This is a genomic window from Paenibacillus fonticola DSM 21315 (assembly GCF_000381905.1).
GTDB classification, from domain to species: domain Bacteria; phylum Bacillota; class Bacilli; order Paenibacillales; family Paenibacillaceae; genus Fontibacillus; species Fontibacillus fonticola.
In genome coordinates this window covers 1-115,343 of record NZ_KB907249.1, presented here as the reverse complement: position 1 = coordinate 115,343, position 115,343 = coordinate 1, and the positions used below count along the sequence as shown (strand labels likewise).

At 46.5% G+C, this 115,343-nt stretch carries 112 protein-coding genes, 1 tRNA gene, 6 pseudogenes and 1 other annotated feature; of the genes and pseudogenes, 36 read left to right on the top strand and 83 right to left on the bottom strand.

Annotated elements, in window-relative coordinates; all coding sequences use genetic code 11:
* The first annotated feature begins 225 nt into the window (after positions 1–225).
* Genes G358_RS0106750 through G358_RS0106740 form a run of 3 tightly spaced genes read left to right on the top strand, consistent with a single transcriptional unit; the run spans position 226 to position 2,806 of the window.
* On the top strand, positions 226–1,161 hold the full coding sequence (locus G358_RS0106750; RefSeq protein WP_019636441.1) for a fumarylacetoacetate hydrolase family protein: 936 nt from the start codon (positions 226–228) through the stop codon (positions 1,159–1,161).
* A 12-nt stretch (positions 1,162–1,173) separates the two neighbouring features.
* On the top strand, positions 1,174–1,662 hold the full coding sequence (locus G358_RS0106745) for a DinB family protein (protein ID WP_019636440.1): 489 nt from the start codon (positions 1,174–1,176) through the stop codon (positions 1,660–1,662).
* 31 nt (positions 1,663–1,693) lie between these two features.
* Positions 1,694–2,806, top strand: a complete 1,113-nt coding sequence (locus G358_RS0106740) for a cupin domain-containing protein (protein ID WP_019636439.1) — start codon at positions 1,694–1,696, stop codon at positions 2,804–2,806.
* 75 nt (positions 2,807–2,881) lie between these two features.
* Here G358_RS0106740 and G358_RS33620 read toward each other — a convergent pair.
* The 6 genes and pseudogenes from G358_RS33620 to G358_RS0106710 form a co-directional block, all read right to left on the bottom strand.
* Positions 2,882–3,061 (bottom strand): annotated as a pseudogene (locus tag G358_RS33620) (response regulator transcription factor); the annotation flags it as partial.
* Between the two features lie 259 nt (positions 3,062–3,320).
* Positions 3,321–3,503 (bottom strand): annotated as a pseudogene (locus G358_RS33820) (helix-turn-helix domain-containing protein); the annotation flags it as partial.
* A gap of 246 nt (positions 3,504–3,749) precedes the next feature.
* On the bottom strand, positions 3,750–4,154 hold the full coding sequence (locus tag G358_RS0106730) for a DUF1259 domain-containing protein (RefSeq protein WP_019636437.1): 405 nt from the start codon (positions 4,152–4,154) through the stop codon (positions 3,750–3,752).
* A 312-nt stretch (positions 4,155–4,466) separates the two neighbouring features.
* Entirely contained in the window at positions 4,467–4,874 is a 408-nt protein-coding gene (locus G358_RS31575) for a DUF6210 family protein (RefSeq protein ID WP_019636436.1), read from the bottom strand.
* Positions 4,875–5,017: 143 nt separating this feature from the next.
* Positions 5,018–5,275 (bottom strand): GNAT family N-acetyltransferase, encoded by a 258-nt coding sequence (locus tag G358_RS34495; RefSeq protein WP_084662690.1) that lies wholly within the window; start codon positions 5,273–5,275, stop codon positions 5,018–5,020.
* 489 nt (positions 5,276–5,764) lie between these two features.
* On the bottom strand, positions 5,765–6,208 hold the full coding sequence (locus G358_RS0106710) for a GNAT family N-acetyltransferase (RefSeq protein WP_205621515.1): 444 nt from the start codon (positions 6,206–6,208) through the stop codon (positions 5,765–5,767).
* Positions 6,209–6,309: 101 nt separating this feature from the next.
* Between G358_RS0106710 and G358_RS32175 the strand changes: the two genes are divergently transcribed.
* Together G358_RS32175 and G358_RS29525 are read left to right on the top strand one after the other, a co-directional pair.
* Complete coding sequence (locus tag G358_RS32175; protein ID WP_019636432.1) at positions 6,310–6,537, top strand: zinc-binding dehydrogenase; 228 nt, start codon at positions 6,310–6,312, stop codon at positions 6,535–6,537.
* Positions 6,538–6,791: 254 nt separating this feature from the next.
* The gene (locus G358_RS29525; RefSeq protein WP_019636431.1) at positions 6,792–7,298 is read left to right on the top strand and encodes a hypothetical protein; all 507 of its coding nucleotides are present in this window, start codon (positions 6,792–6,794) and stop codon (positions 7,296–7,298) included.
* A gap of 53 nt (positions 7,299–7,351) precedes the next feature.
* Here G358_RS29525 and G358_RS0106695 read toward each other — a convergent pair whose 3' ends face one another.
* The 5 genes from G358_RS0106695 to G358_RS0106675 form a co-directional block, all read right to left on the bottom strand.
* Positions 7,352–7,774: a GNAT family N-acetyltransferase gene (locus tag G358_RS0106695; protein ID WP_019636430.1), complete on the bottom strand. Its 423-nt coding sequence runs from the start codon at positions 7,772–7,774 to the stop codon at positions 7,352–7,354.
* 155 nt (positions 7,775–7,929) lie between these two features.
* The gene (locus tag G358_RS0106690; RefSeq protein WP_019636429.1) at positions 7,930–8,379 is read right to left on the bottom strand and encodes a GNAT family N-acetyltransferase; all 450 of its coding nucleotides are present in this window, start codon (positions 8,377–8,379) and stop codon (positions 7,930–7,932) included.
* Between the two features lie 174 nt (positions 8,380–8,553).
* Positions 8,554–9,087: a DinB family protein gene (locus G358_RS0106685; RefSeq protein WP_019636428.1), complete on the bottom strand. Its 534-nt coding sequence runs from the start codon at positions 9,085–9,087 to the stop codon at positions 8,554–8,556.
* A gap of 76 nt (positions 9,088–9,163) precedes the next feature.
* Positions 9,164–10,225 carry a suppressor of fused domain protein gene (locus G358_RS0106680; protein WP_019636427.1) on the bottom strand — a complete coding sequence of 354 codons (1,062 nt, stop codon included), beginning with the start codon at positions 10,223–10,225 and terminating at the stop codon, positions 9,164–9,166.
* Positions 10,225–10,593 (bottom strand): ATP-binding protein, encoded by a 369-nt coding sequence (locus G358_RS0106675; protein WP_019636426.1) that lies wholly within the window; start codon positions 10,591–10,593, stop codon positions 10,225–10,227. Before G358_RS0106675 ends, G358_RS0106680 begins: the two co-directional genes overlap by 1 nt.
* 171 nt (positions 10,594–10,764) lie before the next feature.
* On the opposite strand from G358_RS0106675, the gene ytxJ reads away from it, so the two are divergent.
* From ytxJ to G358_RS0106630, 9 genes are all read left to right on the top strand, one after another.
* Positions 10,765–11,103: a bacillithiol system redox-active protein YtxJ gene (ytxJ, locus tag G358_RS0106670; protein ID WP_019636425.1), complete on the top strand. Its 339-nt coding sequence runs from the start codon at positions 10,765–10,767 to the stop codon at positions 11,101–11,103.
* 377 nt (positions 11,104–11,480) lie between these two features.
* Complete coding sequence (locus tag G358_RS0106665) at positions 11,481–11,783, top strand: urease subunit gamma (RefSeq protein WP_019636424.1); 303 nt, start codon at positions 11,481–11,483, stop codon at positions 11,781–11,783.
* A 26-nt stretch (positions 11,784–11,809) separates the two neighbouring features.
* Complete coding sequence (locus G358_RS0106660) at positions 11,810–12,133, top strand: urease subunit beta (RefSeq protein WP_019636423.1); 324 nt, start codon at positions 11,810–11,812, stop codon at positions 12,131–12,133.
* The gene (ureC, locus tag G358_RS0106655) at positions 12,130–13,842 is read left to right on the top strand and encodes an urease subunit alpha (protein ID WP_019636422.1); all 1,713 of its coding nucleotides are present in this window, start codon (positions 12,130–12,132) and stop codon (positions 13,840–13,842) included. The genes G358_RS0106660 and ureC overlap by 4 nt, the downstream gene beginning before the upstream one ends.
* 12 nt (positions 13,843–13,854) lie before the next feature.
* The gene (gene ureE, locus G358_RS0106650; RefSeq protein WP_019636421.1) at positions 13,855–14,310 is read left to right on the top strand and encodes an urease accessory protein UreE; all 456 of its coding nucleotides are present in this window, start codon (positions 13,855–13,857) and stop codon (positions 14,308–14,310) included.
* Complete coding sequence (locus G358_RS0106645; RefSeq protein ID WP_026342107.1) at positions 14,303–14,989, top strand: urease accessory protein UreF; 687 nt, start codon at positions 14,303–14,305, stop codon at positions 14,987–14,989. Before ureE ends, G358_RS0106645 begins: the two co-directional genes overlap by 8 nt.
* A 32-nt stretch (positions 14,990–15,021) precedes the next feature.
* Positions 15,022–15,633, top strand: a complete 612-nt coding sequence (gene ureG, locus G358_RS0106640) for an urease accessory protein UreG (protein ID WP_019636419.1) — start codon at positions 15,022–15,024, stop codon at positions 15,631–15,633.
* A 1-nt stretch (position 15,634) separates the two neighbouring features.
* The gene (locus tag G358_RS0106635) at positions 15,635–16,459 is read left to right on the top strand and encodes an urease accessory protein UreD (RefSeq protein WP_019636418.1); all 825 of its coding nucleotides are present in this window, start codon (positions 15,635–15,637) and stop codon (positions 16,457–16,459) included.
* A 148-nt stretch (positions 16,460–16,607) separates the two neighbouring features.
* A complete protein-coding gene (locus G358_RS0106630) occupies positions 16,608–17,090 on the top strand; it encodes a hypothetical protein (RefSeq protein WP_019636417.1) in 483 nt (160 codons plus the stop codon).
* A gap of 89 nt (positions 17,091–17,179) precedes the next feature.
* Here the strand turns inward: G358_RS0106630 and G358_RS0106625 are convergent, their stop codons facing one another.
* The 14 genes from G358_RS0106625 to G358_RS0106560 all read right to left on the bottom strand — a co-directional run bounded on the left by G358_RS0106625 (position 17,180) and on the right by G358_RS0106560 (position 32,111).
* On the bottom strand, positions 17,180–17,773 hold the full coding sequence (locus G358_RS0106625) for an ABC transporter ATP-binding protein (RefSeq protein WP_019636416.1): 594 nt from the start codon (positions 17,771–17,773) through the stop codon (positions 17,180–17,182).
* Positions 17,763–18,686, bottom strand: coding sequence for an ABC transporter ATP-binding protein (locus tag G358_RS0106620; protein WP_019636415.1), 924 nt, complete (start codon positions 18,684–18,686; stop codon positions 17,763–17,765). Before G358_RS0106620 ends, G358_RS0106625 begins: the two co-directional genes overlap by 11 nt.
* A gap of 38 nt (positions 18,687–18,724) precedes the next feature.
* Positions 18,725–19,567 carry an ABC transporter permease gene (locus G358_RS0106615; protein WP_019636414.1) on the bottom strand — a complete coding sequence of 281 codons (843 nt, stop codon included), beginning with the start codon at positions 19,565–19,567 and terminating at the stop codon, positions 18,725–18,727.
* Complete coding sequence (locus G358_RS0106610; protein ID WP_019636413.1) at positions 19,564–20,565, bottom strand: ABC transporter permease; 1,002 nt, start codon at positions 20,563–20,565, stop codon at positions 19,564–19,566. Before G358_RS0106610 ends, G358_RS0106615 begins: the two co-directional genes overlap by 4 nt.
* A complete protein-coding gene (locus G358_RS0106605) occupies positions 20,553–22,154 on the bottom strand; it encodes an ABC transporter substrate-binding protein (RefSeq protein WP_019636412.1) in 1,602 nt (533 codons plus the stop codon). The genes G358_RS0106610 and G358_RS0106605 overlap by 13 nt, the downstream gene beginning before the upstream one ends.
* A gap of 676 nt (positions 22,155–22,830) precedes the next feature.
* Complete coding sequence (gene cntE / locus G358_RS0106600) at positions 22,831–24,033, bottom strand: staphylopine family metallophore export MFS transporter CntE (protein ID WP_019636411.1); 1,203 nt, start codon at positions 24,031–24,033, stop codon at positions 22,831–22,833.
* A gap of 58 nt (positions 24,034–24,091) precedes the next feature.
* Positions 24,092–24,835 (bottom strand): ABC transporter ATP-binding protein, encoded by a 744-nt coding sequence (locus tag G358_RS0106595; protein ID WP_019636410.1) that lies wholly within the window; start codon positions 24,833–24,835, stop codon positions 24,092–24,094.
* A complete protein-coding gene (cntD, locus tag G358_RS0106590; protein ID WP_019636409.1) occupies positions 24,822–25,643 on the bottom strand; it encodes a staphylopine uptake ABC transporter ATP-binding protein CntD in 822 nt (273 codons plus the stop codon). Before cntD ends, G358_RS0106595 begins: the two co-directional genes overlap by 14 nt.
* 6 nt (positions 25,644–25,649) lie before the next feature.
* On the bottom strand, positions 25,650–26,543 hold the full coding sequence (gene cntC / locus G358_RS0106585) for a staphylopine uptake ABC transporter permease subunit CntC (protein WP_019636408.1): 894 nt from the start codon (positions 26,541–26,543) through the stop codon (positions 25,650–25,652).
* Positions 26,544–27,476, bottom strand: coding sequence for a nickel/cobalt ABC transporter permease (opp1B, locus tag G358_RS0106580; RefSeq protein WP_019636407.1), 933 nt, complete (start codon positions 27,474–27,476; stop codon positions 26,544–26,546).
* 27 nt (positions 27,477–27,503) lie between these two features.
* Complete coding sequence (cntA, locus tag G358_RS0106575; protein ID WP_019636406.1) at positions 27,504–29,108, bottom strand: staphylopine-dependent metal ABC transporter substrate-binding lipoprotein; 1,605 nt, start codon at positions 29,106–29,108, stop codon at positions 27,504–27,506.
* Positions 29,109–29,128: 20 nt separating this feature from the next.
* Positions 29,129–30,430: an opine metallophore biosynthesis dehydrogenase gene (locus tag G358_RS0106570; protein ID WP_019636405.1), complete on the bottom strand. Its 1,302-nt coding sequence runs from the start codon at positions 30,428–30,430 to the stop codon at positions 29,129–29,131.
* Positions 30,417–31,253 (bottom strand): class I SAM-dependent methyltransferase, encoded by an 837-nt coding sequence (locus G358_RS0106565; RefSeq protein WP_019636404.1) that lies wholly within the window; start codon positions 31,251–31,253, stop codon positions 30,417–30,419. The genes G358_RS0106570 and G358_RS0106565 overlap by 14 nt, the downstream gene beginning before the upstream one ends.
* Positions 31,254–31,277: 24 nt before the next feature.
* Complete coding sequence (locus tag G358_RS0106560; RefSeq protein WP_019636403.1) at positions 31,278–32,111, bottom strand: histidine racemase CntK family protein; 834 nt, start codon at positions 32,109–32,111, stop codon at positions 31,278–31,280.
* 391 nt (positions 32,112–32,502) lie between these two features.
* Between G358_RS0106560 and G358_RS0106555 the strand changes: the two genes are divergently transcribed.
* The 3 genes from G358_RS0106555 to G358_RS0106545 are packed head-to-tail and all read left to right on the top strand — an operon-like array spanning position 32,503 to position 35,460.
* The gene (locus tag G358_RS0106555) at positions 32,503–33,426 is read left to right on the top strand and encodes a permease (RefSeq protein ID WP_019636402.1); all 924 of its coding nucleotides are present in this window, start codon (positions 32,503–32,505) and stop codon (positions 33,424–33,426) included.
* A gap of 21 nt (positions 33,427–33,447) precedes the next feature.
* Positions 33,448–34,431: a TIGR03943 family putative permease subunit gene (locus G358_RS0106550; protein WP_019636401.1), complete on the top strand. Its 984-nt coding sequence runs from the start codon at positions 33,448–33,450 to the stop codon at positions 34,429–34,431.
* 27 nt (positions 34,432–34,458) lie between these two features.
* Complete coding sequence (locus G358_RS0106545) at positions 34,459–35,460, top strand: CobW family GTP-binding protein (protein ID WP_019636400.1); 1,002 nt, start codon at positions 34,459–34,461, stop codon at positions 35,458–35,460.
* 277 nt (positions 35,461–35,737) lie between these two features.
* On the opposite strand, the gene G358_RS0106540 is transcribed toward G358_RS0106545, so the two are convergent.
* From G358_RS0106540 to G358_RS0106525, 4 genes are all read right to left on the bottom strand, one after another.
* The gene (locus G358_RS0106540; RefSeq protein ID WP_019636399.1) at positions 35,738–36,520 is read right to left on the bottom strand and encodes a class I SAM-dependent methyltransferase; all 783 of its coding nucleotides are present in this window, start codon (positions 36,518–36,520) and stop codon (positions 35,738–35,740) included.
* A 162-nt stretch (positions 36,521–36,682) separates the two neighbouring features.
* Entirely contained in the window at positions 36,683–37,462 is a 780-nt protein-coding gene (locus G358_RS0106535; protein WP_019636398.1) for an MBL fold metallo-hydrolase, read from the bottom strand.
* 44 nt (positions 37,463–37,506) lie between these two features.
* Complete coding sequence (locus G358_RS0106530) at positions 37,507–38,052, bottom strand: GrpB family protein (RefSeq protein ID WP_019636397.1); 546 nt, start codon at positions 38,050–38,052, stop codon at positions 37,507–37,509.
* A gap of 62 nt (positions 38,053–38,114) precedes the next feature.
* On the bottom strand, positions 38,115–38,387 hold the full coding sequence (locus tag G358_RS0106525) for a DUF6809 family protein (protein ID WP_019636396.1): 273 nt from the start codon (positions 38,385–38,387) through the stop codon (positions 38,115–38,117).
* 163 nt (positions 38,388–38,550) lie between these two features.
* Between G358_RS0106525 and G358_RS34390 the strand changes: the two genes are divergently transcribed.
* Positions 38,551–38,718, top strand: coding sequence for a helix-turn-helix domain-containing protein (locus tag G358_RS34390; RefSeq protein ID WP_084662684.1), 168 nt, complete (start codon positions 38,551–38,553; stop codon positions 38,716–38,718).
* A 966-nt stretch (positions 38,719–39,684) separates the two neighbouring features.
* Here G358_RS34390 and G358_RS33815 read toward each other — a convergent pair.
* The gene (locus tag G358_RS33815) at positions 39,685–39,753 is read right to left on the bottom strand and encodes a putative holin-like toxin (RefSeq protein ID WP_240479970.1); all 69 of its coding nucleotides are present in this window, start codon (positions 39,751–39,753) and stop codon (positions 39,685–39,687) included.
* Between the two features lie 149 nt (positions 39,754–39,902).
* Positions 39,903–40,439 carry a GNAT family N-acetyltransferase gene (locus tag G358_RS0106515; protein ID WP_019636394.1) on the bottom strand — a complete coding sequence of 179 codons (537 nt, stop codon included), beginning with the start codon at positions 40,437–40,439 and terminating at the stop codon, positions 39,903–39,905.
* Positions 40,440–40,622: 183 nt separating this feature from the next.
* On the opposite strand from G358_RS0106515, the gene G358_RS0106510 reads away from it, so the two are divergent.
* Both G358_RS0106510 and G358_RS32960 read left to right on the top strand, forming a co-directional pair.
* Complete coding sequence (locus G358_RS0106510) at positions 40,623–40,856, top strand: hypothetical protein (RefSeq protein WP_019636393.1); 234 nt, start codon at positions 40,623–40,625, stop codon at positions 40,854–40,856.
* A 258-nt stretch (positions 40,857–41,114) separates the two neighbouring features.
* Positions 41,115–41,588, top strand: a complete 474-nt coding sequence (locus tag G358_RS32960) for a hypothetical protein (protein ID WP_157274278.1) — start codon at positions 41,115–41,117, stop codon at positions 41,586–41,588.
* A 168-nt stretch (positions 41,589–41,756) separates the two neighbouring features.
* Here G358_RS32960 and G358_RS0106505 read toward each other — a convergent pair whose 3' ends face one another.
* The gene (locus G358_RS0106505; RefSeq protein ID WP_019636392.1) at positions 41,757–42,659 is read right to left on the bottom strand and encodes a copper amine oxidase N-terminal domain-containing protein; all 903 of its coding nucleotides are present in this window, start codon (positions 42,657–42,659) and stop codon (positions 41,757–41,759) included.
* 704 nt (positions 42,660–43,363) lie between these two features.
* Positions 43,364–46,081: an adenosylcobalamin-dependent ribonucleoside-diphosphate reductase gene (locus tag G358_RS0106500; RefSeq protein WP_019636391.1), complete on the bottom strand. Its 2,718-nt coding sequence runs from the start codon at positions 46,079–46,081 to the stop codon at positions 43,364–43,366.
* A 706-nt stretch (positions 46,082–46,787) separates the two neighbouring features.
* On the opposite strand from G358_RS0106500, the gene G358_RS0106490 reads away from it, so the two are divergent.
* From G358_RS0106490 to G358_RS0106480, 3 genes are all read left to right on the top strand, one after another.
* Positions 46,788–48,554, top strand: coding sequence for a DEAD/DEAH box helicase (locus G358_RS0106490; protein WP_019636389.1), 1,767 nt, complete (start codon positions 46,788–46,790; stop codon positions 48,552–48,554).
* Between the two features lie 6 nt (positions 48,555–48,560).
* Positions 48,561–49,496 carry a YqhG family protein gene (locus G358_RS0106485; RefSeq protein ID WP_019636388.1) on the top strand — a complete coding sequence of 312 codons (936 nt, stop codon included), beginning with the start codon at positions 48,561–48,563 and terminating at the stop codon, positions 49,494–49,496.
* Positions 49,497–49,638: 142 nt separating this feature from the next.
* Positions 49,639–50,703: a hypothetical protein gene (locus tag G358_RS0106480; RefSeq protein WP_019636387.1), complete on the top strand. Its 1,065-nt coding sequence runs from the start codon at positions 49,639–49,641 to the stop codon at positions 50,701–50,703.
* 114 nt (positions 50,704–50,817) lie between these two features.
* On the opposite strand, the gene G358_RS29520 is transcribed toward G358_RS0106480, so the two are convergent.
* Positions 50,818–51,018: a YqzE family protein gene (locus G358_RS29520; protein WP_019636386.1), complete on the bottom strand. Its 201-nt coding sequence runs from the start codon at positions 51,016–51,018 to the stop codon at positions 50,818–50,820.
* Between the two features lie 262 nt (positions 51,019–51,280).
* On the opposite strand from G358_RS29520, the gene G358_RS0106470 reads away from it, so the two are divergent.
* Entirely contained in the window at positions 51,281–51,982 is a 702-nt protein-coding gene (locus tag G358_RS0106470) for an N-acetylmuramoyl-L-alanine amidase family protein (protein WP_019636385.1), read from the top strand.
* On the opposite strand, the gene G358_RS0106465 is transcribed toward G358_RS0106470, so the two are convergent.
* From G358_RS0106465 to G358_RS0106455, 3 genes are all read right to left on the bottom strand, one after another.
* Positions 51,969–52,859: a divergent polysaccharide deacetylase family protein gene (locus tag G358_RS0106465; protein WP_019636384.1), complete on the bottom strand. Its 891-nt coding sequence runs from the start codon at positions 52,857–52,859 to the stop codon at positions 51,969–51,971. The genes G358_RS0106470 and G358_RS0106465 overlap by 14 nt on opposite strands.
* Positions 52,860–53,034: 175 nt before the next feature.
* Complete coding sequence (locus G358_RS0106460; protein WP_019636383.1) at positions 53,035–53,832, bottom strand: hypothetical protein; 798 nt, start codon at positions 53,830–53,832, stop codon at positions 53,035–53,037.
* On the bottom strand, positions 53,832–54,755 hold the full coding sequence (locus G358_RS0106455; protein ID WP_019636382.1) for an ABC transporter ATP-binding protein: 924 nt from the start codon (positions 54,753–54,755) through the stop codon (positions 53,832–53,834). The genes G358_RS0106460 and G358_RS0106455 overlap by 1 nt, the downstream gene beginning before the upstream one ends.
* A gap of 191 nt (positions 54,756–54,946) precedes the next feature.
* Here G358_RS0106455 and G358_RS0106450 point away from each other — a divergent pair, with 191 nt between their 5' ends.
* Both G358_RS0106450 and G358_RS0106445 read left to right on the top strand, forming a co-directional pair.
* Complete coding sequence (locus G358_RS0106450; RefSeq protein WP_019636381.1) at positions 54,947–55,702, top strand: LytR/AlgR family response regulator transcription factor; 756 nt, start codon at positions 54,947–54,949, stop codon at positions 55,700–55,702.
* Position 55,703: 1 nt separating this feature from the next.
* Complete coding sequence (locus tag G358_RS0106445; protein WP_240479968.1) at positions 55,704–56,987, top strand: sensor histidine kinase; 1,284 nt, start codon at positions 55,704–55,706, stop codon at positions 56,985–56,987.
* Positions 56,988–57,041: 54 nt separating this feature from the next.
* Here the strand turns inward: G358_RS0106445 and G358_RS0106440 are convergent, their stop codons facing one another.
* The 14 genes from G358_RS0106440 to G358_RS33415 all read right to left on the bottom strand — a co-directional run bounded on the left by G358_RS0106440 (position 57,042) and on the right by G358_RS33415 (position 70,057).
* On the bottom strand, positions 57,042–57,395 hold the full coding sequence (locus G358_RS0106440) for a hypothetical protein (RefSeq protein ID WP_019636379.1): 354 nt from the start codon (positions 57,393–57,395) through the stop codon (positions 57,042–57,044).
* 118 nt (positions 57,396–57,513) lie between these two features.
* The gene (locus tag G358_RS32955; protein WP_019636378.1) at positions 57,514–57,672 is read right to left on the bottom strand and encodes a hypothetical protein; all 159 of its coding nucleotides are present in this window, start codon (positions 57,670–57,672) and stop codon (positions 57,514–57,516) included.
* Positions 57,673–57,723: 51 nt separating this feature from the next.
* Positions 57,724–58,419 (bottom strand): DUF1129 domain-containing protein, encoded by a 696-nt coding sequence (locus tag G358_RS0106430; RefSeq protein ID WP_019636377.1) that lies wholly within the window; start codon positions 58,417–58,419, stop codon positions 57,724–57,726.
* Positions 58,416–58,733 carry a PadR family transcriptional regulator gene (locus G358_RS0106425; RefSeq protein ID WP_019636376.1) on the bottom strand — a complete coding sequence of 106 codons (318 nt, stop codon included), beginning with the start codon at positions 58,731–58,733 and terminating at the stop codon, positions 58,416–58,418. The genes G358_RS0106430 and G358_RS0106425 overlap by 4 nt, the downstream gene beginning before the upstream one ends.
* Before the next feature lie 329 nt (positions 58,734–59,062).
* Positions 59,063–59,761, bottom strand: coding sequence for a stalk domain-containing protein (locus G358_RS0106420; RefSeq protein WP_026342103.1), 699 nt, complete (start codon positions 59,759–59,761; stop codon positions 59,063–59,065).
* Between the two features lie 40 nt (positions 59,762–59,801).
* Complete coding sequence (locus G358_RS0106415; protein WP_019636374.1) at positions 59,802–60,968, bottom strand: TolB family protein; 1,167 nt, start codon at positions 60,966–60,968, stop codon at positions 59,802–59,804.
* Between the two features lie 214 nt (positions 60,969–61,182).
* On the bottom strand, positions 61,183–62,724 hold the full coding sequence (locus G358_RS0106410; protein WP_019636373.1) for a sensor histidine kinase: 1,542 nt from the start codon (positions 62,722–62,724) through the stop codon (positions 61,183–61,185).
* Positions 62,721–63,413: a response regulator transcription factor gene (locus tag G358_RS0106405; RefSeq protein ID WP_019636372.1), complete on the bottom strand. Its 693-nt coding sequence runs from the start codon at positions 63,411–63,413 to the stop codon at positions 62,721–62,723. Before G358_RS0106405 ends, G358_RS0106410 begins: the two co-directional genes overlap by 4 nt.
* Before the next feature lie 199 nt (positions 63,414–63,612).
* Positions 63,613–64,842, bottom strand: coding sequence for a serine/threonine transporter SstT (gene sstT / locus G358_RS0106400; protein ID WP_019636371.1), 1,230 nt, complete (start codon positions 64,840–64,842; stop codon positions 63,613–63,615).
* A gap of 325 nt (positions 64,843–65,167) precedes the next feature.
* The gene (locus G358_RS0106395; RefSeq protein WP_019636370.1) at positions 65,168–66,289 is read right to left on the bottom strand and encodes an NAD(P)/FAD-dependent oxidoreductase; all 1,122 of its coding nucleotides are present in this window, start codon (positions 66,287–66,289) and stop codon (positions 65,168–65,170) included.
* Positions 66,290–66,746: 457 nt separating this feature from the next.
* Positions 66,747–67,832 carry an aspartate-semialdehyde dehydrogenase gene (asd, locus tag G358_RS0106390; protein ID WP_019636369.1) on the bottom strand — a complete coding sequence of 362 codons (1,086 nt, stop codon included), beginning with the start codon at positions 67,830–67,832 and terminating at the stop codon, positions 66,747–66,749.
* 105 nt (positions 67,833–67,937) lie between these two features.
* Positions 67,938–68,203: a binding site (T-box leader), on the bottom strand.
* A gap of 188 nt (positions 68,204–68,391) precedes the next feature.
* On the bottom strand, positions 68,392–69,069 hold the full coding sequence (locus G358_RS0106380; protein WP_019636367.1) for a GAP family protein: 678 nt from the start codon (positions 69,067–69,069) through the stop codon (positions 68,392–68,394).
* Positions 69,070–69,091: 22 nt separating this feature from the next.
* Positions 69,092–69,853 (bottom strand): MerR family transcriptional regulator, encoded by a 762-nt coding sequence (locus G358_RS0106375; RefSeq protein ID WP_019636366.1) that lies wholly within the window; start codon positions 69,851–69,853, stop codon positions 69,092–69,094.
* A 54-nt stretch (positions 69,854–69,907) separates the two neighbouring features.
* Positions 69,908–70,057, bottom strand: a complete 150-nt coding sequence (locus G358_RS33415; protein ID WP_019636365.1) for a hypothetical protein — start codon at positions 70,055–70,057, stop codon at positions 69,908–69,910.
* Between the two features lie 234 nt (positions 70,058–70,291).
* Here G358_RS33415 and G358_RS0106365 point away from each other — a divergent pair, with 234 nt between their 5' ends.
* The gene (locus tag G358_RS0106365) at positions 70,292–70,957 is read left to right on the top strand and encodes a DUF4097 family beta strand repeat-containing protein (RefSeq protein WP_019636364.1); all 666 of its coding nucleotides are present in this window, start codon (positions 70,292–70,294) and stop codon (positions 70,955–70,957) included.
* A 141-nt stretch (positions 70,958–71,098) separates the two neighbouring features.
* Here G358_RS0106365 and G358_RS0106360 read toward each other — a convergent pair whose 3' ends face one another.
* Positions 71,099–72,028 carry a ketopantoate reductase family protein gene (locus G358_RS0106360; protein WP_019636363.1) on the bottom strand — a complete coding sequence of 310 codons (930 nt, stop codon included), beginning with the start codon at positions 72,026–72,028 and terminating at the stop codon, positions 71,099–71,101.
* A 189-nt stretch (positions 72,029–72,217) separates the two neighbouring features.
* On the opposite strand from G358_RS0106360, the gene G358_RS0106355 reads away from it, so the two are divergent.
* Both G358_RS0106355 and G358_RS0106350 read left to right on the top strand, forming a co-directional pair.
* Positions 72,218–72,766 carry a TetR/AcrR family transcriptional regulator gene (locus G358_RS0106355; protein WP_019636362.1) on the top strand — a complete coding sequence of 183 codons (549 nt, stop codon included), beginning with the start codon at positions 72,218–72,220 and terminating at the stop codon, positions 72,764–72,766.
* A gap of 482 nt (positions 72,767–73,248) precedes the next feature.
* Positions 73,249–74,289, top strand: a complete 1,041-nt coding sequence (locus tag G358_RS0106350; protein WP_019636361.1) for an NADH:flavin oxidoreductase — start codon at positions 73,249–73,251, stop codon at positions 74,287–74,289.
* 226 nt (positions 74,290–74,515) lie between these two features.
* Here G358_RS0106350 and G358_RS0106345 read toward each other — a convergent pair whose 3' ends face one another.
* From G358_RS0106345 to G358_RS0106280, 14 genes are all read right to left on the bottom strand, one after another.
* Positions 74,516–77,251 carry a glycosylhydrolase-like jelly roll fold domain-containing protein gene (locus tag G358_RS0106345; protein WP_019636360.1) on the bottom strand — a complete coding sequence of 912 codons (2,736 nt, stop codon included), beginning with the start codon at positions 77,249–77,251 and terminating at the stop codon, positions 74,516–74,518.
* A gap of 121 nt (positions 77,252–77,372) precedes the next feature.
* Complete coding sequence (locus G358_RS0106340; RefSeq protein WP_019636359.1) at positions 77,373–78,956, bottom strand: type 2 periplasmic-binding domain-containing protein; 1,584 nt, start codon at positions 78,954–78,956, stop codon at positions 77,373–77,375.
* 66 nt (positions 78,957–79,022) lie between these two features.
* Entirely contained in the window at positions 79,023–79,892 is an 870-nt protein-coding gene (locus G358_RS0106335) for a carbohydrate ABC transporter permease (protein ID WP_019636358.1), read from the bottom strand.
* 1 nt (position 79,893) lies between these two features.
* Positions 79,894–80,799, bottom strand: a complete 906-nt coding sequence (locus tag G358_RS0106330; protein ID WP_019636357.1) for an ABC transporter permease — start codon at positions 80,797–80,799, stop codon at positions 79,894–79,896.
* A 330-nt stretch (positions 80,800–81,129) separates the two neighbouring features.
* Positions 81,130–82,713 carry a response regulator transcription factor gene (locus tag G358_RS0106325; protein WP_026342102.1) on the bottom strand — a complete coding sequence of 528 codons (1,584 nt, stop codon included), beginning with the start codon at positions 82,711–82,713 and terminating at the stop codon, positions 81,130–81,132.
* A 39-nt stretch (positions 82,714–82,752) separates the two neighbouring features.
* Positions 82,753–84,573: a histidine kinase gene (locus G358_RS0106320; protein WP_019636355.1), complete on the bottom strand. Its 1,821-nt coding sequence runs from the start codon at positions 84,571–84,573 to the stop codon at positions 82,753–82,755.
* Positions 84,574–84,809: 236 nt separating this feature from the next.
* Positions 84,810–85,070: a TetR family transcriptional regulator gene (locus tag G358_RS33810; RefSeq protein ID WP_240479964.1), complete on the bottom strand. Its 261-nt coding sequence runs from the start codon at positions 85,068–85,070 to the stop codon at positions 84,810–84,812.
* 655 nt (positions 85,071–85,725) lie between these two features.
* Positions 85,726–87,069, bottom strand: a complete 1,344-nt coding sequence (locus tag G358_RS0106310) for a NosD domain-containing protein (RefSeq protein ID WP_019636353.1) — start codon at positions 87,067–87,069, stop codon at positions 85,726–85,728.
* Positions 87,070–87,355: 286 nt separating this feature from the next.
* Positions 87,356–88,228 carry a fructokinase ScrK gene (gene scrK / locus G358_RS0106305; RefSeq protein ID WP_019636352.1) on the bottom strand — a complete coding sequence of 291 codons (873 nt, stop codon included), beginning with the start codon at positions 88,226–88,228 and terminating at the stop codon, positions 87,356–87,358.
* 14 nt (positions 88,229–88,242) lie between these two features.
* Positions 88,243–88,389 (bottom strand): hypothetical protein, encoded by a 147-nt coding sequence (locus tag G358_RS32945; RefSeq protein WP_019636351.1) that lies wholly within the window; start codon positions 88,387–88,389, stop codon positions 88,243–88,245.
* Positions 88,390–88,610: 221 nt separating this feature from the next.
* Positions 88,611–90,050 (bottom strand): glycoside hydrolase family 32 protein, encoded by a 1,440-nt coding sequence (locus G358_RS0106295; protein WP_019636350.1) that lies wholly within the window; start codon positions 90,048–90,050, stop codon positions 88,611–88,613.
* A 23-nt stretch (positions 90,051–90,073) separates the two neighbouring features.
* Complete coding sequence (locus G358_RS0106290; RefSeq protein WP_240479962.1) at positions 90,074–90,637, bottom strand: carbohydrate ABC transporter permease; 564 nt, start codon at positions 90,635–90,637, stop codon at positions 90,074–90,076.
* Between the two features lie 304 nt (positions 90,638–90,941).
* A complete protein-coding gene (locus G358_RS0106285; protein ID WP_019636348.1) occupies positions 90,942–91,868 on the bottom strand; it encodes a carbohydrate ABC transporter permease in 927 nt (308 codons plus the stop codon).
* A gap of 48 nt (positions 91,869–91,916) precedes the next feature.
* Entirely contained in the window at positions 91,917–93,197 is a 1,281-nt protein-coding gene (locus G358_RS0106280) for an ABC transporter substrate-binding protein (protein ID WP_019636347.1), read from the bottom strand.
* Positions 93,198–93,611: 414 nt separating this feature from the next.
* Here G358_RS0106280 and G358_RS0106275 point away from each other — a divergent pair, with 414 nt between their 5' ends.
* The 3 genes and pseudogenes from G358_RS0106275 to G358_RS32160 all read left to right on the top strand — a co-directional run bounded on the left by G358_RS0106275 (position 93,612) and on the right by G358_RS32160 (position 95,243).
* Positions 93,612–94,505 carry a helix-turn-helix domain-containing protein gene (locus G358_RS0106275; protein ID WP_019636346.1) on the top strand — a complete coding sequence of 298 codons (894 nt, stop codon included), beginning with the start codon at positions 93,612–93,614 and terminating at the stop codon, positions 94,503–94,505.
* Positions 94,506–94,586: 81 nt separating this feature from the next.
* Positions 94,587–94,877, top strand: a pseudogene (locus G358_RS32165) (IS66 family transposase); the annotation flags it as partial.
* A 141-nt stretch (positions 94,878–95,018) separates the two neighbouring features.
* Positions 95,019–95,243: a tyrosine-type recombinase/integrase gene (locus G358_RS32160; protein ID WP_084662682.1), complete on the top strand. Its 225-nt coding sequence runs from the start codon at positions 95,019–95,021 to the stop codon at positions 95,241–95,243.
* An 88-nt stretch (positions 95,244–95,331) separates the two neighbouring features.
* Here the strand turns inward: G358_RS32160 and G358_RS0106260 are convergent.
* From G358_RS0106260 to G358_RS0106240, 5 genes and pseudogenes are all read right to left on the bottom strand, one after another.
* A tRNA-Leu gene (locus tag G358_RS0106260) sits at positions 95,332–95,415 on the bottom strand.
* 554 nt (positions 95,416–95,969) lie between these two features.
* Positions 95,970–96,316: pseudogene (locus tag G358_RS31200) on the bottom strand (carboxymuconolactone decarboxylase family protein).
* A gap of 99 nt (positions 96,317–96,415) precedes the next feature.
* Positions 96,416–96,631 (bottom strand): hypothetical protein, encoded by a 216-nt coding sequence (locus G358_RS0106250; protein WP_019636341.1) that lies wholly within the window; start codon positions 96,629–96,631, stop codon positions 96,416–96,418.
* A 182-nt stretch (positions 96,632–96,813) separates the two neighbouring features.
* Positions 96,814–97,152, bottom strand: coding sequence for a hypothetical protein (locus tag G358_RS0106245; protein WP_019636340.1), 339 nt, complete (start codon positions 97,150–97,152; stop codon positions 96,814–96,816).
* Positions 97,153–97,241: 89 nt separating this feature from the next.
* A complete protein-coding gene (locus tag G358_RS0106240; protein WP_019636339.1) occupies positions 97,242–97,811 on the bottom strand; it encodes a xanthine phosphoribosyltransferase in 570 nt (189 codons plus the stop codon).
* 158 nt (positions 97,812–97,969) lie between these two features.
* Here G358_RS0106240 and G358_RS0106235 point away from each other — a divergent pair, with 158 nt between their 5' ends.
* Complete coding sequence (locus tag G358_RS0106235; RefSeq protein ID WP_019636338.1) at positions 97,970–99,007, top strand: YkvI family membrane protein; 1,038 nt, start codon at positions 97,970–97,972, stop codon at positions 99,005–99,007.
* Here the strand turns inward: G358_RS0106235 and G358_RS0106230 are convergent.
* Genes G358_RS0106230 through G358_RS0106220 form a run of 3 tightly spaced genes read right to left on the bottom strand, consistent with a single transcriptional unit; the run spans position 99,004 to position 104,952 of the window.
* The gene (locus tag G358_RS0106230) at positions 99,004–102,489 is read right to left on the bottom strand and encodes an AAA family ATPase (protein ID WP_019636337.1); all 3,486 of its coding nucleotides are present in this window, start codon (positions 102,487–102,489) and stop codon (positions 99,004–99,006) included. The two genes, G358_RS0106235 and G358_RS0106230, sit on opposite strands and share 4 nt — an antisense overlap.
* Before the next feature lie 3 nt (positions 102,490–102,492).
* On the bottom strand, positions 102,493–103,812 hold the full coding sequence (locus tag G358_RS0106225; protein ID WP_019636336.1) for a metallophosphoesterase family protein: 1,320 nt from the start codon (positions 103,810–103,812) through the stop codon (positions 102,493–102,495).
* 15 nt (positions 103,813–103,827) lie between these two features.
* On the bottom strand, positions 103,828–104,952 hold the full coding sequence (locus G358_RS0106220) for a glycosyltransferase family 4 protein (protein ID WP_019636335.1): 1,125 nt from the start codon (positions 104,950–104,952) through the stop codon (positions 103,828–103,830).
* Between the two features lie 172 nt (positions 104,953–105,124).
* Here G358_RS0106220 and G358_RS0106215 point away from each other — a divergent pair, with 172 nt between their 5' ends.
* Both G358_RS0106215 and G358_RS32155 read left to right on the top strand, forming a co-directional pair.
* Positions 105,125–106,534 carry an RsmB/NOP family class I SAM-dependent RNA methyltransferase gene (locus G358_RS0106215; protein ID WP_019636334.1) on the top strand — a complete coding sequence of 470 codons (1,410 nt, stop codon included), beginning with the start codon at positions 105,125–105,127 and terminating at the stop codon, positions 106,532–106,534.
* A gap of 132 nt (positions 106,535–106,666) precedes the next feature.
* A complete protein-coding gene (locus G358_RS32155) occupies positions 106,667–106,762 on the top strand; it encodes a hypothetical protein (protein WP_019636333.1) in 96 nt (31 codons plus the stop codon).
* Between the two features lie 82 nt (positions 106,763–106,844).
* On the opposite strand, the gene G358_RS0106205 is transcribed toward G358_RS32155, so the two are convergent.
* The 7 genes and pseudogenes from G358_RS0106205 to G358_RS0106175 all read right to left on the bottom strand — a co-directional run bounded on the left by G358_RS0106205 (position 106,845) and on the right by G358_RS0106175 (position 112,503).
* Positions 106,845–107,660 carry a Cof-type HAD-IIB family hydrolase gene (locus G358_RS0106205; RefSeq protein WP_026342099.1) on the bottom strand — a complete coding sequence of 272 codons (816 nt, stop codon included), beginning with the start codon at positions 107,658–107,660 and terminating at the stop codon, positions 106,845–106,847.
* Positions 107,661–107,723: 63 nt separating this feature from the next.
* On the bottom strand, positions 107,724–108,518 hold the full coding sequence (locus tag G358_RS0106200; RefSeq protein WP_033403826.1) for a pseudouridine synthase: 795 nt from the start codon (positions 108,516–108,518) through the stop codon (positions 107,724–107,726).
* Positions 108,503–109,584, bottom strand: a pseudogene (locus tag G358_RS32150) (methyltransferase RsmF C-terminal domain-like protein). The gene G358_RS0106200 and the pseudogene G358_RS32150 overlap by 16 nt, the downstream one beginning before the upstream one ends.
* 258 nt (positions 109,585–109,842) lie before the next feature.
* Entirely contained in the window at positions 109,843–110,019 is a 177-nt protein-coding gene (locus G358_RS32940) for a hypothetical protein (protein WP_157274277.1), read from the bottom strand.
* 83 nt (positions 110,020–110,102) lie between these two features.
* Positions 110,103–110,573, bottom strand: a complete 471-nt coding sequence (locus tag G358_RS0106185) for a DUF309 domain-containing protein (RefSeq protein ID WP_019636330.1) — start codon at positions 110,571–110,573, stop codon at positions 110,103–110,105.
* On the bottom strand, positions 110,563–111,378 hold the full coding sequence (gene yjbM, locus G358_RS0106180; protein WP_019636329.1) for a GTP diphosphokinase: 816 nt from the start codon (positions 111,376–111,378) through the stop codon (positions 110,563–110,565). Before yjbM ends, G358_RS0106185 begins: the two co-directional genes overlap by 11 nt.
* A gap of 30 nt (positions 111,379–111,408) precedes the next feature.
* Entirely contained in the window at positions 111,409–112,503 is a 1,095-nt protein-coding gene (locus G358_RS0106175) for a quinone-dependent dihydroorotate dehydrogenase (protein WP_026342096.1), read from the bottom strand.
* Positions 112,504–112,695: 192 nt separating this feature from the next.
* Here G358_RS0106175 and G358_RS34240 point away from each other — a divergent pair, with 192 nt between their 5' ends.
* Complete coding sequence (locus G358_RS34240; protein ID WP_019636327.1) at positions 112,696–112,827, top strand: hypothetical protein; 132 nt, start codon at positions 112,696–112,698, stop codon at positions 112,825–112,827.
* Positions 112,828–112,836: 9 nt separating this feature from the next.
* Here the strand turns inward: G358_RS34240 and G358_RS0106165 are convergent, their stop codons facing one another.
* Together G358_RS0106165 and G358_RS31190 are read right to left on the bottom strand one after the other, a co-directional pair.
* On the bottom strand, positions 112,837–114,261 hold the full coding sequence (locus G358_RS0106165) for a L,D-transpeptidase family protein (RefSeq protein ID WP_019636326.1): 1,425 nt from the start codon (positions 114,259–114,261) through the stop codon (positions 112,837–112,839).
* Positions 114,262–114,670: 409 nt separating this feature from the next.
* Positions 114,671–114,935: pseudogene (locus tag G358_RS31190) on the bottom strand (transposase); the annotation flags it as partial.
* Positions 114,936–115,343: the final 408 nt, after the last annotated feature.

The window sequence follows — 115,343 nt, the reverse complement described above, 5'->3', positions numbered from 1 at the left end:
TGTTCTCAAATAGAGAACTAAGGCGTATTTATTATATGATAATCATAAAATTTTGGAATCGCAAGCTATATGTCATATAATCAAGGCATTTTACATCCACCTCATATTATGTATTGACAAATGAAGGCGTTTGCATTTCAATATCATTTAAGAACTTATTTCACTATTTGTGTAGATGAACATGGATTTTACTGATTATGATGCTAGAGGAGGCTGTTGTCCAAAATGAAACTAGTAAGCTACAGCACTGCAGGTGCTGTCCGGATCGGCTGCATAAATGGAGAGCAAGTGGTGGATTTAAATTATGCCTGCCTTGCTCAACTTGAAGCAGACGGCGCCATTCGCGCGAAACAAATCGCTGAAGCATTCGTTCCAGCCAATATGGTTGAGTTCCTGCAAGGTGGAACAGAAAGCATGGAGTTAGCCAAGCGTGCCGTCGATTACGCACTCAACCATGTGGATACCATTCCCTACCCCGTAATTCATAACACGGAAGACGTAAAGATTGAAGCACCTGTCTTAAATCCAAGCAAAATAATATGCGTTGGTCATAACTATCGTGAGCACATTCTTGAAATGAAGCGCGAGCTTCCCGAATTCCCGGTTATATTCGCCAAATATCCGAATACGATCATCGGACCTCAGGATGATATTCCCTATTTTTCCATTTCAGAGCAGTTGGATTATGAAGCGGAGTTCGTCTTTGTGGTCGGCAAACGTGCAAGAAATGTATCCCAAGCTGATGCGCTTGACTACGTGGCCGGTTATACCATCGCTAATGATGTGACTTACCGGGATATCCAACGAAGAACCATTCAATGGATGCAGGGCAAAGCTGTTGACGGAAGCGCGCCCATGGGCCCCTGGATGGTAACGTCGGATGAGCTTCAGGACCCGTCCGGCTTAGAGGTTGTCCTCACGGTCAACGGCGAAGAGCGCCAGCGTTCCAATACGGCAAATCTAGTATTTACCGTACAGCGCTTGGTAGAATTCCTTTCCGGACTAATGACACTTGAGCCAGGTGATGTGATCCTTACTGGAACACCAGGCGGTGTAGGGTTTGCCCGTGATCCGCAAGTGTTTTTGAAGGACGGAGATGTAGTACGCATTGAAATCGATAAAATCGGCGCACTTGAAAACAAAGTGAGCAAAGCAAATTAAGGAGGTATTTACATGAACATGCAGGATGCGATTGAAAGCACGCAGCGCTCCTTAGAGCAAATCATTACAACCTCAAAAGGGTTGTCCCCAGAACTTATAAAATGGAAGCCTGCAGAAGACAAATGGTCTGTAATGGAAGTACTGGTCCATATGGATGAAGCCCTCCCGTATTGGCTGGATGAAATCACTAGACTGTTAGATAAGCCCGGGACGGAATGGGGACGCGGCCTTCAGGATGAGAAGCGTTTGGCTGCATTAGCTTCGGCCGGCCAGCGTTCCCTTCACGAAGTGCTGGCTTCGCTTGAACAAATCATACAGCGGGTTGAGCAGGTATTAGGTCCGATCACAAGCGATCAGCTTCAACAGGAATCCCCGAGCCGCAACCCGCGTTTTGGCACAAAGCCCCTGTCTTTTGTCATTCAACATTTGGTAGTGGACCATGCCAATTCGCATGACAAGCAAATTAAACGCAATATCGAGCAATTTAACACAGCGAAATAACAACATAAATTGAAAGCGAGGCGTGACACGAATGGCTGAAACGAATGATTTTTTTCAAAGTAAAATCGTAAAGGATTTTAATGAGGATATTGAGCGTTATCACCTGGGTCCGCTATGGCATGCCATTCCTGCTTTAATGAATCATACCCCAAAACCTCAGGCCATTCCTTATTTGTGGAAGTGGGAGCTGCTGCATGAAAAGCTAATGGCTGCAAGTGAAATCTTCACCCCTGACCGAGGCGGCGAGCGGCGAGCGATTTATCTTCAAAACCCCGGATTAACAGGCCGCCAGCCCTGGGGCTGGGCTTCTACCACTCATACCCTTTATGCTGCCGTTCAGTTAATCCTGCCTGGTGAAACAGCACCGTCCCACCGCCATACCCAAAGCGCGCTTCGCTTTATTATGAAGGGTGAGGGCGCATACTCGATCGTACAGGGCGAACGTATATTTATGGAGGAAGGCGATTTCCTGACCACCCCGAAAGGCTTGTGGCACGGTCATTCTCATCCGGGAGATAAGCCGATGATCTGGATGGATTGTCTGGATATCCCGACGATCTATGCGATTGGCGGAACCTTCTTCGAACCGTATCCAGACAAAATTGAGCAGCCGCAGATGCCGGACAATTATTCTGCTCGCCGCTACGAAGGCGGTATGGTGCGTCCGATTTCCGACCGTCATGCGAAGGTTGCACCGCTCGGATCCTTCAAATGGTCTCAAACCGCTGCTGCCCTTAAAGGCTTGTCACAATACGAACCAGATCCTTACGATGGATTTGCGGTTGAATTTATTAACCCATCCAACGGCAAAACAGCAAACCCTAACATTGCTTCGTGGATGCAAAAGCTGCCAAAAGGATTTCACTCGAAAGCGCATCGCCATACCCATTCCGTCATTTATCAAATTTATAAGGGTTCTGGCTACTCCGTGATCGACGGCGTTCGATTCGACTGGTCTGAAGGCGACTTCCTAGTGATACCGAACTGGGCGCTGCATGAACATGTCGCAGAGGAGGAATCCTATCTGTTCTCAGCAAGCGACCTGCCCATTATGGAGAAATTTGAACTGGAACGCGAGGAAGCTTTCGAGGAAAATGGAGGTCATCAACGGGTGACAAGCCATTTTGAACCGCTGCTTCCCTAGGGCATTATGCTACTAATTTTATAGCCCCTCCCTATACAGCAAAAAAGGCCTTGAACTGGGCCTTTTTTGCTTTGACTATTGCTTTGGCAATAACGATTGACTTCCTGTTAAGTAATATATCGCTATCTGGGTACGGTGTGTAAAGCCTGTCTTACCCAATATCGAGGTTATATGGTTCGCAATCGTTCCTTCGGATATAAACAACTTCTGTGAAATCTCCTTGTTGGTGAGCCCTTTGGCGATATGCGCCACCATGATAGTTTAAATCAAGCATCTTTAGCTGGCATTGTGTAATCCATTGTTCCTTCTCGTGAACTTCCTTGCGTGTTCCCATCTTGAATACGTAGCGATGACCGTTCGCCTCGAAGCTGAAAGTCTGTGAAGCTAATCCCCCCGTTAGTTCTCTCACCTGAGATGCCCTAGGGTAATGACTAGAAATAATTGCTCGAATCTCATCGATCGTTCGTTTTGTCAACATGGCTGGCACTCCTTTAAAATAAATTTTACCAAGCAGCAATTCATCCAAGGAGATCCCGTAGAGTTGAGCGAGCACAATGATTGAACCGATGTCCGGTGTATTTTTACCGACTTCCCAATTAGACAACGTTTGTCTTGTAATGTTCATTCGGGAAGCAATTTGTTCCTGGGTGAATCCTGCTTTTCGTCTTCTCAGTTTGAGTTTCTCCCCAATGTTCATCTGCATCTTCTCCTTGAATCCATTTTCTCATATTTCCTGGGAAAAGCTAGCAATGAACTCTTGCGCCAACGTACTGATTTGATCCGATACTGACCAACATACTCGGCATCCAAAAGACACCTTCATGATAATAAAAAGGACGAACGTGTGGTAGTACACAAGTTCATCCTTTACTATGAGAATCTTCATTAAGATAGCTACTATCTTAGCCCGGCACGTGTGTCGTCTGATTCATCTCGCGTTACATCATTCAACTGGATAACTGCTTAAGGCTGAAAATGAAAATGCCATTTTCTTTGCAAAATTTAACGGAGGCTCAACAGATTGGATGTGAATATACATGATTAAAGGTCTCGTATATAACCAGTGATTATGCAAGGCACTAACAATCAATCCTTGTTGGATTATCGAGTACATAAAGCGAGGAATTTCTTCTTCTAAAATTGCAATTTCAGCCAAGCATAGCGCGTTACCGCTTTGATCCAGTGTTTCAAACATGACTTCTGCTGGCGCAACAGACCTACTCATGCGCCCTTGAACAGTTACCTTGAAATTGCGATGCAATGATACAGAACAAGCATCTTGGTTTATGGTGCTTTTTCCTTTCAGAATATGAGCAAATTGCTCGCAAACAGAATTAAAGTTATTCATATAAATAAACCTCCTTTTACAAGAAAAAATCTTTAATATATATTCAATGGAGGCCTTGAACATGCAAAATTTGTTGTAATTAGGCTGGGTTTAATTATATTTTGATATTGTGTTACGCTGATTTCATATAACGTTTTGGCATTCACAAAAGACCCAGCTTTAGATAAATTTTTATCTTAGACTGGGTCGTTTTTTTGTCTGGGATTTCCTCCATAATTATACATCTTATAACCAAAGGGCATCCTAAACGGATTTCGGAGTACTCTTGACTTTGCAAAAGCCTTAACTACCACAAGAGTTTCACAGCATCATCTAATCACTATTATTCCATGTTATTACTCCCTCAGTTTCTGTAAAACCACTGAAACAGCCATTACAAACTTTAGAATAATCAATTGTTACATTCAACCAAGCTTCCATCGACGTCTCAAGTTTACTTCTATCCATTGATAAAAAGCCGGTTCTATTAAGCCTTAAAAGTTCATCCACTAAATCAGCATCTTCATGCGATAATTTGGTTTTATTATATGTGTACTTAGTCAAACCTTGTATAATCGTTTTTGTGTCATCATCCAATATAATTAATATTCCTTCTACAGATGGCTGCATACAGGAGTAACCACCCGCTTGATTATAATAGATTACTTTAGAAGCTGATTTAATTATAAGTGCAAGTTGCTCCAAACCATATAAACACACTTCTCGATTTGAATATTCCAATTGAACTTACCTCTTTTCAGTTTATGTTTTTTAAATTGCGCTTATTAACGTTTATGTATTCCCGAATCCGAGAACCTTAAGACTCGAAATTCCAGCGGTTAGGTTCACTGGGGTGTCCGTTAACCCTTCCTGCCTTCTTTGAACTATTTCAAATCGTCTTTAACTAATGAATATAATTTCTGATCCGTATAATTCCCCTTAATCTTCAATTGTTTTCGTAGTAATCCTTCAAATTTCATCCCTAACTTCTCCATAACACGACTTGATCCTATGTTATCATGATTACATCTACCCTCAACTCGGTTTAGCCCAATCGAATCGAATCCGTAGCAAAGGATTTCTCGAGTAGCTTCTACTACAATCCCTTGACCCCAATATTTTTTAGAGATTACAAAACCAATCTCAGTTCGATATGATTTACATCAAAACTAATAAATCCTGTTCTTCCAATGAGTATTCCACATCGTGTATGCTGTTACATCCGGGTCAGAAGCAAGTTCATAGTAATCAGAAAAGTCTTTCAAGATAAAATGCCTTAGGTGTATCCGATCTGTAAAAAATTCAGGAGATTCGCTGAATAATTTATCTACATCCATGAATAAGCCTCCATTTTATTGTATGCTGTCCGAATATTCATCTACTTACTTCTATAACTGCTGGTTCCTCCGTTGAGACAATGTTAACGATATGATTTAGACAAGATACACCATAATGTTTAAAAGGTCCTGGATACTCTTCCGAAGCTATTGTCCAAGCACCAATAAAATCTAAGTACCTCGACTTGCTATAAATTCTAATTGCTTTTCCCTCAAACTCTTCGTAATCATCCCAAACGGCGAACGATTCGTTTATCACCGAATAACCAACATAGCTATTAAAATCAATTTGAATTACTGGCAATTTCTCGTCAATTGTAACAGAATAACCATAAGCATATGAATATCAATTAACTCATATCCTAATGATTTATAGAGACGTATTGCACCGTGACTGCTTCCTATGACACCTAATGTTGCTTCACTCTTTTGTTTCTTATCTCTTAGAAATTTCAAGGTTTCAATAATAGTTCCTTTCGCAATTCCCTGTCTTCTCCAATCAGGATGAGTAAAAATTTGTTCGGTAGTACTTCTTTCTGAAGAAATGCCCCATGTCATGCAACTACTGACGGGTTTACCATGGCAAAACGCGGTGATCGTATCCCATTCTGATCCTCCCATAAACCAATTCAACCTAGCGATGCTCCACGATTCTTCATCAAAACCATTTTTCTCAGCCTGCAAGTAGAGTTCTCTCTCTTCGTCCGTTTCCATAACAGCATGAAAAGCTTTGTTCACAGAAGGAAACTTGGAATCGGGGCAGACCGTTCTGATTCATGCTGCGGCCGGTGGGGTAGGACAATTCGCTGTTCAACTTGCTAAATGGAAGGGGAGCCAAAGTGATTGGCACCGCTTCGAGCGCTAATCTCGATTATGTAAAATCATTGGGAGCTGATCAAGTAATCGATTATACAACTAATTCATTGGAAGAAGTCGTAAAGGATATCGATCTGGTAATTGATACGGTTGGGGGAAGTACGCAAGATCGTTCATGGTCAGTATTGAAGCCGGGTGGATGCCTCGTTTCGTTGGTGGAACCGCACATCTTCCATTCGCTCAGTATGTGAAGGACGGCTACTTACCCTATTGTTCTATAATATTGGATGATGAACTCCCCTGTTTTAAGCCAGGCGAACTGAATATTCATTTTAAACTGCCTTAGTTTTATTTTAAATCGAGCCTGAGGCAGTTTGTGCTTCGCAAATCCGGATGCAAACCTAGCTCTCGATGTGCATTAGCAATTATTGATTGTACAGGTGTATACATAAACAAATAGGACATGACATATTGTATAAGTAAATAGGGTATGGGGGTATAGTATATGCACATTGTTTTAATGTCTCTGTTTTACGGTTTGCTCTCCTTTTGGATAACTAGGTTTATCGTTATTTTTCGCAAACAATTGACCTCCATGATTGGCATGATGGCGGCGATGGCATTAGGAATGACTATTGGTTTGGCAATGGGCAGTTTAGTCGCTGTATGGCTTCCGGATCAATTTTTTCATTCTACTATGATCGGAATGTTGATTGGCGGGGCAGTTGGAGTAATGGCCGGCATTCCTATTAGTTTGATGGCTGTAATCGATGGATTGTTATCAGGTATCATGGGCGGTATGATGGGAACGATGCTTATGGTGATGATGTCTGCCGACTACGTAGCCATCACAATCAAATTGATGTTGGTTATTTGCAGTGGCATTGTTTTTTTAGTGTTCGTTATGCTTCTTGGGGCAGTAAGTCCCGATTATTTAAAAGAAAAATCATTTGTCATGTCAAAGCCTATCGCCATGTTCTTCGTAATTGTTTTCGCAATTATCATAATCTAGGCAAACAGATAACATAATCGACAGACATTATGCCCAAAATTGAGTGAAGTTTTTTATCTTTTTATTATTAAACTACATTGAAATCGTTCTACTCCAGGATACTTCTGTCCTAAACTTGTTATATTAAAACCGAGCCTTCTATAAAAATCTACCGCATCCTTATCTGTTTCCGCTTCAACTCTTCTTATTTGGTTCTCTCTTATATATTCCCGTATTAATTTTTTTCCTAATCCTCGCCTGCGATGACCGGATTTTATGGCTATATGTTTTATTTCAACTTCTTCATTTCTTGTATTAAAAATCCCGATAAGCCCTACCAGCTCTTGATTTTCAATGCTTCCCAATAAAATTGTTGTCTTATCATTTTTATATTGTTCATATTCCTGAATTATGCGTTTTTCATCTGAATACATACATTCAGCTAATAAATTCAATATTTCCTTTTGATCTTTATATTCTTTTAGGTTAATCATCATTTTGATTCACCTCTTCTATTCATTTATTTCCTTCAGTAATTTCACATAAATAACGTCTCTCGTATTCGCGCCTAAAACTATTTCTAGAAACATTGCCTAGTCCAAGTCCATAAAAAAATTCACTACTGTCCTCATCGAGAGACTTTCAATCAGATCTATATCTTCTTTACAAATCGATAACCATTTATTTCAAAACCTAATGATTTATAAAACTCATGCGCCTTTTTTCTTTCCTCTTTGATGCCACTTGTCAATACGATGATCTCTGAACCATTTTTTTTTGACCATTCCTCTACATATTGAACTAAGGCCTTCCCTATACCTTTTCTTTGAAATTCTCTTTTCGTTACTAAAGCGGATATTTGTGTTGCTACTTCATCTACTTCATAAGAAAAAAGCTGTCTAATACCTATCATTCCAACTAAATCCCCTTGTTCTTCTGCTACAAAGGTCTGATACATTGGATTTGATTCAATTCTTTCTATTCTAGTTGATAGGACTTCCGGTTTTGTTGGATAACCTAACTCACCCATTAATTCAGTTAATGCATTAAGATCACCATTTGTGTATTCCCTTACAATCATTTTTGTCAGCCGTCCTTTCATTAATCTATACTTCCTTTACCTAAAATTATAGTCCATTTGTAAAATGTAGGAAACGTTAAAAAGACCCCACCGAAGTGTAGTCTCCAATTCTTTTGAAAAATAGCTCGCGCGCGCAGCTAATATGTATTGGGTAATCGGAAAATCTGTGCAATGCATATAGGATATCGCACTTTTCTATCTAGTAGATGATGCATATTCAAATCTGACATAACCAATTTCAGAAGCATTTTTCATTAATTCAAGATTTAACCAAGAGGCTAGTTTATGAAACTCCACCTCATTATTAAACGGGAACTTGCTGTAATGTTTACCGTTTAAATCTTCTTCTGTTACGTTTGATAATGTCTTTTCCCATCTTTCGATCAGAGAGTTGATATTTGACTTGACTGATTCTACATTATTATGAACCTTTATATCCTCTTTCGCTAGAGTGCCATCACCAAAAGAGTGATTAAATACCATTTCCCACCAGAATGTTATATGCCATAATATCCAAGCAACACTTGGTGTCCCAATATCATATGCTTCGGATTCAGGTAAGTCAGCATACCAAATTCCATCTACTTCTTGAATATACAGTCCGCTATTAGGAGAACGCCACATATATTCATCCTGACTTAATGTTGAAAGATGGTATTCGAGAAGTTGTTTAGAAATACTAAATTGAAATTTGATATTATCTATTAATGCTGTATTGCTTTTAGTCATGATCGTATATCCTTTCTTAGTCTAATTCATATTACAAATCCGAATATCTAATATTTGGTTATTTATAGATGGGTGATCATCCGATCGTTTTGACGACATTTCCTTCTTGATCTTTAATGTAGGTTTTCATTACCCGGATAGCAAGCCCCGGAAAAGAAGAGAGCTCAAACGTACATACCTTCGGCACCAGGTTTTGGCTAAGCTCGGAGACCGCGGCCTCATTTAAGGCGATGCTGATTTCGTTATCCTCGACGCTGCACCCGGGCTGTTCTCCAGGCTCGAACACAATGCGGATCTCTTGACCAGCGAGGACAAGACTTTTGCCTTTTAGGATCCGTCCGCGCAGTATCTTCCCGACAATTTCTGCTTGCTTCGCGCCTAATTTCAAGGTATCCGGACGTTTGCTAAACCACCCTTTTTTGCCCGGCTCCCAGGCTAGCTGATCGACATATAAAAAACCGGTATTGGAGCCCTCTTGCTCCATCCCTTGTTCTACCGCCTCTACCATCGCTGGTATCTGCAACAGACAACCCCGAGATAAATCGGTAACATAACCCGGAATATACTCCACACCAGCATTGAGCAATCCTAACGTATTCCAGGTCTGCATCGCCTCGAGCTCATCTCTCGTGATGCCTACCATTTGTATAAATTCCACCTGTCCATTGGGAGTGCGGATCGGCGAAAGCTCGGGATCCAACGTGAAAGCCAGAGCCGTCAAAAGCGTGTCCGCGTCCAGGCAAATTGGCCCATTCGCATCCAAGTAATCACGGGCTCTGAACACATTCCCGCTATTAAAAACATACCTTCCCATATTTTGCAGCAAACTCAGCGCCCAGGCCGGCGGCTCCTCCTCGTCTTCTTCCCGCGTCAGCCGAAATGTCAATTCAAACCCGAATCCGCTATGCTCCTCATTTTCCGATTCCTTCTCATACAATTCTGAGAATCCATAGGTTACAAAATGCCAGTGCGGAACCGGCGTCTCGCTCTTGTATGCGCTGATGCCATCCAGCGGATCCTGGCCTCCAAGCGCATAGGATATAAGAGTTCCGTAATGCTTTGGCTCCTGCTCCCCGTATATTTTGGACAATTTCTGGTCAATCGCATCCCAGCCGGATGTGTTGGCTTCCTCGCTCATCATTTGTGCCTCCTATGTATTGTGCTAATTTTCAGCCATGCTGATAAGTAGAGCAGCGTCCCATTATTGAACACATGGCATTCGACTGGAATGTCTTTGAACCGTTTCAAAAACTTATGTCTTCGATCCCTGCTGACATTCGTTGCGTTAAAGACCACATTCCGCCCTAATCTCAAAGCCTGCTCAATCTCCGCAAAAGCCTCATCAAAAACCAAATACGTATTTTTCTGCTTTGACTCGCTGCCGAACAATCTGTCGCGGATGGTGTCCGTCGCCACAAGATCGGCTTTTTCCCGCCTGCACAGCTCTTTGGCATAATGGCTCTTTCCACTGCCCGGTATGCCAGCCAGCATATGAATTACACTCATCGTTATCACCCCCTTTCATATGCAGGACAGTATACTTCATGTTATACGTGATGCGGAGGGAGATCGTTTCGTTTTGCATCAACTTGACTACAGACGGGATCATGTTAAAATTCAATCAATCGATGAATTCACATTGTTTTAATATACAACTAGCGAGGAGAGTGTGCTTGTATGAACTGGAGAGAAATTACGACACCTGAAGAGTGGAATGAAATGTTGGCTAAATCCACAGAGCGCGGACAGGTTATTTTAAAACATAGTACGACATGTCCTGTAAGCTCCAACGCGCTTCAGGAGTATGAACAATATTTGCAGGATGCACCTAATCAAGATTTGGATTACACGCTGGTGAAAGTTATCGAATCCCGGCCGGTATCAAACCAAATTGCCGAGGATTTGAATGTCAAACACGAATCGCCGCAAATTATTTACATTAAGGATAAAGCCAAATACTGGACGGCCTCCCACTGGTCGGTTACAAAGGCGCATATGACAGCAGTATTGGACTAATTTGAGGATTAGCAAATGAATAGCAGCCCGATGGATGCTTCTTATCAATCGGGCTGTTAACCCCAGTCTAAAATCCTCGATTTCGTTAGGTTCTTCTTTCACGACTTCCCTTCTCCCACAAGGCGAGTCGCTCTCCACACCCGTCTATCACTTCTGCACATGCGTGTTTCATTTGCGGATAGGCTTCATATCGGGGTTTATTTATGATACAGTAGTCTAGCTAGGGGCATAAATTTCTGACTTCAGGGGAAAGATTAAATTATCAGACTTAGGAGAAATTATAATATTAAATGAATCTTATAATTTCTAATCAAGAACCCTCCTTTCTCTCTGAATGGATGGTTCTTGTTGTTTATGATCTTTAGGAGGTTGTTATTATGCATTTATTGCCGCGAGAAGTTGACAAGCTGATGATCGTGGTCGCAGCCGATCTAGCCAAACGCAGAAAAGAAAGAGGATTAAAATTAAATCACCCCGAAGCTGTCGCTCTAATCACTTATGAAGTCATAGAAGGAGCAAGAGATGGGAAAACCGTTGCTGAACTGATGGAGTACGGGGCAACCATTTTAACCAGAGACGATGTCATGGAAGGAATTCCCGAAATGATTGATGATATTCAAGTGGAAGCAACCTTTCCGGATGGAACAAAATTAGTGACCGTTCACAGCCCGATACGCTAACTAACTAACTAGAAAGGAGCCTTACTATGATACCGGGAGAATATATTTTAAGAGACGAAGACATCATTTGTAACGAAAATAGCGAAGTCTTTACGATTTCCGTTACGAATACCGGAGATCGTCCGGTTCAAGTCGGATCACACTTTCATTTCTATGAAGTCAATGAAGCCCTGGAGTTTAACCGTCAAGAGGCTTACGGCAAACGTCTCAACGTCCCTGCCGGAGCAGCCGTACGCTTTGAACCCGGAGACGCAAAGGAAATCCAGCTTATTAATTTTTCAGGAGAACGCCGTGTGTATGGGTTCAACAACAAAGTAGATGGAAAATTAGAAAGCGAGGAGTCAAAATGAGTTTTAGAATGTCCCGAAAGCAGTATGCTGAAATGTATGGTCCAACAACAGGCGATTCCATTCGCCTTGCAGATACAGATCTATTTATTCAAATTGAAAAGGATTACACTTCGTACGGAGAAGAAGTTGTTTTTGGCGGAGGCAAGGTCATCCGGGATGGCATGGGCCAGCACCCGCTGGCAACTCGTCAAGAGGGTGTAGCGGATACCGTCATAACCAATGTCATCATTTTTGATTACACCGGAATTTGCAAAGCAGATCTAGCGATTCGAGATGGCAAGATTTTTGGGATCGGTAAAAGCGGCAACCCGCTCATCACGAATAATATAGATATTATCATCGGTTCTTCTACCGAAATCATCGCTGGCGAAGGCTTGATTGTCACTGCTGGAGCCATCGATACGCATGTCCATTTTATTAACCCTAGACAAGTAGAAGTGGCGCTAACCTCCGGTACAACGACCTTAATTGGGGGTGGGACAGGCCCTGCTGCAGGATCTAGAGCGACAACAGTTACACCGGGCGAATGGAACATCCAACGCATGCTTGCAGCCGCTGAAGGACTTCCTATCAATATTGGATTCACGGGTAAAGGACATGCGGCATCCGTCGAGCCTTTGGCCGAGCAAGTAAAAGCCGGTGTCATCGGATTAAAAGTCCATGAGGACTGGGGAGCTACTGGCTCATCCCTGGACTATGCCCTGCGGGTAGCGGAGGAATACGACATCCAAGTTGCCCTTCACGCAGATACACTAAATGAAAGCGGCTTTATGGAAACGACGATGGCTGCTGTAAAAGATCGAGTTCTACACATGTACCATACGGAAGGCGCAGGCGGTGGCCATGCACCTGATTTAATCAAATCAGCAGGTTACCCGAACATTCTGCCTTCCTCAACGAATCCCACCCTCCCCTATACCGTAAATACGATCGACGAACACCTTGATATGGTTATGGTTTGTCACCATTTGAATCCTTCTGTACCTGAAGACATCGCTTTTGCAGACTCAAGAATTAGAAAAGAAACGATTGCAGCCGAAGATATCCTGCACGACATGGGCGTCTTTAGCATGGTAAGCTCGGATTCCCAAGCGATGGGCCGTGTCGGAGAGGTCGTTCTGCGCACATGGCAAGTCGCTGATAAAATGAAGAAGCAACGCGGGCTCCTATCGGGTGATAGCCCACATGCAGATAATAACCGGGCGAAGCGCTATATTGCCAAATATACGATTAACCCTGCCATTACCCACGGAATATCAGAGCATGTAGGTTCAATTGAAGTTGGGAAGATGGCCGATCTAGTTATATGGAACCCGAGGTTTTTTGGCGTGAAGCCAGAGATGGTGCTGAAGAACGGGCTTGCCGTTACGGGGTTAATGGGAGATGCCAATGCTTCGATCCCGACACCGCAGCCCTATATTTATCGCCCGATGTATGCCCAGTTCGGAAAAGCTTTAGCCAAAAGCTCGGCAACCTTTATCTCCCAAGCTGCTTATGACGATGGGGTTCACGAGAAACTTGGACTGGAAAAGATCATCCTGCCTGTGGGTGGAATTCGTACGCTAACGAAGAAAAACATGAAGCTGAATTCGGAAACACCTGAAATTACGGTCGACCCGCAAACCTATGAAGTGAGGGTAAACGGTGAATTGCTGACCTGTGATCCGGTCGATATTGTCCCGATGGGCCAGCGATATTTCTTATTCTGAGGTGAAAAGACATTGATCATTGAAAAAATCCTAACCAATCTGGATCAAATGGATCCAAGTGAGATTGAAAAGCGCCATATCGAAAAAGTGTACCTGGAAAGCGCACATTTAATGAAGCGCATTCAACGCGTAAAAACAGATCATGGCAACGAGCTGGGCATTCGTCTCCGCGAGCCCCGGGATCTGATAGCCGGTGATGTGCTCTACATGGACGAGAAGAACATGATTGTCATTGACGTCTTGTCAGATGACCTTCTTGTCATCAAGCCTAGAAGCATCATGGAGATGGGCACCATTGCTCACCAGCTTGGGAATCGCCATCTTCCTGCCCAATTTGAAGCCGATGAGATGCTGGTGCAATATGACTATTTAGTCGAGGAATTGCTGCAACAGCTTGGAATCCCTTATGGGCGAGAGGATCGCAAAGTGAAACAGGCATTCCGTCACATAGGCCACAGTCATGAATAACCAGCTTCTCTCTTTGTTTCAGCTATGCGACTCCAACTTTCCTACAGGAGCCTTCAGCCATTCTTTTGGCTTGGAGAGCTATATTCAGGAAAATAAGGTGCATAACCAGGAAACGTTTTTTGAGTGGTTGAAAGTGTATTTACATGAGCAGCTCGTCTATTCTGACGGGCTTGCCTCACGACTCGTGTATGAAGCTCTCATGAACGACGATTTACAGCAAATATGGCATCTGGATCACCTGCTAACGATCCAGAACTTGCCAAGGGAGACGCGGGAAGGAACGCAAATGATTGGCGATCGGATGCTAAAGCTAACGGAGACCATATACGGCCTCTCCATCCTGTCTCAATACAGGGAAGAAATAAAGAAGAAAAATGCATTCGGCCACCCTGCTATTGTTTTCTCGATGGTAGCTCATGGGCTTAGCGTGACCAAACAAGATACCATCCTCTACTATTTGTACTCTGCGATTTCCAGTCAGGTGCAAAATGCAGTACGAGCCGTTCCTCTTGGACAAACCGCAGGTCAAACGATTTCCCATCAGTTTATACCCGAATTAAGTCAGGCTGTAGATCGAATCATCGAGTTGACGAAAGACGATTTCGGCATCGTGTCTCCAGGGATTGAACTATCTCAAATGAAACACGAACGAGTAAATATCAGAATATTTATGTCCTAATTTTCAAATAATCTATAAAGGGAGTGTACTCAATGAATCCAATTCGAATTGGTGTTGGAGGTCCTGTTGGAGCAGGTAAAACCATGCTTGTAGAAAAATTGACCCGGCATCTGTCGGATGAAATAAAAATGGCCGTTGTCACAAACGATATTTACACGAAAGAAGACGCTAAATTTTTAATTCAAAACGGGGTACTTCCCGAGGATCGGATCATCGGTGTAGAAACCGGCGGCTGTCCTCATACGGCGATTCGTGAAGATGCTTCCATGAATTTTGCGGCCATTGATCAGCTCATGGAGCGTCATCCCGATGTGGAATTGATTTTTGTGGAAAGCGGCGGCGACAATCTTGCGGCGACATTCAGCCCCGAACTTGTGGACTTCTCCATTTACATTATTGACGTAGCGCAGGGAGAGAAAATCCCTCGTAAAGGTGGACAAGGCATGATCAAATCCGACTTGTTCATCATCAACAAAACCGACCTTGCTCCCTATGTCGGCGCCAGTCTCGAAGTGATGGCAAAGGACACCAAGGTATTCCGCGGCGACAAGCCTTTCTTTTTTACAAACTTAAAAAATGATGAAGGCCTTCCTGAAGTCATGGACTGGATTAGGAAGCATGCTTTATTAAAAGGTTTAGAGTAATATGACAGATTGGACTGGCTCATTATCTTTAGAATTGGAAGACCGCAATGGGAAAACCGTTGCCAAGAGAGTGTACTTCCAAGGTGCATTCAAAGTGATGCGACCGATATACACTGATGATTCAGGTCAGGTCTGCTATTACCTTCTAAATCCTGGCGGGGGTTATTTGGACGGCGATCGGTACAAGATGGACATTTCGGCGGATGAAGGGTCTAAAGTGACTTTAACCACACAATCGGCAACCAAAGTATATAAAACGCCAAAAAATTATGCCTATCAGGAAACCGTAATCCGCTTGAAGAAGGGGAGCTATTTGGAGTACCTTCCCGATCCGTTGATTGCTTATCAGAATGCACACTATAAACAGAAAACAGTTGTTCATATAGAACGTGGTGCAACATTTCTGTATACGGATATCCTCACGCCCGGCTGGTCGCCGAACGGAGAGAAATTCACCTACGATACCGTTCAGCTAATGACCGAAATTTATTGGGACGGTAAACTTGGTGTATTTGACCACATCAAATTAATGCCGCAGCAACAGACGATATCCGGTCTCGGATTCATGGAAGGTTATACGCATCTAGGCTCCATGATTGCGGTAAGCGAACAAACGGAGCCTGAGTACCTCGATGAGTTGTACGAAGCGATTCGAAGCGAAGAATCCGATTTCTCCTTCGGGATTTCGCACTTAGCGATCCCTGGATTTTGCATACGAATTCAAGCTAACGCGACCCAAACCATCGAGCGAATCTTTAACCAATGCCATACCATCATCAGCAAGAAGTGGAACCATCGTCCTCCAAGCTCTTTACGTAAATATTAATACAACTTAAATCCTCAGTTCATAGGTTCCTATCAGGCGAGAGAAAGGCCGAATTCCTCACCTATTTTAAACAAGTAAATGGACAATCTGAAATAAAATACTATATAATAGGCAACTAACGTTAAACTTTCCTGAGAGGAGAACCAATATGACTGAAGATAACCATATTGAGCCTGAACTGGAGGACTTTGAGGTCGAAACCCTGTTTGAGAATCGTATGCATGAGCGACTTGCGTTCACTTTTAAAGTGGAAGGCGAGGAATTCAAGGGACATTTTCACAATGAGGAGATTATGTGGCTTAACCCTCACCCCAAGCAAAAGATTGGTGAGAGTAAAGTAGACAAAATTGAATCTACTATATACTCATTAATGAGGCACTATGGCATTTCAAAAGAAATTCAAGACCTTGAAATCAAACCCGTATTTGAAGACACCAATCATAAGCGCCAGCAATTTTCTTTGCAGGTGCAGGGCGAAGAATACAAAGGGTTTGTTCATAAAGGGGAGATCCAGTGGTTCCACCCCCAACCTCAGCAAAAGCTGGAAGATGGCCTTGTACAGGTATTAGAATCTGAAATTTGCGAAAAGGCAGCACAAAAAGAACTAGAAAAGAACGATCAGCAGGATTAGCGAATCAAATAAAAAATCGCCCTAGGTGAGATGGCTGCTAATGCTTCCATTCCAACCCAAGGGCGATTTCTTTTCGTTTATAGGGGCGTTTAAATTTCAATAACACGATGGCAAAGTCTTTGCATCAGCTTCGATTCATGAGTAACAACGATAATTCCCATCTTTCGTTTCTGCGCAATCTCCGTGACTGCTTGCCAGATTTGTGCTTGCGTGATCGCATCCAGCATGGTGGTCATCTCATCAGCAATTAGAAATCGAGTATCCGGCCCAAGAGCCCGGGCAACACAGAACCGCTGCAGCTCTCCCCCGGATAGTTCATGGGGCCAGCGAGTCAGCCACTCCTGCTTAATCCCCAGTAAATCTAACATTTCTTCATCAGGGTGATATCCTTCATTCAGAATTCTATGCATCTTCCACCTTGCATTCACTGCTTTCTCTGGATGCTGAAGAACCATCTGTACAGGATGATACCCCTTCTTCGGCAACGGAGCGCCGTTCAAGGTGACCTCTCCCTCTAAGGGGGACTCATAACTAGCTAGTATTCGGCACAATGTTGTTTTCCCGCGTCCGCTTGGACCGGTTATGCCAACGACTTCCCCTGGCTCTATCGATGCATTAACGCCTCGAAACAGCCATGGGCCATTTTCATAACGAAATCCGATCTTGTTCGCTTTAAGTTGCATGGATGCACCTCACCATTCCATCTCGAAGCTCCCGCATGTCCGGCTGTGCTTGAAGGCACTCCGGCGTAGCCATTCCACAACGGGGTGCGAACAAGCAGCCCGGCGGCAGTGCACTGGAATGAGGCTGCGAGCCGGGGATTGGCGTAAAACCATTTTGGGGCAATGCTCGCCATAGCGCTTTACTATAAGGATGCCTTAAGGCTTCACCCTGGCCCGCAAAGTCTTCCACCCTCGCGATCTCGACCGTCGTTCCTGCATAAAATACCGCAATTTTATCAGCGATCTGCAGCGCCGATTCAATATCATGCGTGATCAGCAAGACTGCACACCCTTGGTTTGCGAACTCCCTAAAATGATCCAGCGCTTCCTTCATGACAACAGGATCGAGTCCAGGAGTCGGCTCGTCCGCAATAATGACCTTTGCTCCACTGACCATGGCTGTCGATAGCAGCGTTCTCCTCGCCATGCCACCAGACAACTGAAATGGGTACATGCGCTCCACCTCCCGTCCCAGGCGGAGGCGTTCAAACACCGCTCGCTGCGCTTCTATAGCATCTCCTGCTCTCACAGCTGTACGAACCTGCCTGCCGACCTTCATTAGCGGATCCAGAAAATTCACCGATTGAGGAACAAGTGCAATTTCCTTTCCTCTCAGCGCCTTTTGCCGTTCAGGAGTAAGTTCCTCCCCCTTGTATGTCATCACACCGCCGATACTCGCATTGCTGGGGAGTATTCCTACGATCGCATGCGCGAGTATGCTTTTTCCCGAGCCGCTTGCACCTACAACGGCAAGAATCTCACCCGCTTCAAGGGTAACATTCAAACTGGATATGACCTTATGATCGATCTGTTTTAATCCAGTTGTATATTGTTTAAAAGAGACGGATAAATGATTCACCTCAAGAATAGACATTCGTTAACTCCTCTTTCTATTGAACGCCGTATATCTCCCTAATCGCGATTCCTATTAGAATCTGTAAGCCATCGGAGATTTTCGCCAATCTGGTCAAACATTCTCACGATGAATAGCAAACAAAGTCCAGGGAAGAATGCAAGCCACCACATGCCTGCAGATAAATACTTCATGGATTCGGATAAAATAATTCCGATGGCAGGCTCATGCGGAGATAAACCTAAACCTATAAATGTAACTGCTGCCTCATGCAAAATAACATGCGGAAACAATAACATAAAACCAATGAGAAATTGCGGGATGATATGGGGGACAATATGGTGAACGGCAATCCACCAGCCGGATTTTCCCATCCGCCGAGAAACCTGAACAAATTCGGCAGACCGGATTTGCATCACCTCTGCCCGGATGACCCTGGCAAGACTTGGCCAGTGGGTTAAAGTTAATCCCACCACGATCCCTTTAAATCCTCCACCTAACATAAAAGCAATGAGAATCAGAGTGACCAGATGGGGAACGCTCAGAAACAGATCAATTAACCATGAAATAAGGCGATCTGCCCTCTTCCCCATAGTTGCAGCCATCATCCCAAGGAATAAAGCAATGGAAGCACTGCCAATAGCTCCAATTAACCCAACGCCTATACTTAATGCGAGACCCATTACCGTGCGTGTGAACATATCTCGCCCTAACCAGTCCGTACCGAAAAGATGGTCTACGGAAGGAGGGGAATTTCGATCGGTAAGATTCGTTACAATTCTTCCCTCATCGAGGAATAAACCACTCAATAGGATGATGACGATGAAAACAACAGATATGATGACTTTCATAAGCGCCCATTGCTTTCGATTCAGAGGGAATTTCTTCGGGATTGAAATCATGCCTTCCTCCCCTCCCTCGTTCTTGGATCTAACACATAATAGCTTATATCAGCAAGTAAATTCCCAATAAAAACAAACAGGGTCGTAAACATTACGATTCCTAATAAAAGCGGAACATCTCCTCGCAGTCCTGCTTCTACCGTAGCCTGTCCTAAACCCGGATACGAAAAAACCTGCTCGGCCAACACCGCTCCTCCAAACAACTCACTAAACGCTGCAAATTGCAGCGTAATCGCCGGTAAGGCCACATTACGCAAGCCATGCCTCCAAAACAACACAAAACCTTGTTCCCCTCTTGCTCTAGCGAATAAGACATAATCACTGCCGAGAACATCAATCAGCTTTTGCCGCGTATGAAGAGCCACATTGGCCATGCCAACCATACTAAGTGTCAGAACTGGCAGAACAAGATGCCGAATTCGATCCAACAGCGTAACATTTTCCGCGAGGACTCCGGCTGGAACCCCCATGCCTACAGGGAACCATCCTAGCCATACAGCAAAAACAATAAGAATCAGGAGCCCCATCCAGAAGGTTGGTGTGGAGGCCAAGGTGAAGCAGTACCACTTGATTAAACGGTCAATCCAGGTTCCTTTTTTCATGGCTGCTATAACACCCGTCACGAAGCCGATCACGCCTGATAATACCCAAGCAGACAGCATCAGAGCCAGCGAATTCAAGAATCGCTCACCAATAACATTGATGACCGGGCGGCGATAGATCATAGAAATTCCTAAATCTCCGGTTACAACAGCAGAGCCCCAGTGAAGAAACTGTACCATGACAGGCTGATCCAATCCCCAATACTCCGCGATTTTAGCTCGCTGTTCCGGGCTTACCTTCAACATATCCGCACCGATGTAGGCTTGAATGGGATCAATCGGAGAGTTTTTCACTAACAAAAAAGATATAAAACAGATGGCCACTAATAAAGTAACCATCCGGAATCCTTTCCGTAATATCAATAATCCCAGCTTACGCAACGTTATTTCGTCCATTTCCAATCCACGATATTATCGGTTGCAGGCCAACCATGCCCGTGAACATGGATTCTTTGATCTCCGATATCAAGTCCATCTTTCACGAGGTATAGATGATTAATATTGACTAACCAAGCCCACGCCGCATCGCCTTTTACGCTGAGACCCGTTGTTTCATCCCACTGTGCTTTTTTCCAGAACTCAATCGCTTCCTCTTCCGTCTTAGCGTGAAGAGCTTGTTCAAGATACCCATCCACCGTCTTATTCGAATAATAACCGGTGTTGTAGTAATCGATCCCGGCCGTTTCGCTGCTATAGAGATTATACATTTCATGCGGGTCATGGCTTCCCCAGCCCATAATTACGGGGTTAGAATACATACTCTTAGATATAATATCCCAGCTTCCCCCTGCTAATTTGACATTTAACCCCAACGGCTTCATCATATCCGCAACAGAAATCGCGAGAGACTGTCTAATGGAATCACTCGCTAAATAATACAGCGTGAATTCTGCTTTCAAGGCACCTTTCTCCCTGACTCCATCCCCATCGGTATCTATCCATCCCGCTTCATCCAACAGTCTCTTAGCCCCTTCCAAATTACCGTCTTCAATCACGGTTTCTGGATTCCACCAGGGCAGGCCGTCCACCGAAGTATAGGCTGGCGTTCCATGTCCTTCCAAGACCCCATCGACAAGGGCATGGCGGTCTACGGCTATATTTATAGCATGGCGAATCGCTGGGTCTGCGGTTACATCGTTGCCAATGGGTAAGCCATCTTTCGTAACGCCTCCCGATTTCACATAGGGAAAAACGATTCCTCGATTATCCACGGTTTTTAAGGATTCTATCCTCATGCCGGTGACTTTCTGATGACTAAATGCAGCCGGTATATAAGCAAGATCAACGATTCCCGCTTGGGCTGCTGCAAATGAGGCATCCTCACTCAGGAATAGGAAAGTTATTTTCTTGAAATACGGCTGCCTATCATAATATTGTGGATTCGCCTGAACAATCAACTGCTGCCCCTTATCCCATTGCACAAGCTGATACGGGCCGGAGCCTATGGGATGCTCTGCGTAGTCTTTACCGTAGGCATGTTTCGGGATAATTCCGGTTCCGATAAGCGTATTCACAAATGTTGATTGGGGCTCTTGCAACGTAAATCTAACGGTGTAATCGTCCAAGGCCTCTACTTTGCGCACACGATTAAGATCTACAACCGATCCATTACCAGCAGCTGTTTCAAATGTAAAAACAACGTCAGCAGCCGTTAATGGCTGCCCATCCGAAAATTTAACATCATCACGGACTTTCACTGTCCAAACGTTTCCATCTGGACTTACTTCATAGTTAGTGGCAAGGTCATTTCTAATGTTAAGCTTGTCATCTCTTTTTAAAAGAGTGCTTTGGAACAGGGGTGAGCCATAACGTCCCCAGCCTGTTGTCGGGTCAAAACCCGTTTCAGGTTCAGAGCCGAAAGCTAACACCAGTTCATCCTTTTTGACCTCACTAGCGACGCTTCTCCCAACGTCAGCCGAATCCGGCCGGGAGGAATTGCAACCTGCTAACGTAAATATGGAAATGAATGCAACTAATGCGACCATTCCAACAAATCTCTTTTTGATCTATCTCACCTCATCTTTAAAAATCCCAATCAAAAAACCTTACTTAACCGCAAAGTAAGGAATAATTCGTTATATATAACATGAATGTCCTTAGTGTCTTTCAGAAGGAATTGATACTGGAGATATTACAATTGTTCCCGCTGGGAAGGTAAATTATTACACGGAGTAACAAGGCGAAAGTAGATAAAACAGGCATAGATATTTAAATGCGAAGGACTGCAGGGCGGTGGCCTACACCTATATTAATAGCTTATCTTCGAATAGGCAACATTATTCCTAAAGGTAAACTATTACTTGTTCGCTTTGGTAAGCGCTCCTTTGTATTCCGCTGATGCGTTAATATAGTGTTATGTGCAATTGCTTAAAAATCACACAACCAACCTACAGTGAAAGGATGTAATCTCAATCGATAGTTCAAGTACTTCATTATTACTTTCTATTACCCTCCTTGAACGAAAATTTGCTGCATCACAAGTAATCAATAGTCTATTTATCCCAATCCTCTTTGCTTCTTTTATTAATTGTGCAAGAAATATTTTCCCGTATCCCTCACTGATGGAAGTGAGTGAACTTGCATGACCGGACTTCCATGACTCCCAGGGATAATGCAGTAAAGCGAAGCCCGGTTGATCAGAAATATCAACCGGGCTTCGCTTCATTGGCGAGTAGATATTTTACTCGGGTCTACCATAATCTTACGCCAATCATAAGCAAAAATAATCATGGCCCCGCCCAATGCCGCACATAACATATACATTGCTGAATAGGAGAACATGTCCGCGATTGGTCCCATAATAACTCCTCCCATTGATACGCCTAAGTCGGCGGCCGCAATAAACAACCCGATCAGCACATTTCGATTAGACAGTGGCAGTACAAAAGATAAATACGTTGTTAAAGTCGGGTAAAGCAATGCCTGGGCTATGCCCATCAACACAGCGCCTGCATAGAATAAAACCGGCCCCACGTCTGCGGCAATACTTACGCATAGAGAAGCTCCGGCCAGGATTAACATCATTCCCATCATGAAACGTGCATGCCATTTGCCGTCCGAAGGGATCCGCTTCCTTAAAACAAATCTGGCCAAGACTACGGTTCCCGCCTGAAGCACGAGATATATCGCAGCATTTCCGTTTGCGATTTGCACGGCGTATAGCGGTATAAAGGTAGTCACCGCCCCAAAGACGATGGAAGCCACCAGCATTAGAACACTGCACTTGAACAAGTGCGCATTTTTAATCAACTGGCCGAAGGACTGCATCATCGTAATTCCCGGTTCCATCTCGGTACGATTCGCTTCTTCCTTGGGGGCTATTCCAGCACTGAAACCAAACGCCCCTGTAACAATGGCCATGCCAAGCATTGTCACGGCAAAAATATTCATGTCCCCAGCCTGCCAAATGCCTATAGCCAGCAATGGACCTATAACTCCCGGCAGAGTTGCGCATAAGGAATACAGCGAAATCCCTTGGGAGCGATCCTTATCCGGCAGCGCATCGATGATGCCCAACTGCAGAGCCATGGAGAAAAAGGCAGTGCATACGCCTTGCAGCATTCTGGCGATAAAATAACCTTCCAATCCGGTAAATGCATACAAGGACAGGGCCAATCCATTAATAATCAGTATGGCCCGCAGCACCCGTATCGGTCCATGCCTATGGATCACCCGGCCTGCCCACGGCCGGAAAACCATGGTCGTAAACAAATAGGCGCCCATAATTATGCCAATCGTTGCATTGGTGGCGCCTAGCGATTCACCCTTTAACGGTATAATCACATTCAATATGGAATTCGCGCTAAAGTACAGCAGCGTCAAAATATATAACCGCAAAAACGGCCAGGACATTGCTCCTTTCACTCTTTTCCTCCTTCCTCCTTTGCCTGCTTATTCATCATGAGCAAATAGTCCACAAGTTTTATGTAATCACCTGGTCGAGCAGTTTCCTGGCATATGGGGACTTTACGTCTTTTAATTGCTCTATTGGAACGATTTCTTCGATTCTTCCATTTCGAATGATCATGATTCTATCGCAAATGTAGGCTGCCGCCTGAATATCATGCGTGATGAAGATGTAACCCATGCCGTAAATGGCCTTCAAATTTTTAAGCAATTCAAGTACTTGAAGCTGCACGGAACCATCCAAAGAACTAACAGCCTCATCCATTAAAACAAACTTGGGTTCTATGGATACGGCTCTTGCAATACATACCCTCTGAGCCTCTCCTCCTGACAGCTCATGAGGATATTTGCTGCGGTAAGACGGATCCAGACCAACTTGATGCAGCAGAACATCAATCTTGGTGTGCATATCTTTGCGGCTCTTCGCAACCAGTTTTAGCGGCTCGATCATCGTTTGTTCTACCGTATAAAAGGGATGTAAGGACGAGGTGTAATCTTGAAAAACGGCGCTGATGTTCCCCTGCCTCGTAGTTCGCTTCCCGATGGGCTCTCCCTTCAGCCGGATCGTTCCCTGATCCGGTTTTTCGATCCCTAATAACAAGCGTCCCAATGTGGATTTGCCGCTGCCGCTTTCCCCGATAATCCCCAAGCACTCCCCGGGCTTACACTGAAAGCTGATGTCCTTAAGCACTAGATGTCTCTCTGCGGAAAACCTGCCGGCTTTGCTGTAGGATTTCTCAATGCGTTCAACGATCAACAATGCCAGTGCCCCCCATAACTTTATGAAAATGCTTATTCAAGGCCAATTTGGAGGATACCAGATACTTTGTGTACTCATGACGGGCATTAGAAAAAATATCCTGGGCAGTTCCTCTTTCCACAATGACTCCGGCTTTCATGACTAGAACCTCGTCAGCTAATTTTTGAACAATCCTTAAATCATGTGAAACAAGAATGATGGCGCAACCCATTCGGGACCGCAATTCCAGCAGTTGTTCAACGACCTCATATTGGGAAATGGCATCTAGCGCTGTTGTAGGTTCATCGGCAATAATCAAATCCGGCTTTAGGACAATCGCTAACGCTATCATAATCCGCTGCAGCATCCCCCCTGACAGCTGATGAGGGTATTTATTCATGATCTGAGCCGGATCCTTCAACCTCACGCTTTCCATCGCTATTATCATTCTGGCTTCGCTTTCGCTTCGGTTTAAGCCGTAATGCTGCGCAAGCGTCTCCCGAATATGCACGCCGATGACGCATGAAGGATCAAAAGCCCGCATGCCATGCTGCATGATCATGCACAGGTGTTTTCCGCGCAAGCTCCTTATTTTTTTGTCGGAAAGCTCCGCTAAGTTAACATCGCGAAACAGAATATCCCCGGATTGACGGATGCTGCCCCGGTTCAATCTCATGATCGCTCTGCAAGTCATGGACTTCCCGCTCCCGCTTTCTCCCACAATAGACAAGCAGTTCCCCTGCTTGATATGGAAAGAGCTGTTTGGAACAATCACTTGCCCGGTCAACTCATCCCATACCCGCAAATTGGACACTTTCAGAATGTTCATTGGAAATTAGGCCACCTCTTCTCCTCTCAGCTTGGCCGTACGAGAAAATTCCTGACGCTGAGGCTGCGGCTTCGAACGAAGCAGTTTAGGATCCAGCGCCGCCTGCAGCGCATCAGACAGGAAATTAACAGCCATTACGACAATGACGATGGCTAAACCGGGCGCAAGCATCAGCTCGGGTCTCGAGAACATGACCGATCTTGCTTCATTCAACATCATCCCCCATTCTGCATGAGGCGCTTGAACGCCTAAGCCCAGAAAGGAAAAACCTGAGATTTGCAAAATCATCGAGGCAAAGGAACTACTGGAGACTACCGCAATATCCGGAAGTGCAACCGGGACGATTTGCTTCATGATAATTCGAGTGTCGCTGACACCAATCGCTTTTGAAAATTTAACATAATCGGATTCAGCATATTGCATGACAGACGTTCTGATCATACGCGCGAACCAGGCCCATTTCGCCAGCACAAACGCAATCATCATATTTTCCAGTCCGGGACCAAGAATGCCAACTATCGCAAGCGACATCACATAGCCCGGGAATGATAGCATCACGTCGCAAACTCTCATCAAGCATGCATCCGTTATGCCCCTGAAATACCCGGCAATCAAACCTAATATTCCCCCGAAGCCTACCGATGCAGCAAGAGCAGCGAGCACCCACAGCACACTGGGGCGGATTCCATAAATTAATCTGGACATTATGCACCGTCCCAAATGATCGTTGCCCAGCAGATACGCCCAGGATGGAGCGGCATAACGAAGCTCCATATCGACTTCATGGGGATCATGCGGCGCAAGCCACGGGGCAAACACACCTGCAAGAACAATTGCGGCAATAACAGTTAAGGACAAGGCAGCCAGCTTGTCTTTCCACATATTTTTGATGAGATTCATTTAGAGTTCCTTCCTTAATTTAGGGTTCAACGCCGCACCCAGCAAATCAGACAGCATGTTGAACAACACAAAAGCCGCGGCCAATACCAGGACATAAGCTTGAATGATTGGAAAATCCCTGCCTAAAATCGAATTGACGGTCAGCGTCCCTAATCCAGGCCATGCAAATATATTTTCTACGACAACTGTGCTCCCCAAAATTGTGGGAATCGCCATGCAAAATACTGAAACGGCTACTTGCAGGGAATTCCTTAAAATGTGCAGCGTTATCGTTCTCTCCGGCAGGCCACAGGCCCTGCCATACAAGACATAATCTTCATTTAATTGACTTAACATCGAGCTGCGGATGATCCTGAAATAAATGCCCGCATAATTGAGCGTGATTACCAACGCCGGCAATAGATAGCTGCGGTAAGAAGTCATACCGCTTGTTGGCAGCAAATCCAGCTGGACCGAGAAATACCAGATCATCAAAGTTGCCAGTAAATAAGCAGGCATCGAGGCTAGGACAAACAGCACTCCTCTGACCGATTTATCGAGCAAATCTCCTTCCCGCAGCGCGCAAATGACTCCAAATCCAATCGACAGCAAGATGATGCCTGCAACAGAAACCAAAGTTAGCTGCAGCGTATGAAGAAGAGCTGGACCTAAGAGGGACCAGACCGGTTTTCCCGAAACGTAGGAGTTGCCGAAATTAAGCTGCAGGCAGGATGTCAGCCAATCAAAATATTGAACCAGGAAGGGCTGATCCATCCCTAACGATGCTTTCGTTTCTGCGATTAACTCAACGGTGATGTTCGGAACGCCCTGCGCCTGCAAGACCAATTGGGCCGGTTCTAATGGAGATAGAAAGTTTAGTCCGTATGTTACAAACGAAATAATCGCTAGCAATGAAACCGAGATAATTGCCCGTTTGATGATATAAGCGCCCACAGCCATCCCCCTTTTTATTAAGATGGATTAGTAGTGCATTTGCTCGAACGGCAGTTCAAACTGCGTTTGCTTGAAAGAGATCCCCTGCAGGCTTGTCGGAGCCACAACCGTAATATTGCCATTGGTGATCGGAATAAAAACAGCTTCATCATGCACAAGAGTCAGAATTTCCGCATATAACGATTTCCGTGTGGCTTCATCTGCGGATACCATCACTTGATCAATTTTTTTATAGAGTTCTTCTGCCTGAGCTATGCCGCTTGTTGTATGGTAATAAGATGCTTCGGACGTAAATCCGGCAATCGTGCTTTGCGGATCATAGGCCAGTCCCCAGGTTTGATTGAAGAGCAAATCATAGTCTCCCGTTGATCTTCGATTGGCAATAGAAGCGGCCTCTTCGCCGAGCAACTGCAGCTGTACGCCTATTTTTTTCAAGGCGCTCTGTATGAATTCTGCCTGCGTTTTTTGGGAAGATGAGTTCACATCGTAATATAGCTTCAGCGTTAACTGTGCTTCCCCTTTCGTTCGAAGCTCGCTGCCTTTTTCCAGAATCCAGCCTGCCTCCTCCAGGCGTGCAGCCGCCGCATTCAAATCATAGTCCCGCTGTTTTAGTTCCACATTGGCATAATTGACATTGGAGGAGAACAGCGTATTTGCCGGCTTTTCCGTACCGTCAAAGATTTGTTTACTGATCGTATCTCTATCGATCGAATACCAGATGGCTTCACGAACCGCCGTGTCATGCACCGGGCTGTCCGTTCTGCTGCTGTTGGCCACGATCATTTTCGTATTCATCGGCTCGCTTCGAATAATCTGGTATTTGCCTGAAGCGGCCAATTTATTTATAGCTTCCACATCGATGCTGTCCGTGCCACGGTCATCTGTAAACACAAAATTAATTTCTCCTTTTTGTAAGGCCAGCAATGTCGTTTCGCCAGCAGGGAGAACCTTCGAAATCACCTTTTTCAGTTTAGGCGCGCCGCCCCAGTAATTTTCGTTGGCCTCAAACACAGCATACTGATCGATTTTATGTTCAGTAAGCTTGTAGGGCCCTGTACCGTTGTAACCGTTAACCCCATCTTTGGTTCCCCCGTTGATGAAATCTTTAGGCGATATGAACACATAAGGCCTGGTCATGGATAATTCAACCAAAGTCGGATAATAGGCCTCCGACAACACCAGCTTAACGGTATAATCATCCACGATATCGCAGCTCAACAGCTTGGTCGACAGCTTGATCCAGGAATGTTTGCCTGCATTGCTCTGTACGGCTTCAATGTTTTTCTTTACAGCTTCTGCATTAAAGGGCTCTCCGTCATGGAATGTCACGTCCCTTCTTAGACGAAACGTATATTCCTTCCCATCCTCTGAAATGTCCCATGATTCGGCCAGAAGCGGCTTGATCCCCTCTTTCGTATGCTCTACCAACGACTCGTAGACCATCCCTTGGGCTGGCATGGAGCCTGGATACAGATGCGGGTTCATATCGTTAATATCTTTGGCGGTAGCGTACACCAGTTCTTGAGCGCTGCCGGTCGACTCTGACTTTTCAGCAGCCCCGCCATTGCAGCCAGCTAGCAGTACTGCCAAGAGCACTACTGCTGACAATAATTTAAACATAGTCCTTCTCATATCATTTCCTCCCAGAGACATTACTTCATATCTTTTGAAATTTCACTGCAGATCATTTTTAAATCTTCTTCGAAGCTTCGAATGGCAAATGCGTCCGATAGCGATTCTCCCTGCAGCATCTTTGCCGTTATCCTAAGTTTGCTTTCGTAGGCAGCAATAAACCGATCGATCGTCGGGCAGGGTACAGCTATAAATTTTGCGATGCCCTGTATGATTTTGGTCCGATAATAATCTTCTTTCGGCATTCGCGGAATATCCCATTTCCCTTCCTTATTTATATAGATTTGTGAAATGGGAACCGCAGAGAAATCAAAATATTTTCCATCTTGATCCGGCTCGGAGAATGGATCGATCAGCAGCGACGCATACCGGATATATAACAAATACTCTTGATGAATCGGTTCCAAATGAAGAAAGTTGTCGATATCGTCCCGCGATAGGCTTTCCGGCCTGACTGGATAATTGTCATCCGTCATAAAGCAGAGCAGGTTCATCCCTTTTAACTTCAGACTTTCAGTGATGCGGGTCATTTCCTTCCAGCCGGTCAGCATGTCACGAATCAAGGATGGTGTAATCGGCCCTTCTGGAAACAGTTTGTATACGTATTTTTTGATAGGGCTTCCTTGAAACACCTCGTTTAAACAGTAATCATTCATAAAGAGGGGCGGATGAACATAAAGGGATATGTTCCGCGTTTCCGCTTCGATAGGAGTAACCATGACTTCTAATTGAATGCCCAGTTGTATGAAAAGCTCGCATAGCATTCCGACGTTACTGGAAGAAGCCTCGGTAGAACCGATATAAAGCTTCCTTTTTATCCCGGTCGTGATTACGTCACACGATGGTTTGCCATGTCTCCAGCGGGTATCGCCCAAATATGTAGAAAAACTGATGACCTCGGTATCGCAATGATTGGCCTCCATATAATGGCGAACCAGGCTGTTGGAACCGAAGGTCGGCGAGATGAGAACGATGCACTTCACATGCTTCCACAGATCCGCATCCAGTTGACGCAGCACTTCAAGATAAGCATCCGTTGTTACCGCCATAACCAACGTATCCCATTCACCTGTGGCAGCCTCATAAGCATGGAATAATTCATCGATTGCGCATTCCCCTTCCAGCAGCCGATGCTGTTCATTTTGGACCGCCGCGGATACAACCCCCTTACTTTGCAGAAGAGCAGCAAAGAACTGCTCCGACCGGATAGATTCCCGCCCAACGATGCCGATATGAGCATTGAAGCGGTTTTTAAACAAGACAGCCAATTGAACGGTAACCTGCCCGGTTCCCAAGATCAGTACTCTGTTAAAGCCGCTCATTCCGTTCGCCTCCTTGCATCGCGGGCTGTGCTTTTTTATACAGGGCCACGTCAAACACATGATCGGGATGCAAAATGATGTCCTTCAGCCGCCATTTTTGCTCGTCCACAAATTCCCTGGGATAATTGAACAATGACTTTAATTGATCACCGAATCTCATCGCGACAACCACTTCATCATTGGTCAGCGGATGCAGCTGCGCTAGCAATGCATATTTGCTGGCAACCGTCGAGCTGAAAATGATGTGCGTTGCGTCCTTAATCATGTCAAGCTGTTCAATGAACAACTTCTCCAGCCTAATTCGCAAGCCGCCTCCCAGCCTCTCCAAAATCTTTCTTCCCAATCTGACAGCCTCTGCATCAATATCTATTCCTACCACCTCAGCTTCCGTCCGCTTTGCAATTAGCAGCGGCGTCATCGGAAATGAACCTGACCCGATCATGAGTACCTTGGATTGTGCGGTGATTTGAAAGCCGCCAAATTCCGTCTCGATACAGGATTCTATATTTTTGAAATAATCGGTTTGTTCGCCAATCCCGCTAAGCAGTTTCAATGCTCGGTACTTCTCCATAAGCGCAACGCATCGCGCCGACACCTCCCTTAACCGTTCTGCCAGCAACGCTACGCTGCTAACTGCCGTCAATTCTTCCAACTGCTCATAAGCCTTTTGATTATTCTGATCCGTAATAAATGCCGAGTAATCATCGATCACAGACTCCAATTCCTCGCTGTATTGGGTGGTTCCGTCATATCTCTCGGCCAAGTTCGTAAAACGATCCAAGTATTTCTGCAGCAATTGCTGCAGCCTTGCTGACGCATGCATCGACTCCCTACCTCCTTCGTGAAATCACACGTTTATATATGCCCTTCCCTGAGCTACAATCTCTACGGTGCCTTCAATTTTCAACTCGGTAATCTCATCTTTGCTGCAATCCGCAGTTACATGAATCCATCCCCCAGGCTGCTTAATTTGAGCGGATATGGCCGTCTTTCTACTCCAAGACATGTAAGCTCCAAGTGAAGCTGTGCCTGATCCGCAGCCCCTTTCCCAAATCAGGCTATCTAATGGAGGAACATAGATGAGCGGAGCCATTTCATTCAAAGCCGGATTATAAAGCAGCACACCGATCAAGCTGCTACCTAGCATGGTTCCGAGCAGCTTGGCTAATCCTTGGGCTTTGTCCCTTACTTGTTTATTGAACCGCTCCACCTCGATCACAATATGAACAAAATCAGGGTATCTCACGATGGCCATTTCCAAATCCTCACCTTCGTACTTTACTGACTTTTGTTCAATCTTCTGGGGAGCGGGCATGGAGACACGGCAAACATATTGCTCACTTACTTTTTTCACCTGGCAAGCAATCAGCCAATTCGTACCCGAGGCTTCCAATTCGATGCTCAACAAGTCGTTATGGGCGATTCCTCTTTCAGCAGCAATAAAGGCTGCCAAGGCCATACAGGCATTTCCGCAAAACTCACCTCCCGCCATTTGAAGATGTGCCGCGGCTGCAGGATTCGCTGGTGTTTCGATGAAGCCAACCTGTTCGGCATGTACGTTATCATAGGACATCATCTTTGAAGCAATGTGCGTGTATTCTTCCTCCCTGTGTTTTGTTCTTACAAGAATAGTCATGTTTTGTGTGGGATTGAATTTTACAAAATCGATTTCCTGTTTCATCACACATCCCTCTGGACCTATTAGATTAGTTTAATCGTAATTTTTACGATTAATTAATGTGAATTATATACATGCAATAAAATATCGTCAACAGATTTTTCCAAACCAAGGACTTATTGCGATATTTCACTTGCAATTACTCACTTTAGGCATATATTCCTCATACGCTCGTTCAATTACTTTTGCTCATTTGTTCTCTGCTCCTTTATGCATAATTCATAAGTAATGCTGTTTAATCGTAATTTTTACGATTTAATAAAAAGTATAGACATTTCCCTCTTTTCTTGTCAACAGGATTTTCCATCAAAACTATTTTCTTGTTAATTGTATTTATTACGATTAAAATGATGTGCAGGGACGCATAAATTAGAATCAAAGGGGCTTTCTTGGCATGACGCTGCTTCAATCGAAGTTTTCAACGGACTTGCTTACATTTAAAACGATGTTTATCAGCATTTTTCTCGAAGCTCTTCCATTTATTCTACTAGGAGTCATTTCTTCATCATTGCTGCAATTGTTTGTTTCGGAGCAGCGATTGGCGCAGATCATTCCCCGAAATCCTCTGCTGGGCATTTTGTTTGCCAGTCTTTTCGGAATTCTCTTTCCGATTTGCGAATGCGGTATGATTCCGGTTATTCGCCGTTTAATGGCTAAAGGCATGCCCGCATATATCGCAACGGTATTCATCTTAAGCGGGCCGATTCTCAATCCCATCGTTTTCTTCGCGACGTATACGGCTTTTCGCAATCGTCCGGAAGTGATTTATTCCAGAATGGGGCTGGCTCTTGTCGTTTCATTTATCATTGGGCTCATCATATACCGGTTTATCCGCTACAATCCGCTCCGCATAAGCATCGGAACCCTTTATGATGATGGATCGGAGATTATAGAGCATCCGACCTGGAAAAGCAAGTTGACTTCTTTTTTTATGCATATGTCTAATGAATTTTTTGAAATGAGTAAGTACCTTACGATTGGGGCCTTTATAACAGCAATGATACATACTACAGTCAACACGGGCCAATTGACCGCGTACGGTCAAGGTCCCATTTCGTCTCACCTGCTGATGTCCGGCTTTGCTTATCTGCTGTCGATATGCTCCACATCGGATGCTTTTGTGGCTTCCTCTTTCGTCAACACTTTCTCAATAGGGTCTCTCATCACATTCCTTGTGCTGGGCCCGATGCTGGACTTGAAAGGAACGCTCATGCTGTTATCGGTATTCAAGACAAAATATGTCGTGACGTTAGGGGCATTAATTCTGCTGACCGTGCTTGGCTTAAGCATAGGGATGGATCAATTATGGTTCAGATAATATGGCATAGGTGGGTATCCCATGAAAAATGAAAAGTTGATAACACTGCTTCACTATATCATTAGGACGATTATTTTATTGGCCCTATCCGTTTATATCGCCTATTTGGTCGAAACAGGCAGCCTGCAGCTGTATATTGGAGAACGTATTATGCCGCTGGTAAAATTATCGGCTCTGGTCGTTTACGCGCTAGCTGTCATCCAAGGCTTTATTGCCTACAGAAGCTATAAAGGAGCTATCATCGAATGCGACTGCTGCGGCAGCTCGCCGTCAAACTCATGGCCTAAGGCCAGCTTTCTTTATGGGGTGATCGCTCTTCCGTTATTGTTGGGTTTTTTTCTTCCCGATACTGTACTTGGAGGCTCTTTTGCCAGTAAAAAAGGCATTATATTAAGCTCGTCTGCTTCCCCCTATGCAGCTCTAGGGTTCCAGCCGCAACAAAATGAGGCCGCATTTGATCCCTCAGACGCTCAGTGGGCTCCCCCTTCTTCCAATGATACGGAGGAGACAGGGGAGACGGATTCAAGCACCTCCGCTGAATCGCTCGACCAGTTGTTTTATGCGGATAACGATTTTGACCGCGATCTGGCTGAGCTGGCCAAGCGGATCTACAAGCTGCCAATGATTGAGGTTAAGCCTGAAATCTATATGGAAATTCTCTCAAGCATCGTTACTTTCAAGGAGCATTTCATCGGCAAAAGCATTGAAATTTCCGGCTTCGTTTATCGTGAACCCGATCTGGCAGACGATCAGCTGGTCATTGGAAGAATTGCCGTCCAGTGCTGTACGGCCGATGCCACCCCTTACGGGGTATTAGCCGAATTTGTTGGCGCTTCAGAGCTGAAGGACGACACCTGGGTGAAGGTGAAAGGCACGATTGGCGAAACCGAGTATAACGGAAACACCATTATCAAAATTGATGTTGCCGAATCGAGCATGATTAATGTACCGGATCCCCCGTATATTTATCCTAATTTTGATTTTCTAAACGTTAGTATTCCATAATAAAAACGCCAGTGAGGAGAGGTTCCTATGAAAACTCCCGTTATTATCATCAGCGGTTTTCTGGGCAGCGGCAAAACCACCCTGCTCCTTGAACTCATCAAAGCGCTGCATGGCCAGAAGATCAGGCCCGCGATTCTCATGAATGAATTAGGTAAAGCGGATGTAGATGGTCTTATTCTGACAGAAGCCGTAGAGGGACTTCCGCTGGAAAAGCTGTTTGACGGCTGCATCTGCTGCAGTAAAAAAAGCGAAATCTCCGGTTCGATCACAAGCTTGCTGACTCTGGCTCCTGATGTCATCCTGGTGGAGCTTACCGGAGTAGCAAATCCTGAAGAAGTCGTCGATGCCATGGCTGAACCTGAGCTGCTAGACAAGGTTGCTCTGCATAAGATCATCACCGTTGTCGATGCGGAAAATGCGCTGGAATACAACAGCATATTCTCGTCTGACAAGCAGCTCGTTCACACGCTTCGCCGGCAGCTGGCTGTCGCCGATGTAATTCTGGTCAATAAACAGGATCTCGTGCCCGATCCGCATCTGTCCAAAGTTCACCGCTTGATAAAGAAACATAACGAACAGGCTGTCGTCTTTAACACTGCGTTTGGACAATTCAATCCCGAATCCGTGGTTCATGGACTTGAGCCTTTAAATCTTCAAACCCAAGCACCCAGCCCGTTTAAAGTCGTCCGGCAGCACCATCATCATGACGATGCCTCCGCCTCCCTCGGCGTACAAGACCGCGCTTCGTTTTCGCGTATTCAAAGTATTTACATTCCTATAAACAGGCAGGACCAGCTATCGTTGAAGAAGATAGAAAAGTTCTTAAAAACTAAGGACAGACGGGTGCTGCGCGCAAAAGGATATATCCCCTCGGAGGACTCCTCCTGCGCATCGCTGATTCAATTTTCCGGCAAGCAGATTCGCATGGAACGTGCGGAATACATAGGATCTTATTATATCGTCATCATCGGATACGAACTTGATGAAAATGCATTGCTGGAACAATGGCAGACCGGCGTGTTACAGTAACTGGACAAATAGCGCATGTCCCCAGGTTACGGGCTTTCGTCTTGAATGAACAGCTCTATCTTTTGCTAACTACAAAAAAATGTGATTCTCTCACTGACTACTGACAAACTCCCGTTGTGTCGCAGCACAAACGGGAGTCAGTCTTGAAAAGCCATATCTTATCTGTTAATGAATATTCTACAGCCGATGCGGGGTTGTCCGCTGAAAATGCTTCCTCGGAAATGCTCCTGTGGACCGAGGGATGCTAGTTCCAACGTGAATGCGGTGTAGTTGAAGTTCAACCCTTCTTTGGATTACATACAAAAATTAATTCGGGGCCGTTTTCGATTGGGCGATAATCATAATACCCATATTGTTCTTTGATAGTAAATCCACTTGATATAAGTAGTTCCCTCAGTTGTTCTTCGTAATAATACTTCATGGCTAAATTCTCAACATGCTTTATAACCGATCCATCTGATTCCTCTATATAATATATGAGTTCTGGATACGTTATCTGTTTCTTTAAATCAATACTTCTTCGAATATGAGTTCTTCTTACATTCCTTTTTGTTTTAGAATCGAAAATAATCCAGTCCTCCTTCTCATCCTGAACCCAGGATTCATCCAATATGCCATAAGGTCGGTATGTATTAATAATAAAAACACCATCGTCAGACAATTGCTTTCGAACTAGCTCCAGAAATTTTCTCTGTTGATTGTCTTCGGTTAGTAATTGAAAAGCCCGAAAAGGAACAATTATTAATGAAAACTGCTTATCCGAGAAGTACTCCGTCATGTCAGCTACAAAGATATCAGCCCTGTCTTGAGTTTCAACATCCTCATTTTTTAGCTTTGCTTTCAATATTTCGATCATGTCCTCGGATAAATCATATCCAGTAACATGAAGTCCAGATCGAGCAAGAGCTAAACATATCCTTCCAGTTCCACAGGCTATTTCAAGAATTTCTCTACCGTACTGATGAGCATAATTTAAATAGAAAGGAATATCATCTTTCACAATGCCTCGATTGTCCAAATCATACAAATGAGCTGTTTCTTTGTATTTATTAACGTCCATGCTATTCCCCCTAAAATGTATTTAGTCTGAATTCCACCTAACGTTCTTGCATTCGAAAAGGATGTAGACCTACGATATCATTAGATTCAATATTACATAGGGGAATGAATACCCCACAGCGTAGATGCAAGGTTAAGTGATGCTACTGTCCTCTTCGAACTACTAAAAATAGATCTTTACATCTTTGTAATCATGTATTCCGGTTCCATGTCTAGCCAGTCCTTTATTTAACAACTCTTGGCAGGATTTATTTAATTCAACAATAAAATCCTTATTCAAGTCTAATTCATTATGTCCTGGCAGTATTCTTGTTACATGTTCGATTTGACTTATCTTCTCTACGGATTTGACAAACAACAATGGATCTGTCGTTGGATAAAATGCAAACAAAGTGCCCTTGTAGATTAAGTCTCCAGTATATAAATAGCCGCGCTCTTCTTCATAAATACATATATGCCCTGGTGAATGCCCAGGCGTATGTAAGCAAGTTAAAGTTCTGTTTCCTAAATCTATCGTTTCATTGTCCAATAGTATGGAAGTGGGTTCACACCTGAATGGCTCATAATCTTCTATTCTAAAATCAACTGGTAACGGTTTCGAAATATCTCTGCTAACATCATGGCGTATAACCTCAATAGGAAGTCCTGGTATCCCGTTCTTTAACCAATCATTCTCTAATTCATGCACGTATATTTCATTAAACTGCCCATGGCCCCCAATATGATCCCAATGAACATGTGTTGTTATTACCTTAATAGGCAAAAAAATTAATTGATCAACAACATTTCTGATATTTCCTATTCCAATTCCTGTATCTATTAACGCAGCATATTTATCTCCAATAACGAGATATGAATGCACCTTCTCCCAATGGCCATATTCACTAATAGAAAAAGTCATTGGGTCTATCTCTTCAATTGTGAACCACTCATCAAAACTCAATATGTTTCCTCCTCTTTTTCTTTTGTTCTTAATCTTCGACATTTTTACAAATCTGACTCTCCTGGTTTCCAACCTACTTCCTGTGACCATATATGAGCCTTTTGTAATATAAACCATACGATCGGACCTTTACCTTCAACATATTTAAGTCGTTCATTTTTAAACAATTTCATCAATCGATGTTTTTCTTCAGCATATCTCAAGCAATCTTCTGGATGCACCCTTAAATAATCTCTAAAAAGTAAGGTCATTTGTTCTGAAAAACTCCCTAGTTGCCTTACGTGAATATGTGTTCTTCTGGTTCCCGGAATTTCTCGAAAATATCTCTTCGTCTTGTCTGGATTTTCTTTACGGAGTACAAACCCAACATCTTCGATTTTATCCTTATAGGCCAGTAAATCCTCGAAATCCAAGACTGAGATCTGAATATCTATAATAGGTTTTGCATCTAGTCCAATCACTGACGTTGATCCAACATGATCTATCCGGACTGCAAGTTCTCCTATTGATTTCCTTAATTTCAATCCGGTTTCAATGAACAGATTTCTCCATTCTGGATTATGTTTCGCTATTCTCCATTGATCCTCCATGAAATAGCTCCTTCGAAATAATCTTCAAACTAACTCCGTGAGATGCTTTAATATCACCTATGCTATCCTTTATTTGCAAATGCTTCAGTAATCATTAGAACCCCTATCTTAAAACCATAGATGAAAACCTCGCTTGAATATATGGAGCATGATTTCCCAATTAAATCAAATGTTTCTTCAAGAAGTTCCATTTCATGATTTGAAAGCCTCATCTTTAACTGTTCCTTCAAGTTGGAAATTTCGTTATTGAGAGTTCTATACTCAGGATTTTTCGGCACAATCATTTCTTCTGGTCTAATTTCTCCAAAATATAATTGCTCTAATATGTTATTCATACCCTACTCCTCCCTCCATTAAGTTTTAATTTGTGATTGATTTAAATCTTTATCTTCACCCAGGCTTCTAATTTTTTGGTACATGCCTAACCCCCCCATAATAAAAATAAACTAGCGAGGTATTCGTTAGTGAGTTTTAGCGAAAAAATCGCTAAAAAATAATTTGTGTTTCGGATATTTAAAATGCAGTCAACGAATTTACAGCAACTATGAACGTGGTGAAGTTGACATTCCTACCGCAATCCTGATTAAACTCGCCGACTTCCATCAAACCAGTACCGACTATCTTCTAAACAGAACCAATATCAGGCACGCTTATCCCATGGATTGAAAAGCATCCTTGTGATCTTAATACAACTCCAGTTGATTTTCAGTTAACGTTCTTGTATTCACGAAACGCCCTAACCATAGATAGCTCTATTCTAGGTTAGGGCGTTTGTTGTCTGAGTCTTCTTCTTCGATTATCCGTCTGACGACCAAGAAATCGTAAGGTCTCGCATCGTGAATACCGATGTTATAACAATTATACGGATATATTATCCAGTTTGTCTAAAAAAGTAAAAAGAAGCAATTGTTGCGAATGTAAGAGATACTCCTTTAATAATTTTCTTACCAGATGGTCTAGGACCCTCTCGAATAATTCTGATTCCTAATGGTAATAACGCTATCCCAAGTCCAATCGTTGCTATCAATGAAAAAACTGTACTTCCTTTCAATACACCTAATGGGAGAGAAGACATTAGCGCCAATGCAATACATTGATAGATTCTTAAAACTTTAGCTAGATACGCGCCAATCGCGAGAACAACCCAAAAATCACCATCAGCCCGCCAAAAAGTTAAACTTATATCTGAGTATTACACCAAGCAACATTAGAAGAGGGCCTACGATTAATGAAATTCCGCCAAGCCAGCGTCCTGGGAATTCAATTCTTTTTCATGAGATAGTTTATTCATATTTCATCTCCTATTCATTTTCGCTGATTCTGCCGCCCAGAAAAGCCCTCTGCAGACCAAGGGCGTCAGGCATGCCGTGTGAATACGGGTGTTACAGGATGTTCCGGTCTTCTTCGAGTTACAACAAATTGTTCTTTTAATATTTTGTCCATATCTATCCAATTTATATTTATCAATATTTCGATTTCAGGTTTTCATGTTCTTATAGATATGGTATCATTTGTATTAGAAAACCGGGTGCTGCAAACACCCGGCTATACAATTGGCTTGGATGGGTATATCCCTTCAGTCAATTAGGACACAAAAACCCACCTATGGCCGTGAAACCTTAGGGTGGGTTTTTACTTTCTCTTGTAGTTATTCCCGATGTATGTTAAAAGAGCTAAGATGAATGTTGCGAACAGAATCATGATAGTAATTACGTCTTTCAACTCCATGGTCTCACCTCCTCTCGAAGGGAAACCACGCCCACCCAAGATTCAATTGTACTTCCTCATTCTACCATATTGGCCCAATAGTTGATAGAACAATTGTTCGCAGACGACTTTTCTTACTATACCTACTTAAATTCACTTCTCAGAATACTCATGAAAATACTGTCCCAATATTTCCCCTTCTTATATATCTTCTTTCTATATCTCCCTTCTTCTTTAAAGCCACATTTTAGATAGCATTTATAGGCCCTTTCGTTATACTCGTATACTTCAAGTTCAATCCTATTTAAATTTAGTTCCTCGAAAGCAAATTTCTGTAGTATTCGAATTGCTTCACTGCCATAACCTCTATCTAAAAATTCTTTTCTTCCTATTACATTAGCTAATAATGCAAATCGATTCTTCCAGTCTATCTTGAATAGATCAATTTGACCTATATATTCTTGGGAATCTTTTGCTGCTATGATAAAACTCTTGTTACCAGACTTACCTTCAACCATCGTCCTAAAAAAAGATTCTGTCTCATACTTGGAATGTGGATATAAGAAATTATCAGATAAAGTGTCAGTTATTTCTGGATCATTAACCCATTGCCTTATATAATCTAAATCTGAGTCCCGGTATTCTCTAAGAACAATTCTGTCTCCAAAAATGTATGACATAACAGTTCGGCGCCCTCAAATAACCTTCGATTTATTTCCCGGATCGAGGCTGCTTGTCCGCCGATGCATGAACGCATTGTTAGATGAAGTTAATCGACGATCTCGGAGCGATTCCTTCAAAATATGTTATCATGTATTAAAATCAATGTTCCTGTCAATATCCTAATAAGGAGTTGAATTTCCATGGCCATAAGCAAACAAGAGCTTACAGACCTAATTGATAAATTATCTGAAAAAGATGTTCTTCTTGTAGCTGATTTAGTGAAAAGACTTATCCATCCGTCTGATTATCATATCCCATATGATGATGAGCCATTGACAGAAGATGACCTTCAGGCAATAAGAGAAGCAAAAAAGGAATACCTTGAGGGGAAAACTATAAAGTTCGAGGATATTCTAGATGAATTACAAAATTGAGTTATCCAAGCGGGCATACAAGCACTTAGAGAAACTCGACAAAAAGAGTAAACAGCGAATTTCGAACTACTTATTACTACTCACCGAATCCCCCCGTAATTCCCGAAAGAGATATCAAGAAAATTCAAGGCGAATCCTCGATTTATAGACTTCGAGTTGGAAGCATTAGAATCCTTTATATGATTGAAAATAACATTCTTGCATCTACGAACCTGAGAGGCTTTAAGGGAGCAACGCGACTGGGCGATAGAAACTGTATTGTTTGCGAATCATGAGCCTAGGTGGCATTATTTCACTGCACCTTCGGGGGATGGTGATGCAATCAAAAGTGCATACCAACTTGCTCCAGGGAGACAAGTACCGATTGAATTCACCGTCAATAAAGATGGTACAATGCAATTTAAGGTAGATAATAATACAGTACAAACTTATTCTAAATTTGCCCCAACTAGTGGTATTACCAATGCTCGTCTAGTTGTTGGACTAGTCGATCAGGATTTTGGTTCTAACGTTCCAAAAGGCAGTCTCACTCAATGGGGAACATATACGACTCCAATTTCTTGCCAAAGTTACGCTATTCAAACTGTACAAGGCGGATCTTGGACCCCGGTTAATGTTACAACATTTAATAGACTCTATTGGCCAGATGGCACTACTCATGATACAATTCCGAAAGAACTTACTGTGACCAAAGGTAATGGGTATCTGACTGTATCTTTAACGAAACCCTAAGTTCTAGGGTGAAAATAGCTATCCACACGAGGATTATTTGTAAGGGTTCAAAGTTGTAAAATAGTTGACCTGAAAAACAGCCAAGTTCAAAGGTAGAGAAATCTACTTTTGAACTTGGCTGTTATTAATAGTTCCAGGAAATAAATATTTGACACAAAGACATCATATTTATTGAGGAATCTTTTGAATAATATCCCAGTAGGTATTCATGTACTGTGTGAGTTCAATTCTATTATGATTTTCGTCGATATAAGCTGCGCTAGCCTTGCCAATACCAGTACTAGAAAAAACCACAGCACCTAATTTATAAGGCTCCATCACAGGATCTATGTCTAAAGGTACGTCTGGTGAGAGGCTGCCCGCGGTTTTCTTAATTGGAGAACGATCTTCTACTTGTTGTTGACCTAGTGCTACGGCCTGACCATTTTTCACTTCAACAAATGTAGTAAACGGACCATCACTATAGTAGTAATAATCCGCGCGGCCTACTGGAAACGTGTATGCCTGTGTAACGCCTTCTCTTCCGAGTGATTTGAACTTTGTAACAATCGGTAAGGAAATAGCTAATCTCCTGGCAATATATAGATCTTCTTGATTATTAGAAGTATTATTATTTGAAGTGGCGGACTTAGATTCATTTGAATAAATAAACACAAAATTGCGAACTTCATCAAATTGCACGTTATATCCAAGAATTTCAGAGACAAATCGAATAGGTACGAGAAAACGCCCCTGTTTATTTTGAGCAGGCTGGTTTAATTCAATGCTCTTTTCGTTATAAAGAGCCGTTTTATTGTTTTCTGTCAGCTTGATGTAATCACCATTTTTATTTTTCACAGTAGCCACCTTAGAGTTAGAATTAAAACTATAGGATAATCCAAGTGAGGCAAGTGATCTTATGGGAATAAATAAATGCCCCTGTTCGAGTAAAGGATCAACGTCAACCTTAATAAATTCTCCATTTGCAACGATTTGAGTTGGTTTTTTAGGTGGTATTTCTGCCAGTACTAAGGTTGACTGAGCCGCGCAAAGTATCAATATCAATGAAACTGTAATAACCATCCTTTTCATTACGAAATTCCTCCAATTCAATTAGTTGTTTTAAATCAATTCAGGTATAGGAGATCTGTAAAGACAATTGCCCTCTATCGTCTGAATTGTTCTTAAACACATTTTACTAATAAGACGCATACTTTATGGAAAATGTTACCATCCCCAGAAAAATGCTCAGTGAAAAATAGTAAATGTGGTTTCTCACCCCTGCTCCTAGTCCTTCATTCTTTACGAAGTGAAACCCTCAGCAGGAATGCCCCACTTTTATCCGTGGCATAGATTGACTAACAAGTGAAAACATATACCATAAAAGAATAGGTCCAGCATGCTGCTAAACCTTTCTTTTATTTGGGTTATTTCCGAGATTGAGCCGACTTGTAATGCTCTTCCAACCATTCGACGTAGCTTAAATTGCTGCCGCTGGCTTTGAAGTGTTGATAAACTGGATTCGAATCAACTATGTCGAAGACCGTTATATTCTTATGCCAATCCAAACATCGGATTGACGATTTTCGGGGTAATACTCCGACTCGCTCCAAACCACTTGTCCGTTGATATCAAACAACCTTATTTTCGAAAGCTTATTACAAAAAAAAGCCCGAATCCACAAGGGATTCGGGCTTTGACACCATAATCAAATTGAGTGACATTTCATTTTACAAAGTGTGACAAAAGATAATACAGCGGACAACAATTTACATTTGCGGCGAACCCCATTCCGCTTACGAACACTTGCTGTATCCGCAGTTCGCGCACGTTTTGCAGCCTTCAACGCTCAGCAGGGAAGCCGAGCCGCAGGATGGGCACAGGTCGCGTGAGGACGTTTGTGCACCGGCATGATGGCCGTTGCCGGCAGGCTGTCCACCAGCGGCCGCAACGCTGCCTGCAGATCCCGCGCCCGCTTGACCCTGCTCTTCGTGATGCGCCACTGTCGCAGCCACCGGAGCAGGATCGTGGTCGTCGTACGGACCATGCTGCACGTGGATTTCCAGTGCTTTGGCGACAGCGTCGGCGATCGATTCGACGCGGTTCGGACCGAAGCCGATAGCGCCGGAACCGCCAATGCCTTTCAGATGCTTGATCAGCAGCTCCACCTTCTGTCCATGGTCGCCATAGCGCAGGAACAGGGAGCATACGCGGCCAAGCGCTTCAGCCATCGCGAATACATCGGAACCGGCTTTGCCGACGTTCAGAAAAATCTCACTCGGAATGCCGTTCAAATCGTTGATCGTAATATAAGCCATGCCGAACGGCGTATTGATTTTATACGTTGCCCCTTGCAGAACCTGTGGACGCTTCTTGTACTGCTTATCGAACACCGTTTTCTCACCTGGGTCCACCCCGGCGGACAACGATTGATCCAGTCCGCTTAACGCAGATTTCTCCGCGTTCGCTGCCGAACCTTCAGCCCCTGCCGAAGTGCCACCAACAGCAGCACCGCTCTCCGCAGAATTTGCACCAGCAGCAGCAGCTTCCGAACCAGCTTCGGCCACCTCGGCCTTCTCTTCCTTCTTCTCCGTCTGCAGAACCTGCACATCGCGGCTGCCGTCACGATAAATCGTTACGCCCTTGCAGCCGAGGTCGAAAGCCAGCTCATACAGACGCTTCGTCTCCTCTACCGTAAAGTCGGCCGGACAGTTTGCCGTCTTGGAGATCGAGCTGTCCACCCAGCGCTGGATTGCCGCTTGTGTACGGATATGATCCTCAGCGGACAGGTCCATTGCCGTCACGAAATAATCCGGCAGCTTCTCGCCCGGATGCGCATCCATCCATTCCTGCGCGATCGGCACAAACTGCTCGTCGAAGCCCAGCCGGCTCTGACGGTAATATTTGAACGCGAAGTAGGGTTCGATTCCCGTAGACGTTCCCACCATCGTTCCCGTGCTGCCCGTAGGCGCCTGGGTGATGATCGTGACGTTGCGGATGCCTTTCTCGCGAACCGCTGCCCCAACTTCAGGGTATACCTCGGTCATTACCTTCATAAAACCGCTTTGCAAATATTTGTCGGCCTCGAACGCCGGGAACGAGCCCTTCTCTGCCGCAATATCCGATGAAGCGAGGTAAGCTTCCTTCGCAATAAATCCATATAATTTATCGAGGAATTCCAAAGACTCCGGACTGCCGTAACGGATGTTCAGCTTGATCATCAGCTCAGCCAGTCCCATCGTACCCAGGCCTACGCGGCGCTCGTTCTTCTGGTTTTTCTCGTTCTCTTCGAAATGATAAGGCGTCTTGTTGATAACATTGTCCAGGAACCGCACCGAAATACGTGTCGTCAGCGCCAAGTCATCCCAGGCGACATCATGCTTGTCCTCGTCATAGAATTTGGACAGATTCATCGCCGATAAGTTGCAAACTCCCCAGCCCGGCAGACCTTGCTCCCCGCACGGATTCGTGCAAATGATCGGGTTGAAATACCAGCTGTTCGACATCTGGTTGTAGTATTCCATAAATACGACGCCCGGCTCGGCCGATTTCCACGCCGATTCAATAATCGTATGCCAGATCTCCCTCGCCTTCACGGTACGGAAATGATTCACTTTCCGGCCGGCAGCCTTCCATTTATCCAGGTCGCCGTCCCATACCTCATTGTAATCCTCATATGTCGTATCCGGAAAGACGAGCTCCCAGTCCAGATCTTCCTTCACGGCCTTCATGAAATCGTTGCTGACGCAAACCGACAGGTTCGCGTTCGTCACTTGGCCCATCGTTTGCTTCACCGTAATGAAATCAAGTACATCCGGATGCCAATCGTTAATCATCAGCATCAGCGCACCGCGACGGCTGCCGCCCTGCTCGATCAGGCCGGTCGTATAGCTGAACAGCCCGCCCCAGGATACGGCGCCGCTGGATGAGCCGTTTACGCCTTTGACGACGGCCCTTCTCGGACGCAGCGAGCTCAGGTTAATTCCGACTCCGCCCCCGCGCGCCATAATCTCAGTCATTTCGGACAGCGTCTCCATAATGCCGCCGCGGCTGTCCTTCGGCGAAGGAATCACGTAACAGTTGAACAGCGTCAACTCATCGCTTGCTCCTGCTCCAGCGGCGATGCGCCCGCCCGGTACCAGCTTCCAATCGTCCAGTACATAACGGAATTTCTCCTCCCACTCCTGCTGGAGCTCCGGCGTATCCTCCACCGACGCCATGGCGGAAGCGAGGCGATCCCACATTTCTTCCGGTGTTTTCTCGATATTCAACGTCAGCTTCTCAACATCGGATTGCACAAGTTCGCCAGAGCGGGTTTTCACCGTAACCGTCCGCCCTTCACGCGCTACAACCTCGCCTACTTCTTTCGTAGGGAACTTCGGATCATCCTTCGTCAGTACTAGAACTACGTCACCGACCTTTGCATCGCTCGGGTCAGGGTTTTTCCAGGCGTACCGGTCCAAAAAGATTTTCTCACTAAGTCCCTCCAGACGTTGCTTCTGCTCTGTTTTCAAAGAAAACACCCTCCTCAAAAATTTATTATTCGCGCCCTAACTCTTCATCATTCACAGATTGGTTGTCGTTTCTTGCCGCAGCATTCATCGCCGATCTGTCCTCTGCTGGACGCAAAAAAATGTCGGTAGCTGCGCAAGTGCCTCACCTGCACAAATACCGCCGATTCCTGTCTGTTCTCTAACCTTTTTCTTATTTATTTATTACCCTCATCCACATCACATAAACGATCTTTATATGTATAAATCACAATATGTAGTGGGCGAGTATCATTATACTACACAACATCTCGACATAACAGCTTGGCTTCATTGAAAATTAAGGCAGATTAATGGCGTTTATCCCGCGCATCTCCTCTTTGCTTGGATTCCCTCTATTTTTCGTTTCTTCCTTTGAAAAAACACTGAAAACCATTCCATGCCATACCTGCATTCTCACTCCAGCCGCCATGGCTTTAGATTTGCCTATCTCCGTATATATCATCCTCTACCCCCACCAGACTTGCCGCCGGTGTCTCACCATTTCAGCCAGCCCTTCCTTCCTAATTCAGAATCGCTCCCGAGACAGATTATGACATAACCCAATTGTGACATATCCCAACATGATGCCATGATGCATAACCTCTCCCGAAGTTATGAATTTCTACTTATTCGTCCATACTACATCTACATGAATTTAGAAGATGACAGAAAAGGGGAGGTTTACATCATGAATCCGCACCCTCCAAATCCCATGCGTTCTTCCGCACAGGCCGGTCCCCCGGTCGAATTCGACCGCTCCTGGTACGAGGATTTGAACAGCCGCCTGGACAAAGGCGGTCCTTGGGATGATTGGAAGCTATTTAACCTCGCTATGGAAGCGGAAGGCGCTTCACTCGTAACGAGCTTTGAGGAAATGCTGTGCCTCGGTCACATCCATGGAGTAGAGCCGCTGCCGCACCAAACAGAAACCGCCCGCCGAGTCCTCTTTGAAATGCGGGGACGGGCAATTCTTGCCGATGAAGTAGGACTGGGCAAAACCATTGAAGCCGGACTGATTCTCAAAGAGTATATTATTCGCGGCCTTGTTCGCAATGCCCTTATTCTCGTTCCCGCCTCCTTGGTGCTTCAATGGGTGCGCGAGCTTAACCAGAAATTCGCCATTCCCGCCATAGCCCAGAAGAAGCTGCATTCCTGGGACAACGATTTCGTTGTTGCCTCTATGGATACCGCCAAGCGGGACCCGCACAAGGAATTACTGCTTAGCAGGGAGTACGATTTGGTCATCGTCGATGAAGCGCATAAGTTGAAAAATAAAAAAACGACCAATTACCAGTTCATGATCCAGCTCCGCAAAAAATATTGCCTGCTGCTTACCGCCACTCCTGTGCAAAATGACCTTAGCGAGCTGTTCAATTTGATCACGCTGTTAAAACCTGGCCAACTTGGCGGACAAAGTGATTTCGCCGCGAATTTCGTAGTCGACAAGCGCATCCCTAAAAATGAAGAGAAGTTGCGGGACGAGCTCGCCAAAGTAATGATTCGCAACAGGCGCAGTGAGGGTGAGCTGGAATTTACCAAGCGGATCGTACGCAATATCCATGTCGAGCTGTCACCGGAGGAAAAAAACTTATACGACGGGGTAACTTCCTTCGTCAAAGACCAATATCATGCCGCAGGCGGCAACTTAAGCAGCATGCTCTCCCTCGTTACGCTGCAGCGGGAAGTGTGCAGCAGCCGTGACGCCGTTTTCGTCACACTTGTCAATTTGTCGAAGAAGCTCGCCCCTGATTCCCCGCTGCGCGACCGCATCTGGGATCTGGTCGGCATCATCAAAACGATCCAGGCGAACAGCAAGGCGGAGAAGGCCATGGAGCTCATTCGGGAAATGGACGACAAAGTGATCCTGTTTACCGAATACCGGGCAACACAGGAATACCTGCTGAAATATTTCCGGGAGCGCAACATGACGGCCGTGCCCTATCGCGGTGGCATGAACCGCGGCAAAAAGGACTGGATGATGGACCTGTTCCGCGGCCGGGCTCAGGTAATGATCGCCACGGAAGCCGGAGGTGAGGGAATCAACCTGCAGTTCTGCCACCAAATGATCAATTTCGATTTGCCGTGGAATCCGATGCGAGTCGAGCAGCGGATAGGCAGAGTACACCGCCTGGGACAGAAAAAAGATGTAAAAATATACAATTTATCCACACAAGGCACGATCGAGGAGCACATTCTGAATTTGCTTCACGAGAAAATCAATATGTTCGAAATGGTCATCGGCGGCCTCGACGTCATTTTAGAGCGGTTTGAGAAGGAGCACTCCCTGGAGAAGAGCATCTACAAAATTTTGCTGGAATCGCAAAGCGACGAGGAAATCGCCAGCCGCGTTGCTTCCCTGGGCAACACGCTGCACCAGATTAAGGATGAGCTGGACAGCAAAGAACCTCTAAGCGATTCATCCGGCGGAAATCTTACGGAACTCATGGGAGGCTGAGGAACAATGACGATGACGATGAAGCAAATCCAACAGTATGTACTGTCCTACCTTGATATAACCGAATGCCAAATTATCGAAAAATCGCCGCATCACGTTACCGTCAAGCTGTCTATCCAGGCGGATAAGGACTTAACAAACCGCCCGTATTATTGGGGCTTTATCGAACGCACCGGAGCTGAGCCGCAAACGATGACTTTCAAATTCGTCTTCGATGCCGAGCGCCATGATGCAGAACTGGCAGCCGCCGAACAAAGTGAGCCTAAGCCCCAGGAAGATCAAATCCTCGGGCGTCATTACGGGGCGCTTCGACCTCTGCCCGTATTGGGCCCGGCACGAATCCAGCGCGAAGATCTGGCCTTCGGCAGCCCGCGGCTCAAGCAAATATTCGATGCTGCGCATCGGAGGGGGCGCTGTGTCTACCTATTCGAGAATACGGCCCCAAGGCAGCGAATGACCTTACTGCCTGCGGCGTACGAGCCTTGGCTCGGCGTCAACTTCAAGATCGAATTTTGCTGCGATATGAAAAGAGAAGAGCTTCGTTCACTCGGTATTTCCCTCCTGACCGGGCAGATTGATACTTCCTTCAGCACCAGGCTGAAATCCCTCCCTCTCGTTCCCCGGCTGCCGGAGAATGTCCATATCGAGCCGACCAGACTATCACTGGCAGAAGGAAGCAAAGCTCTGGAGCGAATCATCAGGGCGGAAATCGAAGCTTGCGACCAAACCTGGGCTGAGGAAGCTGGCGAGCGGCTTCGCGAGGAACTGCAACTGATCGACGGTTACTATACGGACCTGCTTCGCGATCCGGATGAGGAAAGGAAGAAGCTCGTTCAAGAGCAATACGAATCGCGTCGTGAGGAAATTCGCTGGCAGTACGAGCCGAGGATTGTCGTATCCGCAATAAATAGCGGCATTTTCCATTTACGTTCGCTGCGGTGACGAATAGTTGACCGTTCTCGCTAAAAGACCGCAAAAATAGAAGCTGCTGTACGCGACAGGTTGAGACAACCTTCTTGGCGCCGCTCTTTTAAAATAGAAAGCAGTCAAACGCGACCAAACTTTCGAAAGCTGGTGATCTTTCATGTTCATGTTCCGCTTTCCTTATAAAAAAAGCCTCGTTCTGCTTCTGGGCCTGGCTGTTCTCGCCGCTCCCTTTTCGAACGTGCAAATCGTACAAGCCCGTGATCAATCCAGCCCATCCTTGCTGCCCGCCTTGTTCGCCATGGCGGCTTCCGCTCCAGCTCCAGAGGAAGCGATCCAGTTTGCGGACCAATTGATCAGCAAGCTGTCCGGCAGTAAGCCGTTTACTGATTGGAGTGGCGCCCGCCCGGAATTTCAGCCTCTGGGGCCCGGCATGCACGCCTGGCTTGTGACGTTAAACCGGGAAGGCAAGCCTGTAGGCTATCTTATTATCGGCGCACGGCCGTCTGGCGGCTACGCCCTGATCGAATACGGAGCCGGACCAGAGCCGTTGTTCGATACCGATGCGCTTCAGCAGGCGCTTGCAGCGGAGAGCAGCTTGTACACACATTCCGCCTCATCACCGGCGGACAAAGCGCTCCAAGCAGAACATTTGCAGATTGAACATCTTTATGCCGGGCCGGTTCTTGCCGAATGGCGCATCATCAACAGGAGTAGCCAGGCCAAGGGCGGACAAGTGCAAATACAAGCGCAAGCAGCCTATGACGATGCGCTTGCCCTTCAGTACCGCGATGCCCGGAATGCCGATCCGCTACCCGATAATGAAGCGTTTTGGCAGAAGCTGCTGGCGGCCCCGCTTCAATTGTCATCCGCCATTGTTTCCAGCGGGACAACCATGGCCGCTCCTAAGCCGCCGACAATTACGGCAGACAGCTTTGATCCGAACGACAATTTGCTGTGGCTGGCAAGCGATAAGCTACAGCTTACGGCATCTGCCTTGACCCGAGAGCTTTCTGAGCGCAAATCACTTGTCTTCGCGGCCCGTAGTGATGATCGCAATTATACGCTGCCACTGCCCGTCTATGGTTACCAAATTTGGGGACAGGGCGGCGATGCCGCTGGGGAGCGCGTCTACGTTATGACCGGCTCAGACGCGTCCCCGCGCTTTATCGCCTTCGACGAACTTGCAAAGGCAGGGCAATTTTACAGCAGCATAGGCCGTTAGAATAACAACAAGCCCTGGAACTTAGCTCCTTACGCATAAGCTCCAGGCTCTTTCTATTTCATTTACGCTAGCCAACTACTTCCTTTCGTTGGCCAACTACTTCGTGCGGGCCAGCTACTTCCGTTTTGTGGAATATGGCAACTTGTGAGCCATCTGCCCCCACCACATGCCCAGGCTAAAAGGAATCATCCCAAACCATCTGCGGCTCCAAGGCTCCCTCCCCTTTGCCCGGGTACGGCGAACATCCTTCGGCGTCTCCACATAATCGACGACCCGTTCGGTAATGTACTTGACCAGTTCATCGCCTTTAGCCATCTTTCCCCCTCCTTCTGCCAAAATTTCTTCATCAATATGCCTGTATACCATTAGTTTGTATCATTAGTTTGTATCATTAGTTTGCACCGCGGATCCTCCCCCTAAACCATGAAGGGACTGCCAGTAACAAAAACGTCTAGCTTCGCTGCATGACGGCGGTCGGTCGACTACATTTCGACACCTCGTAATTCCGCCCTGCGCAATGCATGATTTTGCAAGTTCTGGCTCATTCTATGGACAAACAAGACTGCGAGGTGAATTCATGAAACGTTATTGCACCCTTTTATTTGCACTAATCTTGGTCTTCAGCAATATACATGGCGGCATGTATCGCTCCTGTACAGCTGCTGAGAATGAGGATAATCCCTTTCGGCATGCCTTTCCTGAGCCGGTCATTCTCATTGATGCCGGGCATGGCGGAATTGATGGAGGCACCTCTTATGGCGGTATTTTAGAGAAAGACATTACCTTGGAAATTGGACGCAGACTTTATATGATCCTTCGCAGTCATGGTTACCGGACAATTCTGAACAGGACCGGCGATTACGCCTTAAGCGACGATAACCGGTGGTCCCGCAGCCGTTCACGCCACTTAAGAGACTTAGCCCAGCGCAAGCAGCTTAGTGAAGAGCTCCCTTCCGAAATCGTCGTCAGCCTTCATGTAAACTGGGGCAGAAACAAAGCAAAGCGCGGGCCAATCGTCCTGCATCAGAACGAAGGCCGAAGCGTGCTGCTTGCTTCCTCCATACAGAATGCACTGAACAGCTTAAACGGCACCTCGTCCCTTCCCCAGCATGGCAAGCCTTTTTATTTGCTTAAGCATGTCGACTGCCCTGCCGTAATCATCGAAACAGGCTTCCTGAGCAACGCAAAAGACCGCGCCATGCTCACGAGCAAACGCGGTCAACAGAAAATTGCCGAAGCGCTTTATGGAGGAATACTTGCTTATTTTACGGCAATATGAACCCTGCTCCCGGTGATCCTCCGCCGGGATTATTTGTATAGTCGATCATTTCTGAAATGCCGACGAAGCGAATTCCCTGCTCCTGAAACATAGGAATGAATTTTTTCAAAACCGCAGCTGTCCGTTTGCCCTTTGTACCTACATGGCCGATGGTTACACATTTACCTTTCGTCTGCACCTGCTCTGCAACCTTCTTCAACTGAGCCGAAATATGGGCATCTGTATGGACATCATCAAGGAAAATATCGTTTTTGATTTGTGTCATCCTTTTCTGTTCGCACAGCTTAAAGATAACCGAGCGGTAATTGGTTCTGCTATCTACAAAAAACAGCCCCCGCTCCTTGCAAACATCGAGAACAATCGACATGACCCGTTCATCGCCGGTCGCTTTGGAGCCCATATGATTGTTAATGCCAATCGCGTACGGTACATTATCGATCGCCGCTTCAACCCGCTTCCGTATTTCCTCATCTGTCATTTTAACGAAAACCGCGCCGGGACCAAGCCATGTTACGCTGCCGTCCTTTGGCTCCATGGGAAGATGAATCAGTACATCATGACCCGCTTCATGCGCCTTGCGCGCATCGGCTTCCGTCGTAGACAGAAATGGCATAACCGCGACAGTCAGTTTTATTGGAGTGCCCATAATTTCCTCTGTTCCCTGCATACCATTGCCAAGATCATCGATAATGACCGCGACCTTCTTGTCAACGTTCTCCAACTTCTCTTTTCCTGGTTTACCGGGCGAATCCTCTTGTGAAAAATACAACGGTTCCCCAAAGCATTCAGCAAGTGAGTTTGGAATGTACATTACAAATGCCAATACGCAGCAGCATATTTTTCCGAGAATACTCCACTTCATGATGTTTTCATACATAAGAGTCCTCCTTGTTATGCCTTGTTTAGAAAAAAGCCGAATGCGGTGTACATCCGCTAATATTCACCCCATCTCTCCTATTATGACTGTCCTTGACTTGATTGATTCGTCTCATGGATTTTTTGTTCAATTTAAGGCCAGCTCAGTTTGTATTACTACCTTATCGCTTTTCCCGCTAAACGCGCAGGTCTCTCTTCTCAAAACAGATCACTGCCACGGTTAGGCAAACGCCAATAATCAGGATGGGAATCAAAATTGTACGCAAGTGCTCATGGAACCCGGAAAGCGTAACAATTTGTGAATTGGACAAGTACATCCCGGAAAATTTCAAAATCTGGGTCATCAGCGTGTGGTCAGAAATCCCCTTCAGCAATGCGGACGAGGAATCCTTCAAATATCCGCCGAGTAAAAAATCGCCAAAAACAGTGACAAACGTTATGACTACGGCCGTAGCCGTTTTTTTCACGAGCACTCCTGCCATCATGATGATTGCAGCATACGCTGCCAAATACAGCAGGTTGTACCCCAGTATAGAGAATACAGCCGCGGCATCTTCCTGTATTCGGCTAAACCCGACGGAAGCCCCTGTTAAAAGAGCTGCTGCGATGTACACGATGAGGTAAAGTCCACAGAATTGGAAAATGAACCATCCAATCACCTTCATTTCCGAAATATATTTCCCTAAAAAATAAAACGACCTGCGCTGGCCTGAAGCGATCAGGTTGGCCGCTGAGCCATTTTCAAACCCTTCCGTGATAAAGAAGCAGGCCTGTATTGGGATAATAAAGTACAAAATCAGCGATAATGACATCATTTTTCTTAGCGGTTCCAGCGGATTATCCATCTGAAAACCATTCTTTGACCCGAGCCATACTGGAAGGATGATGCCCGACAGCAAAAAAAACAGGCAGATCCCTTTAAACACGACATCCTTCCTCAAATAATAAACCTGGCCTTTTAGAATATTTCTCATCAACTGTTCCCTCCAATTAAATCCATATAATAATTCTCAAGATTTGGGGTTGACAGGTGAATGCCTTGAATGGAAATGCTATGCCTTAGCAGCACTGACATCAGCTTTTCCATATCCGTGCTTTCTTTCGAAATATATACGTCCCCGGCGCTGGTCATAGAGATTTCAGCGATTTGCAGCTCCCGCTTTAAGATTTCCGCCGTGGCGGCAGGGTCTGAGGTTTGGACGCATATTCGCGTCCCCCCTGTTTTCAGCAACTCCCGGGCAGAAATCTCATGGATTAATCGTCCTTTGTGCATAAATCCAAATGTAGTGGCCAATAACTGCAGCTCGTTTAAAAAATGGCTGGATATTAAAATCGCCACGCCGTTTTCCTTGGCCAAGTGCTCTAAAATGTTCCGCAACTCGATGATTCCGGATGGATCCAAACCGTTGATTGGCTCGTCCAGTACAAGAAATTGCGGCTGATTCAACAGGGCGATGGCGAGGCCAAGCCGTTGACGCATTCCCAAGGAGTATTCCGACACCTTTTTGTTCCCTGTGTCTGACAGAGATACTTGTTCCAATACGCCAGCTATTCTGCGCTGATCCGTAATGCCGTAATTATGGCAATAAAAAGCCAGGTTTTGCTCCGCATTTAAATGAGGATATAGACCTGGCGTATCAATGAGAAACCCAATCTGCTGCCTTACGGCATGAAGCTGGGATCGATCGCTTATTCCAAAAAGCGAAATTTCTCCGCTCGTCGGATGAACAAGTCCGCCAATGATCCGCATCAACGTCGTTTTACCTGCTCCGTTCTCTCCAATGCACCCGTATATCTCCCCAGGCCTGATCCTCATGTTGATTTCTTGAAGAGCACAAGCTGGCCCATACCGCTTCGTTAACCCTTTTGCTTCAAAGACCGTTGCATTCCACTGCATTTAACTGATCCCCCTTGTGTCCTTTTCTGCTCTAGTAACGATAACATACCGTTATCCATCCCTGGCGCGGCTTGTTAAAAATACGGGTTTTAATGTAACTTTCGAGCGAATTCCCCGGTATAGCGGACAGCAAAGTGATATTGTGGCTTGTATTTCCACAAATATGTAATATCATAATCGGGTGGATAGTTATGGAAAGGAATGATTTTGTGATTCGTATCGCGGTTTGCGATGATGATTTGCAGGTAACCGGACAAATGGAGAGCCTGATTCTGGATGCGGCCAACCGTAATTTGCATCCTGTCGGGGTGTCAGTGTTTTGCTCGGGGGCAAGCTTCTCTAAAGCGATTGAAAACGGCTGCCCCTTTGATATTGTTTTTATGGACATTGAAATGGAGAAGCTGGATGGCATCCAGGCAGGGCATAGATTAAGAGCCGATGACGATAACGATCTGGTACAGCTTATTTATGTTTCCAGCCATGAGCAGTATCATGTGCAGCTGTTCGATGTTAGACCATCGGGATTTATCCGTAAACCGATTGAACCGGAGGCGTTTAAACGAAAGCTTTTCTCTGCCATGCAAAAAGCGATCCGCCGACAGCAGCAGGGTCAAAAAAACTTCCTAGCCGTACAACAAAAAGGGAAAGATCTGCTCGTGCCCTTCCGGGACATTTTGTATTTGGAAAGTAAACTCAGAAAAGTGCATCTCTACACAAAGGACGGGAAATTGGATTACTACAGCACATTAAATGAAGAAGAGAACAAGCTGCCCGCCAGCGATTTCATTCGAATACACCAGTCCTACATCGTTAATTTTTACTTTGTCCGGCAGCTCAGCTATAACAAGATAATGCTCGTCACCGGCGTGGAACTGCCGGTCAGCGAGAAGAGGAGCGCCGGCGTGAAGCAAAAATATTTGAAATTCAGGGGGAGTCTCATTGAATAATATGTTCGTGGAAGAACTGTTTTATCTGGCTACTTTCCCGCTTCTGCTATTTATCATTCACTATTTTTTCAGTCATTTTTTCATCTGCCGCATGGAGAGCCGCCTCTGGCTTTCCGCCTGCTACATGCTTTATTTTACGATCCATACAGCCTTGCATTTCAGCCCCTGGTCAGGTTCTGTTCTTCTCTTATTAAATACCGGCTTGATTGTACTGCTGTCATGCCTTTACAGAGGGGATTTGAAATGGAGGGTTTGTACCGCGCTTTTTATGACTGTCCTTATTTTGCTTAGCGATGCGGTAATCCAGCCGATCTATTCAACAAGCGGCTATGTCATTTCGCTCTTTATTACCAAACTTCTCATCTTTATGCTCGTTTATATTTCAGTACGCATAGCCCGCACCTTTGGCGACGGCAATCTGGCCGGATCGTACTGGCTGTTCCTTTTTTTCTGCCCAATAATAAGTATACTGGGGGTTATTCAATTATCGGACCATCCGTTTTTTCGAGCTTATCCAATCTTTTTTCCTATTTCAGCCATAGGGCTGCTCATCATCAACTTCCTTGTGTTCCTATTGTGTGATCGTGTACTGCAGGCGCACTCCGCCCAGCACAAAAGCCGCTTGCTCGAACAGCAAATGACATACTATGTCAACCAATATCAGTTTATTAAGGAAAGGCATGAGGAGACCGTCCGATTCCAGCATGATTTCAAAAATATACTGCTTGGCCTGCATGCCCGTCTGCAATCGGAAGGCGAAAATACAAGCAAAGAAGAAATCGAAAAATTGCTGGGACATATCGGGCATCCAGCAGAGTTGTGCAATAGCGGGAACCTCATCCTTGACGCCATGCTCAATTACAAAGCCCAGACAGCCAAAAGAATCGGCATCCCTTTTCTTATCGATTTAAACATACCGCCGCACCTCGTTCTGGACGCTGCAGTAATCAGTGTCGTGCTGGGGAACGCGCTGGACAATGCGATTGAAGCAGTCCAGAAAATGACGAATGAAGACCGGTATATCCAGATACAAATGCATTATCTCCACGACAGCTTATTTATGCGGATGCAAAATCCTTACATTCACGAAATTCGCACAAATCGGCAAGGGGAACTGTATTCTACGAAGCCGAATGCTCAAGGCCGTCATGGCCTGGGCCTAAGAAATATTAAAAAGATCGTTAACGACAACAACGGCCTAGTGGATATTTCCTATCGCAACCAGCTTTTTCAACTAGAAATTGTACTTTTTAATATTGAGAGACAGCAATCTGCTCCAGCCTAAAAATAAAATAAATACCCCAACAGTCTGCATTTACAGTACTGTCAGGGTATTTACTTAAGCCTCAGCTTGATAAGAAGAAATCAAAATTCCGCTGAAATCAACCAACCCTAATTCATAAGCCCTTTGAATCGTAGCAAACCGTTGATGTCCAAAACCGTTCATCCCGTTGTACTGCATATATACGCGATTGTTGGCTGCTTCATCGGGGGATACTTGCCTGGCGTAGCCGTGATTGACTGTCTGCTCTTTTTGAATAGCTTGCATGAATTGTTCAAAACTCATGGAGTTCATACTGGCATCCATACGGATTCCACGTTTTTGACTTTGAATGCGGTTGGCCAACACCAGTTTAGTGTAGGCAGCAAATTCCGCAGTCAATTGACCGTCGATCGCTGCACGAATTTCCAATCCATTGTGCCTCCTTTCATCCATTAACGCTTAGCTCTATTATCGGCAAATCCACCGCAGCACTTTACTATTCGTGGAAAAAGTGTGAAATCCCGGGCCGGCAACAAAGCTATTGTGCTTAAAGATGAATCCGCAACACGGCTTCCTGAGTATGCTGACCGCCAGCTATCACCTCAACCTGCTTAATGGCATCCTGACCGCTATTATTGGCAGCTCTGTTTCCTCGGCGTTTATCAGTAAAAGAAACAGAAGAAGCCCCCATCTGTGTAATCGGCAAAAAAAGAGCGAGTCTCCTAGGGTACAGGCCCTGGAACTCGCACTTTCTATTTTACTTAGCTTGAACATAGTTTTGCAGAATTTTATGACCTGCATACATGCACAAAGTAACGATGCAAAGGGCAATAACATGAACCTGAAACATCGTCTGGCGTCCAAGAGCATTGATCAGTATGAATCCGCCCATAATACCGACACCAATGGCCCCGCCCACGATGAATCTTTTAACCCTTCCCGTATTCTGGGCAACAGATTTAAAAGATGTTTTACCAATGTAGTGAACAATCGCGAAAGAAGCCGCTAAAATAATAACGTACGATATGATATCGCCAATGGTGAATGAGATCATAAAATTATCTTTTTTTCCTGTGATTAAATGCTTGAATACTTGGAAGCTATCTTTCGACAGAACAAGGTGAATCAAACCCAGAACGGACAAGCATAACAGTATAGTGTCAACAAAATCCAACCACTTACTTTTTTTGCTCTTCTCAGGTAAAGACGCTATGATCTCATCACAAAATTGTTTATAGTCATCGCCGATAACCGCGCTTATCTCCTCTCCGCGCTCCTGTGCCGACAGAACGATTTCTAGTAAATCATGGCGCACAAGCTCCTGATCATAGTCGCTAATGTTCGCTACACGCAAGTAACAGACCATATCGGTCATTATAGTTTGATTCTCTGGAACTAGCTTCTTATCTAATTCATTATTTTGCCGATTCAATATTTTCGTTTGTTTATTCATTCTTCTTTCCCTCCACCTGTAAAAAGTCGGTTTACTGCACGTTCAAGCAATTTCCAGCTGCCAACGAAATTGTCCAGCTCCTGTTCACCAATCGGAGTAATCGAGAAATACTTCCTTTTGGGGCCTACTAAAGAATCACGATACTGGGCTTGAATGTAACCATTCTTCTCCATCCGAAGCAGCAGCGGATAAATCGTTCCCTCCGATATGTTAGAGAAACCGTAACCCTGAAGCTCCTGAGAAATCTCATATCCGTATGTTTCTTTAACGCTGATTACCTTGAGGATGCATCCCTCAAGAGTACCCTTAAGCATCTGTGATGGTATCACTGTTCTAACACCTCTTCTCCAACTACCTTGTAATACATGTTAGTGGCTATATTGTAATACAAGGTAGCTGGTATGTCAAATTATTACTTTAAATTTTTCCTGAACTTCTCGAACAATCAAAAAAGGACGGCTAGCGCCATCCCGATAAAGATCTAAGTGAGCCCCAACCGAAATTCCATCCGGCCTATTCATTACACTGGCGCGCCTTATTTTCTGTTCTTAATATTTCGATCGCCTGCTAGGAAAATATAGATCCGAACTGCCCCCTGATCTCAAATTCATCAGAGGGCATTTTGTTATTTATCAATTCATACTTACTTCAGTTTAGCCACACTAACTGCCACCTGCTCGATTTGACCGCTGCTCAGGTAACCGTCAGGGGAGCTAATCGTTACCGTCCGGTCGTCCAGTTGGAAACCCAGCATCGGTGTATCGGAAGGTGTATACCACTTCGCTTTAACGCCGTTGGATAACTTGACCTCCTTGGATTCATAGTCAGCGGAATAATCCCGTGGCGACACATTAACAATCATATGCTTAAAGATTAAATGGACTCCATCGCTCGTAGCTTCCGCTTTAACGTAACTGTCGTTTGCGGTCATTTGCTTTGGAGCATAGGCCGTCTCGAAGGATTCGAAGTTAGCGTAAGCTTTTTTAATCGCCTTAATCTGTGCTTCATTGTAGCTGACCGTTGTCAGTTCACCTGCAGGCTGGTTATCGCCGCTCTGTTTCGTTTCCAGGCGAATCTGCTGGCTGGAGGCATCGAACTCTACATTGATTCCAGCCATGTTGGAAATGGCCCGCACAGGCAGATACGTTGTATTGTGATAGGTGATGGGCACCAGCTGTTTGCCATTACGGTCTGTTAAGGATTGAACGGCTCCGTTTACTTTAAAGGTAATGCCGTGATTCAGATAAGCGCTGATCTTCTCCAGCTTGCTTCCAGCATACACACCGGCGGCTCCCGATAAAGCCATTCCCACAACGATAAGGGACAAAAGTGTTTTTTTCATAACGCTCTCACCTTTTTCTTCTCTTTTTTTCCGAACATAATCATAGTTTGAAATCGACAATATATGTGTCATCCTCAGTAATACCGAGCCTTGTGCCAGAAGGGTTCCAGCTTAGCGGATACGTTGGGTAATACAATAAACCTAGCGGCGATACCTTGCCGGAGACAGTATCAAAAATATAGATCCCATTCATGCCGCCCTGATCCTCAGTATAAACCGCGAAAGCCAGCTTGGAAGAATCGGGAGACCAGGATTGACGGGACACTACATCACCTTTACCGATCTGTAAGCCTTGTACATGACCACTCGTATCATAGATGAGAAGGCTATCTTTTTCCTGCCCGTCGCGCCTTGAGGTGACGGCAATCCGCTGACTGTCAGGAGACAGGCTCAAGGTAGAGATATCCGTGGCTAGCACGGTTGGCCGAGTTTGTGTGGGGGTAAAGCTTTTCAGGCGGCTTTTGGCGTCTGTGTAATATATTTGCCCATTACCCACAGCAAATTGGGATTGGATGAAGTAATCTACTTCGTTATCCTGTAACTCGATCTTTTCCCGGGTACCGTCCACGGAAATCTTCCATATCACACCTAAGTCTTCCATCGAGCCGGCGGCCAGAATATAGGAGTCATTATTGAGCCAACCGCCCACTTCTATATAATTATCAACCGTGACCTCACGCCGTTCACCTGTAGCTATATTTTCGATCGCGTTCACGGCCGTATATTTGTTCTCCCAGGTCTGAATGAAGCTGTATTTCCCATCCGGCGATAAGTATGATTTGATAACTTCTCCGCGACTCGCTCCTGGTTGCTCCGCAATGCTCTGTCGCTGTCCTGTCTCCAGATCCAAACGGAACCGATGGTGGCTATATTGTGCTCCCTCCGCAGCAGTCGCCTCCTTCTCCAATGTGGTCACTTCGATCTCCAATTCATGGTCTGACAGCCATTTCTCTATATTTGCATCTTCAATCCGGTGTATGCGCTGCACGGCAATTCCCTGCTCAGCAGGCGGTTTGCCCTCTTTGACTACGGTCAGTTCACGTTTTCCTCCTCCCGTCCCGGTGCTGGTGCGACTTCCTACATCGGGCGTGCTGCGAACCGGTGCTATTCTTCCTTCCTGCGCTGCATTACAACCCAATATCATGCCGGCTGCCAGCAAGGTTGCAGCAAGCAGTCCGGCGATATAGTTCCTTCTGTTCGTCTTCATCGAGGCCCTCCTTCCAAAAAATGTGATTCAGATCCGAGCCGGGCCGCTTTGATCCGTGTTATGCTCTGCTTAATCTGCTGTAAGTTCCCCACGTCCCTTAGTATAGAGAGACAATATTTCCTAAAAATATCTGACTTGTAACGAACTTGTAAACAATCCGTGAAGCTGTGAATCCGTATTTTGAACTCGATCACGCCGAAAAGCCCGGATGATCTTATTCATTCCGAGCTTCGCCTTTGTTAGTTTGTGTATATTTTATTCTTTCCGAATCAGAAGCATGCAGTGGAAGCTCCACCATGAAACACGACCCATCCGGACCCGTCTCGACAAGCTGTACCGTTCCTCCTTGCTTCTCGGCCAGATTACGAACCAGAGCTAACCCAAGTCCAGTTCCACCGCTGGTTCTTGAACGGTCTTTGCTGACTGTATAAAACGGATCGAAAATACGTAGTACGGCTTCCTCTGGAATACCGATTCCCGTATCGGCAACTTCGATGATCATCTGCTGTGTCCCATCTGCTTGTACTGTAATGTAGTTAATCAGGTGGACTTGTCCGCCTGGCCGGTTATATTTCACCGCATTGTCCAGTAAATTAAGCATGATATGCATCACATTCTCAGGATCGGCCCATACCTCTCCTGCAGCAAGCGAAGTATGGATAGTGACCCCGCAGCTGTCCGCCTTTCCTTGCAGCCGGGCCACAGCTTCCTCCAGCAAAGTACGCAATGGAACCGCCTCCGCTCGTGTCTCAAACTCGTAAACATCCATCGCCGACAACTGCAGCGCCTTCTCTACAAGACTATACAGCCGCTGCGCCTCCACGTGGATACGCCTTCCGGCATCGTCCAGCAGAGCAGGATCATCGCTGTACATATTCAACAGGTCGGCGTACGCGATGATCGAGGTTAACGGTGTCTTCAACTCATGGCTAATATTGCCGATGAACTGCTTCTGCTGCTGCTCCAGTTCTCGCAGTCGTCCCACCGTATCAAGCAGCTTCTGCTTCTCTTCATGCAAAGCACCGACTGATGTGGAAATACTGCGGCTCATTTTATAGATTCCTTGGGCAAGCTCACCCAGCTCATCCTTTCTGATGACCGAAGGGGCCGATAGATAAGCGCCTTGCCCAATTTGTGATGCCGCCCTGTTCAGCCGGTCAATGACATTAACCTGGCGCCGGACATAGACGTAACCGATGAGGAAACCGATTCCAAGCACGGCGGCTCCAGCAAGAAGAAACAACCGGCGAATTCGGGCGTAAAAAGCATTTTGCCCAGCTATTGAAGCATGAAACTGCACCGTGCCCAAACGCTGCTCGGCATTGTAGAGAGGAGCGAGAAACAACAACTGATCCCCTTCGGTAATGTACGCCGACTGCCCTTGGGCTGTAAATTGCAGAGCATCCTGCACATCGGCCTGGGGGTGAAATGGCAGCGAGGTATCGGCAAAGGTGCCGTCCACCGTATACAGCGTCACTGCCATACCGCTTTGTGCGCCCAAATCCACGGCCAGCCGTTGACCCCACTGCTTCATAAACTGCTCCGGCTGCATCCTGCCTTCGGTCAGATATTCCTCCCGCACGTGCAGATTGGCGGCTTCTGCCTGCCGGGTAAAAGACTGCTCCAGCAGGGTCCGCTGGTTCTCCCGGATGCCGCTCAGCACCAGCACACTCAGGCAGGTCACGACAAAAACGAGTAATAGGGCGAGCAACAAAGACAACTTCCCCTTCAGGCCTAGCCGAAATTTGCCGTTCATCTAGGTAACTCCGTACTTTTATAGCCGATTCCGTGAACGGTCTGAATGATACCGTAGAGGTTGCCAAGCTTTTTGCGCAAACGCTGTACATGGATGTCCACGGTGCGGGTGCCGCCCGCAAAATCCATAGCCCATACTTTCTCCAGCAGCACTTCCCGCGAATAGACCCGACCCGGTTTGCGCATTAGCAAGACTAACAAATCAAATTCCTTAGGTGTTAAATCGAGCAGCTCACCTTGAATGGACACCGTGCGGCTGAATATCTCTGCGGTCAAATCTCCTAGTTTCAGTACTTCCTCCTGCTCCTCCTGCTGCACCTGTTGTACATAACCTCCACGGCGTGATAACGCCTTGACTCTGGCCAGCAGCTCCCGCATATCAAAAGGTTTAGTCATGTAATCGTCAGCGCCCAGCTCCAGCCCTAGCACTTTATCGACAATATCATCTTTGACAGTCAGCAACAGAATCGCCGGCCGCGCCTGTCCGTTCAGCTTGCGGCATACATCATAACCGCTTACACGAGGCATCATGACATCGAGCACCATAACCGTAGGCCGGAACGTCTCCACCTTGTCCAGGGCCTCCTGGCCGTCCACAGCCATCTCCACCTCATACCCTTCCCTGCGCAGCGCATAAGCAACAGCCGCTCGGATGCTGCTCTCGTCATCCACCACAAGTATTTTGATCATGGACATCTCCTCGCATGCTTTTATACCATGTATTATATCAACTAGAATATGCTGAAAAAATCTTAGGTGCAGTATACCGCACCTTCAAGCGGTTTGGGAATGACTAAAATTGACTCCGAACTCAAGTCAATCATTGTTTGGGCATCGCCTAATTTTTTCAGCAAAAAAAGCAGGGGCACACAGGCCGCCTGCTTTGGATTTAAGCACTAACACTAGCGCTATTGCCTTCCTTGCGCTTTTTGGCATACTCGGCGGTAGCCGTAAAAAGTACGTCTGATGATGAATTCAACGCCGTTTCAAAAGAATCCTGCAGCACACCGATGATGAAGCCGACACCGACGACCTGCATAGCGATATCATTCGATATACCGAACAAGCTGCACGCCAGAGGGATGAGCAGCAGCGACCCGCCAGCTACTCCCGAAGCGCCTGCAGCCGATATGGCAGACAGGACGCTAAGGATCACCGCTGTGCTAAAGTCCACAGGAATGCCAAGCGTATGGACGGCCGCTAGCGTTAAGACAGAAATCGTAACCGCCGCCCCTGCCATATTAATCGTAGCCCCTAATGGGATGGAAACGGAATAGGTGTTCGGGTCCAGCTTTAATTTTTCGCATAAACGCATATTAATCGGAATGTTCGCCGCAGAACTCCGGGTGAAGAACGCCGTTATCCCGCTTTCCTTCAGACAGCTTAACACGAGAGGATAGGGATTCTCACGGGTGTTCAGATATACGATCAATGGATTAACGGCAAGCGCTATAAATAGCATACATCCAATTAGCACGAGCAGTAATTTCCCGTAATTAAGCAAGGACGAAAGCCCGTTGGTTGTTATGGAGTCAAACACAAGCCCCATAATGCCAAACGGCGCAAGTTGTATGACCCATTTGACGATTTGCGATACGGCATCCGAGAAATGAGTAAGCATACTTTTCGTGTGATCATTGGCCCCTTTTAAAGCGAGTCCAAGCAGGATCGCCCAAGCGAGAATACCGATATAGTTGGCTTTCAGGAGAGCGTTGATCGGGTTGTCCACAATCTGAAAGAGCAGTTTATTCAATACTTCAACAATACTTCCAGGAGGAGTCAGTTCTACCGCATCCGTTACTAGAGACAGCCTTACCGGAAAAATAAAACTTGCCCCAACGGCGATAACACCTGCCAAAAAAGTACTTACACCATACAGTGTGATAATCGTCTTCATGTTCGTCTGGCGCCCTTTTTTATGATTGGCTATTGCAGACATGACCAAGAGCAACACTAATATGGGTGCAACCGCCTTTAGCGCGGAAATAAACAAGGTTCCAAAAATTGCGATACCTGCTGCTTTAGGAACGGACAGGGCCAATATAATCCCAATTATAATTCCCGCAAAGATTCGTTTTACGAGACTTATTTTATTCCACCTGAGTACGACTGTTTTCATGATTATTCCTCCGGATACGAATTATGCAAATATGATGGATTGCCGTGGCGCTATTTGGCGCTTTAATGAGACATAGCGCTAGTTTATCACGCATAGTGTTGTTTGTGAACGCGTGGAAATATATGTGCGATAATATTCATATATAGACATAATTTTTATGCTTACCGGAGTCAGACTTGACTAACTTTATTCTCACCCGAATCAGGCATGACTAACTTTATACCTACCCGAGTCTCACATGCCAAGTCGGACATGCCGAATTGGACATACCCAGTCAGGACATGCCAGGTCGGGAATACCAGGCGGGACATGCCCAGGCGGATTATTAGCCTATGGCCCCCGCTACCTTGTAATCCTCCAAGGCAATATCGATGTCCAGCCCCAGAACAAGCTTGGCCAGTTGGTATCCGATATAGGGCCCCATCGTTAGTCCTGATGCGCCCAAACCATTGGCAACAAAGATGCCTCGCCAACCTGGCAAAGCGCCGATCACCGGCAGAAATCCTGGAGTAAACGGGCGAAAACCCACTCTTGCCTCAACATAGGTACTGTCAGCTAGCCCAGGCGCATACGTCAACGCCTTACTGAACACCTCTTGTAGACCGCCCGCCGTGATGCGGGTATCGAAGCCTTGCGGATCATTTTCATGGGTTGCGCCGATTACAATCCGGTTGCTGTCAAATGCCAGAATATACTGATCCCCAGGCGGCATGACGACAGGCCAGCTGCCCGTTTCCGTACCCGGATATGCCAAATGGACGATCTGTGCTTTTTGATAGGTCGCTTTGAATTCTACGCCTAACGGTTCCAATAGCGGATTGATCCACGCGCCGGCGCATACAACGACGGCGCCGGCATGGATCATCGGCTCATCCCCGACCCGCACTCCTGTAACCGCCCCGGTGCCAAAGCAAAGCTCCGCTTCCCCATTCAACAGTACGGCGCCCTTTCTCATCGCAGCGCGGAGCAGCGCAGCGCGGAGAGCGCGTCCATCGACGCGGGCGGCCCCGCTAATATGCAGCGCGTCGTATTCGTCGGCGAGCGGGGGAAATAAGCGCTTCACTTCGCTTGGGTCGAGCAGGGTAATATCGCCTATCTCCGGGGCATCATGCTTGCGCTTATTAGCACGCTTTTCCAGCTCAATAAGCTTGTCTCTTTCCTTGTGGATCCGAAGGGCGCCAACGCGTGCATAGCCGGTTTCGGTCTCCCCGTCTCTTTCCAGTTCCTCAATCAAGGCCGGATAGAAACGCGCCCCTTCCCTGGCTAGTTTATACCAGGCTTGGTTGCGCCGCTGGGAAATCCAAGGACAAATGATCCCGGCAGCGGCGTCCGTTGCCTGTCCTTCATCATTCCGATCAACAATGACCACTTCCGCTCCCCTTTTCGCCAATTGATACGCCGTTGAAGCGCCTAAAATCCCTGCGCCGATTACGATAAACTTTTGCATGCAACAACTTCCTTTGGTCTGAGGTAAAAGTGTAATTTAGATGTATTTCTAGTATCTATTCTAGCTCAATTACGGCAAATCACGAAAAAACTGGATTTCATGTATCTAAAACTTGGTTTTCAGCTTTGTTAGCCTAGAAGCCCCAGTTTAATGACATGAAATCCAGCTAATTGTACATTCAACAATTGAACGCGGATTTTAAATACAACCAATCCATTTATCGGGTAACCCAAACGCCTCGTAGTAACCCAAACGCCTCGTAGTAACCCAAACGCCGCATAGTAACCCAGACATCTCATAGTAACCCAGACATCTCATAGTAACCCAAACGTCTCATAGTAACCCAAACGCCCCATAGTAACCCTATGCCTCGTAGTAACCCAAATGCTTCGTGGTAACCACGCGCTTCGCTGAAGCTCAACTACCCATTCCTGCCCAAAAGACAGGACAGACACAATTACTTCGCTTGAATATAACCTTCCGCTTTAAGCAGCTCGGCGATCAGTACAGCGCCTCCGGCCGCACCGCGTAAAGTGTTGTGCGATAGTCCGACAAATTTATAATCGTACAGCGAATCTTCGCGCAATCTGCCTGTCGAGACACCCATACCCTGCTCGATGTCGCGATCGAGTCCGGTCTGCGGTCTGTTTTCTTCTTCAAAATAAGTGATGAACTGCTTCGGTGCGCTTGGCAGATTGAGCTCCTGCGCTCTACCTTGGTATTGCTGCCAACGGGCAATGATCTCCTCTTTGGAAGGCTTGTTTTTGAACGATACAAACACAGCAGCCATATGTCCGTCCGTCACGGGCACGCGAATACATTGCGTCGTGATCAGAGGAGCGCTTGCTTTAACAATTTGCCCATTATCAACGTGGCCCCAGATGCGCAGCGGCTCCTGCTCGCTCTTCTCCTCTTCCCCGCCGATGTAAGGAATGACGTTGTCCATCATTTCCGGCCAATCGTTGAAATTTTTGCCGGCTCCGGAAATCGCCTGGTACGTCGAAGCGACTACAGTAGTCGGTTCAAAATCAAGCAGGGCATGCAGAGCTGGCACATAACTTTGAATAGAACAATTCGGCTTAACGGCAATAAACCCGGTTTCCGTTCCAAGCCGCTTGCGCTGCGCTGCAATAACTTCGAGATGCTGCGGGTTCACTTCCGGAATAACCATCGGGACGTCAGGAGTCCAGCGATGAGCAGAATTGTTGGAAATGACCGGGGTACCCGTCTTCGCATAGGCCTCTTCCAAAGCCTGAATCTCTTCCTTCTTCATATCCACCGCGCAAAATACAAAATCGACCCCGGACGTAACCTCTGATACTTTCGCTGCGTCCTGAACGACGATATTTTTTACTCCGTCCGGAATTGGTGTGGAGAGCTTCCATCTGCCCTGCACGGATTCTTCATAAGTTTTGCCCGCGGAGCTTGCGCTAGCCGCAATAGCTGTAACTGTAAACCAAGGGTGCCCATCCAGCAGCTGAACAAACCGCTGACCGACCATCCCCGTACCGCCAACAATACCTACTTTTAATTTTTCTCCCATGTCATATCCTTTCCTTTCCATGTTTATTCAGTCTGTACCCGGAACGATCCTAGCCTATTTGTCCCTTAAATTAAAAAAATCCCACCCCCAAGACATTCGATCCGTCTTGGGGGCGAGATATGTATGCCCGCGGTACCACCCCAACTTCGTTAATATGTCGCCATATTAACCTTTTCAAGTACAGCATACCATTCTGCACGCTTATACTCTAGCTCTGTAACAGGAGCTCCTGGCACACCATCCCTGACAGTCAAAGTTCCGATGTGCTGCTCAGAGGCTTTTTTCAATAAAGAAATGCTTTACTCCTTTTCAGCAAACGGAGCTCTCTGTAAAAGATTTCATTTATTTACTCTTCTCATCATTGCATTTAAATATAACGATTATAATACCAAATTTCTGCCGAAACGTAAACCCATATGTGAAATTTAGGGCTGTTGGGTGCTCAAAATAAAGTAAAAATGACCTTGTGATCGCTGACCGGCGGCATTTATTCGACATACTTAACATTATCGAGCTTCTTTTGTTATAATTCAACGCTTCCAGCACTAAGCAGCTAGAATTATAAATAATCCAAACTATTAATAATGAGAATAAGCCCCACGATACACAGCACCCATGACAGGACCGAGCTGGATTGCTTGGCGATTCTCACCTGTAGCCGTTCCAGCGATTTTTGCATCATCCGTCCAAATAACAAAACTAGCATGAACAAAATCAACGATGGCAGAACCATAACAAAATTATAACCTGCCATCATCGGCAGCCACTGATAAGGGGTCAGATCAGCCGTCGTCATTAGACCAATTGCAGCAAAATAAGGAAACGCCGTCCCCACCTCAACCAATGCCGTTGTAAATCCCAGCGCAACCATCGAGAGCCGGCTTTTTGACCTCGGACGAGGCAATTCCGTTATACTTTTTGACGCTGTAGATTTCCTTTTTTGCGGAGTATAAAAACTGGCAATAAACAAGCCTGCTCCGATGAGGAAGATCACCCAGCTTACGACCCTGCTCTGGAAAAGAGCGGCCACCGACTCCAGCAGCACCCCCATCCCCAACATCAGCATAACTCCTACCGAAAAATAAAAACCGGCGACCGTCAGCAAATAAATCAGCAGCCTTGAAGCAAGGCCCTTGGTTTCCGTTAACAGCAAATATACGGTAACTCCTATTGTGGCTGGACTCAATGTATCCAGCAAGGCCAGCCCGCCTACCGAAAGCAGCAATTCTATATTCACACTTTTCCTCCCCCTGGTCTTGTTAAGGAGCTAACCGTTCACTCTGCAATGACATATAGAACTCATAGGCTTGCTCCATAAATTCAAGTACTTCCCGGTCGATCGGATAGAGACCAAGGTCTTCCGATTGAGAGGATGACATCCTTACGTCCCATAATTTTTGGATAAATTCCTCCTCGCCCGAGAAATTCTCCTCTTGTTTTTCCAGCATGCGTCTGATGATGCTTTGCACCTTCGGTGACGACACGTCGCCCCTTTTCATCTGCTGCTTGAGTTGACCTATAAGCGCGATCCACTCCAATGAGTCGGGATCATCTCCCCTCATATGCGGTACCTTCTGCAGAAGCTCCAATTCTTTATCGTCAAACAGGCTTTCTTTAAACGAATACCGTCTTTTCCTGTCTTGGCTCGCTAATTGAATGAACTTTTGGATCGCAAGCACATCCTCCCCTCCCTCTACGACGAGCCCGCCAAGGAGTTCGCGCAAGCCCTGTTCGATTAATCTAAGCCTTGCTTGCTCTTCCATAATAAAAGCCAGTTGGGCCTTCAGGCTGGTCGACCAATTCCATTTGGGGTCGGCAAGAATTTCTTTTATATCCTTCAGACTGTACCCAATTCCTTTAAAAAATTGGATCTGTTGAAGCTTGCGCAAATCTTCCTCCGTATAAAGCCGATGTCCTCCTTCCGTTTTGGATGAGGCCGCCAATAATCCGATCTGGTCATAGTAACGCAGCGTCCTCACCGTAACCCCGGTCTGTTTTGCCACCTTTTGAATCGGAATCAATCCAAGACACCTCCTGACTATCCTCTTTAATCACTGTCTGTGTAAAGCAGAGGATTATTCGTCTTTATCCTTATTCAAAGCATGCTTCATCAGATAGCCTACGCCTAAGCCGACCAAGGCGCCAGGGAACGCTTGTTTAAGAATCAGTCCGATTCCTGCTCCTATAATGACGCACGCATAAATCATCATATCTCCTCTGTTCACATCATTCTCTCCTTCGTCCCAGCGGTTTCCCATCTACGCCCTAACCATGACAGCCCATGACTTGACATGATCATTTACATGAATCATTTATGATCAACCTCATAGCGGCTAGGGACATTATACAAAATGACGTAACGTCAGTTTCAAGCCTTTTTAAAAACTACTTGAAGCTGACGCTGCGTAACCTTATATAATCACTCTCATAGAAAGAAGCAAAGTGAGGAGTACAAGAAGATGAAAAAATTGTGTATTTGTGCGCTGATGTTTTGTACGTTTTTTCTAATGGCCTGTGGTAACGAAGGGTCTATGAATGTGCAGAGCAAGGAACTAGAAGGGATAGAACGCCTCCACATTGACCATGGCAGCACCCCTGTTCATATCGAATCAGCGGAGGTCGATGCTCTCGAGGCTTTCATATCAATGGGCAGCTACAATTCCGATATCGTGATGGTTCAAAAGAACAAGGAGCTGAAAATTCAATTGAAAAGCGATCTCACACGGATCATAAACATTGGAAGAAAACCGTGGTTAACGATCCGTGTTCCCATGAACTATGAAGGGGAGGTATTGCTGAGCGGCTCTTCAGGAAACGTAAAAATCAACGATTTACAGGCAGACAAGCTAAATATTGATAGCAAAAGCGGAAATGTCTCCATGGATTACCAGCAAATAAACCAGGATATCCATGTTTCCGTTTATAGCGGGAACGTAATTTTAAAACTGAAGGATAAGGATTCCAACGTAAAGTGGCTGCTTAAATCAGGAAGCGGACGACGCTCTGTAGCTATTCCTTGGGACGAGCGCCAGGACAAGCAGAAATCGACAGAGGGACTTACGGGGAATGGCTCCTTTGACGTGTATATTAAGACACGTTCAGGAAATATAAGCATTAGGGAATAATACAGCAGATGTTCATTCATTAAGTGAAGCAAAACTGTAAGGAGATAAAGCGGACATTGAAAAAGAGTCTGCCCTCGGCAGACTCTCAGGCTTGGAACAAGCGGTGAACCTGAACCCTCCACTCCACTCTACTCCTGAGCTTTATCGTATTTTTGCTTCCGATTCATGCACTAAACTATCCAAATTAGGGGTGATTACTTTAGACTCTGCTTTCATTTTATAAAAAACATCATACAACCCTTTTAATTCCGCGAAGGAACCCTCCACCTTACTTGCAATCGGCAAACAGTGATATAACTTATAAAATAAAAAGTTCAAAAGCTTATATCGTTTTACAAAATGAGCGTGCTGGGCTGGGATTATTTCGTACCCTAAATCTTTTAATACATCGTACCCTTCGTCCATGGCTGCTACCAATTGCCTTAACATTCCATGATCTCGCGCAACCGCTTTGAGGTTATTATCTTTTATATGAGCCGCCAGGTTCATAGGTAAAATCAATATAATGTGACTTTTTAGCCAGTCGTCTATATTTTTTTCATATGTTATTTTATATTTCGTATTTTTAAAAATTTGTTCCAAGACATCCTTAAAGTTAACCTCCTTCTCTAAGCCGCCGATCACCATCTCTCCAGCATTAAATCGTAATGCGATGATGCGGTTTTCCTCTTTTATTCCGCCGCTCAATTGAAATCCAAAAGCTATATTTTTAGCTTTTTCACTGTTAGCCTCAATATAGGCCTCCATCTCGGACGCAGTTGCATTGTTTCCTACAAGTATGATATTCTCACTGCTGTTTTGGGCAAGGGCCGGCAGAACATGGGGAAAGTCCGTGTACTTCATAGTTATAAAAATCACATCATATACATCGTCTTTATTTAATTCATGGATAACTTTTATTTTATCAACAGTTGTTTTGCGCTGAATGTAATGACGTATTACAATTCCATTGCTCCTCAATTCTTCTGCACGTTTTCCTCTTGCCAGAACAGTAACATCATTGCCTCCTGTTGCAAGCACATGGGCTAAGAGACTGCCTTGAATTCCCGCGCCATAGACTAATACTCTCAAAAGTGATTACCACCTATCTATTTGATATGCATAACTCGGAATTCGATAACAGACATTTGTTGTTTAATGAACAATTGTATGTTACCGTCAGATTATCAAAATGAATATTGTACTTTCAATAGGCAGATTTGCACGATTGTTCATTAAGCAACAACATGACGTATCTGCTTATAAGGAGGACTATCGCCGATGGACAAAAGAAAGCAAAAGTCTCAAAAAGTGATTATGGACGCTTTTTTAGAACTACTTAAAGATAAAGAATTAGACAAAATATCCATGAACGACATCGCAGAAAAAGCCAATGTTAATCGCGGTACAATTTATTTGAATTTTATCGATAAGTACGATTTGTTGGACAAATGCATCGAATCTAATTTTTCACAAATGATAGAAGAATCCAGAAGTATAATGCACGATAAAAAGAAACTAAACAAGGATTCACTATTATTCATCTTTAAGTATCTAGAAAACCACTTTGATTTTTTACGTATCTTGTTTAAAAACGTAGGTTTTTCTGTTTTTAAAAAATGCATATATGATGAAATGGTTATAGCGCTGCAGCGATACTATCAGTCCAAGAACGACACTAATGTGATTCAATCAGAGATTTCCATTCAATTTTTAGCTTCAGCGGTAACCGGCGTTTTAGAATGGTGGTTTGTAAACTCTATGCCTTGTTCATCAGAGCAGATCACGGATAAATTGTGGGCATTGCTGCAAACCAACCACTACCATTGAGTCGAAACGCTGCGAATGAAGCGATGGCAGGAGCTTACCGACCGATCGTCTTCAACCTTGAAACGGTTCACGCAACAGGAACTTAACGACGAAGCATGCCCCACATATAAAAATCTATTGATCGGACGCTCACGCTTGCATCCCGGATCGTCAGACGATCATTCGTATTGCGGTTCGAATGCATTCTCAAATTGAGGTTTTCTTGCCTGTCGATACTACCGCCCGCAAAGTGTTTCAAGATCTGAGTTGTTCGGTGGATTGTGAATTCGATTGAGTACGGCATAACTCAATTTTAAAAAAATGATTTCTATAGGTTTTATTGACTAATAAGTTATTAATCGGTATATTTTTCGTGTCACAAACGCCCTACAATTGTAGCTAGAGAAATATTTTTTGCAATGCTTTTGACCATAAGATTAATAATAAATCGGCAGGTTAAGTCATAAAGATTTTCTTTAACATTACTATTGGAGGTAATATTTATGAATGATACGCAAGCCGTTCAATCGTTGTTTAAACCATTTTCCTTTGGGGATACGACACTATCGAATCGCATTGTGATGGCACCGATGACAAGACAATTTTCTCCCGATGGGATTCCGGGAGCCGATGTGGCCGCTTATTATCGCCGCAGAGCTGAAAACGCCGTTGGACTTATCATTACCGAAGGGACAGTGATTAATCATCCCGACTCATCCAATCAACGTAACGTGCCGCACTTTTTTGGCGCAGATGCTTTGAACGGTTGGGCTAACGTAGTGAAGGAGGTACATGACGCAGGCGGGAAGATTATACCTCAGATATGGCATATGGGTGCTAAAGGCCATGTCAATGATTACTCCGAATCGGATATCGAGGCAATTATCCAGGCCTTCTCTCAGGCAGCATTCGAAGCCAAGCGTCTGGGATTTGACGGTATTGAACTTCACGGCGCGCATGGTTATTTAATCGACCAATTTTTCTGGGAGGAAACGAATCGGCGCACGGATCGATACGGTGGGAACTTCGTAGACCGTACCCGATTTGCAGCTGAGGTTATTTCAGCTTGTCGTCTTGCTGTCGGACCAGAGTTTCCGATTGTGCTTCGGTTCTCGCAATGGAAGGGAACGGATTACACAGCCAAATTAGTGAAAACACCAAATGAACTGGAAATGTTCTTGGCCCCTTTGGTTGACGCAAGTGTTGACATATTTCACTGCTCCACTCGCCGATTCTGGGAACCTGAATTCGAAAACTCCCAGTTGAACCTTGCTGGCTGGACAAAAAAACTGACAGGGAAACCGACAATCAGCGTCGGCTCGGTTGGTCTGGATCGTGATGTAACGAGTTTCTTTACTGAAGGAAAGGGAGCGAGCCTTACTCAAGTCGACGAATTAATCAAAAGACTTGAACGCGAAGAATTCGATCTGGTAGCCGTAGGCAGGTCATTAATAGCTGACCCTGCTTGGGCCAGTAAGCTCCGCGAAGGTAGAATGAGCGACTGGGTTCCCTTTGACCCCGAAGCAGTAAAAAAACTGTATTAATACTCTTATTGACTTATTCGGTGAGTCCAATCCCGACAGCCAAGCAAACTTTACAAATCCCAATCATGAAAAAAAGCTCTTGAACCGTCACAAGGACAAATTCAAGAGCTAATTCTTTGTTAATGTGATGTGCTCTAGGGACTCGAACCCTCGCGGGTAAGCCCACACGGATTTGAACCGTCCGCGCTAATGAGATTCAAGTAGAATATTAGTCAATTGAGCGGAATTAAAAGCCTGTCAAAGGCCTGGTAGAATCTAGTTTTCTGACGGTTTTTTGTTCAAATCCAGGCTCCGCAAGGGTTCCCGGCAATGCGTAATGCAGCCGAACAGGTCCAATCAGCCCGCTTGGTTCCTGCTGTGCAAACGACGATAAGTAGTCGCGCTGATCTTTTGCCAACGTATTCGTAACTTCAATAACCAGCTTGTTCTTCCCCTTCTTCAGCAGGCCGTTGATTTCCAGAGAGTAAGGCGGACAGATGCGGACACCCGCATGCTCTCCGTTCAGCCATACTTCCGCTGTTTCATAAACCTCGCCCAAATCCAACAAAACCCCGCCCGCAGATTTATCCCATTCAAACTCCGTTTCATAACGGAAGGTACCCGTAAAGTGCGGCAAGCAATCAGGTCTGCTCATATTCACCAACGCCTCCCGCCTTCCCCATTCCTGGAAAAGAGGATATTGTTCAGCTTTTGAGAGGGATATTGTCCACTCGCCGTCAAGCTTATGCTCGGAATCTGTCACATACTTCGGCGGAGCAGCGCTTAAACCTTCAAGACCGGTTCCATGGAGCAGCACGATGGATTCATACGGATGCAGCACAAGCTGCACTGTTGTCGTACCTTCCCCATCGCTCGCATCCAAACGGTTCAAGCGATTTAGAAAAGCGTCATAGGCATATATTTCGCCTTGGACGGGCAAAACAATCGGCGTGCGAATCGTTTGATGCGGGCTTTCGTTAAAGAGCATAAACACATCCATATCATCATGAGTACAATGGTAGCTCCGAAGATAGGGCTCGTACCCGCCGATGCTAATGTCATAATAGCCGTCCGAAATCAAATCTTGCGCTAGCTTATCCAAAGCCACCTGTTTCACATTCCGATGATCGGCAAGAGCGAACAACTCGGCGGAAACATCAAAGCCCTCACTCGATCCCAGCGGCAGACCGCCAACAAAGCGAACGGACAGCCCCTGTTCTGCAAAATCGGCCAGACGGCGGATCATTGCCGCCGGAAGCGCTTCTGCGTAAGGAACAATTAAGCACGCGTAATCTTCGCGGTGGACGTGCAGCTTCCCGTCTGTAACGGCAGCCGTATCCAAAAGAACATCGACAGGCAGAACGTCGCAGTCGATCTGATGCTGCATCAATTCCTTTACCGGCCTATGAAAATACATCGCTTCCCCGGACCATTCCGCTTCGGCGTGGTACAGGACACCTGCGGTGGCCACATGCCTTCCTTCCGAAATGAGATGGCTGATCCGATTCATATATCGGTTTAAATGTTTATAGTAACGGTATTGCGGATTTTGTCCGCTAGCATACATATGCGGCGGACAGTCCGGATCCGGAAAAGGCTTTTGGGTAAAGGAATGCGGAACGAAATGAGTGACGCCCCGAACAAGCATGTGATCAGTGAGCCACTTCATCAGCTTCAAGCCTTCCGCCCAGCCATAGGCCCCATACAGCTCGCACATCGTCCGGCCCTTCTTCTTGGGATCCACATGCCCGAGTGACACCCCCAGCTTAGCGAGGCCATAATGGAAAAATTCACTGTCCGTTTCTCCTCCCCCAGGCCAGCGGAAAGACAATTCATCGAAGCCGGGCACAATCTGCCACAGCACGACATCCAGGCCCGACATATCCTGTCCCCAGAGCGAGCGGAAGAAATGTCCAGCGCTAGAACCCAATCTTGCATGGACATTGTTGTCCTCAACAATATGGCCGATGTATTCTACCCCGCGAGCTCTGCACCATGTGCCGATTTGACCGCAGAAATTGTCCGCATAGAGCTTGCTGACAATATTCATGTAGGCGTACCGCACGATACTCGATTGTTCACCGGCATCCTGCCAGAGAAGATATAGAAGCTTGCGATAGCCCGGTCCCAGGGCTCGCTCCAGCATGTCCGGCATGTTCCGGCTCCAGGGCAGCGGCACCCCCTGTTTTCCGGGTTTGGAATTGAAATCGAAGGTTGCCGGATCATTGTAGAACCCGGGCTCATCCGAGAAGAAGCCGGCAATCGTCTTTCCGAAGTCTTCCCGGTACCGCTCGTAAAAAGCTTCATATACCGTATCAAGCAAGATGCGAACCGATTCCCGGTCCAGCGGGTTTAAATAGTTTTCCTGCGCTTTGCTACCGCCATCCTTGTTTTCGAAAATAATAAAAATCCGCCAATACCCTTCAGGGATATCCCAATAAAGGATTCCATCTTCCACAAGTTCAGTGATGTCGACACTTTCACCGAGTAATGATCCATCGGACGGATTGCGGCGGACTGCAACCACCGAAACCAGCTTATTGATTCCATTCGCGTTTCGGGTAAGCGAAACGGTTGGCCGAAGCCCGTTCATCAGCAAAGTATCCAGCAGAATGGATGTCCCTTCGGCAGGACCGATAGTATCGACATAGCGTTCCCCGAGAAACATGCGATGAAGCTCAGCAGGCGCCTCTTTTACTTTTCCCCCTGCATGCCCTGTTGGAAAATGATCATCATCGAGAAACCATACCTTCATGCCCCGATTCCGGGCTTCCTCCAAAATAATGTCCATATCCCTCCACCATTTTGGTCCAAGAAAATCCGGATGAGGCCGGGATTCCACGCAGACGGCTCCGATTCCGGCTTCATGAACACGGGCAATCTCCTCCCGAATCGTCTGCTCCTCCTCGCCATGCTGCCAGAGAAAGGGAAGAATGTAGTTTTGCTCTCTCCCCTCAAGCACTTCTTTTAAACGTTTACTCATGATAGCCTCCTGGTTCAACTTAGTTTCAGAACATCAAACAGATCACGGCCCACATCACGGCCCACATGGAAATATCCGCCCGACTTTAGAAAATGCCGGGCGGATATTCAGGGTTACCCATTTATTTCAGTACTTTTGCATACCATTCTCTTGCGCGTTTCGTAACTTCTTCGCCGCCCGATTGATTCCACTTCTCGACGAATTCGTCAAACTTGCTGATCGGATATTGCCCAATAATAATTTTTGTGGCGTACTCCACGTAAAGCGTACGATTGTTAATATCCGGGTAACCGTCGTATACGCTAGCCGGCATGCCGTCACCAGCTATGACCTTGGCATACTTCTGAGCTTCTTCCATATTCCGGTTGACCTGGTCAATGGCCCACAATCTATCTTCCGAAGCGGTGCTCTTGTTCAGATCTATCATGAAATCAAGGGTGGATATTTTGGCATACGGATCGAGAATCAGATTCTCTTGGGTACTCTTGTCATCCGGCAGCCGGGTTGCCTGCCCGTCCTTGATCATATGGTGCATACCTTCCACGCCGAGATACAGATCCTTCCAGACTTTTTCGTCATACATATTGTTCAGCAGCTTCATGGTGGCCATCAGCTTCTTCTCATCCTTGTTGTTCTTGACTACCCAGGCTGGAGGGGTAAATCTCTTCCAAGTATAGAAACCATCATAGCCTTCGACTTCCGGGAGGGGAAGTACGGTAAACTCAGCTTTTACGCCCGTATTCTTAAACAAATTTTCTAAAGGCAAGTAACCGTGCTCCACCCAGTGGAAGTAGTTTCCGACCTTGTCCGAATGAATCTTGCCGTCCCACTTATCCTTGGTGTTCAACAGCGACTCCTTGTCGATCAAGCCTTCCTTGTACAGCTTAGACAGGAATTCTAAAGACGCTTTCATATTCGGAGTCACTGCGGAGTAAGTCAACTCGCCGTCATAAATGTCCCAGTCCGGATAACCTTCGAACATGGCCACCCCGTACATCGCAAACAAATGGTCCATCCATCGCGCTTCCTCCCGGCCACCGGTTGGAATTTCGTCCTTCTGTCCGTTTTCGTTTAGATCCTGATCCCGGAATGCCTCCAAAACCTTAATATATTCTTCCTGGGTCTGCGGCATCTGCAGCCCCGACTTGTCGAGCCAATCCTGACGGATCATGCCAGCATATCTGCCATAATCCACCACGCCGGGGATATAATAAATTCTCCCTTGACCAGTGGGGTCGTTCGCCTTGACCACATTCCACATATCCTCTGGAATAGCATTCCACAAATTCGGCGCATGTTCAGGCAGAAGCTCCGTCAGATCGGCAATTGCGCCGTTTTTGGCCAAATTGTCCTCAATCCCCTGCTGAGGCAAGAACAAGTCGGGCATTTCATTGGCGGCAATCTTCAGGTTTAACTGATTCAAATAGTTGGTGCCTCCATTCCATTCCACATACGGATGGATCACGCCAACGCCAAGCTTTTCCTTATAAAATTCATACAGCTTGCTGCCTTTTTCGACCGGTTTGTATCCGATGTTAGTACCCCAAACCTCAATATCGACGACCTCTTCACCAGCGGATGTCTGTTTTTGGTTCGCGGCTGATGAACCTTCGGAAGCTTTTTTGCTTCCGCCGCAACCCGTTAACACCGTAGTCATTGCAAGAACACTTATCGCCAATAATACGCCGATTTTTTTAAGCTTCATTCTTTTTCCCCCTTTGGAAAGAAATCAGGTTTATGTCTAATTTGCAAAAACGAACACCCCTAGATACTAACCTTTTACGGAGCCGATCATAGCTCCTTTTACAAAATATTTTTGCAGGAAAGGATACACCAAAATGATCGGAATGATCGCAAAGATCACGGTCGCCGCTCTTAAAGTCCGCTCATTATAGTTAAGATCAGCTGTAGTCGGAGCGCCTGCCATGATCACATTGCCGTCCGTAATGAACTGCCGGATTTTAATCTGCAGCGGAAACCAGTCCGTATTTTGCAAGAAGAACAGCGGATGCTGAAATTGGTTCCATAACACCACACCGTAAAATAAAGCAAGGGTCGCCAGCACTGCCTTGGACAGTGGAAGCACGAAATGAAACAGCATTCGGAAATATCCGCACCCTTCGAGAAAAGCGGCTTCCTCCAATTCCTTGGAGAATTGCTTGAAGAAGGTTCTCATGATGATTAAATTGAACGGATTCAGAATATGCGGTATGACCAGAACGAGCGGGTTATCATAGAGACCAACGCCGCGGACCGTCAGGAAATAAGGGACAATCGGCGCCTTAAAGATCATGGCGATCACTACAGCTACCATAATCACGGAGCCCCAGCGAAATTCGGGCTTCGACAGCGGATAAGCGAACAAGGCGGTCATCAGAAGCGCCAATGCCGTTCCGATTAACGTAGTACCGAGCGTCAGAAGGAATGATTTCCATAAATCGGGACGATCGATAATGTACTTCCATGAATCTAGTGTAAATTGCTTCGGCCATAGCGTTACCAGGTTCATATCTACGGCGCTTTTGGAGCTAAACGAAGTGGCGATAACGGACAGGAGCGGTATAATTGCAGCAACAGAGAACAGGACGAGCAATACCGTGATTGACGTAACGAATATTTTTTCCCCTCTCGATTCAAGCATATTACCATAACCCCCCGTCCGAAACTTTCTTCGATAGCTTATTGAAGGTATACACCATAACAAATCCAATCACCGATTGAAACAATCCTACCGCCGTAGCAAAACTGTACTGTGCCTGCTGTATGCCCGTCCGGAACACATACGTATCCAGAATATCTCCTACATTATAGGTCATCGGGGTGAGCAGGTTGTACACTTGATCAAAGCCCAGATCCAGGAAATTTCCGATCTCGAGCAGAAACAGTACCAATACGGTAGGCAGCAGCAGCGGAAATGTAATATGGCGGATTTGTCTAAGCTTGGAAGCGCCATCAATCATCGCCGATTCATAAAGCTGCGGATCAATCGCACTAACGGCGGCCATATACACCACGGTTCCCCAGCCGGCATCCCTCCATATCGAAGCTAGAACATAAATAGGTCTGAAGTATGCGCTTTCCTGCATAGCCAGAACAGGTTCATGACCCAGCCACCCGATGATCAGGTTGAACAAGCCGCTCAATGAAAAGAAATCGAAGAGAATGCTGCCAACGATAACCCATGATAGAAAGTGCGGAATGTACAGTGCAGTCTGGATCCCTTTCTTCAATGCTGATTTCCGAATCTCGTTGATCATGAGAGCAAGCAATACGGGCACCGGAAAGACCAATACAAGCTTGAAAAATCCAAGCATCAAGGTATTGCCGAACACGCGGGCAAAGTCTGGATGCTCCAGCAACGTGCCAAAATGCTTGAGACCTACCCATGGACTATTGAGAAACCCTTGAAAAACCGAATAGTCTTTGAATGCGATTACAGAACCGGCCAGCGGAATGAATTTAAAAACGATGAGAAAAACGATTCCCGGGATTGCCATCACATACAGCGGCCAATAAACCTTCATTCGATGAAACGCAACTGCTTTCAATCTTGTCCCTCCTTGATTTCTAGGTGTTGAATTCGTTAACAGTGCTACTATACAATTCGGGAAACCATCGCTCAATCGGTCGTTTTTAAGTTCCTGCCCGGTCTTTTTTTAGGATGCTGCAGCCAAATTAATATACATTCATGCGATGAAAACGAACTGTTTTCAATCTGTCTGTCCCCCCTTGAATCCCAAGTGCTGTATCCGCTTACAAACTTACTATACAGCCAGTGTCATCCGTAACCAATCGGTCATTTTTAAGTTCCTACCCGGTCTTTTTTAGGAGAAAATCAAAACCACTCCTGCTTGGAGTGGCCTGAATATGACTTTCAATTAAGCGCGCGACCGGCTTTTGCGGTATTCGCTGGGTCTTTGCCCAGTCAGCTTCTCGAACAGCCGCGCGAAATGCTGCGTATCCAAATATCCTACCCGCTCGCAAATTTCATAAACCTTCAAATCCGTCCTTTCCAGCAGTTCCTTCGCCTTGCCGATTCGGACCTGTCCCAGAAAGTTGATATAGGTATCCCCCGTTTTTTGCTTGAATAACTGGCTTAAGTAATAAGGACTGATAAAAAAACGGGAAGCCAATTCCGCAAGGGTAATCGGATCGCTGTAATGCTGTGATACGTATTCTTTAACCTCGGCGATGATATCCTTCTTCTTAGGCACGTTATGTTCTAACTTAAACACAATAATGCGCCGGATGATCTGAATCATCCACTTTTCCAGGCGCTCCAGCGTACGGAAGCTCGATATGGCCTCCAGAGACAAAATATTGCGCCCCAGGAAGTCATTTTGCTGCAGCTGTTGAAACGACATCTTCCGCACACTCGATAGAAGGATATTGATACAATGCAATTGGAGATCCGTAGGGCTCATGCTTTGCTGAGCCTCCATGCCCCGGAAAATCTCGCGGATAATGCCGACACATCCCTCTTCGTTCATATTGTCGAGCTCCGCCTCCAGTTTGTTGATCAGTTCTTCAGGAACAGGATGGCGGCGTCCCGTCAGGTTGACCGTGTCGGGATAAGGGATTACGGCTCCCTCCCCCTTGATGACCTTGTAGCTTAAGGCATAACGGGCTTCTTCAAAAGATTGGCCGATTCCCGCGGCCCTTTCCTGTAAAGTGCCGATTCCGAAAGTAACGGACAAGTTCAGTTCCTGGAACAACGCAGCCTTCAGACCGTGGACAGCACGAATCAGTTCATCATATCCGATTGTCTCGGTAAGGCTAACTACAACGGCCACTTGAGATCCAGAGTAACGGAATCGATATACGGCCTTGTACCGTTCCAAGGCCCGGTCGATTTGCTGAAGCACAGGCCAAAGACCGCCTTCTTTGACGCAGCCAAAACCATCGTCGAATTCCAGCAGCGCACATACGAACCGTACGCCCTTCGTTTGTATCCCGGCGATTCGCAGCGTTTCTTCCACATGAACCGTACTGTCGCTGCCGTTATCCAGGATATCCCGCAGTACATTTTCCTGCATGCGGCGGTGTGCCTCCCGCTTCAAGTCGTCTACCTCCTGAAGCTTGGCTCTTTCCTCGCGGATGTCCTCCATGACTTGACGGACGCAGTCGCGAAGCTCCACTTCCTCCACCGGCTTGTTGATATAGAATTGTACCCCCAGGTGTATGCCTCTTCGGGCATATTCGAAATCGGCATAACCGCTTAGGAGTATGAATTTGGCGCTGTTTCCCGCATCTTTCAGCATTTTGATCATTTCCAGGCCATCCGCCTGCGGCATCCGAATATCCGTAATAACAATATCCGGCTGCCGATTTTGTATCAATGTAAACCCTTCCAAACCGTTATATGCGGTGCCGACTATCTCGCAATCGGGAATATAGCGGCTTATTATTTTTTTCAGACCGTCCGCAATCCCTTTTTCATCATCGACCAAAACCAGTTTCATCCCAAGCACCTCTCTTTTCATTTCGCACCCTGCTGCAATTCAGATCTTGGGGATTAAAATTTCAACCGTCGTGCCAATTCCAAGTTCGGAACGAATTGTCAAACCATACTGATCTCCATAATGGAGCTTGATGCGTTCTGCGATATTTTTAAGACCTAACCCTTTAGTGTCCGTTTCATCCATAATTTCCAGTTTGTACTTGTCAGACCCGGCTGCATCCAAAAGTGCACACAGCTTCGCCTGCATCTCCTCAGTCATACCGATCCCATCGTCTGTGATCCGGATTAAAATTTCGCCCGCTTCCGTCAGGAACCCTTCAATTACGATATGCATAGTCCGGCTGTAGTCTTCGAATCCATGATTAACACTATTCTCTACAATGGGCTGGAAAACCAGCGGGATGATGCTGCATTGCTGCAGCTCCTCGGGAATTCGGATATCTAGGAGAAACTTATTATCGAACCGCAAATTCTGAAGCTGTACATAATTCGCCGTATACTCCAGTTCATGCTGCACCGAATGCTGCCTGCCTTCCTTCCCCAAAGCAAGCCGGAACATTCGAGCCAATATCTTGATCATAGCGGCCGTCTCCTCATCATCGTTCACCAGCGCCTTCATGCGGATAGATTCCAAAGTGTTGTACAGCATGTGAGGGTTAATCTGGTTCTGGAGTGCGATGAGCTTGGCTCTGCGATGCTTGATCTCCCCGATATAGACATCCTCAATCAAGGTTCGAATCGTTACGATCATCTTGTTATAGCTGTTGACCAAACTGCCGATCTCGTCATTGGCCTGATTTCTCTCGATAGGCTGGTATTGCCCTAATTCCGCCTGCTTCATGCTCTTGCGGAGCGCCTGAATCGGCTTGGTAATCGTATAGCTTAAACCAAGAGACATAAGCGTTACGATTAAACAACTTGCCAGAATCACCATCACAGTCATCCCTTTGATCTGATTAATCTTGGATAGAAGCTTCTCGCGAGGAATCTCCGTCCTGATCAACAGATTGCCCAATTCCGTGTTGCCCGACAAAACAATTTTGTCCTTGCTGCTCACATCATTAGAAGAAGACATGCCCGCTTCCAACACCTGCTGCCAAGACAGCCGGCCGCTGGCCGCATCGGACTGATAGACAATTTCCCCTTGACGATTGCTTATAGTGACACTCATACCGTATTTGTCCCTCGCGGTGACAAATTCTTGATCAAGCTGCAGTAAGGCAAACGGGTCCAGATCGATGAGCAAAATCCCTGCATAGGCCCCCTCCGAATTCAGGAGTACTCTGCCCACTGTTACAATGGCTCCTTCCCCCTTGTCATCGTAATAAGAACGATCGTGCACCCCAGTAATAAAAAAAGTCTCATCCAAGCTGCGAAGCTTCGTGAACCACGCCTGGGACAATAGAGCGTTCTCGTTAACCACGCTAGTGGTCGTAGTATACTGGTATACGCCGTTATCGCGGCTGATCAGCATCACGGTACCGATCTCCGGTTTAAGCATAGCGACCCGCATGAGCAGCCGCTGAACGGCGACCCGCTCCAGGATTAATTCATCCATCGATCTGTTCCGCTCTTCCCCAAGCCTATAAATCAGTTCACCGTCGATGAGTACGGACTTGGTCACCTTGTCATATTCTTTCATCAGTTCGTTCAAAGAAGTTCTGATCTGGGACGTGTACAGAGCGGCAAACTCCTGCGAGGAATCTTCCAGTCCCGCTGCCGACTGGCGAAAAATGATTGCGCTTACACCAATGAGCGGAATAACGCAAATTAGAAGGTAGCCCAGCATTAATTTTTTTTGGAACTTCATGTTTCTTATTCGCGAAGCTGCTATGCGGATCCAATGATTATACTTCATCATCCGTATCCTTCCTTGCTGAACTTGTATTTGTAAGCTCCAATTATATCTCTTTTAAGAAAATACATAAAGACAAAGAACGGCCTCAAAATTGCCGACGTAGGTATGCCAAATCGACATACCTAGAGGTTGAATCCACATGCACAGATACTATACGATGATTTGAAACTGCATTCAACTGGGCATTTTTAAGTTTATTATCTGTCTTTTTTAAGAATAAAAGAGGGCTCCTTATAATTTTAGTAGCTATCTTGTAGACCCCTTTCTTTACGGCCCGCCGAATGTGCCAGATGGCCTCGTGGGCGTTCCACTTGGCCGGCATCCATTCCACCGCTTCCGCCGTATACCTTCACCCGTTTCCATGCTTTCCAAGGAATGTCCCTACGGTGCACTTTGTCGTACAGCGCGTGAAATCGCCGCTTCGGATTTTCCTTGGCCGCTAGGTATAGTACTTTTTGGGATTGTTGAGCTTTTCCATTGCCGTTGTTAGCAGATTTCACTGCATTCACTGACTCTTAACTCCTCCATTACGTTAACAAAGCAGGGGACTTTCCCTCCACAAGGTTGTGTTGTCCTTGCTTCGCAGGTACTACAGCCCCCTCCGCCTCCCTCCCCGCAGCTCGCCACTTCACCTTTCGAACTTATAGGTTCGCTTTCTACGGCGTTTGCCATGCGAGGTAGGGTTTCCCTAGTTTCAGTCACAGCCTTCTCAACATGCCGATCATCTACACCGAGAGTTCTTCCGCGTTGCGTTTCCAAGTGCTTCACGAGTACCATGGCCTTCACCCAAGGTCTCGGGGCTCGGCTCACTCTTGTCCTTTACAGGTCTTTTTTGACAGTGCGGCAGGATTCACTTCATGTTACGGCCTGCTGATATACTCGCTCTTCCGTAGAAGTGCTTTGTCACGGGGATTCAATCTTAGGATCTCTCCACCAGTTGCCCGTTAGCTACAAGGCGACTTGGCTCTTACCTCAACCGGACTTTCACCGGTTAGTTGTGCCTAACTTGAGCTAGGCGCGCAAACTATATAAAAAAAGGCGCTTCCAATACTAGGAAGCACCAAAAAATTAATTGACAAACGAAATAATTCAAGTGTCCGACTTGCAATTGAAATTTTGGAACATAAATTACCACAAAATAGTTGAATATATTATCTATGCTCCTGGCGATGGAGTGGCTCTGAATGCATTTACAGTCTTGTCCATAACAACCTGTGCATCACTTCCCGAATCAAGAATCGTATTTTGAAGCGATTCTTTTTCTACCAATACTGTTGTTACGGTAAGCGGCTCCGATGCTTCGGTAGTCAACAAAGCGCCTACTTGCGCAGAGAAACAAGAATCACTTATCTTGGCATGAACCTCCGTAGCAACAACATGATTATTAGAAATATAATTTCCATTACCCGAAACAATACGTATGATTACAGGTGTTGCACCTACCGGCTTGATTTTCTGAGAATTAATTCCTTCAGAAAAGTGATTAGCAATTATAGAATTATTATTACCACTGATATAGAGGAGACCATACAAATCATCTAAACCATTGTCTATTCCCAGAAAAGGGGTCCAAGGTTCATGGTCACGTAAAAAGTGATTTGAAGAAACCAAGTTTTCCGAACAATTTTCCCTGAATACCACCATTCCTGGATAAAATGAATGAAGTCTGTTATTTGTGATACTGGAACGTGTCACACCATCAAAATAGATACTGCTCGCACCTCGTGGAAAAACATTATTCGCTGTAATCAAAAGTCCACCAAAATTTTGAGCGTAAATTGAATATCCTTTAAAACCGGCTCCTATCAAGTTATCGGTTATTTTTGAAGCCTGTCCCCAGCCTCGTAGTTCTATACAGTTACCACATTCAGCTATGAAATTATCATGTATAGTCAGTGCATCAGCATGATAGATCGTAATTCCATGCTCTAAATACACAAACCCCATGCCTGTAATCCGAAATGAGTCACAAGCGCTCGCAACATAAATACCCGTTTTCCCATTAATATATGTGTTTTCCGGATGTATTTCTCCTGAACCATCTTCAATAAAATGCAAACCATCAATACAAAAATCAGAAAACTCTACCGAACTTATTCGGGGATTTCCACTTCGTTCAACATAAAATGCAGCTCCTTTATATTCCTCGTCATTCACTTCTAGGGGAATATCTACGAGTATGCGACTTCCTCCCGGCCACAATTCATGCAAATCCGGCCATTCATTCTCAGAAGTATTAAAACGAATACTCGAAGATGTAAACCCGTGTCCAGAACCCATAATTTTAAGATAACTGATGTCTATAACTACTTGACTGACAAGATGATAATCTCCCGGTGGAATATAGATTACCGCACCCGGCTTTCCGCCTTTATTCACATCAGTGTCCGTTTGCCTACTTTTAATATCTGCTATAATGCTATTGATTACCTCGCCAATATCCTCATACGGATTACCGACAGGCCACTCTGTTACGTCGTAATAGTTTTTACTAGCCATAAATAAAATCTCCTATCCACTTAGTGTGTTTGTTCAAGACGTTCAGATTCTTTATAAGACTTTATGAACTCACTCAATTCTTATTATCTTTCATCTAAAACGGAAAGTACCTTCTACTTGTCGACAACACTATATATTCCGCATGCACGTCGAAGTTTAGGGGAGGATTACCAACCTTTAATCCGCAGCAGGAGCTTCCCTGCCAATTTAGACATAGAGTAAGTCTTTGAAATCAAAGACTAACAAAGCTAACCTGCTTCCACGGGCTCCCCTCATCACAAGCATTCTACGCTTCCCACGCATGGTCCCTCGCTAAGGCAAGGCAGCCGATCGTCCCTGCATTATTTGCTAACGCCGGCGTCACGATATATTGGGCGAGATCGGGCGTTCGGACATAATTGTTCAGCAAATCCTTGAATATCACGCGCACGCGCTGAACCATGTGCTCTTGCTGCATAACGCCCCCACCGAAAATAATCCGCTCCGGGGAAAACTGGAGCGTCGCGGTGTACGCACATTGCGCAATGTAATACGCTTCGATCTCCCAGTACAGGTGATCTGCTGGCAGTTCTTGGCCCTTCACACCGAATCGCTTCTCGATCGCCGGCCCCGCCGCCAACCCTTCCAGACAATTCTGATGATAGGGACAAGCCCCTTCAAAGTGATCGTCGGGGTGCTGACGAACGAGAATATGTCCCATCTCTGGGTGACTGAATCCTTCGATGAATTGCCCCTGCTGGATGGCCCCGCCGCCGACGCCCGTTCCGATCGTATAGTAGACGATACTGGACAAGCCTTGGCCGTGCCCTTTCATATATTCCCCATAGGCTGCTGCATTGACATCGGTTGTCCAAGCGATTGGCACATGCAATGCCTCGGTTATCGTCCCTACAAAGTCAAAGTCCTTCCAGGCCAGCTTCGGTGTCGAGGTAATATAGCCATACGTTGGCGAAGCCGGATGAATATCAATCGGACCAAATGAGCCGATTCCAATCGCCTGTAAATCCTCTGCATATTGTTGGAAAAAATCAATCACGAGCGCTAGCGTCTCACTTGGCGTCGTTGTGGGATAGCTGACTCTCTTGATAACCTCCAGTTCTGACGTGCCTACGCTGCAGACGAATTTCGTCCCGCCCGCCTCAATCGAGCCCAGTAGCATTTCTCTTCCTCCTATCACTGTTCTTCCGTCAGATGTACATCCAATTCATAGATCATTTGATCGATTTCCTTCTTGTCCATTAACTCCACCAAGAGCGCGACGACATTCTTGGCCAGCTCCTCATAAGGCTGGATGACGCTTGGAAAAGAAGGATAGGTCATCTGCGCACATAGGTCCCATCATATCCGACTCATCTCAATGCTTGAGGAGCCCGAATGCCTCGCTTCAAAGTTTGTCTAAGCATCGCAATGATGACCAAATCTATCGAGAAGATCCCATCGATATCTGGATACTACGTCAGATATTGATGGAAAACACCGCTTTCTTTGCCACATCACTAATATTCGCCACGATCGAGCACCCTTTCTCATCTTTCAACCAACTAAGTACGTATTTCACGAAGGTTTAATCTAATTATTGTATTAGGAGAATCGCTCGTCACCGTAATTATTCGCTTGCCCTTTTTCATGAAGTTATTTACAGAGAACATTTTCCCTGATTCCACTCCAAAAATCTCTAAGCTGCAGCTATCGGAATACAAAAGAAGCGGTTCATTGTCAGCAGCCACCATCGATTTCCCTGTTTTTCCAAACGGATTGTTAACATTGAAATATTCTATACGCGTTCGAGAACAAACAATTTGATCGGCGACTCCCTGCTCATTCTTGATGGTCAACGTTAAAGTACCCTGAAGATCCGTTCGATCTAATTCGAGCATAAAACTCTCCGACATTTCTGCGGTTAACAGACGCTCTTCTTTCCAGACAAAAATCTCTTGAAACAGATACTGATTCTTCATATATTGCGAGATTTCTTGAATAGGTCTGAAGCCTAATTGAGAACCCTCCAAAGTCACTTCTCTTGGCAAGCTCATCGCCCCGCACCACTGATCCATCTCTGACGTTGGGCCAAAATCTTTCCACCATGGCATCCAATCCCATCCATTCTGCCAAGCCATCATAATCCTTCGACCTTGATGGTCTAAAATCGATTGCGGCGCGTAAAAGTCAAACCCATAATCAATGACTTCTTCGGATTCAATCCTAAACTTCCCGGTCGCATCATCGATGGTTCCAACCAAATATAGCGTTGTCGTCTCACCGAGTCCCATTGGTGAAAAAAGAAGGACCGCCTTCTCTCCGATCCTAAAGAAATCCGGACATTCCCACATGGTCCCATAATTGCCTTCATAATCAACGAATGGGCCCGAGAGTTCCCAATCCACTAGATTATCCGACGTGTAATACAAGGCGTTTCCTCTCCCCGAAATACTCGTACCGACAATCATATGATACCGGCCATTATGCTCCCATACCTTCGGATCACGAAAATTCTCAGGCGTAACACCCGGATAATCCGCATCGATAATCGGATTTCCCGCATACTTCGTAAACTTCAACCCATCTTCACTGATCGCAAGACATTGGGTCTGAATCACCTTCTCCCCTTGGAGGACCGTTCCGGTGTAGAAGATATATAATCGACCATCTTTCTCGATCGCTGTTCCTGAGAAACAGCCGCCTTTTTCATGATCGTCATAAGCTTCGCTCGGCGCCAATGCCACAGGGAGGTGCTCCCAGTGAATCAAATCTTTACTTTTGGCATGACCCCAGTACATTGCACCCCAATAAGGCTTGTATGGATGAAATTGATAGAATAAATGATACTCGCCTCGATACTGAATGAATCCATTCGGGTCATTCAACCAACCAACAGGTGTGCAGAAATGATAATTTTGGCGATATTGACTTTGACTGATTTTATTACGATACTGGTTCAAATAGATATTTGCTTCTGCAATTCTTCGCTCATGCAAATCCATACTGATCACTCCACATCGTTGTATTATTCCTTCACGGACCCGGCCAACATGCCAGATACCAGATATTTCTGTAAGAAGAACGAAATGACAATTACCGGAAAACTAAATAAAGTTGCTGCCGCAGTCATCGGTCCCAGATCCAAGTTGTATGCCGTCAAAAACTCCGACAACGCAACGGGCACGGTCTTTGCTGAGCTGCTCGTCAGTAGAAGTGCTAGCAAGAAATCGTTCCACGCCAACAAAAAGGTGAAGATCCCCGTCGAAATGATCCCTGGAATGGTGATCGGCAGAATGACTTTTCGAAAGCTCACAATCGGGGAAGCCCCGTCAATCGAAGCCGCCTCATCCATATCGATTGGAATGGCTTTAAAAAAGCTAATCATCATCCACAGTACAAATGGCATATTGACAGCTGCATACACCACGACTAGAGCAGGCAAATAATCATATAAACCGAATTTTTGGATCAATGCGTAAATTGGTACCGCGATACTGGACATCGGAATCATCTTGAGGCACAGAACAAGTACCAAAAAAAACCCGCTTAATTTCGATGCTGCTGTTCTGGAAATAGCATACGAAGCCATAGATCCTAAGATAAGACATATAAGAGTACCCACTGATGCTGCAACAATACTGTTGATAAAGAATCTACCCATCCCCGCATATTGCGATAATTGAATATAATTCTCGATCGAGAAAGCCTTTGGGTAAAAAGTTGGCGACGTGGAAATTACCTCGTTGGACGGCTTAAATGAGGATAGCAACATATATAGGTACGGAAATATAAAGACGACCAAGAACAATGCAGCTACTCCGTACATGATAAAGATCCAAACATTGTCTTTTCTATTTCGCCCAAGTTGTTCTGCAAACAATGGAATCGTCTCCCTATTCTTTTACTTTTCGCATGGATAGCAATGTAATTCCTACCAACAGCACAATGAAGATCACGGCCATTGCACTCGCATACCCTACATCACCGTACCGTTGAAGCATCTTGTAAATATGCACGCTCAAGAGCTCGGATGAATTGATAGGTCCCCCTTGCGTCATGACCCAAATAATATCGAAGGAACGCGCAGCATCAATAATCCGCACGACCAGAGCGCTCATAAGAATCGGTTTAATATTCGGTATTATAATCTTGAAAATCATTTGCGAACGACTTGCACCTTCGATTTCCGCCGCTTCGTATAGACTGTCCGGAACACCTTGAATCCCCGCTAGAAACATCAACATCATAAAGGGTGTTGTTAGCCAGACATCCGCAATGATACATGACAGGAGTGAAATTTTAGGGTCGGCCAGCCAGAGTATGCTGCTGGTGGATTCAATAAGCCCCAGCTTTACCAATAACGTATTAATAATGCCGAACTGGTTGCTCAGCATGAATTTCCAGATCAAGCCGGCCACGAGCGGTGCAATCATTAATGGCGACAAAATCAAGGTGCGTAAGAAGCGGAACCCACGATATTTATGCGTAAAAACAACTGCTAAGGTCAAGCCAATTATTGTCTCAAAGCCTACTGCCAACAACACATAAATGACCGTATTCTTAAACGACTTCCAAAACGAAGCAGATTCTACGGCACGGAGGTAATTATCGCCCCCCGCAAAAGTGCGTGTCCCAACATCATTGGTAACAAAGAAACTGTCGAACACGAGCTTGAATAACGGATATAACAAGAACAGGAACATAAAAATAGCTGCTGGCAAGAAAAACAACATCAATGTTTTTCGATCAATGGTCGAAGACACTCGTTTCTGAGATTTTTTTTTTGGAAGAGACTCTTCTGTTATCGTGATCATGCGCATCGTTAGACTCCTTGCTTAGGTGGCACGTTCGAACGCACCACCTTTTTTCTATCTGCCTAGAATTTCTTCGATTTGTTCTTTAGCCAATGTTAATTCCGTGGCTGGATCGCTGCCGGATAGAACCTTTTGCAGCATCGGCGAGAGGACTTCATTCTCAATTTGGCTCCACTGCTCAATCTGTGGTCTGTTCTGCGTCTGTGCTCCGTCAAGGGTCGCTTCAATCGCCTTCACATGCGCATATTGCGGAATATCAATATACTTTTCAAAGACTGACTTTCGAGCTGCTACCCCTAACGATTCCATATACAGCTCATTTTGATCATACATGAACTTGAGATATTGCTCCGCAATGTCTTTCTTCTGAGAATCCTTCAAGACTACTTGATACCAGGGCCCTGGTACCGCGCCAACCCCCTTCTCTCCCGCAATCATCGGTGCAGCACCAATCCGCCCTGGCAACACTTTATCTGAGGAGAGGTAAAAATGTCCCCACGCAAGCTGCATCGCCAATTTACCGTTATTGAACAGCTCTGCAGTTTCGCTGCTTGCAATGGACAGATAATCCTCAGGGACAACTTTATCTTTGACTAGATTCTGCAGGAAGGTGAGCGATTGGATATACGGCTCTTCAGTGATATTCACTTCACCATTACGATCCAGCACCAAGGAATCAACGCCCGCTTGAGTAACATGGTCGAGCCAACTGCTGACAGCATCGCCGCCTGTCTGACCGAAAACGGACGTGCCATACATTCCATTGTTCGTGAAGAATTTTGCAACGTCCTCATACTCTTTCCAACTCGTTGGCACCTTCAAGGCATAGCCGAATTCCTTCGCGAAGTTCGCTTGGTTATTCGGGTCCTCGAACAAATCTTTATGGTAGAGCAAAATTTTAGAATTGGTCCAAGTCGGAATCCCTAGCAATTCCCCATTTATCGTAGCGCTTTCACTTAATTGAGGTAAGAAATCATTCATCTGTTCTTCCGTCAACACATTCCCTAATGGTTCCAGTCCCTTCGCTAACGAAGGAAACCATAATACATCAATAATGGCTACATCGTGAGTCGATTTTTTCGCATCAATTTCAGCCTTCAACTTATCGTATACCCCGCTATAAGGAACAGAATCGATCTTAATTTTATAGCCTGTCTGTTCCTCAAACTTCGCTGCGGTTTTATTCGCCACTTCAAAAGCAGGACCACCGCCTTCAACTAATACCGTTAACGTCTTGTCATTAGAGCTACCTGCAGAGTTATTTCCACATCCGACTAACACAACCAAGAAACAAAGAAACAGTACGGCACTCATCATTACACGTGTTGTTTTCATACTTTTCTCCTCTCAACTTATCTAGAACTACCGGACAAAACCGTCGACAAAACCATACAACCACCAAGAATACCAGACCATAATTTCCCTTGCACATTCATGAAGTGATACCCTCAATAAAATATAAGTCCCAGTTTCCCCTCGTTCGATCCCAGCTTGATTCAGGTAGACTGCGTGAATCTTTGATAAATGGCAGTCCGCTTAATGGCTGTTTTATTGCCAAACGTTCATGTCCTGTTCCTGATGTAATTTCATGACGAGATTGGCTTTCCTTATCAATAATTTCAATTCAATGGAAACGATTCACTCATCACATATACATGTTATAATACATTTGTCGATTTGTATTTAGGTAGAATTATTGTTTATTTGTCATATATTGCTTTGAAAAACACTCTGAAGGGAAAGACTAATATGAACTTTCAACAATTATCGCCGTACATCCGGATAGCAATGGATAGTCATATCCCATTCCCTTGGTATTTAGAGGAGAGAGTTTTATTTGACTATGAGTTACTTTACGTTAAGGAAGGCAGAATACAAGTAACCGTCGAGAATGATGTTTTTATCGGGGAACCGGGGGACCTCTTTCTTTTTCGTCCAAAGCAACGGCACTCTATTAGAAAGTTAGGAACAGAATTAGTACGACAACCTCATTTACATTTTGATTTGTTCTATAAGGAGGATAGTCCGGATGTAAAGGTTTCCTTTAAAAAACTTGAAGATATGACTGCGGATGAAATGAAATGGTTTCGAAACGACGATCTTGAGCAAATTATCCCTCAGATTCCCAGTCACATTCGGTTAAGGAATACCTTGGTTATCGAAAGAATCATCTTTGAAATCATAAAAGAATTTCAAATGACGTTACCCTTTTATGAAATGAATATAAAAGGACTGTTTTTGCAGTTATTGAATGTACTTTTACGTGAAAACTACTGGAACTGTAATCCACATCTAGTAACCAATATGGGAGAAATGGAGCAGTTGCGGATGTACTTGAACCACAATATCGACCGAAAGGTAACCTTAGATGAACTTTCCAAAATTTCGGGAATTAGCAAATACTATATGATTTCATTATTCAAACAATCATTCGGGAAGAGCCCAATCCAATATCATCTTTTACTAAGAATAGAAAAGGCGAAGGAAATGATTCAGTTCACTAATGACCCGTTAACGCTCATTGCCGAAAGTGTCGGCTTTCCGGATATTCATTCCTTTAGTAAAGCCTTTAAAAAAATAGATGGAGTTAATCCTTCCTTTTATCGTAAGAAAAAAATCTATAAACATGAACATGAAGATTAGAATTATTCACTATATTCACCTGGAGAGCCTAACAGGAGGATGGTCTTAGTTTCACGAATTAAGGGTTCTTTTTGGGGATGTGTGATGAGCCAGAAGTATGCGGCTAATCAGCCACTGTACCGACAGGAGCAGCAATTCGCACACATGGGGCTGACTCTATCACGCCAGACACTTGCCAATTAGATGATTTATGGTGCGGAGCATTGGCTTTCGCTACTGACCCAGCGGATGAAGACGCATCTATCGAATCAAGACATCCTGCATACCGACGAAACAACGCTGCAGGTACTGTGCGAGCCGGGTAAATCAGCGGCCGGCAATAACAAGTTCTTGATGGGAAAGATCTTTCATGAAGATCCCCCTATGCCCCTCCGCCCCGCTCCCCTGAGCCACAATAACAAGAACTTCAAGATCGAAGGATTCTAAGCAGTGCCAAGTTTCATGCGATATTTATTGAGATAATCTGTCATCCGGTAAATTGCGTCCTTGACGTTACAACGACACCTTGACTCTATGTATAGCATCTCTTTCCTTTCACCAATTCAAGTCGTCCTGAGAAAGCATAATTTACGGCGGATTCGGTTTCACGATCTTCGGCACAGTTGCGCCAGCTTGCTGCTTGCGAACGGCATCAGCTTAAAAGAAGATCAGGCATGGTTAGGACATAGCCATTTTTCCACGACCGCCAACATAGATGTACATCTTGAATACAGTTCAAAGCTTCTTCGGCTCAAATAATGTGCATTAACCTGCAAATTCCGAGTATGCAAAAAGCTCCTGAATCTCCACGAAAGAAGACTCAAGAGCTAATTCTTTGTTAATATAATGCGGTCGAGAGGACTCGAACCTCCACGGGGGTAAGCCCACACGGACCTGAACCGTGCGCGTCTGCCAATTCCGCCACGACCGCATGCTGTCTTGTCTTGCAGAGTATTTTCCGCAGCGACAAGATATATAATATCACGCCCGCCGAAGAGAGTCAACATTTTTTTTATTTTTTTGACCAGGTTGCAATGCACAGATCATACTGCGATTTCCAGGCTTCTAACAGCTTGCCCTATTGCCTGGTTAGCTGAACACTCCACGATCACTACATCAGTACGGCGCAGAGTCATTCATCTTTCTGGCTTCCTTTACTTTCTAGGAGTTATATGTATTGGTTGGCAGACCGCGCTTGGGAAATCCATTTGGGAATGGTCCTGGCTTCCTTCGCTAGCCTGCGGCAGCTTTGCCATCACGATAGTTATCGGAGCAATCGTGCTATATCAGGCCAAGCACATATTATCCCCCGCATATTGGCAGAAAGCTGGAAATAGAGACATCGCCTCCTGATCCAAGCAAGCCATCAAGCTACCTTCCCTAGCCTTATCCTGCAAAAAAAAGCTGTCCTCAGGGCCTTCCAAGGCTCAAGGACAGCTAATTGAATTGCCATATGCGCTACTCACACTAGCGATAGCGCTAACGCTACTGCAGCGCCGACTCTGCCTCCAAAGCTTGCTGCACGCGGGTAACTCCCTGCGATAAAGCGTTGCCTGCGAGCGCAGCGGAGGCTACGGCAACCGTCTCCAGTATTTCTGCGTTTGACGCCCCTTTGGCCCGCGCCTCGTTCACGTGATAGAACGTACAGACCTCTTGGTTCATCGATAACGCAATACCAATAGCGATAAGCTGCTTTGTCTTGGCATCGAGCGCCCCATCGGCGAAACTCTCTCCTGTAACGCGTGGTACGCCTCCGTCACGCCTGGCATCATTTCGCCATAACGGTGAATTTCCTGTTTGTATGCACCTACTTTATCGCTCACAAGCGACATAGACGGACTCCTTTCGTAAGTAAAGTGAAGTTAACGATTAATAACTCAAAGAGCATGAACTTACACTTAATACGTTAACCCCGTCCGCCCAAAAATATGCTAATCCTCCGGTGAAATTCGCGGTTCACGCGAAGGTTGAATGATGTAACTTCGATCCAGCTTAACGACATTGCGATTCGGTCTGCGGATTAATACATGTGTATCATCCCAAGCTACGACGATGCCCCGGATGTCATTATCAGGCATGGCATCCCGCACGACCCGCACTTTTTCACCGGATAATCGATATTCGTTCAATTGTTCATCCGAAATCACGGGGACAATCACCTCCTTGCTCCTATTTTAACATATCATTCACCGGATGTTTATGCTCCAAATATCGTGCTTTTTATCTCATTTACAGCACAGAAAAAGACCCCGCATGGCTACCGCGGAGTCTCACTATATCGTTCACCTTATGACCAAACTACGACCAAAACCAGCAAATTATCCCTAGATTAACGTTGTGCATGCTCCCGGCTGTCATTTTTCTCGAACCAGAAATCAAGCACTTTTGCCGACATCACCCGCTGCTCCAAATAAGCCACCTGCTGAGGGCTGAATTCATCCTTCCAAGGTATAGACAGCTCCTCGCACAAACCCGCAATCGTCAGAAGCTGTGACCAGGCCACATACCGTTTGTACCAGAAAAACTGGGGATGCTCAAGCATATAGGGATAAAGGTCGTCAAATTCCGTATGTTTACAATCCAGGGCACGTTCAAATATAACCTTTGCGTCAGACAGTTTAGATATAAAGAAGTTTACGTCTACAACAGATTGATTTTGATCCCCCATTGTTAAGCCTCCTCTCCCTAGTGCTCCCATTATATCGAAAAAACGAAAACCTGCAAAGGACTGTTGCAAAATTGGTACTATTTTTTTAATTAGGCAAAAGTTATTTTACCGTCTGCAAGCGAAGCAATCTGCACAAGAGATTCCAGCCGAATCCCTTGTTCGCGGATAGTTCTTCCACCGGCCTGGAACGTTTTCTCGACGACGATCCCGGCGCCAACAAGCTCGGCTCCCGAACGCTTAATGATCTTAATCAATCCTTTTGCCGCGTCCCCATTGGCAATAATGTCATCAATGAACAAAATACGATCGTTTTCCGAGATGAAATCCCGCGAAATCAATATGTCTGTCACAATTCCTTTCGTAAACGAAGGAACCCGTTCACAGAGCATATCGGCTTCCGCAAGCAGCGTTTTCTTGCGCCGGGCAAATACCAGGGGGACTCCAAGCTCATAGGCAGCTGCAAATGCCACTGCAATGCCGGAAGATTCAACTGTGACCACGCGGGTCACCTGCTCCAGCTTAAAGCGCCGGGCGAATTCCCGCCCCATCTCCATCGTAAGCTGAGGATCTACCTGATGATTGAGCAGAGCATCGAGCTTCAGCACCTGATCCGAGACAATAACGCCTTCTTCTGCAATTCGTTGTTTTAATTTCTCCATACTTTTTCCTCCCGGTTCATCTCGTTTGTAACAAACTAACACATCTATCTCTTCGCTTCAACAGCAACTATCGAAGCAATAGGACAAGATTAAGTCATGTCCCCATCCTCGGCAACATACCTTGTACTATATATAGCACATCAGCCAGGGGGAAAACTATGAAAAATGCCTTAAATGTACTTAAAATCGCCTTCACTTACGTCGGTACCGTCGTGGGCGCCGGCTTCGCCACCGGCCGCGAAATATTGCAATTCTTCACCCAATATGGCAAATGGGGTGTACTGACGATCCTGCTGGCGACATCGTTGTTCATATGGCTAGGCGCGAAAATGATGCTGTTGGCCCAATCCATCAAGGCCGCTTCCTATGAAGATTTAAACCGCCACCTTTTCGGGGATGGCTTCGGCCGGTGGCTTAGCTTTTTTACCATGATCGTTCTGATCGGAGTCAACAGCGTTATGCTGGCCGGAGCGGGATCCGTGTTCGTGGAGTACCTCGGACTGAACTACCAAATCGGCCTCTGGTTTACTCTAATTGGAACCTTTATCCTGCTCAGAAAAGGGATCGAAGGCGTCATGCAGCTCAACACGATCGTCGTACCCATGATGCTGATCCTCTCCATGGCCATTATCGCCTCGACGGCAAGCTCGCCAACCGCCTTGCGCTTCGTCACCCTGACTACCGATAAAGGCTGGTTCATGGCCTGGGCATCTCCCCTGTTATATACCGCCTTCAACCTCTCTATGGCCCAAGCCGTGCTCGTTCCAATCGGGGGGCACACCTCGAATCGGCGCACGATTGTATGGGGGGGAATCCTTGGCGGCATAGGAATCGGCTTCATGCTGATGGCGGCCCATTTTGCGTTATCGGCCTACATGCCGGGAATCAACCAGTACGAAGTCCCGATGGGCAGCATTGCTGCGCAGCTGGGCAGCGCCGTTCAGCTCATTTATATCCTGTTGATTTTTATGGAAATATTCAGCACCTTTGTGGCCGACGTTTACGGCGTAACTCTTCAGCTCAGGCAGCATTTTCAAGTTCGCCCCTACTTCATTTTCATCGCCGTACTCATGATTTGCTATGTAACAAGCCAATTCGGATTCAGCTCGCTTGTATCCGTTCTTTATCCGGCCTTCGGCTTCTTTTCCCTGCTCTGGATTTACGCGCTTGCCGTCTACAAACGAAAGCGGAATTAACCCAAATTCACGATTTGCGCTTCCGGGATTTGCGCCTGAATGCCCTGAACGACATGAGAATGGCAGGTCATCATAATCATCTGGCGCTTGCTGGAAATCTCTTTGAGAACCGCAATAACTCCTTGCAGGCGATCCGCATCGAAATTGACAAACAAATCATCCAGCAGTAACGGAATATTGCGGTGATGGGAGACAGCCTCCGAAAGGGCCAGCCGCATGGACAAATACAACTGCTCCGCCGTTCCGCGGCTTAAGGACGCACTTTCAATCGGACCGTGCTCCCGGTGTTCCGCCAGCAGCTCTTGACTGCCCATTTTAAGCACTATTCTTTCATATTGGCCGTTCGTCATGGCCTGCATGTAATTAGAAGCGAGCCGCAGCACCTCCGGCTGCCGCTCCTCTTCATATACGCGTCTTACCCGGGATATTAGCTCGTGACAGACCGCCCTTACCGCATATTGATCAAGGCTATCCTGCAAAGCTGCATTTTGCTCAGCAAGCTGCTGGTTCACATCCTCCTGCCTGCAGCGCGCTTCAAGGCTTTCCTGCTCCTGAAGCAAACGGCCCCTGCGCTCCTGAAGCGCCCTCCAGCTGCGCTCCTTCGCTTCCGACCTGTCCTGGGCGTGAAGAAGCCGGCTGTGCAGTTCCTCCTCCGAGCAGCTCTCTAGCAGTTGTTTAAGCTCCGTACGCAGCGCTTGTTCATTCCCCGAGAACATGACCGTATCCAAATGGCGAATCTCACGCTCCAATTCCGTGCGGCGAACCGCCTCCGCCCCTCGCCGGAGAAAATCCTCTTCATCCGTAACGCCCGCTTCTGTCAGCAGCGCCTGCTCGCGCGCCGCTACCCGGTCCAAACGATCATTCAAGCGTGCCAGCTGCTCCTGAAGAGGCTCCAGTCTGGAGGCAAGCGTTTCACGCTGAGCCTGGATGCGCTCATTTTCGGCCAGCCGGGCCATTACATCCGATAGCGTATTTCCGACCATTCTCATCCTCTCTTCAAGCTCAGGAACCTGGTCCGAGGTTAGAATTGAAGCCAGTTCTTGAGGTTGTTCTGAGTTCAATTCCGAGCCCTGCTCTGCCTGCTCCAGGATCAGACGTCCACTAGAAAGATCAGCAGCGGAAGATCCGTGTGTAAAAACAAATTCGAGTCCAGATTCGGAACCCTGTCCGGAATGGTGCCCGGCATTCAGTCCTTCGCCATACAGATCAGCCTGGACTTTCATTGCCTCCTGCTCAAAGTTCGCATTCTCTTTAAACAATGCCGCGAGCTTCATATTCAGCTGTTCTACCTGCCCTAACCATTCCCTGCCCTGCTCTACTAAGCGGAATACATCGAGTGCCGCCTCGGGAGACAAGTCTTCCGGCAGGCTGCGCTCTTGCAGCCAATGCTCCCAATCCCGGGCCAGCTCTTCAAACCGGGCTTCCCGGCGGGCCAGCTCCCGCTCGATATGATCACAGCGATTCACGGCCCCCACAGCCCGCTGTCGAAGCTGATTCGCCTCTTCCTGGATTGCCGTATGCCGCTGCTCCCATAGCTGCCAGTTCTCCATCAATTGACGCAGCTCCCGTTCTTCTCGCTCCCATTCCCCCGCATGCAGGGAAAAAGACGCAGCGCCAGGTGCAGCACCTAATGAGGCACCTTTTGCAGCACCAGATGACCTGGCAGCGCCATCGGTGCGAGAAGCGTCAGCGGATCCCGCCGCCGTTAAGGGATGGGAAACAAGACTGGCCAGCAAGCTGGCGAGCCTTGCTTCGGCCCGCATATCGTCCTCCCCGGCATAACGGTGCATCCCGTCCCTGGACTTATGCCCAGGCTTTGGTTTCGATTTCGGCTTCGACCCGCCCATCATACCGAGCCACAAATACAAGTCCAGGCCAACAAGAACAGCTCCGGCGGCCAGTGTGCCGGAAACAGAGTCTGATGCCAGCCAAATAGCAGCCGGCAGCATCACCGTAACAGCTGCGCAGCCGATCAGCAGCTTGCGGTACAGCGAGCGAACCCGCAGCTCAGCCATCGCTTCCGCTTCCCTGTGGCGCGCCTCCTTCATCCGCTCAGAGGAGGTGTCGCGCCATCGGTCCAACTCCGCCCTCAACTCGCTCCATATCCGCCGGATATTGTCCGGCTGCTGCGGAGCGAGCACCGCGAAATTCCTCCGGCCCGCTGCTTCGCTCTCTTCAGTTCGGGATAACGCTGCAGAGTACGCTTCCTTGGCAGCAGCCGCTTCCTGCTCCAGCTTAAACCGCTCATTTTGCAGCTGCTCCATCTCTTTATCATACGCAGCAAACCGCGCGCCAAATTGGCGAACAGCTTCCCGCTCACCCACTGTGCCGGCAAATGAAGCAAGCTCCCGTTCCGTCCAGCCTGCGTTGATGCCCCGAAGGCACTGTGCGACGCGCTGGCGGAGAGCCTTCCTCTCGGCCTGCAGCTGCATCATTTCTTTAAAACGGGAATCATACGCAGCAAGCCGCCCGTGCAAAGACCGTATGGCTTCCGCTTTCGCTAGGAAGGCAGCATTGGGAAGCAGCGAAATTAGCTCCTTCGCCATTGTATCGATTCGCCGCTTTACCTCCGCATGTTCCAAGAGCAGCCCCTCCTTCTCCTCCTGAAGAGAAGTCCACCGGACGATTCCCTGCTCCGGGAACGCTTCATGCCTCGGCAGATCTTGAAGCTCTTGACGGCATTTTTCGCTAGATATCCAGTCCGGCCGAATGAGAACAGCTTTACGAAGCTGACTCAGTTGCCTGCTTACATCATCACGCTCCCCTTCGCCTTGAAGCAATTCGCCTCTGACCTGCTCCAATTCCTCCAATACCTCATTGTATCTGGGCAGCAGCATTTTGGCCGCTTCCGCCTCTTGCTCCAAACGTTCATACCCCCGCAGCAGCTGGGGAATTTCCTGATTCCGGCCCCGGGGGCGGTAGAGCCTGTCCAGCTCCTGGACGATCTTTTTCTCCCCGCGGAGCACGGCCGCGCCACCGCCAATACCTGCATGGAACAAATACCGGCTAAGCTCCTCCGACTGAAGAGCAGATACCTCCTGAAGTTCCGTTAACGAAACGGCGAACAGTTGCTTGAACATATCACTGGACATCCCACCAAGCAATTCACGCTGCATGACGTCTTGAGAAACTTCATACAGTCTGCCTGCGGAATCGCTGCGGGTAATCCGCAGCTTTTCCCCGCGCGCTGTCCCAGCGGTTCTTCCCTCGGACGATGCAGCATAACGCTCAACTATCCAACGCTCTCCGTCCCCAGACTGAAGCGTCAGCATTCCGCCATGCGCTCCGCCCCGTGACGGCTCATACCGCAAAGGGCCGTAAGCCCGCGACGGGATGCCGAACAGCATCGCACGGACAAATCCGAGCAGCGTACTCTTGCCGGCTTCGTTAGGACCATATAAGACGGTTACCGCCCCTCCCAGCTGCAGCTCCAGGCCGCTCAAATGTCCAAAACCGTTCACCAGCAGCTTGTCCAGCCTCATTGCTTACTTTCCCTCCTTTGCTTCCTTCACGTCCTGCTCCGTCAGCAGGCTAATCGCCATTTCCGCAGCTTGGCGGACGAGAGCCCTTTTCTCATCCGCCGTCATCTCCTTGACCAGCCCTCTTAGTCGGCGCTGATCATGGACCGGAGTAAGCGCGGAATTCACAATTTGCTCCAGCAGCGCCTCCTCCTCCTCTGCCGTATCCGCTATTCGCAGCAGTTCGCCGAGGAAGCTGTCCTCTTCCCGCAGCGCGGCATAATCAATATCCGCCCCTGTCCTCACTTTAATCGCGGCGGGCCACACCACATGGCCGGGCGATCCGTTCTCTGTATAATCCAGGCGGCGGTTCTCCTTTCGCCGGAGCTCCTGAAGGAGCTCCTCCCCCTCCGTGCCGGATTGCAGCAGGGCATGAAGCGGGCCCCGGCCCGTCAGCACAAATCGGACGATATGAAGCCTCCCGTCCGATTGCTCCCTAATTTCGTCCAGCAGTTCCTCCGCCCTGTCCCGCAGCAATTCTTCACGGATCATGCCCGTAATGGACAATTCAGCTTCCAGCCAGCGGGCATGATCCAGCGCCCGGAATGCCAGCTCCGTCCTCCCGAATTGATCCACATCTACGACATAGCAGCCCTTTGCCCCCGTCTCCTTCATACTCCGGCCCTGTATGTTGCCTGGGTATACAATCCATGGTGATTCATGCAAAATTTGGCGCTGATGAATATGGCCCAAGGCCCAATAATCATATCCGGCTTGCTGCAAATCCCTAAGCGAACAAGGAGAATAAGCGTCATGCCCCTCCTGGCCGTCCACATTCGCATGGAGAAGGCCAATATGATACAGATTCGAGGCTGTATCTCTGCGAAATTGCAAAGATGTATTCTCCGTAACCGCTGAGGTCGGATAAGATATTCCGCTAATGACGGCAACGGATTGACCATCGCTGCGGCGTCTCGCAACAACACTTTCTGCCGAAGGACCGAAGATCTTAATATGCCCGGGAGGCGCAATCCGAAGTTTTCTCGCATTCAGCGGATCGTGATTGCCATGAATGACATATGCCGGAATCCCGTACCGGCCCAGCCGGTCCCACGCTTCCTGCAGCCGCAGCTGCGCTCGTAAAGAGGAATCCGAAGCATCGTATACATCGCCGCTGACGACGATAAAGTCGACCTGCTCAGAAATCGCCAGGTCTACCAAACTGTTTAGAGCGGCGAACGTCGAATTTTGCAAATGCTGGCGCAGCTTTTCAGGCACACCGGACATACCGGCGAATGGACTGTCCAAATGCAAATCCGCCGTATGAATAAATCGAAATGGAATCATACCTGCTCACCCGCTTCATTGCTTAAATTGCATATAGATTTGTTTCAGCTCTTGTACTGCCCGATCCAAGGAATAGTAGTCTTTGGCTTTGCGTAGTCCTGCGGCGGCGAGCCGGGAGCGATAATTCGCATCGGCAATGACTTGCTTCATGGCCTGAGCGAGGGCCAAATGATCTTCTGGCGGCACCAGCAGACCGTTCTTCCCGTCTTCAATTTGCTCTGCAATACCGCCGACATTTGTGCCGATTAACGCCAGATTGCATAAAGCCGCCTCCGCAAATACCGAACCAAACGCCTCCGCCCGGGAAGGCAGCACGAAAATATCAAAGAAAGGCATAAATTCCTCCGGATGAAGCGTATAGCCGTAAAAAATCGTTTCCTCGTAAATGCCGAGCTCCCCGGCAAGCTGCTCCAGTTCCTGACGAATAGGACCATCACCGATAATGTGAAGCACATACGCATGTCCGCGAGACTTCAGTTCTGCACAAGCCCGCAGCAGTACATCCAGCCCCTTCGCCGGAACCAGCCGGCAAACGGTCACAAGCTGAATAACATCATTGTGATGTGGAATTGGCTTGAATCGGGTATCATCAAAACCGTTCGGAATCACCATGATTTTCTCAGCATCATCAACATAGGGAGACAGATATTCCCGAAAAGATTCGGATACTGTAAATAAACGGTCTGCGCGGTGCTCCAGCTCTTTGTAAAGCGAGCAGAGGAAACGATGCTCCAGCCCGCCTTCCTTTATCCTGCCGTTCAGGATCAGCTCTCTTTCATAGCTGGAATGAATGCTTTGAATGACGGGGGTCTCGGGAAATTGTTCCTTCATGACCAACCCGGCGATAGGGTGATGCGCATGGATCAAATCATAGGACTTCTGCAGGCGCAGCTTCGTCCACCATAAGTAATCACGGTAGGTTTGCATATATTTTCTGACAATCGCGCTTTGTTCGTACTTGTGCCAGTCAAAGGTGTGGAACTTAACCTGCTCCGTCCCTTTGCCGCGAATCCGTTTCGGAAGAGAGAACAGATCCATCTCCCACGCAGGGGGATTGAACTTGTCTTGCAGGTGGGGAACCATTGATGATACGCCCCCAGGCTGCTCTGGAGGAAAAAATAAAGCCTGCAGCAGTTTCATACTCGTTCTCCTTTACATGCTCATATTCACTTTCTCGTTCACGAACCTTCCAGTTGCATCTTTCATTATGCCACACTAAAGAAGGAACATCCATTCCCCTTTTGAATTCAAAACAGGATAATGGTAAAATTTCCGGTGTACATTTTTGTTGTGAAAAGGAGCTTAGGAAACCATGTCGACGACGTCATTGCCGGAATCTTTCCGCGCTCAGATGATATCTATGCTTGGGGAAGCGGAGGGGCGGTCATTCCTGAACAGCTACGATTCATCACGGACCTACGGACTGCGGATCAATACCCGCAAAATTAAGCCCGGCTCGCCAGCGGACAACTGCATACGGCAGCTCTTCCGCCTACAGCCTGTTCCCTGGTGCGATTCGGGATATTATTACGATAAAGAAACGCGTCCCGGCAAGCATCCTTACCATGCGGCGGGATTATATTATATTCAGGAGCCTTCTGCGATGTCTGCCGTGGAACTGCTTGCCCCTGAACCGGGTGAGACCGTACTGGACCTGGCGGCCGCCCCCGGAGGCAAAACGACGCAGATTGCGATGAAAATGATGGGAGAAGGGCTGCTCATAAGCAACGAAATCCATCCCCAACGCGCCAAAATATTAGCCGAAAACGTCGAGCGGTGCGGTGCGGGCAATGTCGTTGTTACGCAGGCTGCTCCCGGAGAGCTGTCCGCACGCTTCCCGCTCGCCTTTGACCGGATCATGCTGGATGCGCCTTGCTCCGGCGAAGGGATGTTCCGTAAAGATCCGGATGCGATGGCCGAATGGTCGCCGGAATCGGTCGAAATGTGTGCAGCAAGGCAGTGGGACATCCTTCATGACGCGATTAAAATGTTGAAGCCCGGCGGCTATCTTGCTTACTCCACATGTACCTTCAACCGGCTGGAGAATGAAGAGACGATATCACGTCTGCTGGAGTGTTACCCCTCGATGAAGCTGCTGGCCGAGAAGCGAATTTGGCCGCATCTGCATAAGGCCGAAGGGCATTTCATCGCGTTATTGCAGCGAGATCCGGAAGATGGGAACCAGAGGGAGGAGAAGCAGCGCAGTCACAAACAAAGCCATAAACTGCGCAAAGACAATGAACAGCCCGATAAATCCGCTAAATTAGCGTTAGCTGCATATATGAAATGGATGCAAAACGATATGGCCGGTATGGACAATCCCTTCGGCGGGGGCATCCCCCTTCTGTTCGGTGAATCCTTATACGTACTCCCTGCTTCGAAAAGCCTGCCATTATCAACTTACAGCTTTGCCGGCTTAAAAGTTCCCCGTGCCGGTCTCCACTTGGGAGAATATAAAAAAGGGCGCTTCCAGCCCGCCCATGCCTTGGCCATGGTATTATCAGCCAATGATACTTCACGTACCTGGACCCTAAAGGCAGGTTCTGATGAGCTTTCTGCTTATTTACACGGAGATACCTTGAAAGTCCCGGAGAACTATCACGGCTGGTATATTGTTGCAGTAGAGTGCGGTGGAGAAAGCTTCCCGCTCGGATGGGGGAAAGCGAGCAACGGCCAGCTGAAAAACCACCTGCCCAAAGGACTGCGCCAGCCAATCTTCTAAGTTATCATAGGAGTTTATCACTTTTCTTCATAGTAAGAGATCATAGTCCATACTATTTTATGTTCCTTTACATATACTACGATATCCCGTTAGACACAGGGATCAACTTTCGTAGATAAGGGAGGAATAACAATGGGCGAAGTCCTTGGAGGAGCATTCACTTCTACCGGAGTCATTCTCGTACTGTTCATCCTGCTCGTTATCGTATCCCGCAGCATTCTTTATTAACCTAATACAGCAAAAGAGGAGAAACCTTGGCGGTTTCTCCTCTTTTGCTTAATAGAGTATAAAAAAGCAATGCAGCTCCCTTTTAGCGCAATGTTTCTGCACAGCAATACTTCTCAAGTGCCAGCCTGACGCCTTCTTCATTGTTTGAGGCGGTCACCCATTTTGCCGCAGCTTTTACCTCAATTGGTGAATTGTCCATCGCGATCCCATACCCTGCATATGTCAGCATGGAAATATCATTATAGTAATTGCCAATCGCCATAACGTTTTCGGGCGGTATTCCCCGCTTTTCCGCTAGTTTCTTCAAGGCCGCTCCCTTAGATGAATCACCGTGCGTTATATCAATAAAAAAATCGCCGCTGCGCAAAATGGTAAACCCCGAATTGTCCCATTTGCTCCAATCTGCATAGACCTTATCCAGTTGATCCATATGGCCCGATATTGTAATTTTTACAATCGGTTCATTCAGTTCTGCCCATGGCGGCAGCTCTTGCGGTACTACGAAAAACTGCTTATACAATTCAAGCGCTTCCTGACTTAAGCCTTCTGCCCCCGGAACATAAAGGGCAAACGTCGTATTCACATCGAAATGAATACTGTTTTTGCGGCAATAATCCATATACGGCGTCAAAGCTTGCGAATTAAGCTCGAATTCATGGATAACCTCCATGGTCTCGGTATCCACCGTCGCCGCCCCGTTATGGGCGATCACGTATCCCTTCAGCCCCATTTGCTTCATGAGTGGTATCGAGCTTGCCGGTGAACGACCAGTGCAAAGGACAAATTCTGTTCCTTGGGCAGCGATTTTTTGAATCGTTTCTATTGTTCCCTGCGTCAGCTCGAGATTGTCGTTCAACAAAGTCCCGTCGACATCCAAAGCGATTAGCTTATAATTCATCTCCTTCTCCATTCCTATCTCTCCTTCATGTTGTTAATATCTCTTTATTTAGGCCTTCCTTCATCAACAGCCATCTTCACTAGCTCTCTTATATGTTTTCAAAAGCGTTAACTCTTCCTCGGTCAACTCGCGAAATGCTCCAAGGGCCAGCTGATCGTCCAAAGACAACGGACCCATGCTAATCCGTTTCAAATAGGTCACCTTGGACCCCGCAGCCAGAAACATCCGCTTGACCTGATGGAATTTCCCCTCGGATATCGTTAGGCGGATACGGGACAGAACGCGGTCTTGATCCTGCCGCGGATGCCCGACGATTTCCAGCTTAGCCGGCAGAGTAACATAACCATCATCCAGACATACTCCCTCGCGGAACAAGGCAATTTCCCTTTCTCCGACATCGCCGAGCACATCCGCTTCATACGTTTTTGGGACATGCTTGCGGGGGGACAGCAAGTCATGGGCAAGCTGCCCGTCATTCGTAAGCAGCAGAAAACCTTCCGTATCCTTATCGAGCCGACCGACCGGGAAGGGAGAGAACCTTCGGAACTCGTCTGGAATTAAATCCAGCACGGTACGATCCCTGGTATCCTCTGTTGCAGAAATGACGCCGGCAGGCTTATTCAGCATTAAATAAACAAATTCACGATAGACCACTCTTTCGCCGTCCACCGCAATAATATCTTCATAAGGATGGCTCTGGGTTCCACTATCCTTCACAACCACATCGTTTAAAGTTACTCGGCCAAGCTTAACCATTTTCTTAATATCAGATCTTGAGCCGTATCCAAGATGGCCCAGTATTTTATCAATCCTCTGTGTCTTCTTTCCTTTACTCACGCTGTCTATGTCCACCTCCATCCTGCAGGATATTCATTCTTCAGCATGCCGTCGAGCCATTTCCCCCAGCCCAGCGAATAGCCGTCTACACAAACGAGTACATATCCTTTAGGGAAACCCTGGATACCCCGGCATTCGATTCGCGATGTCGGGACATTCAGTGTTTCCCCTTTAAGATATTTAACGGCTTCACCTTGCTCTTGCGATAAATTCAGTATTCTCATCGATTACTGTACGGTTAAAGCCGTAGCTAACTGCATTTAACCAGTGAAGCCAGTCCGGACGTCCTGTGGAGAAGCCCAATCCGTCGGGCAGCGGGACGAGGTCGAAATCGGCGTTCTCCTCCAGAAACCTGGCGATCATCGCCTCATTCTCTTCCGGAGCAAACGTACAGGTGGAATATACCATAGTTCCGTCCGGCGCCAGCATCGCCGCTGCCGACTTCAATATATCCCTCTGCATCGCCGTGCATCTGGAGGCGGAATGAATTTCCCACTGCCGGGCCATATTTTCATCCTTGCGGAACATCCCTTCCCCCGAGCAGGGAGCATCGATCAAAATTTTATTGAAATAGGAAGGAAAAGCGCGGGCTATCCTTTCGGGGGCTTCATTAAGTACGACCGCATTGCGTACACCATACAGCTCTATATTTTTGGCTAGCGCCTTAGCGCTCTGCGTTAATATCATTGGTGACCAATACGCCTTCCCCCTGCAGCTTGGCCGCAATTTGCGTGGACTTGCCCCCGGGAGCCGCACATAAGTCCAGCACCTTGTCGCCAGGCATGACACCAAGCATTTCTACCGGAGCCATTGCGCTAGGCTCCTGCACATAATAAAGCCCAGCATGATAATAAGGATGCTTGCCTGTCTTGATCCTTTCATTGACATAATAGCCTGAATTACACCAGGGCACTGGTTTAAGCTCAAAAGGAGACGCGCTGACAAACGATTTCACGTCAATTTTGAGCGTGTTCACCCGGATTCCGGCATAGCGCGGTTTATCATATGAGGACAGAAAAGCGCCATAATCGCTGCCAAGCAGCTGCTGCATCCTTTCTAAAAAAGCCGCCGGTATATGAACTGCTATATATTAAATCATCCATTCTTATTAAGAATAAATCCATTGTACCATAGAGGCATCCGTTGGCGTAAAAAATACGTCCGCGGGGGCTGGCCCCACTCTCTGAGCCCGTAATGCGTCCTGGCAAAACAGTGTCTTGAGCCGGTGGTGCGTACCGGACGAATCGAGCCGCAGAGGTGTACCGGCCGAAGCTGCATCTGCGCCTTTGCGGCGGCCCTGAGGCAATGCGGCTATCCTAAGTTTGCAGCCAGGGCTAAGCTATTATTACAGCAAGGGCTGTGACCGCAGGCCTAGGCTTGTAACCCACAGCGTATGCCGCAGCCACAGCATAGGCCGTGACAACAGCGTATGCCGCGTAGCCACAGCGTAGGCCGTAGCCACAGCATGAGCTGTAGCCGCAGCATAGACTGTAGCCGCAGCATAGGCTGTAGCCCGGCACAAGCTGTGGCAGCGCCCGAGCCGGTATTTTACTCGACTAAACCAAAAACCCCTTCATCCCGGTTTAGATGGAGGGGCTGTACGCTTCACTTTAATTTCCCTTGCATCCGCAGTTCATGCTTTGCGCCCCGCTGCGGGCTTCGCCGTTGCGGAACATTAGGCGCTAACTCTGGAGACATCTGTTCTACAAGCTCCGTTAAATAAGGGTCTTTAATTTCAATTTTCAAATCATAATAAGGAAATGGCGAATCATCATAGGACGCTAAAGCCGCTGCATAAGCTTCCGCTTCACGAAGCAGCTTAGCCAAATCAATCCCGAGCGTGTTCTGCGGATACGGCTTGAGGCGGCGAACAGCCGACTCCATCATTTTCCGTCCGCCGGTGATGTTCCCGTTGCGGAAATGATACAATCCGACCGCGACCTGGAGCAATCCTTTGTAGAGCGGATCCTTATCCCGTTTCAGCCACAGCTCCTCCAACACCTCATGGCATTCGAAATAATCCTGGTCACGATTGAAGTAAATGAGGAAAGCTGCATACAGACGATCATAAGTCATCGCTGGTTTCCTCCGTTTTTTTTGCAGCCTTAATCCTTCTGTTTACCTCGGAATGCAGTTCTTTCAATCCCTCCATGTCATGGGCTTCCCATAAATCATTGAAGCGCTGCTGCGCCTGAATGGCCTCGGACACCATATGGTAAAAATATAGCTGGTGAATAGCCGACAACAGATGCGTCACAATGTTCGATTCATCCTCAAAGCTCTTCTGAGCAAGCAAAATTTCTTCGCGAATGCTGGACATCTCATTGTCAAGCACAAATGCCGCTTCAGCCGCCTTCTTCAGCCGCTTGCGCATTTCATCCGGCAGGCTTTCCCGGTATTTATAATTTAACGAGTGCTCAATCGTTGCCCAGAAATTCATCGCCAAGGTCCGGATTTGAATTTCCGCCAGCACGTTCTTGAGTCCGAGGGCGGTCTGAACCGGATACTCGACGATCATATGAAAGCTGCGGTATCCGCTTTCTTTGTAATTGGTAATATAATCCTTCTCATATATCACTTTAAGATCCTTACGGGCACGAATATACTCAGCCACTCGGCGAATATCCTCAACGAACTGGCACATAATTCGAATGCCCGCAATATCTTCAATTCCTTGCTCCAGTTGATCCATCGGCACATTCAAGCGTTTGGCTTTATCCAAAATACTCGATATTTTCTTGACTCTTCCCGTGACGAACTCGATCGGCGCGTACTCCTCCAGCTTCTTGAGCTCGGAACGCATCGTTTTGAACTTCACTTTCAATTCTTCAACCGTTTGCTCGTAGGGCAGCAAAAATGCTCCCCAATCTCTACTATCCATCCACTGTGCCTCCTGTCATCTGTGGCCCGGTTAGCGATGATCTGCTCCTACTGCTTCGGAAATATGACTGAACCCGTCGCGGCGCAGCAGGTCCAATAAACCACGATGCACTTCGCGGTTTACCTCCGGACCCTCGTAAATTAGAGCTGTATATATTTCTACCAAGCTGGCGCCGGCACGAATTTTCTCATAAGCATCCCGAGCAGTAAAAATACCACCCGAACCGATAATTGGAAGCTTACCTCCCGTCAAACGGTAGACATGGGAAATAATCTCCGTTGATCTTTGCTTCAGCGGCTTTCCGCTAAGGCCGCCCGTTTCGCTCGCATGCTGACTTGTGATGCCTTCACGCGAAATCGTCGTGTTGGTAGCTATGATTCCCGATACGCCGCTGTTCATAATCGTTTGCACCATATATTCCAATTCAGTCAAACTGACATCCGGTGCAATTTTCACAAGCACATGCTTTGCTGCTCCATGCCTCGCGGCCTGCTCCGCAAGTTCCCTGTTGACCGCTTCCAGCAATGAAGCAAGCTCGTCTCCGTGCTGCAGATTGCGCAGGTCGGGTGTATTCGGTGAGCTGATATTCACTACAAAAAAATCAGCATAAGGGTACAGTGCTGAAATGCACTGCTCATAGTCGAGATGCGCTTCTTCGTTCGAAGTCGCTTTATTTTTACCGATATTGACTGCGATCGGAATGCGGCGGTTTCTAAGCGAGGCAAGCTGCCGGGCCATAAAGCCGGTTCCCTGGTTATTGAAGCCCATCCGGTTAATCAGCGCCTCCTCCGGCTTCAGGCGGAACAGCCTTGGCTGGTCATTGCCAGGCTGGGCCTTGGGCGTTACCGTACCGACCTCCATAAATCCAAAACCGATGGCGGAAAATGCGTCTACCGCTTCCGCATTTTTATCCAGCCCGGCCGCTAGCCCCACCGGAGTCGGAAAATGCAGATCGAACAAATCGACGGCCAGTTCAGGAACTTCTTTCACACCGTACATGCCGTGCAATAGAGAAATAAATCCAGGGATATTCGCTGCTTTATGTAATCCCCCGATCATGAGATGATGGGCCCGCTCAGGATCAAGCTGGAAAAACAGATGCTTGCCTATATTACGATATAACACGTCAAACTTCACTCCGTTCATCACTTATGCAATTAATGCTCTGCTTCCAGTTTATCTTTTTCCGCGTCAAAAGAAAAGTTTTACCTAAAGTAAGACCTAACGAAATTGCCCAGAGCGGTAATAGCATTTTATTATGAAAGCCATTACAATAAAATTGTAGCTTGTTGAATTACAAGGAAAGGAATGATAGGTATGTCTGCCAAGCGCAAACCGCCAACGCTCCAGCAAAAGAAGGAGGAAGTGAACAAAAAAGGGCTCATCTGGACCATCTCCATCGTTGCTGGACTTATCATACTGTTTACGGCGGCTCTCATTTTCAAATAATGGCTATGGCTACCGCAGCCAGCGGTACGTTCGGTGAGGGTTGCTTTGATCCTGTCTTTTCCTAAGTGTGAAGCGCTTTGCAGGAATAAGATCCTGATGGGGCAGCCCGCCTTTTCCTATCGTCACTTTTGTCCCCATGGGGAGAAGATCGAACAGTTCCTCCACATCCTTTTTCCCCATTCGAATACAGCCGAGTGATTCATCCTTGCCTATACTGTCCGGCTCATTCGTACCATGTATCGCGTAATTCGTATCCGACAGCTGCATCCCCCGGCTTCCAAACTCCCCGTCCGACTTGCCGTTCGGGTTCACAACCTTATCCGAAATATGAAACGTCCCCTGCGGCGTTTTGCTGCCGCCCAGTCCTACCTGGTAGCTTCTTAGAATAACGGACCCGCTCACTACCGCCAAGCGATAGTTAGACGTATCGACAATCACTTCAAGCGGTTCGGTAAAAAAAGGCCGAATCCCGCGCTCGATGCCGTCCGAAGCTTCGCCTTGAGCCATGGAACGATCGTCCTGCCGCAAACTCCCCCGCTCCTGAAGCATGAGGAGCAGCGGATCGAATGCTTCCCTCATATGCTCGTTGCTCCCGGCCAGCCAATTGTCCGGAAACGGCTTCGTCAGCTCCTGCAGAGCAGCAGGCCAGCGTCCATGCTTTTCCTTGTACCGGATCATCGCGGAGGAGAGAACCGCAAGGGACTCCTGCTTGCTGATCCATGACACCGCTTCCTTCTGGAGCCGGGCTGAATCCGGCGGGGTGCACAGGCAGGCTTCCAGATCGTAAGACTGCACAGCCGTGCGGCCGTTGCCAAGCGACTGGATGCCGTACACGACAGGCATGCGGTGCGACCAGCTTAGCCACTTCCCTTGCCTCTCCATGCCAAGCACTGCTTCAAATTGACCGCCGGTTTCGTTCCCCCGCAACAATCCGCCGAGTTCGCTGCCCCCCTGCTGATCCGTACGGGGATAGCCGATAGCCGTAAAGCGCGTTCCCTCCTCACGCGGGGCCGGATCGGCAGCGGCTAGACGTTCTTCATCATCCTTCAAGGACGGCTCGGAATCTACAGGACTGCTTTCAGGATGCTCACTGTCCGTCCCAACCGGTGTTGTTGCCAGCAAGCCGGGAGCCTGCGCAGAGGGAAGCCACATGAATAGCAGGACTAGCAGGAGCAGGCCTACTTTGCGGATTAAGCGGCTTCGCTTCTCCTCCCGGCGTGTTTCTTGGAGGATTCCTGCTTCATAGCCCATCCACAAATCGTCAGGAATTTTACTGGATTCAAACGCTTCGTACACGCTTCCCGCCTGAATGTAACAGTAATGCGCTTTTCCTTCCTGCCCGCTTTCTTCATATTCCTTCCCTAGCAAATACCAGGCCATTTTGTTGTTAGGGTGATTTTCCACATATTTTTTGAGGTAAGCCGAGTTTTTCATCGTGAACCTCCTGTTTTCTACGTCTATTACTTCATTTCACATTTATTACTTCTTTTATTACTTCTTGTATTACTTCTTTCCACATCTGTTAATTCACTTCACGTCTATCATTTTGGTGCTACCTCTTGCTAAGTCTGTTACTTCCTATATCGGTAAATTAGCTTCGATTTCAAACCTTTCACCGGCAGCCAATTAAATTCGAGACTTAATACCCAGAACACAATTCCCAGAAACCGGGACGATCCAGAAAGCGAGACGACAGACAAATCATGCCCCCCCCCGTCCAAAGGGTGATTTGCTCTTGGGGTATAACCCCCTGTTGCCAAACTGCGCCTAAAGACACTAGCCTGACCACAAATCTGTTCAGGCTCAGTGTTATTTATCACTTTCACTTACCAGTTAAACTGGTTTATTTCTTTTTGCTCTTGTTGCTGCTGAACGATCTTCATACTCTTTCACACTCCGCTTATCTATAGCTTGATCATGTGCTTCTTGTTCACGAATGTATTTCGCTACAGTTCCGCTACAGTTGCTTCATCTAGGCCCACTGTACTTACATCATATCCTTCTGCCCAGAATCTTCGATTCTCATATTTCTCACATTTATACTTTAACTGCGCATGCTTCCCAAAGATCATTAACGAACTTTTCCTCTTCAGAACGTGAACGAAATTTTATAACGAAGAATTTTATAACGAAGTCTGTGATCGTTATCTGTGTAAAAATAACCCTTCTCAAAATGTAACGAAGCTGGACAACGTTATTTCAGTCTTTTCTGCTCCAAACAGAGGATAAACCGCAAATAGCGTGGATGAGATTCGTTGCTATGAACGTTTTTGTCAAACCCTCTATTTTTTCTGCCTGAGCACGTGGCACGAGAGCAAAAATGCGAGCGACGGTCGGCACGCTGCTATCCGTGGGTTGGGTACCACATGTTATGCCTTCGTCAAGGAGAGCTTTTGCAAGCTAGAAACGCACGTTCAGTTCTTGGCAAACCTAGTGCAAACGAATCACGCATATTCTCTCCCGAACCTTCGTTTGCTCCCGGGCCTCGTGCTCCGGCGTGAGCTTGTCAAGTGCCT

Excerpts from the sequence above, each read along its gene's own strand:
- G358_RS0106225 (WP_019636336.1), bottom strand. The coding sequence starts at position 103,812 with ATGATTCCATTTCGATTTATTCATACGGCGGATTTGCATTTGGACAGT.
- G358_RS0106630 (WP_019636417.1), top strand. The coding sequence starts at position 16,608 with ATGACTGAAGATAACCATATTGAGCCTGAACTGGAGGACTTTGAGGTC.
- cntA (WP_019636406.1), bottom strand. The coding sequence starts at position 29,108 with ATGAGAAGGACTATGTTTAAATTATTGTCAGCAGTAGTGCTCTTGGCA.
- G358_RS0106505 (WP_019636392.1), bottom strand. The coding sequence starts at position 42,659 with ATGAAAAGGATGGTTATTACAGTTTCATTGATATTGATACTTTGCGCG.
- G358_RS0106515 (WP_019636394.1), bottom strand. The coding sequence starts at position 40,439 with ATGTCATACATTTTTGGAGACAGAATTGTTCTTAGAGAATACCGGGAC.
- G358_RS0106690 (WP_019636429.1), bottom strand. The coding sequence starts at position 8,379 with ATGAAAGGACGGCTGACAAAAATGATTGTAAGGGAATACACAAATGGT.
- G358_RS0106335 (WP_019636358.1), bottom strand. The coding sequence starts at position 79,892 with ATGCTTGAATCGAGAGGGGAAAAAATATTCGTTACGTCAATCACGGTA.
- G358_RS0106560 (WP_019636403.1), bottom strand. The coding sequence starts at position 32,111 with ATGAAACAGGAAATCGATTTTGTAAAATTCAATCCCACACAAAACATG.
- ureC (WP_019636422.1), top strand. The coding sequence starts at position 12,130 with ATGAGTTTTAGAATGTCCCGAAAGCAGTATGCTGAAATGTATGGTCCA.
- G358_RS0106465 (WP_019636384.1), bottom strand. The coding sequence starts at position 52,859 with ATGTATGAAAACATCATGAAGTGGAGTATTCTCGGAAAAATATGCTGC.
- G358_RS0106695 (WP_019636430.1), bottom strand. The coding sequence starts at position 7,774 with ATGATGATTAACCTAAAAGAATATAAAGATCAAAAGGAAATATTGAAT.
- cntD (WP_019636409.1), bottom strand. The coding sequence starts at position 25,643 with ATGAACATTCTGAAAGTGTCCAATTTGCGGGTATGGGATGAGTTGACC.
- sstT (WP_019636371.1), bottom strand. The coding sequence starts at position 64,842 with ATGAAAACAGTCGTACTCAGGTGGAATAAAATAAGTCTCGTAAAACGA.
- cntC (WP_019636408.1), bottom strand. The coding sequence starts at position 26,543 with ATGAATCTCATCAAAAATATGTGGAAAGACAAGCTGGCTGCCTTGTCC.
- G358_RS0106275 (WP_019636346.1), top strand. The coding sequence starts at position 93,612 with ATGAACTTTCAACAATTATCGCCGTACATCCGGATAGCAATGGATAGT.
- G358_RS0106290 (WP_240479962.1), bottom strand. The coding sequence starts at position 90,637 with ATGGCTTCGTATGCTATTTCCAGAACAGCAGCATCGAAATTAAGCGGG.
- G358_RS0106350 (WP_019636361.1), top strand. The coding sequence starts at position 73,249 with ATGAATGATACGCAAGCCGTTCAATCGTTGTTTAAACCATTTTCCTTT.
- G358_RS0106605 (WP_019636412.1), bottom strand. The coding sequence starts at position 22,154 with ATGGTCGCATTAGTTGCATTCATTTCCATATTTACGTTAGCAGGTTGC.
- G358_RS32945 (WP_019636351.1), bottom strand. The coding sequence starts at position 88,389 with ATGACCTATCCTTCTTTTCCAAGCGTCATCCAGCCTTATGAGGAGCTG.
- yjbM (WP_019636329.1), bottom strand. The coding sequence starts at position 111,378 with ATGGATAGTAGAGATTGGGGAGCATTTTTGCTGCCCTACGAGCAAACG.
- G358_RS29520 (WP_019636386.1), bottom strand. The coding sequence starts at position 51,018 with ATGGCTAAAGGCGATGAACTGGTCAAGTACATTACCGAACGGGTCGTC.
- G358_RS0106425 (WP_019636376.1), bottom strand. The coding sequence starts at position 58,733 with ATGCTTAAGGGTACTCTTGAGGGATGCATCCTCAAGGTAATCAGCGTT.
- G358_RS0106620 (WP_019636415.1), bottom strand. The coding sequence starts at position 18,686 with ATGTCTATTCTTGAGGTGAATCATTTATCCGTCTCTTTTAAACAATAT.
- ytxJ (WP_019636425.1), top strand. The coding sequence starts at position 10,765 with ATGAACTGGAGAGAAATTACGACACCTGAAGAGTGGAATGAAATGTTG.
- G358_RS0106615 (WP_019636414.1), bottom strand. The coding sequence starts at position 19,567 with ATGATTTCAATCCCGAAGAAATTCCCTCTGAATCGAAAGCAATGGGCG.
- G358_RS32155 (WP_019636333.1), top strand. The coding sequence starts at position 106,667 with ATGGGCGAAGTCCTTGGAGGAGCATTCACTTCTACCGGAGTCATTCTC.
- G358_RS0106450 (WP_019636381.1), top strand. The coding sequence starts at position 54,947 with ATGGAAAGGAATGATTTTGTGATTCGTATCGCGGTTTGCGATGATGAT.
- G358_RS0106665 (WP_019636424.1), top strand. The coding sequence starts at position 11,481 with ATGCATTTATTGCCGCGAGAAGTTGACAAGCTGATGATCGTGGTCGCA.
- G358_RS0106325 (WP_026342102.1), bottom strand. The coding sequence starts at position 82,713 with ATGAAACTGGTTTTGGTCGATGATGAAAAAGGGATTGCGGACGGTCTG.
- G358_RS0106245 (WP_019636340.1), bottom strand. The coding sequence starts at position 97,152 with ATGGGGGATCAAAATCAATCTGTTGTAGACGTAAACTTCTTTATATCT.
- G358_RS0106405 (WP_019636372.1), bottom strand. The coding sequence starts at position 63,413 with ATGATCAAAATACTTGTGGTGGATGACGAGAGCAGCATCCGAGCGGCT.
- G358_RS0106185 (WP_019636330.1), bottom strand. The coding sequence starts at position 110,573 with ATGACTTATGATCGTCTGTATGCAGCTTTCCTCATTTACTTCAATCGT.
- G358_RS0106415 (WP_019636374.1), bottom strand. The coding sequence starts at position 60,968 with ATGAAGACGAACAGAAGGAACTATATCGCCGGACTGCTTGCTGCAACC.
- G358_RS0106220 (WP_019636335.1), bottom strand. The coding sequence starts at position 104,952 with ATGAAACTGCTGCAGGCTTTATTTTTTCCTCCAGAGCAGCCTGGGGGC.
- G358_RS0106610 (WP_019636413.1), bottom strand. The coding sequence starts at position 20,565 with ATGGACGAAATAACGTTGCGTAAGCTGGGATTATTGATATTACGGAAA.
- G358_RS0106310 (WP_019636353.1), bottom strand. The coding sequence starts at position 87,069 with ATGGCTAGTAAAAACTATTACGACGTAACAGAGTGGCCTGTCGGTAAT.
- G358_RS0106635 (WP_019636418.1), top strand. The coding sequence starts at position 15,635 with ATGACAGATTGGACTGGCTCATTATCTTTAGAATTGGAAGACCGCAAT.
- G358_RS0106205 (WP_026342099.1), bottom strand. The coding sequence starts at position 107,660 with ATGAATTATAAGCTAATCGCTTTGGATGTCGACGGGACTTTGTTGAAC.
- G358_RS0106485 (WP_019636388.1), top strand. The coding sequence starts at position 48,561 with ATGACGATGACGATGAAGCAAATCCAACAGTATGTACTGTCCTACCTT.
- G358_RS0106365 (WP_019636364.1), top strand. The coding sequence starts at position 70,292 with ATGAAAAAATTGTGTATTTGTGCGCTGATGTTTTGTACGTTTTTTCTA.
- G358_RS0106745 (WP_019636440.1), top strand. The coding sequence starts at position 1,174 with ATGAACATGCAGGATGCGATTGAAAGCACGCAGCGCTCCTTAGAGCAA.
- G358_RS0106430 (WP_019636377.1), bottom strand. The coding sequence starts at position 58,419 with ATGAATAAACAAACGAAAATATTGAATCGGCAAAATAATGAATTAGAT.
- G358_RS0106460 (WP_019636383.1), bottom strand. The coding sequence starts at position 53,832 with ATGAGAAATATTCTAAAAGGCCAGGTTTATTATTTGAGGAAGGATGTC.
- G358_RS0106730 (WP_019636437.1), bottom strand. The coding sequence starts at position 4,154 with ATGAATAACTTTAATTCTGTTTGCGAGCAATTTGCTCATATTCTGAAA.
- G358_RS0106645 (WP_026342107.1), top strand. The coding sequence starts at position 14,303 with ATGAATAACCAGCTTCTCTCTTTGTTTCAGCTATGCGACTCCAACTTT.
- G358_RS0106240 (WP_019636339.1), bottom strand. The coding sequence starts at position 97,811 with ATGGAGAAATTAAAACAACGAATTGCAGAAGAAGGCGTTATTGTCTCG.
- G358_RS0106740 (WP_019636439.1), top strand. The coding sequence starts at position 1,694 with ATGGCTGAAACGAATGATTTTTTTCAAAGTAAAATCGTAAAGGATTTT.
- G358_RS0106200 (WP_033403826.1), bottom strand. The coding sequence starts at position 108,518 with ATGGAGGTGGACATAGACAGCGTGAGTAAAGGAAAGAAGACACAGAGG.
- asd (WP_019636369.1), bottom strand. The coding sequence starts at position 67,832 with ATGGGAGAAAAATTAAAAGTAGGTATTGTTGGCGGTACGGGGATGGTC.
- G358_RS34240 (WP_019636327.1), top strand. The coding sequence starts at position 112,696 with ATGTCTGCCAAGCGCAAACCGCCAACGCTCCAGCAAAAGAAGGAGGAA.
- G358_RS0106750 (WP_019636441.1), top strand. The coding sequence starts at position 226 with ATGAAACTAGTAAGCTACAGCACTGCAGGTGCTGTCCGGATCGGCTGC.
- G358_RS0106675 (WP_019636426.1), bottom strand. The coding sequence starts at position 10,593 with ATGAGTGTAATTCATATGCTGGCTGGCATACCGGGCAGTGGAAAGAGC.
- G358_RS0106445 (WP_240479968.1), top strand. The coding sequence starts at position 55,704 with ATGTTCGTGGAAGAACTGTTTTATCTGGCTACTTTCCCGCTTCTGCTA.
- G358_RS0106295 (WP_019636350.1), bottom strand. The coding sequence starts at position 90,050 with ATGGATTTGCATGAGCGAAGAATTGCAGAAGCAAATATCTATTTGAAC.
- ureG (WP_019636419.1), top strand. The coding sequence starts at position 15,022 with ATGAATCCAATTCGAATTGGTGTTGGAGGTCCTGTTGGAGCAGGTAAA.
- G358_RS0106410 (WP_019636373.1), bottom strand. The coding sequence starts at position 62,724 with ATGAACGGCAAATTTCGGCTAGGCCTGAAGGGGAAGTTGTCTTTGTTG.
- G358_RS0106525 (WP_019636396.1), bottom strand. The coding sequence starts at position 38,387 with ATGAATAACATATTAGAGCAATTATATTTTGGAGAAATTAGACCAGAA.
- G358_RS0106280 (WP_019636347.1), bottom strand. The coding sequence starts at position 93,197 with ATGAAAACAACACGTGTAATGATGAGTGCCGTACTGTTTCTTTGTTTC.
- G358_RS0106470 (WP_019636385.1), top strand. The coding sequence starts at position 51,281 with ATGAAACGTTATTGCACCCTTTTATTTGCACTAATCTTGGTCTTCAGC.
- G358_RS0106165 (WP_019636326.1), bottom strand. The coding sequence starts at position 114,261 with ATGAAAAACTCGGCTTACCTCAAAAAATATGTGGAAAATCACCCTAAC.
- G358_RS0106555 (WP_019636402.1), top strand. The coding sequence starts at position 32,503 with ATGACGCTGCTTCAATCGAAGTTTTCAACGGACTTGCTTACATTTAAA.
- G358_RS0106420 (WP_026342103.1), bottom strand. The coding sequence starts at position 59,761 with ATGAAAAAAACACTTTTGTCCCTTATCGTTGTGGGAATGGCTTTATCG.
- G358_RS0106395 (WP_019636370.1), bottom strand. The coding sequence starts at position 66,289 with ATGCAAAAGTTTATCGTAATCGGCGCAGGGATTTTAGGCGCTTCAACG.
- G358_RS0106680 (WP_019636427.1), bottom strand. The coding sequence starts at position 10,225 with ATGAGCGAGGAAGCCAACACATCCGGCTGGGATGCGATTGACCAGAAA.
- G358_RS0106685 (WP_019636428.1), bottom strand. The coding sequence starts at position 9,087 with ATGACTAAAAGCAATACAGCATTAATAGATAATATCAAATTTCAATTT.
- G358_RS0106510 (WP_019636393.1), top strand. The coding sequence starts at position 40,623 with ATGGCCATAAGCAAACAAGAGCTTACAGACCTAATTGATAAATTATCT.
- G358_RS0106490 (WP_019636389.1), top strand. The coding sequence starts at position 46,788 with ATGAATCCGCACCCTCCAAATCCCATGCGTTCTTCCGCACAGGCCGGT.
- G358_RS29525 (WP_019636431.1), top strand. The coding sequence starts at position 6,792 with ATGCACATTGTTTTAATGTCTCTGTTTTACGGTTTGCTCTCCTTTTGG.
- G358_RS0106530 (WP_019636397.1), bottom strand. The coding sequence starts at position 38,052 with ATGGAGGATCAATGGAGAATAGCGAAACATAATCCAGAATGGAGAAAT.
- G358_RS32160 (WP_084662682.1), top strand. The coding sequence starts at position 95,019 with ATGTATAGCATCTCTTTCCTTTCACCAATTCAAGTCGTCCTGAGAAAG.
- G358_RS0106660 (WP_019636423.1), top strand. The coding sequence starts at position 11,810 with ATGATACCGGGAGAATATATTTTAAGAGACGAAGACATCATTTGTAAC.
- G358_RS0106230 (WP_019636337.1), bottom strand. The coding sequence starts at position 102,489 with ATGAGGCTGGACAAGCTGCTGGTGAACGGTTTTGGACATTTGAGCGGC.
- G358_RS0106320 (WP_019636355.1), bottom strand. The coding sequence starts at position 84,573 with ATGATGAAGTATAATCATTGGATCCGCATAGCAGCTTCGCGAATAAGA.
- G358_RS0106550 (WP_019636401.1), top strand. The coding sequence starts at position 33,448 with ATGAAAAATGAAAAGTTGATAACACTGCTTCACTATATCATTAGGACG.
- G358_RS0106340 (WP_019636359.1), bottom strand. The coding sequence starts at position 78,956 with ATGAAGCTTAAAAAAATCGGCGTATTATTGGCGATAAGTGTTCTTGCA.
- G358_RS0106355 (WP_019636362.1), top strand. The coding sequence starts at position 72,218 with ATGGACAAAAGAAAGCAAAAGTCTCAAAAAGTGATTATGGACGCTTTT.
- G358_RS0106570 (WP_019636405.1), bottom strand. The coding sequence starts at position 30,430 with ATGAGCGGCTTTAACAGAGTACTGATCTTGGGAACCGGGCAGGTTACC.
- G358_RS0106545 (WP_019636400.1), top strand. The coding sequence starts at position 34,459 with ATGAAAACTCCCGTTATTATCATCAGCGGTTTTCTGGGCAGCGGCAAA.
- G358_RS0106345 (WP_019636360.1), bottom strand. The coding sequence starts at position 77,251 with ATGAGTAAACGTTTAAAAGAAGTGCTTGAGGGGAGAGAGCAAAACTAC.
- G358_RS0106215 (WP_019636334.1), top strand. The coding sequence starts at position 105,125 with ATGTCGACGACGTCATTGCCGGAATCTTTCCGCGCTCAGATGATATCT.
- G358_RS0106235 (WP_019636338.1), top strand. The coding sequence starts at position 97,970 with ATGAAAAATGCCTTAAATGTACTTAAAATCGCCTTCACTTACGTCGGT.
- G358_RS0106480 (WP_019636387.1), top strand. The coding sequence starts at position 49,639 with ATGTTCATGTTCCGCTTTCCTTATAAAAAAAGCCTCGTTCTGCTTCTG.
- G358_RS0106565 (WP_019636404.1), bottom strand. The coding sequence starts at position 31,253 with ATGCATGCGTCAGCAAGGCTGCAGCAATTGCTGCAGAAATACTTGGAT.
- G358_RS0106540 (WP_019636399.1), bottom strand. The coding sequence starts at position 36,520 with ATGGACGTTAATAAATACAAAGAAACAGCTCATTTGTATGATTTGGAC.
- G358_RS0106455 (WP_019636382.1), bottom strand. The coding sequence starts at position 54,755 with ATGCAGTGGAATGCAACGGTCTTTGAAGCAAAAGGGTTAACGAAGCGG.
- G358_RS0106285 (WP_019636348.1), bottom strand. The coding sequence starts at position 91,868 with ATGCGCATGATCACGATAACAGAAGAGTCTCTTCCAAAAAAAAAATCT.
- G358_RS0106625 (WP_019636416.1), bottom strand. The coding sequence starts at position 17,773 with ATGCAACTTAAAGCGAACAAGATCGGATTTCGTTATGAAAATGGCCCA.
- scrK (WP_019636352.1), bottom strand. The coding sequence starts at position 88,228 with ATGCTACTGGGCTCGATTGAGGCGGGCGGGACGAAATTCGTCTGCAGC.